A 105,879-nucleotide genomic window follows, 5' to 3' on the forward strand; every position below is an offset into this window, starting at 1 on the left:
TTCGCCGGCGACGAAGCGGCGTACCTCGGCCACGGCGTTCGCGCCCATGCGGTGCAGTTCGGTACCGATCGAGCCGGCGAGGTGCGGGGTGAGCGTCACGTTCGGGAGCTGCCACAGCTCGCTGGTCGGCGGGAGCGGCTCGGGCTCGGTCACGTCGAGGATCGCCCGGATGCGGCCGGTGCGCAGCTCTCGCACGAGTGCATCCTGGTCGATGACCGCACCGCGCGCGGTGTTCAGGAGTGTCGCGCCGTCGCGCATCGAGGCGAGCAGTCGTGCGTCGATCTGGCCGACCGTGGCGGGGGTCACCGCCTGATGCAGCGACACCACGTCGCTGCCGGCCATGACTCCGTCGAGCGTCGCCATCCGCACCCCGAGCGCGTCGGCCCGTGCTCGCGTCAGCGACGGGCTGTACACGACCACGTCGAGGTCGAACGGCCGCAAGAGCTCGATGAGCACTTGCGCGATCTGCGAGAGCCCAACGATGCCGATCGTGCGCCGGTAGTTTCCGATGCTCGTGAGTTCGTGCGATCGGTCGGGCAGGGCCAGGCGATCGCGGTAGCTGCGCTCGGCCGCGAACACGTCCTTGCCGGCGAGGAGGATCATCGCGAGTGCGTACTCGGCGACGGGGATGGCGTTGATGCTGCGGGCGTTGGCGGCCGAGATCCCGCGCTCCGCCCACCGTGCGGGTTCATCGAGGCACGTCGCGGCCACGCCGCCCAGGTAGACGACCGCTCGCAGTTCAGGGGCGTCGTCGACGGCGATGCGGGGCGCGCCCCAGCCGCCGAGCACCAGGTCGGCGTCGCGGAGGGCCGCTCGCCCGGCGTCGTCGAGTTCACTGACGACCGACCCGGTGTCGATCTGCACGAGGGCTTCGAGTTCACGGAGCATCTCGGGGGTGAACAACTGGCCGACCAGCGAAGGCGGACTCATCGAGAACACGGCGCGCACTCGCATGCCAAATCCCTCCCTGGACGCTGAGAGCGTCGTCGCTTCACACAATTCATAATACATCGGACATATCTGGGAAAGCCCTTGCCCGACCCATTCATCATACGTACTATCCCTAGAGAAACCTGTGCCGTGGGGACCGGCGCGAGCGAGCACCGCCGAACCACGCGGGAGACCGCGAAGCGTGGGAGCAGCGCCGAGCCGGCCGCGACGCAATCAGCGAAGAGACAGGGAACTCAATGAGGAGAACGCAATCCGGCGACCGCACGAGACCGCGCTCACGCACGGCCGCCGTCGCCATGGCCGTCGCAGCTGCCGTGGCGGGCGGCATCGTGTGCACCGCGCCGGCGGCGAACGCAGCACCGGCGCAGGCCTCGGCGGAGGCCGACGGGCCGCTCGTCGTCTACGTCGCCGCCGACGGCGACGACGCGAACCCCGGCAGCAGGAGCGCCCCGCTTCGCTCGATCACCGCCGCGCGCGACGCGCTCGCCGGCCGGACGAGCGCCGACCAACCGGGCACCGTGTGGATCAGGGGCGGCGAGTACGTGCTCGACGACGCCATCGCCCTCAGCGGTGACGAGAACTCCTGGGTGACCTACGCCGCATATCGCGGCGAGCACGTCGAGATCACCGGCGCCCACGAGCTTCCCGCCGACGGCTGGAAGCAGCTCGCCGACCTCTCGGCCGACGAGCTCGCGGCGCAGAACCTCTCGTCGAACTCGCGGCTCGCGAGCGACGACCTCCGGTCGGAGGTCTGGATCTACGACCTCGCCGCCGCAGGGGTCGACCCGGGCACGCTCTACAAGAACGGGTTCAACTGGCTGCAGCAGCCGTTCGCCCCCGAACTCGCGGTCGACGGCAGCGTGCAGACGCTTGCCCAGTACCCGAACGCCGACGACTGCACGACCTCCCAGACGGAGTGCCACCTGTGGGGCACCGGGTCCAAGTGGGGTGCGACCGGCCCGCGCGACCTCATCCACGTCGACCTCGAGCAGCGCTTCGGCGAGGAGGACGACTGGGCGATCAGCGGCACGGCACCCCGCGCACAGTTCGAGGACAAGAAGCAGGAACTGCCCGAGGGCGAGTCGCGCGACACCTGGAGCCAGGACGAACTGCGCAAGATGACCCCGTCGATCTTCGAGGTCGGCGGACGCGCCCTCGAGGGCGACCGGTACCAGAGCTGGGCGCCCGAGGCCGTTCCCGTCGTGCACGACTGGGGCACCCGCGGCTTCGGCGACTACGCCGACGTGCCGGTGCAGGCCGACCCTGAGTGGATCACCGACATCGACAACGCCCGGTACGAGACCGAGGGCTGGCTCTCGGGGTACATCGGCAACAACTACGCGTTCGACATGATCCGCATGCTCTCGTGGAGCGACACCACGTTGTACACGAAGTACGCGTCGATGTACATCCCGGTCGACGGCTACACCAAGGTCAAGGCGACGAACGTCCTCTCCGAGCTCGACGTGGCCGGCGAGTACTACATCGACCGCTACGAGGGCAACGACGTGCTCTACTTCCTTCCCGAGGGCGGCACGGTCGAGGGCAAGCAGGTCACGCTCTCCGCGTTCGACGACAACTTCTTCCGCCTCGAGGGAACCACCGGCGTGACGCTGCGCGGCTTCTCGATGTCGGACTCGCTCGTGAGCGGCGTGCAGCTGCTCGACGCCGAGGACACGCTCATCGACGGCGTCGAGATCTCCAACGTCAGCATGGACGCGATCCGGATCGGCGAGACCACGGAGTCGATCACGGCGCTGCCCGATTACGAGACCGTGCGCGGCGGCCACGACAACGTCGTGCGGAACTCCTACCTGCACGACCTCGGCGGTGGCGGGGTGCTGCTCGGCGGTGGTGACCGGAGCACTCTCGAGCGCGGAGACAACATCGCGCATCACAACGAGATCACCCGCTTCTCGAAGCTCGCCACCTACACGCCTGCCGGGTACCTCTACGGCGTGGGCAACTCCTTCGAGCACAACTTCGTGCATGACGCGCCCCACATGGCGGTGCAGATCATGGGCAACGACATGACGGTGAACCACAACCACTTCTTCGACGTGCTGCAGAACGCGGGCGACCAGGGCGTCGTGTACACCGGCCGTGACTACACGTACCTCGGCAATGAGGTCGCCTACAACCTCTTCGAGCAGGTCGGCGGCAAGAACGACGCGTTCTACATGGACGACGGCGTCTCGGGGATGCGCTTCCACCACAACGTGGTCAAGGACTCGCACTCCGGCGTGTTCTTCCAGTCCGGTCACAGCAACACCGCCAACGACAACGTGTTCATCAACGTCGCGCGCACCGGACACGATCAGATGTACCACCGCAAGGGGGAGAAGGGCCTGCCCGTCTCGAACGCCTGGGTCGTGCAGAGCCGCTTCAACGAGTACCTCGACGTGCGGGAGGGCGAGAAGTACAGCGCGACGCCCGAGACCGTCGCCGCGTGGATCGAGCACTACACCGACGGCACCGCGGAGTACTCCGACGGCGCACCGATCGTCTTCCCCGAGATCGGGGACTGGTACGTCCCACGCGACGCGGAGACCGGCGAGGCCTGCACCGCCGCGACGTACGCGACCGATGCAGCGAACGGATGCGACCGCGCCCGAGTGTGGGACGACCCGAACTCGCTCTACGTGCCGGCGCGGAACGAGCTCGACCACTCCGTCATCATCGGCGGCGGCGAGTACAGCGGGAGCACCGCGACGTTCGGCGAGCCGGAGTCGGTCTACAGCCTCGCTCGCTGGAGCGACCGGATCAACACGAGCATCGTGAAGCCGTCGTCGATCGCCGATGCCGGGTTCGATCTCGACACCCTGCAGTTCACGGACTCCGGCGCGGTCGCTCTCGCGTTCGGCGGTGAATGGGTCGGTCGCTGGAACGAGCTGGTCTCGCGCGACGCGATCGGTCGCCCCGATCGCGGCGACGCCAGCGCATTGTGGGTCGAGGTCGACCGTGCCGAGCGATTCCTCGCGACCGAGCCGAACGTCGACACGGATGCCCTCGTGGCGGCACTCGCAGACGCGAGAGCAGCCGGTGATGCGACCGACGCGTCGCAGGCGCGGATCGACGAGCAGCTCGCCGCCCTGAGCGCAGCGCTCGAACCGCTCCTCCCGCCGCTGCCGGGCCGTGCTGTGCTCAGCGACGACAACGCCCATGACGGCATCCGCGGCGGTTCGTTCAATGTCACAGCCAACCTGTGGTGGGGCCAGAACGGAACGACGCTGCGGCTGCTCGAGAACGGTGCCGTGGTCGCCGAGGTGGCGCTCGAGGACGCCACGCCGGCCGCGCAGCGGGTGACGGTGCCGGTCGCGGACCGGCCGAACGGCGAGTACACCTACACGTGCGAGCTCGTGAACTTCACCGGGGCGACGCCGTGCTCGCCGCACGTGGTGAAGGTCGACGAGGCCGCCCCGGCCGCACCGGTGCTCTCGCACGACAATCGTGATCGCGACGGCGACTACGTGGTGACCGCCGACCTCTGGTGGGGCACGAACGCCACGTCGTGGTCACTGAGCGAGAACGGGGTCGACGTCGCATCCGGTGATCTCGCCGACGCCACGCCGGCGGCGCAGCGGGTGCAGGTGCCGCTGACCGGCCGAGCGACGGGGTCGTACTCGTACGTGGTCACGTTCGCGAACGCGCTCGGCCAGACGGAGAGCAAAGCGCTGGTCGCCACCGTTCGGTGATCATCGACGGGCACAGGGGCGTCGTCGACTCGGTCGACGGCGCCCCGTTCCATCTGTTCCGGCCGAACACCAATAGGTCACATCAATTTGGGAAAGCCCTTGCCGGGGTGGCAGAGTGGACGTACGATGTATACGTCATACGTTCTCCGAGCTGTTCGGAGGACTCGAGGAATCGTCCATGGTCGGGCGGCAATCACAGAGGAGACAACGATGTCTGGAACCGGACGACGACGAGCGACGTGGATCTCCGCCGCGGCTGTCGCGCCGCTGCTGGCGCTGAGCGCGTGCGCATCACCCGGGTCGAACGACGGTGCGACGGGCGACGGCGAGGTCGGCGGCGAGATCCGCATGCTCGTGAACATCACCGACAACCTGACCCAGGACCGGTGGGAGGAACTCGTCGCGCCGTTCGAGGAGCAGTCGGGCGTCGACGTCAAGATCGAAGGGCCGACCGGGCAATCGGTCGCCGAGACCTTCCCAGCCCTGCTCGCGGCCGGCACGGCCCCCGATGTCATCGAGTCGATCTTCCCGACGATCGACACGGCACCCGAGGTGCTCGACCTCACCGACCAGGACTGGGTGGCCGACACGCCCATGGTCGACACCTACTCGACCGACGGGCGCACCAACGTCGTCGGCGTGGGCACCCAGGCGCAGTCGGTGCTGTACTACAACAAGGACCTCTTCGCGAAGGCCGGCATCACCGAGACGCCGACGACCTGGGAGGAGTTCGACGAGGCCCTCGCCGCCCTCGCGGCAGCCGGGGTCGAGCGACCCATCGCGTTCGCCTCCGACTGGGCGACCGGAGTTCAGGCACAGCAGATCTGGCACCCGCAGCAGAACATCACGACCCCGGCATGGCAGCAGGCCGTCGCCGGCGAGGAGAGCACGCTCGGTGAGCAGTTCGAGCCCCTCTTCGAGCACCTGACCGACTGGATCGACGCCGGCTACACGACCGCCGACGACGTGGCGACGGACTCGGGTACGCAGGAGGCGAACTTCATCGCCGGCACCGTGGGCATCTACCCGATGGGCTCGTGGTTCACGACGACGCTCGACGCGAGCCCGCCGCCGTTCGAGGTCGGTGTCTTCGCACCGCCGGTCGACGAGGCATCCGACGCCCCCGGACCGCTGGGTGCGACCCTCGCGTACCCGTACATGGTCTGGAACGGATCCTCGAACATCGCCTCGGCCACCGCGCTCGTCGAGTACCTCGCCACCGATGAGGACGCGATCAAGGCGCAGGCGGAGATGGACAGCTTCAGCCGTGCCGGACTCGACGTCTCGACCAACGAGTACGACGCGCTCGTGCAGGGTCTCGTCGACGCCGCACCCGAGCTGGTCGTGCCGGGCAACCAGACCGTCGGCGACCTCGCACTCCCGGTGGCGGGCTTCAACGCGAAGTTCACCGAACTCGTGCAGGGTCTCTGGCAGGGCCGATCGGCCGCCGAGGTGGCCGCCGACCTGAGCGCCTGGTACGACGCGGAGAAGACCGGCTGATCATGCCCTCGAGCAACACGACGCGGACGCGGGAGCGCGTGACGGAAGCAGCGGGGATCCCCCGCGGTGCCGCCACCGCCCCCGCGGGCCGCGGCCGCAACCCGGCACGACCCGCGGGCGGCGGCCGCTCCGGCCGGCGCCGCGGCATCGACGTCTCCAGGCTCCTCGACGGTGCGCTGACCATCCCCGCGCTCGTCGTGTACGTCGGGTTGATGGTCGTGCCGGTCGGCTTCGCCGTGTACTACTCCTTCACGCGGTACAACGGCATCCCCTCGCAGGCCCCGCAATGGGTGGGCTTCGAGAACTACCTCCGGATCTTCGAGGATCCGGCCGGCGAGATGCACTCGTCGATCGCGGTGACCGTGACCATCGCGGTCATCGGCTCCTTCCTCGTGAACGGCGCGGCACTCGGACTCGCCCTGCTCCTTCACCGCCCGTCGAAGTTCAACAGCTTCGGCCGCGCGGTCATGTTCTACCCGCACGTGCTCTCCGCTCTCGTGGTCGGCTTCCTCTGGCAGGCGCTGCTCGGCCCGCAGGGTGCGATCAACACGCTCATGGAGCAGTCGCAGGGTTCGACGCTGCCCTTCCTCTCCGACCCCACTTGGGCGCTCTACACCCTCATCGGCGTGATCGTGTGGGCGCAGTTCGGCGTGCAGCTCATCCTCTACATCGCCGGCCTCCAGGCCGTCTCGCCCGAGCTGCAGGAGGCCGCGCGCATCGACGGCGCCACCCGTGGCCAGGTGTTCCGGCACGTGACGTGGCCCGCGCTCGCCCCCACCGTCACCGTCACGATCATCACCTCGGTGCTCTCGCTGCTGAAGGTCTACGACGTCGTGCTCGGCCTCACGAATGGAGGACCGGGCGACGCCACCCAGACCTGGGCGTACGAGATCCTCGCGGTCTCCTTCGCCAACAACCGCGTCGGCCTCGCCTGCGCCCAGGCGGTGCTCCTGATCATCGCCGCCGGCATCCTCTCGTTCGGCATCATCGCGATGCGCCGACGAGCCGAAGAAGGGGCGGAGGCGGCCTGATGAGACGCACCAATCGCATCACCAACACCGTTCGCGTCATCCTGCTCTCGGTGCTGTCGCTGGCCATGCTCGTGCCGATGTACATCATGATCGTGAACGCGTTCAAGCCGCAGCAGGAGATCCTGCTGTCGCCGCTCGGCCTCGACTTCGCGACCGCATCGACCGAGTACCTCGAGGCCGCGTGGAACAGCACGCAGTTCCCGGTCGTCGAGGGCTACCTGTTCACGATCTTCCTGGTCATCGCGTGCAACGTCGTCGCGATCGGCTTCTCGATCCCCGCGGCGTACGTCATCGCGCGCACGCCCGGCGTCGTGTTCACGGGGCTCCTCCTCTTCTTCGTGGCCGGCATGTTCATCCCGGCGCAGATCATCCTCGTGCCGGCGATCTTCGTGCTGAAAGCCCTGAACCTCATGGGCACCGTGCTCGGCCTCGTGCTCTTCATGTCGGCGTCGATGATCCCGTTCACGCTCTTCATCTTCAGCGGATACATCCGGATGCTGCCGCGGTCGCTCGACGAGGCCGCGTCGATCGACGGCGCCGGTCGGCTGAGGGTCATCTGGACGATCATCTTCCCGCTCATGAAGCCGATCGTCGCGACGGCGTTCATCCTCAACACCCTCACCGCATGGAACGACTTCGTGAGTCCCCAGCTGATCCTCGGGCCGGGGTCGCAGGCGAAGACGATTACGACGGGCGTGTACGCGGCGGTGTCGTCGTACTCGACGAACTACGAGATCGTCTTCCCGACGCTGCTGCTCGCGGTCCTGCCGATCCTGATCATCTTCATCGCGCTGCAGCGGTTCATCATGGGCGGCCTGGCAGCCGGCGCCGTCAAGGGCTGAGCCGGCGGGCGAGCCCTGGGTCCGGGCCCAGGCGAGCGCCTGCGCCGGGCCTCCGGCACCGTCCGGAGTTCCGCTGCGCGAAAGATCTGCGATTCCTTCACGCCGATTCCCGTGAATTCCTCCCGATCATCGCCGCTCGCGTTCTACGCTGAGCGAGCGCAGGCCACCGAGCCTGCCGCTTCGATGGAGAAGACGAATGAGGAGCACCGCATGACGCGCATCGGGGTCGTCACCGAACAGAGACCCGAGACCCGCGTCGCCGCCACGCCGGCGACCGTGAAGCAGCTGATCGCCCTCGGCTACGAGGTGGTCGTCGAGGCGGGGGCCGGCGCGAGGTCGGCGTTCCCCGACGATGCCTACGTCGAAGCGGGAGCCCAGCTCGTCGACGGTGCCGCCGCGTTCGCGAGCGACCTCGTGCTGAAGGTCAACGCACCGACCGAGGCCGAGATCGCGCAGCTGGCGTCGGGCGCCACGATCATCGCCTTGCTCGCGCCGGCATTCAAGCCCGAGCTGCTCCAGGCGCTCGCGGCTCGCGGCGTCACGGCGCTCGCGATGGACGCCGTGCCGCGCATCTCGCGCGCGCAGTCGATGGACGTGCTGAGCTCGATGGCGAACATCGCCGGGTACCGTGCCGTCGTCGAGGCGGCGCACGAGTTCGGCCGGTTCTTCACGGGCCAGGTCACCGCGGCCGGCAAGGTGCCGCCCGCCAAGGTGCTCGTCGCGGGCGCGGGCGTCGCCGGCCTCGCCGCGATCGGCGCCGCCTCGAGCCTCGGCGCGATCGTGCGCGCCACCGACCCGCGCCCCGAGGTCGCCGACCAGGTCAAGTCGATCGGCGGCGAGTACCTGAAGGTCGAGGTCGCGGTCGAGCAGTCCACCGACGGCTACGCCAAGGCGACGAGCGAAGACTACGACCGGCGCGCAGCAGAGATCTACTCCGAGCAGGCGGCCGACGTCGACATCATCATCACGACGGCGCTCATCCCGGGCCGTGCGGCGCCCCGACTGATCACGGCAGCGGATGTCGCGAGCATGAAGTCGGGCAGCGTGATCGTCGACATGGCGGCGGGCATGGGCGGCAACGTCGAGGGTTCCGTCGCGGGCGAGCGCATCGTCACGCCGAACGGCGTCGTGATCCTCGGCTACACCAACCTCGCCTCGCGCTTGCCGACGCAGGCCTCGCAGCTCTACGGCACGAACGTCGTGAACCTCGTGAAGCTCCTGACCCCGGCCAAGGCCGGCGAGCTCGTGCTCGACTTCGACGACGTCGTGCAGCGATCGGTGACGGTCGCGAGAGACGGCGCCGTCACCTGGCCGCCACCGCCTGTGCAGGTTTCAGCGGCACCGGGAGCCGCGGCATCCGCTTCGGCAGGGGCGAAGGAGGTCGCAGCCGCACCGGAGCCCAAGCGGCCGATGTCGCCCGTGAAGAAGGTCGGCCTCGTCGCGATCGGCATCGCGGCGCTCTTCGCCGTGAACGCGATCGCGCCCGCCCCGCTGCCGCAGCACTTCACAGTGCTGGTGCTCGCCGTCGTCGTCGGGTTCTACGTGATCGGCAAGGTGGCCCACGCGCTGCACACGCCGCTCATGAGCGTCACGAACGCGATCTCGGGCATCATCATCGTCGGCGCCATGGTGCAGATCACGAGCGACGTGCTCGCCGTGCAGGTCATCGCCACCGTCGCCGTGCTGCTGGCCAGCATCAACATCTTCGGCGGCTTCGCCGTCACCCGACGCATGCTGGCGATGTTCTCGCGCGGCAAGAACGGAGCGGACCGTGCCTGAGGCCACGACCCTGCTGACCCCGGCCTCGATCGCCGGAGCCGCCTACATCGTCGCGGCGCTGCTGTTCATCATGAGCCTCGCGGGGCTCAGCCGGCACGACACCGCCAAAGCCGGTGTCGGCTACGGCATCGCCGGCATGACGATCGCCCTCGTCGCGACGGTGTACGCGACGTTCGCCGACGCCTGGGGCTCGCCGCAGGCGACGACCGGGCTCATCCTGCTCGTCGTCGCCGTGCTCGTCGGCGGCGCGATCGGCCTCTGGCGGGCGCGCGTCGTCGCGATGACCGGCATGCCAGAGCTCATCGCCCTGCTGCACAGCTTCGTCGGCCTCGCCGCGGTACTCGTCGGCTGGAACGGCGCGCTCGAGGTCAGCGGCATGAGCGGGGCGCTGCTCGACATCCACCACGCAGAGGTCTTCATCGGCGTCTTCATCGGCGGCGTCACCTTCACGGGCTCGATCGTCGCGTTCCTGAAGCTCTCGGCCCGCATGTCGTCGGCGCCGCTCATGCTGCCCGGCAAGAACGTGCTGAACCTCGGGGCGCTCGTCGCCTTCGTCGCGCTGACCATCTGGTACGTCATCACGCCCGAGCTCTGGCTCCTCGTCGTGGTGACGGCGCTCGCCCTCGCGCTCGGCTGGCACCTCGTGGCATCCATCGGCGGCGGCGACATGCCGGTCGTCATCTCGATGCTCAACAGCTACTCGGGCTGGGCGGCGGCCGCGGCCGGCTTCCTGCTCAACAACGACCTGCTCATCGTCACCGGTGCGCTCGTCGGCTCCTCGGGTGCCTACCTCTCGTACATCATGTGCAAGGCCATGAACCGCTCGTTCATCTCGGTGATCGCGGGCGGCTTCGGCATCGCCGCGCCGACGTCGTCGGGCGACGGTGAAGAGGTGGGCGAGGTCCGCGAGGTCACGGCAGCGGATGCCGCGGAGCTGCTGCGTGACGCGACGTCGGTCATCATCACGCCCGGGTACGGCATGGCCGTCGCGCAAGCGCAGTACCCCGTGGCCGAGCTCACCAGCCGTCTGCGGGAGCGCGGCGTCGACGTGCGCTTCGGCATCCACCCCGTCGCCGGGCGCCTCCCTGGGCACATGAACGTGCTGCTCGCCGAGGCGAAGGTGCCGTATGACGTCGTCGAGGAGATGGACGAGATCAACGACGACTTCGCGAAGACCTCGGTCGTGCTCGTGATCGGGGCGAACGACACCGTCAACCCGTCGGCAGCCGAAGACCCGGGCAGCCCGATCGCCGGCATGCCCGTGCTGCGGGTGTGGGAGGCGTCGAACGTCATCGTCTTCAAACGCTCCATGTCGGCCGGCTACGCCGGGGTGGCGAACCCGCTCTTCCACCGCGACAACGCGCAGATGCTCTTCGGCGACGCGAAGGCGCGAGTGGAGGACATCCTGCGAGCGCTCTGAGCGCGTGTCGGCCGGCCGCGGCTCACCGGGGTGCTGCGGCGCGGGCGTAGCGCGCCGCCAGGTCGCCGAACGCCTGCCGGAGCTCGGCCGGTTCGACGCCCTCGATCGCGGTGTCGAACCGGCCGAGCGATGCGGCCAGCGACACCCACGACCAGGATCCCGATTCGAGGCTGCACCGATCGGGGCCGAGCTCCAGCACCGTGCCCTCGCCGGCGAACGGCAGCACGGCGCTCGCCGGCAGGTCGAGCACGACGGTGCCGGTGCAGGGCCATGCGTTGGCGCCGCTCGACCCCTTGAACCTCGCCGAGACGAACTCGTGCACGTCGCCGCCCGGTACCTCGCGGGGCGCGAAGCGCGGACCGGTCGGCGTGCGCGGGGTGATCCGGTCGGCGCGGAAGATGCGCCATGCCTCGTGCTCGAGATCCCACGCGACGAGGTACCAGCGGTGCTCGAAGGTCACGATGTGGTGCGGTTCCACCCGGCGCGGCGGCTGCGGCGGAGGCCCCGGCTGCGCCGCGGAGTCCTCGTCCCGCGGTTGCACGCTCGCGTAGTCGAATCGCAGCACCTCGCGCGAGCGGATCGCGGTGGACAGCGCGATGAGCACCTCGGGCGTCGCGGTCTCGGCTGCGGAGGCCGGCCGGCTCGCGATCGCCGTAATCTCGAAGGCATCGAGTCGATGACGCAATCGTGACGGCATCACCTGGCGCACGGTCGTCAGCGCACGCATGGCGGCCTCCTCGATGCCGGCACCGGTCACGGTCGCCGCCCGGAGGGCAACGGCGAGGGCGATCACCTGGTCGTCATCGAAGAGCAGCGGCGGCAGCTCGGCGCCCGCGTCGAGGCGGTAGCCGCCGTCGGGCCCCTTCGTCGCCCGAATCCGGTAGCCCATCTCGCGCAGGCGGTCGACGTCGCGGCGAACGGTGCGATGACTGATCCCCAGGCGGTCCGCCAGCGTGCCGCCCGGCCAGTCCCTCCGGGTCTGCAACAGCGACAACAGCAGGAGGAGCCGCGACGTCGTCGAGATCATGGCTCCGACACTAGTTCGGGTAGAGGACCGTAGCTGTCCTCTACCCCTGCGAGAGTCGCTGTCGTCGGGATGGTCCCGGCAGTACACGAGCTCACAGGAGTCGACATGTCCGTCATCACCACACCCCACCTCAACTTCCGCGGCGACGCCCGTGCGGCGCTGGAGTTCTACCACTCCGTCTTCGGCGGCCGGCTCGTCGTCGTCAGCAATGAGGAGGCCTTCAGCGTCGAGACCCCCGAGGAGGCGCAGCAGGTCAAGTTCGGGCAGGTGACCGGTGCGAACGGCTTCCAGGTCATGGCGTTCGACGTGCCGGCGAGCACCTCCTACGATCAGGGCGACAAGTCCCTGTTCGTGTCGGTACGTGGTGACTCGGCCGACGAGATCGCTGAACTGTGGAGCCGCCTCGCCGAGGGCTCGACGGTGCTCGTGGACCTCGCGCCCTCGGCGTTCTCCCCCGCGTACGGCATGCTGAAGGACGCCTTCGGCGTGGTCTGGGTGCTCGACGTCGCGGTGGCCTACGAACCGGCGTGACCGACGGCTGCGGGCGGCCACCGGCCACCGGCCTCCGTCGCCCGCAGCGACCCGTTCGTCGCTCAACGCGCAGCGAGCACGTCCAGGTAGTGCTGGTTGAACATCACGCCGAGGATGTTGCCGAACGGGTCGACGACGGAGGCTGTGGTGAACCCAGGCCCCCGTTCCGTCGGCGCGTCGTAGCTCGTCGCCCCGAGCGCGAGCAGGCGCTCATAGCTCGCCGTGACGTCATCGACGGCCCAGTAGATGACCTCACCGGCCGGAACGTCGGACGAGGTCGGGCGGTACTGCGCATCGATGATGCCGAGCTCGTGCTGGAAGTCGCCCACCCGATACTCGACGTAGCCGGGTCGGGTGAAGTACGGCTCGATGCCGAGCAGGTCGGAGTACCAGGCGGTGGCCGCCTCGAGGTCGGCGGCGTAGTAGCTGACGGTGGCGAATCCCCTGAGCATGAGCGGTTCCTTTCGAGCGGATGCCTCGGTGTTCCGAGGCGATGAATACAGTCTCGAGCGCAGAAGTGCTCACCTCTTGACTACTTTTCAGACGAGAATGGAGCCATGCGCGCAGATCGCCTCGTGGCCGTGCTCCTCACCCTCCAGGCACGCGGGCGCGTGACCGCCGCGCAGCTCGCCGACGAGCTCGAGGTCTCGGTCGCCACCGCCCGCCGCGACCTCGAGGCGCTCTCGGCGGCGGGCATCCCGGTGTACCCGCAGACCGGCCGCGGCGGCGGCTGGCAATTGCTCGGCGGCGCCCGCACCGATCTCAGCGGCCTGTCGTCGGGCGAAGCTCGTGCCCTCTTCCTGCTCGTGGGGCCCGCGGCATCCGTCGCCCCTGAAGCGAAGGCCGCGCTGCGCAAGCTCGTGCGCGCCCTGCCCGAGACCTTCCGCACGCACGCCGAGGCCGCCGCCGAAGCGGTCGTCATCGATCCGGGCGAATGGGGCAGGCCGGCCCCCGAGCGCCCCGAACTGTTGCCCGTGCTCGAGTCGGCGGTCGTCGACCGGGTGCGCCTCCGCATCCGCTACGCGGCGTGGCGTGCGGAACCCGTGGACCGCACCGTCGACCCGTGGGGCCTCGTGCAGAAGCAGGAGCACTGGTACCTGCTCGGCGGCGTCGACGGCGCCGAGCGCACCTATCGCGTCGACCGGATGCTCGACGCCGTGCCCACCGGCGAACAGGCCGAACGACCCGACGGGCTCGACCTCGCCGAGGTCTGGGAGCGCGTCACTGCGGCGGTCGACCGGCAGCGCTCGGCGGCGACCGCGACGATCGTCGTCGACTCCGGCATCGTGCCGCTGCTGCACACGCAGTTCGGCCAGCGCGCCGTCGCCGAGACGCAGCTCGATGCCGGCCGTTCGCGCGTCGTGGTGACCGCGCCCACCGAGGTGCTCATCGCACGGGGCCTCGCCGGCTGGGCCGAGTACCTCGACGTTGTCGAGCCCGAGTCGATCCGACGAGAGCTGCACCGGCTCGGCACCGCGCTCGTCGCCCGGAATGCACCTGCCGCCGAGGGCGAGCGGTCTCCGGACTCGGCGCCCGCGGTGCCAACGTAGGATGGATCGGTACCCCAACCGATGTGAAAGAGGTCAAGTGGCCATCGCAGCCGCTCCCGAGGGCGCCCGCTATTGGGTCGTCCCGGTCGTCCGCGGCATCCTGGCACTCGTGCCCGCCGCCGCCATCACCTTCTCGCCGAACCACTCCCCCGAGTTCGGACTGCTCGTCTTCGGCCTCTGGGCCGTCGTGTCGGGGCTCCTCACCGGAGCACTGTCGATGCGATTCACCGTCGAGCGCGGCATCCGCTCGTTCTTCGTGATCGCGGCCGTCGTGACCGTCGCCGCCGGCCTGCTCGCGCTGACCGTGCCCGGCGGACTTCCGTTCCTGCTCTACCTCGTGAGCGTCTGGGCGGCCGTCACGGGCATGCTCGAGCTCTTCGCCGGGCTCCGCGCACGGGGCCGCACGCCGGCCGCGCGCGACTGGATCGCCGCGGGCGCTTTCACGGCGATCCTCGCGCTCGTGTTCCTGGTCATCCCACTCGACGCCGTCACCGCGGTCGGCCTGCTCGGCGGCTACCTCGTCATCCTCGGCGTCTACCTGCTGATCGGCGGGTTCTCGCTGAAGTGGGCCACCAGCCCAGCGGATGCCGCGCCCGACGCCCCCGGAACGGAGCAGACCTCGTGACCAACACCCCCGGTGAGTACAAGCCGAGCCGTCGCGACGTGCTCCGTCCCATCGAGTACGTCGGCGGCGCCGCGATCGCCGCGATCTTCACGGGCCTCGTGGTGCTCATCACGGCGCGCGACCTCATGCTTGCCCTGATCATCGCCGGCATCGCGTTCATCGTCGTGCTCATGACGCTCGCGCTGCTCTCGATGGCGATCAAGCCCAACGCCGAAGAGGCGGCCGAGATCGACGGCGACGAGCCGCCGGCGGCTCCGCCCGCCTCGCCCGGCCACTGACCCGCCGGAGACGCCGGGGCACTGACGCTGTGGGCCCGAACCCGGTGGAACACCGGATCCGGGCCATCGTCGAGTGCTTCGACTACCAGCTCAGCATCGGCACGGGAGCTGACACTGAATCCGCGAACGGCGCGGCGCCGTCGAATGCCGCGCGGAGCACGTGCACGCCCCGGTCGAGCTTCGGCAGCTTCACACTGAACCTTCCCTCGTCCTTGGCCGTGATCTCGACCGTCGCGAGCACAGCGGCACCGTCGGTGACGGTGAGGGTGCCCACCGGGTTCGATCCCTCGCTCGAGAAGACCTGACCCACGTACTTCACCTGGGAACCGGCCTTCGCGATGAGCTGGTTCGGCAGCCCGATCACGAAGGTGTCGACGGTGGCGTCCTCGATCCTGACGGTGATGCCGACTTCCTCCGAGGTGTTGCCCGCCGCATCGGTGGCCCGCGCCGTGACCGTGGTGACGCCGGGTGCCGTGATGATGATCGGCTCGGAGTACGGCTGCCATTCAGCGCCCGTCGAGAACTCGATCGTGGGTGCCGTGTCGTGGTCATCGGTCGCCGTCGCCGTGACGGTGACGTCACCCGTGAACCAGCCCGACGCCGGCTCCGTCGGAGAGGTCGCGAGCGCGACCACCGGGGCGTCGACGTCGATCGGCTCGGCTGCGGGATGGGTCTTGAACGCATCCACGATCATGTAGTCGCCCGATCTCATCGTGCCGGTGATCGTGTGGACGCCCGGAGCGAGATCGCCGACCGAGAGCACGGTCTGCTGGTGCAGTCGGCTTGCGTTGTGGAACGACTGCGTGGTCAAGACCTCCCCGTCGATGGCGATCTCGACATCGCCGAGGTCGGTGTTGACCTGGGAGATGATGTCGATCCCCGTCCCATTGAACGTCAGCTCCCAGGAATCACCGAGGTTCTGCGTGGCATCGATGTCGTCGAGCCAAGCGGATGCGCCGCCGCGCGCCGCGTCCCGCCAGATCCATGATTCGCGCGTCGGAGATGTCGCCGTGCGGTACACGACGCCCGAGGTGTTGTTGAGGATCTCGGGGTCAGCGGGCTTCACGAGTGCGACGGTCACATTCGTCGACGCGCGGCGAACGTCGAGGCTGATGGAGGCTCCGGCCGGCAGGGAGTTGTATGCCTGCCAGAAGGAGTTGCGCTGCTCGGTGACCTCGGTGCCGTTGATGGAGCGGATGAGGTCGCCGGCCTGCAGGCCGGCCGCCGCAGCGGGGCTGCCGGACGGAACAGTGTTGAACTTCACTCCCTTGTAGTCGCTGATGGCATACGACGACTGCTCCGCCTTGGTGGTGATGTTCGTGATGTCGGAGCCCCAGATCCGCTCCACGTACTTGCGACGCGCGAGTTCGATCGGGTCGGGGCCGGTCGTGCCCGTCGGCAGCACGGCTGCGGGCGGCAGTGCCCCGCCGGGGGCGCCGAAGCCCGTCATCGGGATGTTCTCGTATCCGAGCGACAGGGCCGGCGAGGTCTCCGCGACGGTGAAGTCGTAGTTCGCCGTCGGGTCGCCGTCGGCGAACGCCGGGTCGCCCACGGCCGAATCCCGATCCATGCCAGCGGCGTACCACGACGTGGCCGTGTTGATCGTGGCACCGTCGGACGAGAGCTTCTCGGAGACACCCCCCTTCGGCCTGACGTCGATCGACGCGCCGGCGTTCCAGAAGAGGTTCTTGCCGATCGTGTACTTCGCGCTGGCGGGGTCGTTCAGGACGTTGTTGTACGGAAGGCCGCCGAGCGTGATGTTCTGCTCGATGATGTCGCCGCCGGGCATGTAGCTCACCTGCTCGAAGGTCGATCCGTCGAGGATGAGGTTGTTGCGCAGGGTCCGGTCGAAGCCGTCGCGCAGCTTGACGCCGCCCTTCAGCAGGACGTTGTTCGTCATGACGAAGTTGGACGAGCCGTCGTCGAGGTCGATCGCCCAGTCGCCGTCGTGCCAGAACCGGTTGTGGTCGATCGTGATCGGCTCGACGACGTCGAGCTCCATCATCGCTCGGGCCTGTTCGGCCGTCAGCGCTCCGCCGGTGTTGCCCATGAACGTGACGCCTTCGGCGAGGCTCGCGAACGCGTTGTTCGCGGCTCCGGTCTTCCAGAACCGGCTGCGCCCCCACGAGTTGATCGAGCCGTTGTCGCCCGTCTCGCGCACGCAGTCGAAGATGTCGTTGTGTTGGATGAGGTGCCCGCCCCAGGTGTTGTCGGAGAAGTTCAGGCACGCCCGAGGACTGTCGGACAGGGAGTTCCCTCGGACGGTGATGTCGAGGGCCATCGCGATGTTGACGGACGAGGTCTGCTTCTCGTAGCGGCCGTTGTTGCGCATGACGTTGCCTTCGATGAGCACGTCGCGAGGGTAGTCCTCGGTCTTCGGACCGCTCTCGAGATCGGTGATCCGCGGCGTCGTGAAGTAGTTGTCGGCGTAGTCCCGCACGGCGTTCGGCGAGCCGACGACGTGCACGTCGGTCGCGCCGTTGTTCTCGAACCTGCTGGCGGTGATCGCGGTGCCCTCGTTGAATCCATCGAGGAAGATGCCGTTGCCGCCCAGGTCGGTGAAGGAGGACTTCGTGAAGGTCACGTTCAGGCTGTTCGTCACGGTGGCCGCGCCCTTGCGCACGACCGACCAGTCGCCTCGGGAGAGATTGACGAACTCGTTGTTGAAGAGCGTGCGATGGGTTCGTTCGAACTTCAGGTTCTCGAAGGTGATGTCGTGGATCGGATCGGCCGGGGACGAGCCCGTCAGCGTGACGAGTTCGTCGAGCTCGCCGACCTCGATGCTCGTGGCCGTGAGATCGACGCCGGCAGCGGGCTTGAGGTACAGCTTGTTCGCCGCGCGGTCGAGGAACCACTCGTGCTCGACATCGAGTTCCTCGCGGATGTTCTCGACCATCACCGCGTCGGCCTTCAGCGGCCGGTCGACGTTGCAGTCCTGCGGGCGGTTGTTGTCCCCGACGAAACTCAGGTCGAGCGCATCGCCGGTCCGGCCGGCGATCGTGAAGGAGACGCTGCCCCAGTCGTGGCAGTGCATCGCACGAACGAACCCGGTGGTCGGATCTGTCCAGCCGGAGGAGCGGGAGTTCAGCGTCGACAGCGTCGTCGTGCCCTCGAGCCGAGGTGCGTCGTCATCCCAGTTCGGGTAGCGGGCCATGACCTGGCGGACGTCGTCGACGAAGAGCTCGTCGAAGTCGATTCCCGCCGGGACATCCGTCACCATGACGCTCGGGTCGGCCTCGGTCGGCTTCCAGTCGGCCACGAGTTCTCGGCCACCGTTGAGCGTCGCCCCCTCGCCGGTGCCGACCCAACGCACCGGGGCTCCGGCGCTGCCCGAGTCCGAGTTCGTGAGGGCGAGCGTCGAATCGAGGTAGTAGTCGCCTTCTGCGAGCTCGACCGTCACCGGGCCGCTGTCGGCGAGGGCGTCGCGAACGAGTTCCTGCGCCCTGGTCAGTGACTTCACCGGCGCGGATGCCGAGGTGCCGGCAGCCGCGTCGTCACCGGTCGTGGCGACGAAGATGGTGACCGGCTCCGCCGCGGAAGCGGGGAGCGCCGGAAGTGCGGAGAGGATGAGTGCGGCGAGGCCGGCGCCGGCGATCGTTGGCCGTAGGACACGTCGTACTGGAGCGGTATTCGCCCCGCGGGCAGGTTGGTCAGTCACGAGAACTCCCTTGTTCGTAGTGCACCGAGCTCAGAATCGAGTCGAAACATCCGATCTCTAAGGGGCCACGCTATGAACGCGGCGCGACAAAGTCAACCCCGTACGCCGATGAGGTGAGTGAAACCTCCGATGTCATGCTGTGCGTGAGCCCCGAAGCCAACGTCCGTCGGGCATGCTCCCGCCACGGGCTGCCTCGGCGAGGCCGGCCCGCGTGCCTGGGAGTCGGCGTCAGCCGAGGCGGTCGACGAGCTCCGACGCGATGCCCGTGTACGACTGCGGCGTGAGGGCGAGCAGGCGCTGCTTGGCCTCGTCGCCGATCTCGAGCCCGTTCACGAACTCGGCGAGCTCGGTCGCGCCGACGCGCTTGCCGCGGGTGAGTTCCTTGAGCATCGCGTAGGGGTCGGCGATCGTCGAGCGGCCGGCGACGACCTCGGCGCGGATCACCGTCTGGATCGCCTCGCCGAGCACCTCCCAGTTGCCGTCGAGGTCGGCGGCGAGCACCGCGAGGTCGAGGTCGATCTCGCCGAGGCCGCGCTGGATGTTGTCGAGGGCGAGCATCGAGTGCCCGAAGCCGACGCCGATGTTGCGCTGGGCGCTCGAGTCCGTGAGGTCGCGCTGCATGCGGCTCGTCACGAGCGTCGCGGCGAGCGAGTCGAGCAGCGCCGACGAGAGCTCGAGGTTCGCCTCGGCGTTCTCGAAGCGGATCGGGTTGACCTTGTGCGGCATCGTGGACGAGCCGGTCGCGCCGGGCGCGGGGATCTGGCGGAAGATGCCGAGCGAGATGTAGGTCCAGATGTCGGTCGCGAGGTTGTGCAGCACGCGGTTGGCGTGCGAGACCTTGCCGTAGAGCTCGGCCTGCCAGTCGTGCGACTCGATCTGCGTGGTGAGCGGGTTCCACGTGAGCCCGAGCGACTCGACGAACTCCTGGGAGACCGAGGGCCACGAGACATCCGGAGCCGCGACGACGTGCGCCGAGAACGTGCCGGTCGCGCCAGAGAACTTACCGAGGAACTCGGTCGCCTCGATCTGGCGCTCGATGCGGCGCAGGCGATAGGCGAAGACCGCGAGCTCCTTGCCCATGGTCGACGGGGTCGCGGGCTGGCCATGCGTGCGCGACAGCATCGAGGCGTCGCGGTGCTCGCTGGCGAGGGCCTCGATCGTCTCGACGACGGCCCGGTACTTCGGCAGCCAGACGCCCTGTACGGCGTCGCGCACGGTGATGGCGTACGAGAGGTTGTTGATGTCTTCGCTCGTGCACGCGAAGTGCGTGAGCTCCGAGATCGCGTCGAGGCCGAGGTCGCTGAGGCGCCGGCGCACGTAGTACTCCACGGCCTTGACGTCGTGGCGCGTGGTGGCCTCGAGGCCGGCGAGTTCGTCGATGTCGGGCTGGCCGAAGTCGGTCACGACCTGGCGCAGGCTCGCCTTCTGGTGGTCGGTGAGCGGCGACGAGCCGAAGAAGCCGCGGTCGGTCTGGGCGATGAGCCACTCGACCTCGACGTGCACTCGCGCCCGGTTGAGGCCGGCCTCTGAGAGGTGCTCGCCGAGCTCTCCGACCGCCGAGCGGTAGCGACCGTCGAGGGGGCTGAGCGGCTGGGGAGGCAGCGAAGTCATCGGATTCCTTGTCTGAGTGCTGGTGCGAGTTGCCGGAAGAGCGCCGACGTCGACCGTTCAATCATCTCAAGGACTCGATCGAACATCGGTTCGTCGGAGTAATAGGGGTCGGGGACGTCCTGCAGGTCGGCCGGATCGGGTCCGAACTCGAGCAGCATGCGCACCTTCTGCTGCTCGGTCGGGTTCGGCGCCCAGTTGCGGAGGATGCGCGCCTGCCCCTGGTCGAAGGCCACCACGAGGTCGAGCCGCGGGAAGTCTGCCGCGTCGAACTGGCGGGCCCGGTGGTTGCGTCCGTCGTAGCCCGCGCGTTCCAAGGCGTCGATCGTGCGCCGGTCGGCCGGCTCGCCGACGTGCCAGTCGCCGGTCGCGGCCGATTCGATCGCGAGCCGATCGCCGAGCCCGGCACGCTCGGCGTGCGCGCGCAGCACGACCTCGGCCATCGGCGAGCGGCAGATGTTGCCCGTGCACACGAACGACACCCGGAACGCAGGCGCGTCGTCTCCCGCGGAATCCGCTCGCGTCATGGGTTCCATTGTGGACGACATCGGGCGATCGCACAGCACCTTTTCGGGGGCGGTACGCTGGGCGGTCCGGCGAGCGGCAGACGGGGGTGGGTGCGATGACGGATGCCCCTGAGCCCGACATCCTCGTCGACGCGCGACTCGCCCGAGCGCTCGTGGCGGCGCAGCACCCCGACCTCGACGGGCCGATCGTGCCGGTTGCGAACGGCTGGGACAACGCGATGTTCCGCCTCGGCGACCATTATCTGGTGCGGTTGCCGCGCCGAACGGTCGCCGCCGGGCTGGTGCGGCACGAGCAGCGCTGGCTGCCCGAGATCGCCGATCGCGTCTCGATGTCCGTACCGGCGCCGGTGCGGATCGGGCGACCGGCACCCGAACTCGGGTTCGACTTCCCGTGGAGCATCCTGCCCTGGTTCGACGGCGTGAGCGCGGCCGACATGGAACCTCACGCACGAGCGATCGCAGCGTCGTCGCTTGCGAGGTTCGTCGCAGAGCTCGGGGTGGCAGCGCCCGCAGCGGCGCCGGTGAACGTGTATCGCGGCGTGCCGCTCGCCACGCGCGACGAGGTCGTTCGGGGCAGGCTCGAGCGCGGGCCCGCGGCGACGCCCTCTGAAAAGATCGAGGCGCTCCGCGCCGTCTGGAACCGTGGACTGGCCGCGCCGGAATGGGCGGGGCCGCCGGTGTGGCTGCACGGCGACCTGCATCCGGCGAACCTGGTGCTCGCGGCATCCGGAGACCTCGCGGCCGTCGTCGACTTCGGCGACATCTGCGCCGGTGACCCGGCATGCGACCTGGCGACGGCCTGGCTCAGCTTCGACGCACCGGGACGCGCCGTCTTCCGTGCCGAGGTCGACCGACTCCGCGAGACGGATGCCGCGATGTGGGACCGAGCCCGCGCGTGGGCGCTCGTGCTCGGCACCGCGATCGTCGACACGGTCGGGGTCGGTGGGCGGCTCGGCCGCGTCGGTGTGCACGCGCTCGAGGCGGTGCTCGCCGACTGAGGCGGCCACTCGCCCTCCACAAATGCGCGTTGCGCTGCCCGCGCACAGGATGCCCGCTGCCGGCCCGATCGGCCGCGCCGCTCCGCGACACTCGAGCATGCTCGATTCCGAACCGTATGCGCTCGCCCTGAAGGGCACCGCCGTCACGCAGGAGCGCATCGACGATGCCAGGGCGCACCTCCTCATGCTCAGGTCGCTGCTCGCCGAGGTGCAGGAGTCCGTGCATCGGCTCGTGCCCCCGTCGACCGGCGCCTGGCGATCCGCGGCGGCTGACGGCTACGTGCGCGGTCTCGACAACCTCAGGGCACGCGTGCTGGCCGCACGTGACGGACTGGCCGATGCCGAGGCGGCGCTCGTCGACCGCATCCGCCGCATGGAGCAGCAGCTCGAGGTGCAACGCGCATCGCTCGCTGAGATGCCGGCGCCCGCCATTCGAATCGATGCATCGTGGACGACGCGCTGACACTCAGCGGAGGCGGCACGACCACTGTCGCGACTGATGAGCTGTTCGCCGATGCATCCCGGTTGGGCGCGGCCGAAGCGGTCGTGTCGGAATGGCGCGAACGCGCCCGGGTGATCAAGATCGGTCTGCTCGAACTCGATCTCTCCGAGCCGTCCGCGGGGCGGTCCGACCTCTCCTCGCCGACGTGGGGCATCGCCAACGCAGACGTACGCCTGCGAGAGGCCACCGAGTACGCCGCGAGCCTGCGTCAGGCATTGATCGAGAGCGCCGAGCGGTACGGTTCGACCGAAGGCTTCGTCGAGGCGATCTGGCGAATCGCCGGTGGGCCGCTGGCCGTGGTTCTGGGCGGCCTTGCAGTGCTCCCTTCCATCGTGATCACCGGAGGCGTCCTTGCCGGCGTCTTCGCCGCCACGAAGGCGACGGGCTGGCGCACTCCGCTCGAGACATGGATCGTCGGTCAGAAGGGCCTGCTCTCCGATCCTGCGTTCGTGCGCGCGGTGCGCACCGCCGCCGACTCGGCCGATGAGTTCGGCGCCGGTGCGCTCCACCTGCCCCCGGGCTTCGCCATCGGCATGGGTAGCGGAATCCGAGCCCCCGAGGCCGCGTCGGTGCTGCTCGGTGTCACGGGGCTGTTCGGCATCACGCTCGGCAGCAGGGTGCTCGTCGAGGCGCCGGTGCGCGTGACCCGCGTGCTCCCCGACCGCCGGGCCGACCAGCTCGCCGGCGCGCGCTCGACCGCCGGCTCCGAGGTGCCGTCGACCGTCGGCTCCGGCGCACCACCGCTCGGCGGCACGGTGACGGCACCGAACGGCATCGCCGATCTCGCCGACCGCATCCCGGCGTCCGACTCCGGCGCGCAGATCACGGTCGAACGCTACGGCGGGCCGAGCGACCCGAGGTGGGTCGTCTACATCGGCGGCACGGTCGACTTCACGTTGACGGCCGGCACCGAGACCAACGACATGACGAGCAACGTGTACGGCATCGCCGACGACTCGTCGCTCGATGCGCTGCGCAGCGTAGGAGCGGACTCGGCGGCGGTCGAACGTGCGGTGCGCCTGGCGCTCGCCGAGGCCGGGGCCGAGCCGGGCGACCCGCTCCTGCCCGTCGGGCATTCGGGCGGCGGCATCGTGGCGGTGGCGCTCGCCAGACCCCGACCTCAACGTGACGACCGCCCTCAACCTCGGCGGCCCCGTCGCCTCCGAAACGATCCGCGATGGGGTGACGGTGCTCACCCTCGAGCACGAGGAGGACCTCGTTCCGGCAACCGGCGGGTGGGGGCATCCGTCGCCGAACCGGCTCACCGTCTCACGAAGCGTGCTCGAGGCGGGCGTCGAGTACGACGAGGCCGTGCCCGCCCACCTGCTCGTGCGCTACCAGGAGACCGCGGCGCTCGTCGACGCTTCCGACGAGCCGCGGCTCGTCGAGATGCGCGAGCGGGTCGCAGCATTCACCGGCGGCGGCATGGGAGAGGTGACCCGGTGGGTCGCGAGGCGCGAGACCGATCCGCCGGAGTTCAGCCCGCCCTAGCTCAGCGCGCCGGAACTCAGTCCTTCGACACCGGGCGCAGCACCAGGCCGATGAGCCAGCTGATGAGGCCGAGCACCAGGGCGCCCAGCACGCCCCACCAGAAGCTCTCGACCACGAGGCCGAAGCCCATGAGGTCGCTGATCCAGTCGACGAGCAGCAGCAGGAGGCCGTTGACGATGAAGGAGATGAGGCCGAGCGTCAGCACGTAGATCGGGAACGCCACGATCCTGATGAAATTGCCGATGATGGCGTTCACGAGGCCGAAGATGAGCGCGACGAGCAGGTAGGTGAGCACGGTCGCGAGCTGGGTGTCCTCATAGGGCACGACGCTGACGCCCGAGACGATGAGGGTCGTGAGCCAGAGGGCGAGCGCGATGACGATGACCTTGACGATGAACCGCATGGCTCCACTCTGTCAGACGAGACCCCCGAGAACGAAGGAGTACGGTGGAATTCGTGACCGCACCGGAGCCCACGGGGGCGCGCGTACGCCTGCGCCCCGAGATCGCCGCCCTTCCGCCGTACCGTCAAGGGCGCCCCGCGCCCGCCGACGGCTTCAAGCTCTCGAGCAACGAGAACCCCTTCGGCCCGCTGCCCTCGGTCGTCGAGGTCGTCGCCGCGGCGGCCCACGACATCAATCGGTATCCGGATGCCACGGCGCTCGCCCTGCGCGAGAAGCTCGCCGAGCGGTTCGGGGTCACGGCCGACGAGGTGCTCGTCGGCGCGGGCTCCGTCGCGCTGCTCGCCCAGTTCATTCTCGCGGCCGCCTCCCCCGGCGACGAGGTGATCTACTCGTGGCGCTCGTTCGAGGCCTACCCCGGACTCGTCACCGTGGCCGGAGCCACGAGCGTGATGGTGCCGAACCGCGCCGACCACGGCCACGACCTCGACGCGATGGCGGCGGCGATCACCGACCGCACGCGCGTCGTCATCGTCTGCTCGCCGAACAACCCCACCGGCGTGGTCGTGACCGCGGCCGAGTTCGAGGCGTTCATGGCGAAGGTGCCGAGCGACCGTCTGGTGCTGCTTGACGAGGCCTACGCCGAGTTCGTGCGCGGCGACGGCAGTGCCGACGACGCCGTCGACGGTTCGACGCTCATCGGCCGCTACCCGAACCTCGTGCTGCTCCGCACCTTCTCGAAGGCCTACGGCCTCGCAGGTCTCCGTGTCGGCTACGCCATCGGCCCTGTCGAACTGCTCGACGCTGCGCGCGCGACGGCGATCCCCCTCGGGGTCACGGCTGCCGCGGCATCCGCTGCCATCGCCTCGCTCGAGCCGGTGGCCGAGATGGAGCTGCTCGCGCGGGTCGGCGAGATCGCCGACCGGCGCGATCGCGTGCACGCGGCCCTCGTCGCGCAGGGCTGGCCCGTGCCGACCGCGCGCAGCAACTTCGTCTGGCTGCCCGCGGGCGAGGCGACGACCGCGGTGGCCGAGCGGCTCTTCGACGCCGGAATCGTGACGCGCGCCTTCGCGCCCGACGGCATCCGAATCTCGATCGGCGAAGAGGAATCTGTGGACATCCTCCTCACGATTCTCGGTGAGCTTGTACCGGGCTCACAAGAAGGGCACCCGCAGTAGCGGGTAGCGTGGAACGGTGGCAGCCCGCGAAAGAGAGTTCACCGCGCCGACGGTCCAGCTCCTGACCCATGAGGGCGAACTTCGTCCCTCCCCCGAGGCCGAGGCCTATCTCCCGCTCGTCGAGGCGTTGAGCGACGCCGAGCTGCAGCGCTTCTACCGCGACATGGCGGTCTCGCGCCGCATCGACGTGGCCGGCGCGAACCTGCAGCGGCAGGGCCAGCTCGCCCTGTGGGTGCCGAGCCACGGCCAGGAGGCGGCGCAGGTCGGCTCCGCGCACGCGGCCCGCCCGCAAGACCACCTCTTCCCGTCCTACCGCGAGCACATCGTCGGCATGATCCGCGGGCTCGACCTCTCCCGCATCTTCGCGCTGCTGCGGGGCGCCACCCTCGGCGGGTGGAACCCCGAGGAGAACGGCAACTTCCACCTCTACACGCTCGTGCTCGCCTCGCAGACGCTGCACGCCACGGGCTACGCGATGGGCCTCCAGTTCGACGGTGCGACCGCGACGGGCGACCCCGAGACGGATGCCGCGGTGCTCGTGTACTACGGCGACGGCTCCACATCGCAGGGCGACGCCAACGAGGCGCTCGTCTTCGCGTCGAGCTACCAGACGCCGCAGGTCTTCTTCATCCAGAACAACCAGTGGGCGATCTCGGTGCCGGTCGCCCGGCAGTCGCGCAGCCCGCTCTCGCTCCGCGGCGGCGGCTTCGGCATGCCGGGCGTACGCGTCGACGGCAACGACGTGCTCGCGAGCTACGCGGTCACCCGTCAGTCGCTCGAGGAGGCGCGTGCCGGCGACGGGCCCAGCCTCATCGAGGCCGTGACCTACCGCATGGGCGCCCACACGACCGCCGACGATCCCACGAAGTACCGCACCGACGACGAGGTGGCGTACTGGGAGGCCCGCGACCCGATCACGCGCTACCGCACGTGGCTCGAGGGCCGCGGGGCATCCGCTTCGTTCTTCACCGACGTCGAGGCCGAGGCGAACGACATCGCCGCAGACTTGCGCCGCCGCGCGCTCGAACTGCAGGCGCCGACGCGCGAGGCGATCTTCGAGCACGTCTACAGCGAGCCGCACCCGCTCATGGTCGAGCAGGCCGCATGGCTCGAGAACTTCGAGACCTCGTTCGAGGGTCCGGCAGGGGGCGCAGCATGAGCGCGCGCACCGAGGAGGAGAACCACGTGACGGATGTCGCGAGCGACACCGCGGCCACGGCTGCACCCTCGGCGGGCGAGGCGCCCGTACGCGGCGTGCAGACGCTCTCGATGGCGAAGGCCATCAACGCGGGCCTTCGTGAGGCGCTCCGCGCCGACGAGAAGGTGCTGCTCATGGGTGAAGACATCGGCCCGCTCGGCGGCGTCTTCCGCGTGACAGAGGGCCTGTCGGCCGAGTTCGGCGACAAGCGCATCCTCGACACCCCGCTCGCCGAGTCGGCCATCGTCGGCACGGCGATCGGCCTCGCGATGCGCGGCTACCGTCCGGTCATCGAGATCCAGTTCGACGGCTTCATCTTCCCCGCGTTCGACCAGATCACGACGCAGCTCGCGCGCCAGACGGTGCGTCACGACGGCAGCCTCTCGATGCCTGTCGTGATCCGTGTGCCCTATGGCGGACACATCGGCTCGATCGAGCACCATCAAGAGAGCCCCGAGGCGTACTTCGCGCACACCCCGGGCCTGCGCGTGGTGAGCCCGTCGAACCCGCACGACGCGTACTGGATGATCCAGGAGGCGATCCGCTCAGACGACCCCGTGCTGTTCTTCGAGCCGAAGAGCCGGTACTGGCCGAAGGGGCCGGTCGACCTCGACCACGCCGGCCTGCCGCTGCACGCCAGCCGCGTCATGCGCCAGGGCACCGATGTCACCGTCGTCGGCCACGGCGCGATGATCGCGACCCTGCTGCAGGCGGCCGACATCGCCGAGACCGAGGGGCGCAGCATCGAGGTCGTCGACCTCCGCTCGCTCTCCCCGATCGACTACGGGCCCCTGCTCGAGTCGGTGCACCGCACCGGACGGCTCGTCGTCGTGCAAGAGGCGTACGGCAACGTGTCGGTCGGCTCCGAGATCGCCGCGACCGTCGCCGAGCGGGCGTTCTACTCGCTCGAGGCGCCGGTGCTGCGCGTCTCGGGTTTCGACACCCCGTTCCCGCCGGCCGCACTCGAGACCGAGTACCTGCCGAGTCCCGACCGGGTGCTCGAAGCCGTCGACCGCGCCCTTGCCTATTGATCTGGAGCGCGGAGCAAGGCGTGCGGGCATTGACATGACGAACACGGCATAGACCGACTGCGAGGGTAAAGAGTATGAGCGAGATCCGATTCCCCCTCCCCGATGTCGGCGAGGGCCTCACCGAGGCCGAGATCGTGCAGTGGCGCGTCGCGCCCGGTGATCGCATCAGCCTCGACCAGGTCTTCGTCGAGATCGAGACGGCGAAGTCGCTCGTCGAACTGCCGAGCGCGTACGAGGGCGTCGTCGCCGAGCTGCTCGTCGACGAGGGCAACACGGTCGACGTCGGCACGCCGATCCTGGTCATCCAGACGGATGCCGCTGCGCCCGCCTCCGACGCACCTGCCGCGCCGTCCGCTGCTGAGGCCGGTACGGCGTCGGCGACCCCGGCGTCTGCCGGCGGTGCTGAACCTGCCGCCGAGTCCCTGCCGATCTACGGCACGCTACCGGCTGCCGATGCCGCCGATGCCAGCGGCGCCGTGCTCGTCGGGCACGGCAGCTCGGGCCCGGCGGCGACGCGTCGTCGTCGTCACACCACGCCCGACGGGGCGCACGGGCACCTGGCCGACCCCACTCCCCCGCCCGCACCGGTGAACCCAGCCCCTGCCGCCGCGGCGTCAGCCGCGGCATCCGCTGCCGTCGCTGCTCGACCCGCCCCGCAGCTGCCCGTCATCGCGAAGCCGCCGATCCGCAAGCTCGCGAAAGACCTCGGCGTCGACCTCTCGCGCGTTGCTCCGACGGGCCCCATCGGCGACATCACGCGCGACGACGTGATCCGCGAGGCGAGCCAGGCGAGCGTGTTCCGCAACATCCAGACGCCCGAGCGCCCCGAAGGGCGTGAGGAGCGCATCCCCGTCAAGGGCGTGCGCAAGGCGATCGCGAACGCGATGGTGCAGAGCGCGTTCCAGGCGCCGCACGTGAGCCTGTTCGTCGACGTCGACGCGAGCCGCACGATGGAGTACCTCAAGCGCCTGAAGGCGTCACCCGACTACGCGGGCGTCAAGATCTCACCGCTCCTCATCATGGCGAAGGCCCTGATCTGGGCGGCACGCCGCAACCCGACCGTGAACGCGCAGTGGACCGACACCGAGATCGTGGTCAAGAACTACGTGAACCTCGGCATCGCCGCGGCGACGCCGCGCGGGCTCATCGTGCCGAACGTCAAGGAGGCGCAGTCGTTGACGATGGTCGAGCTCGCGACGGCGCTCGAGCGTCTCACGCTGACGGCGCGCGAGGGCAAGACGCAGCCCGCCGAGATGCAGGGCGGCACGATCACGATCACGAACATCGGCGTCTTCGGCATGGACACCGGCACCCCGATCCTGAACCCGGGCGAGGTTGCGATCGTCGCGCTCGGCACGATCAAGCAGAAGCCGTGGGTCGTCGACGGCGAGGTGCGTCCGCGCTTCGTCACGACGATCGGTGCGTCGTTCGACCACCGCGTGGTCGACGGCGACGTGGCCTCCCGATTCCTCGCCGATGTGGCGTCGATCATCGAGGAGCCGGCGCTCCTGCTCGAGTAGCGCGCACTCTGCGGGTCGAGCCCACGCCCTGCGGGTGAGCCGGTCAACCTTCCGGGCCGGTTACAGGTGCAGGTCGTAGGCGATCGCCTCTGGCGTGCGCGACGACTGGGCGAAGCCCGCACCCTCGAGCGCACGTCGGGCGGGCAGGTTCGGCACCTCGGCCTCGGCGCGGAGGATGACCACACCGGCGGCGCGCGCGAGCTCGACGACGGCCGCGACGGTGTGCGTCGAGAGCCCCTGGCCGCGCACGGCCGGCACGAGCCCGAATGCGAACTCGACGGCCCCGTCGTCACCGGGCGGGCCGAACAGGTTCACTCCCCCGATCGCCGGGCCGTCTTCGCCTCGCCGAACGAGGTAGGGGCCGAAGGGCGTCGGGTCACCGTTCTCCTGCACCGTTCGGACGTACTCGGCGAGCAGCTCGGGCTCGTCGGTGAAGGCGTAGGCGCCTTCCCATCCATCGTGCGGGTCGACCTCGCCGGCGAGCACGCGCTCGGCATCGGCGACGGTGAACGGATGCAACGTGAGAGGTGCTGTCGTCGTATCCACGTGCTTCACTCTCGCACGTCGGTGCGACACTCGCCAGAGCTGTCCACAGGATGACGTGGGAATGCGCGGATCGCCCGCCGATGTTCATTCAGTATGTCCATATCGGTCGCTTCATGGTTTTGACAATCATTATCAATAAGGCGTACGGTGGAGTCATGAGCAAGCGAACCAGCGCCTTCCGCCGACTGCCCGTGACCCTGGCCGGCGGTGCGGTGCTGACGGTGTCTGCGCTGGCTCTCGCGGGATGCTCCACTCCCGGTGCAGCCGGTGCGTCCGGCGACGGTCCCGACATCGTCGCGACGACGACCCAGGTCGGCGACTTCACTCGTGAGCTCGTCGGCGACAGCGCAGCGGTCACCCAGTTGCTCTCCCCCGGTCAGAGCGCCCACAGCTTCGACCCCTCGGCTGCGCAGCTGCTCGCCCTCTCGCAGGCAGACGCGCTCGTCGTCAACGGCGGCGGGCTCGAGAGCTGGCTCGACGACGCCGTGCAGGCCTCCGGCTTCGACGGGGTGCTGATCGACGCGAGCACCGGCATCGAGCTCCACGGCACGCACGACCACGATCACGGTGCCGAGGGCCATGACGATGCCGAAGCCCACGACGATGCTGCGGAGCACGACGACGCCGAGGGCCACGACGACCACGCGCATGACGAGACCGAGGCGACTGATGCCGCGGACGACCACGCCGCACACGACGACCACGATCACGGCGCCGGCAACCCTCACATCTGGACCGATCCCGAGCTCGCCGAGCAGATGGCCCGGAACATCGCCGAAGGACTCGCCGAGGTGCCGGGCGTCGACGCGGCGGCCATCGCGAAGAACGAGGCCGAGTACCTTCCGAAGCTCGACGCCCTCGACGAGTGGATCAGCGAGAACGTCGAGACGGTGCCGGTGGCCGACCGACTGCTCGTGACGAATCACGACGCGTTCACGTACTTCGTCGAGGCGTACGACGTCACCTTCGTCGGCAGCATCATCCCGAGCTTCGACGACAACGCCGAGCCGAGCGCCGCCGAGATCGATGCGCTCGTCGACCGCATCGGCTCCACCGGTGTCGCCGCCGTGTTCTCCGAGGCATCCATCTCGCCGAAGGCCGCCGAGACCATCGCCGCCGAAGCGGGGGTCACGGTCTACTCCGGGCCCGACGCGCTCTACGGCGATTCACTCGGGGTGGAGGGCAGCGACGGTGCCACCTACCTCGGCAGCCAACTGCACAACGCGCGCCTGATCCTCGAATCGTGGGGCGTCACGCCTACCGCGCTGCCCGCGGCACTGCAAGGATGACAGCATGAACGACTCCCCCGTGCTGCGCCTCCGCGGCGCGGCGTTCACCCACCCCGGCGGCACGGGAGTCAGCGGCCTCGACCTCGACATCGCGCCCGGCGAAGCCGTCGCCCTCATCGGGCCGAACGGCGCGGGCAAGTCGACCCTGCTGAAGGGCATCCTCGGTCTCGTGCCGCGCACGGCCGGCACGATCGAGTTCGGCGTCGGTGCGGCGAGCACTACCGAAACGCATGCCGTGAACGGCATGGTCGGATTCCTGCCGCAGTCGGCCGACCTCGACCCCGACTTCCCGATCAGCGTCGAGCAGGTCGTGATGCAGGGTCGTTATCGCGGTCTCGGGCTGTTCCGCTGGCCGGGCCGCGCCGACCGCGCCGCCGTCCGCGATGCCCTCGCCACCGTCGGCCTCGGCGCACTCGCCAAGCGCCCGTTCGGCGAACTCTCGGGCGGACAGCGGCAGCGCGGGCTCCTCGCCCGGGCTCTGGCCTCCGATCCCCGGCTGCTGCTGCTCGACGAGCCGTTCAACGGTCTCGACCAGCCGAATCGCGACGCGCTCGTCGAGACGCTCCGCGCACTGAAGGCCCGGGGTGTCGCGGTGCTCGTCTCGACGCACGACCTCGATCTCGCTCGACGCGTCTGCGACTCGGTGGTGCTCGTCAACGGCACCCAGCTCGCGAGCGGCCCGGTCGATGAGGTGCTCACCCTCGGCAACGTGCAGGAGTGCTTCGAGGGCGTCGAGGTCGAGATCGACGAGCACACCCTCGTCGTGCCCGGGCACGAGGGTCATTGAATGCCGATGACGACATATCTCGCATCTGGTCGTGCCGACCCGGGTCGACCTGGCGGTGACGGATGTCGCTGACCGACGCCCTCTTCGGTGCGTTCGCGATCCCCTTCATGGGCCGCGCCCTGGTCGTGATGCTGGTGCTCGCGGTCGTCGCCGGATTCGTCGGCGTGCTCGTGAACCTCAGGGGCCTCGAGTTCATCAGCGACGGCCTGACCCACGCCGTGTTCCCCGGGCTCGCGATCGGCCTCGCGATCGGCGGCAGCGCGGGGCTCCTGCCCGGAGCGGCGATCGCGGCACTCGCGGGCGCCCTCGCGCTGACCTGGCTCGATCGCGCCGGCATCACCTCCGACGCGGCGATCGCCATCGTGCTCACCGCGACATTCAGCGTCGGTGTCATCGTGGTCTCGCGCAGTGACGACTATGCCGGCGAGCTCGAGGCCCTGCTCTTCGGCCGCGTGCTGACGATCCCGCCCGCAGAGGTGCTGCCGCTCGTCGCCGTGAGCCTCGTGGCGCTCGTCATGGTGCTGCTGACGTTGAAGCAGCAGCTGTATCGCGCCTTCGACGCGAAGGGCAGCCGGGCCGCCGGCGACTCGGCGCTCGTGCTCGACCTCGTGCTCAACTCGGCGATCGCGCTCGTCATCGTCGCGGCGGCGAGCACGATCGGCACGCTGCTCGTGCTGGCACTGCTCATCGTGCCCGGCGCGGTGGCGCGGCTCGCGACGGCGCGGTTGTGGTGGCTGTTCCCCGCCGCGGCGCTCTTCGCGGCGGTGGCGGCGTGGCTCGGACTGGCACTCGGGTTCGCGGTCTCGGTGGGCGCGGGGGTCGACGTGCCGGCCGGCAGCACGATCGTCGCGGTCTTCGTGGTCGGGTACGGGTTCGTGCTTGCCGTGAGCTCGATGTTCGGTCGGCGCGGCCGGTCGATGCGGGCGGCGGGTCTCGATACGCGTCCTCCTTCGTCGGGCGCTACTCGACCGGCGGCGGCTGAGGTGCCGTCGCCCGGGTCGGCTCCGGCGGGCGCGGGCGCGGGGGAGGGACGCTGATGGGGTACTTCGAGCGGGCCCTCATCGCCGCGATCATCATCGGCGCCGGGGCCGGCCTCGTCGGCAGTCTCGTCGTGGTGCGCCGACGCACCTTCTTCGCGCAGGCGCTGACGCACGGCACCTACCCGGGCGCCGTCGCCGCTGCCGCTCTCGGTGTGAGCGTGCCGGCGGGTGCGGCCGCGGCATCCGTCGTGCTCGTGGCCGTGATGGCGGGAATCGCACGCGTGCGACGGCAGGGTGCGCAGGTCGCGGCCGGCATCGTGCTCACGGGCGGCTTCGCTGCCGGGGCACTGCTCCAAGCACTGATCCCGGGTCTCCCGGTTCGCGCCGAATCCCTGCTCATGGGCTCCATCCTCACCGTGAGCGACGGAGACATTCTGCTCGCGGCATGTGTCGGAGTCGTGGCGGTCGTGTGCATCTCGTTGTTCGGCAAGGAGATCGCGTTCTCGACCTTCGATCCCCACGGGTTCCGTGCTGCCGGGTACCGCGAGTGGCCCGTCGAACTGCTCGTGCTCGCCCTCACGGCCGCATCGGTCGTGAGCTCGCTCCCCGCCGTCGGCGCCATCCTCGCGATCGCCCTCATCGCCGCGCCCGCGGCGGCCGCCCGGCTCATGGTTCGCTCGTTCCGCGGCCTGCTGTTCGCGGCGCCCCTGATCGGTGCAGCGTCGGGCGTGCTGGGCGTCACCGCCTCGAGGCTGCTCGAGATCGCCGCCGGTCCGGCCATCGCCCTCTCGGCCACCGCCTTCTTCCTGCTCGCACTCGGCATCTCCAAGGTTCGGGCGCTACCGTTGAACCGAGTCGCCATACCGGTGGAGACCGCGGAGGACGCACGGATCGCATGAAGCGCAACACCTGGCAGCGTGAGGCTGTTCGCGAGGCCCTCGACGACACCGAGGGATTCATCAGCGCGCAGGCGCTGCACTCGACCCTGCACGCCAACGGTTCGCCGATCGGCCTCGCCACGGTGTACCGCGCACTCGGCGACCTCGCCTCGAACGGCGAGGCCGATTCGCTGCAGTCGCCCGAGGGTGAGGCGCTCTATCGTGCCTGCAGCACGACGGGTCATCACCATCACCTCATCTGCCGCAACTGCGGGCTGACCGTCGAGATCGCCGCCGACGAGGTCGAGGTATGGGCGAAAGCGGTCGCCGCAGAGCACGGGTTCACGGGCGCCGCGCACGTCGTCGACGTCTTCGGGCTCTGCGCGAGCTGCACGGCGCTGCAGGCCGCGGGGGAGTAGCGCCCCACCCACCCGTGCGCGAGCGCAGCGCAGCACCGCAGGTGCGGCAGCCTCGCCACCGTGCACGAGCGGCGCAGGCTCCCGCGGCATGCGCAGCCGAAATCCCTGATCAGATCTGTTTTTGCACCGCACGATTTGGGTTGTCCCGACCACGTCGATACGGTGGACGTGGTCCTGCAAGACCGAATCGCCCAGTCCGCGCTTCTGCATGCCGAAATCGGAATGCGGAAACGTATGGTTCGGCGGCGTGGCGTCCGGCCCCGATGGCCGGCTCCATGGAAGTCGTGTTTCGCCCCAGATCGCAGCAACTGATCGGGGCTTGAGTCCAGACCTCCGCATCGCCGTCAACCCGGCCGTGACCCACGAGTCAGCCCTGCCCGATTCTCGACCGCTCACGCCTGGCGTGCGCGGTGTTCGGCGTGCGCTCCGGGAGCCAGTCCATGTCCGAAACACCAGCACGCGAGGCCGCGACACCAGCACGCGAGGCCGCGACGCCGGCACGCGAGGCCGCGACAGCAGCGTCCGAGGCCGAGACCCCGGCGCTCTCGGTCCGCCGCCTCATCAAGTTCTTCGGGCGCAAGCCCCGCGAGGCACTCGAACGCCTTCGCACCGGCGCCGATCGCGCCGACCTCGCACCGCTCGGCACCGCCGCGGTGATCGACGCCGACTTCGATGTGCGCCGCGGCGAGATCTTCGTCGTCATGGGCCTCTCGGGATCGGGCAAGTCGACGCTCATCCGCACCCTGAACGGCCTGCTCGAACCGACCGACGGCACCGTCACGGTGATGGGGGAGACCATCACCGGGATGTCGCCGAAGCGGCTCCGCGAGGTGCGTCGTCGCCACGTCTCCATGGTCTTCCAGCACTTCGCGCTGCTGCCGCACCGCAGCGTGCTCGAGAACGCCGCCTACGGGCTCGAGATCCAGGGCGTGCCGGCCGCCGAGCGGCGTGCTCGCGCCGAGCGCATCCTCGACCGCGTCGGCCTCGGCGGCTGGGGTGACAAGATGCCCGCAGAGCTCTCGGGCGGCATGCAGCAGCGCGTGGGGCTCGCCCGTGCGCTCGCGTCGGACACCGACATCCTGCTGATGGACGAGGCCTTCTCGGCGCTCGACCCGCTGATCCGCAAGGAGATGCAGGAGCAACTCGTCGAGCTGCAGCAGGAGCTCGGCAAGACGATCGTCTTCATCACTCACGACCTGAACGAGGCGATGTTCCTCGGCGACCGTATCGCGGTCATGCGCGACGGTCGCATCGTGCAGCTCGGCACCGCCGAGGAGATCCTCACCGACCCGGCCGACGATTACGTCGCCCAGTTCGTGCAGGACGTCGACCGCTCGCGCGTGCTCACCGCCGGCAACGTCATGGAGGCGCCGCGCGCCGTCGTGACCGCCTCGGCAGGCCCGCGAGCTGCGCTGCGTTCGATGCGCGACCTGCAGACCTCGATGGTCTTCGTGGTCGGCAGCGGGCGGCGCCTGCTCGGCGTCGTGCACGACCGCGACGTGCTGCGCCTCGTGCAGCGCGGCGAGCGATCGCTCGAGCCGGCGATCAGCGACGACCACCCCGTCGTCGGCGCCGACGAGCACCTCTCCGAACTCTTCGAGAGCGCCGTCGAGAGCCAGCTGCCGCTCGCGGTCGTCGACGACCAGGGGCGCCTGCTCGGCGCCGTGCCGCGCGTCACCCTGCTTGCGGCACTCGGCAACGTCTCGTCGAACACGGGGGAGCACGCCGTCATCGAGATGCCCGCGACGATTCCGGTCGACGTCATCACCGCCACGCTGCACCGCACGGCGCGGGCCGACACGGCGATCGCCGATGCCGCCGACGCGACCGCCGTCGCGGCGGCTGCGGCTGAGGCCGCCGACATCCGTGCCGAAGCACTGATTCGAGAGGCGTCAGCGGTCGAAGCGGATGCGGCGGGGGAGAGGAGCCCGGCATGAACGACTTCCGACTCCCGCTCGGCGACTGGGCCGACGCCGTCATCCACTTCATCACCGACGTGTTCGGCGGCTTCTTCACGATCGTGCGGAGCATCTTCGCCGGCTTCTACGACCTCGTCGACTTCGCGCTGCAGGCTCCGCCGTTCTGGGTCGTCATCCTCGTGCTCGCCGCGATCGCCTGGCTCGCGAAGGGGTGGAAGCTCGCCGTCGGCACCGCCCTCGGCCTGCTCGTGATCGTCGGCGTCGACCAGTGGGACAACGCGATGTCGACGCTCGCGCTCGTGCTCGTCGCCTCGCTCATCGCCGTCGTGATCTCGGTGCCACTCGGCGTGCTGGCCGCGCGTTCCGACGTGGCGTCGAAGGTCATCCGGCCGATCCTCGACTTCATGCAGACGATGCCCGCGATGGTCTACCTGATCCCGGCGCTGATCCTGTTCCGCGTCGGCGTCGTGCCCGGCATCGTCGCGACGATCATCTTTGCGATGGCGCCCGGCGTGCGGCTCACCGAGCTCGGCATCCGCGGCGTCGACAAGGAGGTCGTCGAGGCCGGCCAGGCGTTCGGCTCGTCGCCGTGGCGCATCCTCCGCCAGATCCAGCTGCCGCTCGCGATGCCGAGCATCATGGCCGGCGTCAACCAGGTCATCATGCTCTCGCTCTCGATGGTCGTCATCGCCGGCATGGTCGGCGCGGGCGGGCTCGGCGGCGAGGTCGTGCAGTCGCTCACCCGCATCGACGTCGGGCTCGGCTTCGAGGCCGGCCTCTCGGTCGTGATCCTCGCGATCATCCTCGACCGGGTCACCGGCGCGCTCGGCACCAAGCGAGCGCCGCGTCGTCGAAACGGTCAGTCGCCGGCGACGGATGCCGCGGAGCCGCTCGGCCCCGAGGCGGAACGTCTGCCCGCGGCATCCGCCACCGCCTGACCGCGTCTCGCGAATCCCCACCCACCTCCTCACTCACCCTTCACCCCCTGCAGCAATTCAGGAGCGGAGGCGTGTCGCGGCCCGGATCGCCCCGATTCGGCCCGACACGCCGGCGCGAACCTGAATTGCTGCAGCGAGAAGACGAGGGCGCGCGACATCCGCTCGCCCACACGGCCGCGAACGGCGGCCATCCCCAACACCCGTGCCACAGCACACGGGAGGAAAGGAACACATGAAGAAGCGCACCCTCACCGGAGCCCTCGCACTCGGAGCCGTCTCGGCCCTCGCCCTCAGCGGCTGCGCCGCCGGCGCCGAGGCCGAGACCCTCGAGAACGGCGACCAGAAGGACGTCACGATCGCCGTGTTCAACGGCTGGGACGAAGGGGTCGCCGCGAGCGAGCTCTGGAAGGCCGTGCTCACCGAGCAGGGCTACGACGTGACGCTCGAGTACGCCGACCCGGCGCCCGTCTACACCGGTCTCACGACCGACGACTACGACGTGACCCTCGACACCTGGCTGCCGATCACGCACGCCGACTACATCGAGCAGTACGGCGACGACCTCGTCGACCTCGGCGCCTGGAACGAGGACGCGAAGCTCACCATCGCGGTGAACGAGGACGCCCCGATCGACTCGCTCGACGAGCTCGCCGCCAACGCCGACCTCTTCGGCAACCGGCTCGTCGGCATCGAGCCGGGCTCGGGCCTGAACCGCGTCACGACCGACGAGGTCATCCCGACCTACGGGCTCGAGAAGATGGAGTACCTCACGAGCTCGACTCCCGCCATGCTCGCCGAGCTCACCGCGGCCACCGACGCCGGCGAGAACATCGCCGTCACCCTGTGGCGCCCGCACTGGGCGTACGACGCGTTCCCCCTGAAGGACCTCGAGGACCCCGAGGGCACGCTCGGCGACGCCGAGGGAATCCACTCCTTCGGTGGCAAGAGCTTCGAGGAGAACTACCCGACCCTTGCCGGCTGGCTGAAGGGCTTCACGATGGACTCCGAGCTGCTCTTCTCGCTCGAGAACGCCATGTTCAACGGCGACGCCGACTCCGACGACTACGCCCCGGTGGTCGAGCAGTGGATCGCCGACAACCGCGACTACGTCGAGACCCTCACCGACTGAGTCCGCCGGTTCCGAACGAGCGGATGCCGCGGGCGCAGTGCTGCCCGCGGCATCCGCTCGTTCGCCCTCAGTGCGTGAACGTCGAGACCTGACCCTCGACGGGCATGGGAGCCTCGAGCGCGTCGAGGTACGCGACGGCCTCCTGGATGTCGCGCACGAGCGACTCGGCGAGGTTGCGGCTGAGGCCGTTGCGCACGACGATGCGCTGCACGACGAGGTCGGAGATGTCGTCGGGCATGGGATAGGCGGGGATGAGCCAGCCCTTCAGGCGCAGGCGCTCGGACAGGTGGTAGAGGTTCCACTTGTCGGTGTGGCCCTTCTTCAACTGCCACGCGAACACCGGGATGTCGGTGCCGTCGTTCCACAGCTCGAACGCGTCGATCTGCGCGATCTCGCCCGAGAGGTAGACCGCGACGTCCTGCGACGTCTGCTGCACCTTGCGATAGCCCTCCCATCCGAGCCGCAGGAACAGGTAGTACTGCAGCAGCACCTGCGCGCCGGGCCGCGAGAAGTTGAGCGCGAACGACGGCATGTGGCCGCCGAGGTAGGTGACGTCGAAGACGAGCTCCTCAGGCAGGTCCTCGACCGTGCGCCACACGACCCAGCCGAGCCCCGGGTACACGAGCCCGTACTTGTGAGCCGACGTGCTGATCGAGACGACACGGTCGACGCGGAAGTCCCACTCGAGCTCGGGCTGGAGGAAGGGCGCGATCATGCCACCGGATGCCCCGTCGACATGGATCTTCACGTCGAGCCCGGTCTTCGCTTGGATGTCGTCGAGCGCCTTCGAGATCTTCGCGATCGGCTCGTACATGCCGGTGTAGGTCACGCCCATGATTCCGACGACGCCGATCGTGTTCTCGTCGACGTACTTCTCGAGGTCGTGGCCGTCGAGCACCTTGTGCTCGTCGCTGATCGGCACGTATCGGGCCTCGACGTCGAAGTAGTTGCAGAACTTCTCCCAGCACACCTGCACGGCGCTCGAGAGGATGAGGTTCGGCTTCTCGGTCGACTTGCCCGCTGCGCGGCGCGCGAGCTGCCAGCGCCGCTTCAACGCGAGGCCGCCCAGCATGCACGCCTCCGACGAGCCGATCGTGGAGGTGCCGATGGCGCCTTCGGCGCTCGGCGCGTTCCAGAGGCTCGCGATCATCTTCCAGCAGCGCGTCTCGATCGCGGCCGTCTGCGGATACTCGTCTTTGTCGACCATGTTCTTGTCGGCCGATTCGGCGTAGAGCTTCGTCGCGTACGGATCCATCCAGGTGCCGACGAAGGTCGCGAGGTTCAAGCGCGCATTGCCGTCGAGCATCGACTCGTCGTGCACCACCTGGTAGGCGGTCTCGGGCAGGGCTTCGCCGTCGGGCAGCCGATTCAGCGGGAAGTCGGTCGCTTCGCCGGCTCGCGCGAAGATCGGATTCAGCTGCGTGCTGTCGCCGCCGTCGCGCGAATGGGATCGCGTCGTTCGTTCGGTCATCGGTTCCCCCCGAGTGCTGCATCACGTGCACGAATATGAGCGCTCCGGAAACGGTGAAGAACGGGTGTCGACCCCCGAAGACGGCCCAATGCCCGAGTGTGCTCGCATGGCGGTGGACCGTCAATAGTGCACATCGTGTGAAACCGGGGTCGCGAGAGTTGACGGGCACGCTGGTGGGCTGCAGGCTCCAACCATGAGCGTGCAGACCAACACCCGTGGTGACCGGCGTCACCTGCGGTTGCGCCGGGAGGCGTGGGGCTTCTCCGTCGGCTCACTGTTCTTCCTGGCCGGCGCGATCCCGTTCTACGCGGACTGGGCGGGCCCCGTCGGGGTCGGCGTCACGTTCTTCGTCGGTTCGATCTTCTTCACGCTCGCCGCGTTCATCCAGTTGAGTCTCAGTGGCCGGCACGTGCCGAGGCGGGGCACGAACCGGGCCGACCGCTGGGACTGGTGGGCGGCCGCCATCCAGTTCGCCGGCACCCTGCTCTTCAACGTCAGCACGGCCGCCGCGCTCGCCGCGGCGATCGCCGACCCCGACCGACTCGGGGCGGGATGGCGACCCGACGCCTGGGGGTCGGCGGCATTCCTCATCTCGAGCGTGTTCGCCGTCGTTGCGACGAAGGACCGAGGACTGCTGTGGGACCGGCACGCCCGATCGTGGCACGGCACCTGGCTGAACCTGCTCGGTTCGATCGCTTTCGGGGTCTCGGCCATCGGCGCGTACGTCGTGCCACAGACCGACTCGCTCCTGAGCGCGTTCTGGGCGAACTTCGGCACCTTCCTCGGCGCGCTGTGCTTCCTCGCCGCCGCGCTCCTGTCGCGGCGCGCGATCGACGAGGAACCCCCGAGCGCCGAGTGACGGATGCCGCGGCATCCGTCACCCGTCGTCGTCAGTCGGGACAGGTGCGGAAGTACTCGCGCAAGAGCTTCGCCGGCGCCTTGACCGCCCACGCCTCGGCCATGACCTCTTCGAGCCGGCGTCGGGAGATGCGGTCGAGGCGCACGAGCACGGCGGGGTAGCCGTCGAAGTGCCGCGTGGTGAAGAACGTAGACCGGTCGTCGGCGATGAGCGCGAACTTGACCGCCTCGTCTTCGGTCGCGGTGCTCAGCACAGGGCCGGTCTGCGCGGCGATGCCGAGCGAGTCGAGGTCGGCGCGGCGCAGGGGTCGCTCCCACGCGAAGGTCTTGGTGCGCACCTTCCACTGCAGTGTGCCCCGCGGCACGTGCTCGCTCGTCTCCGGCAGCGCGAGCGCGATCTCACGCACGTCGTCCCACGTGGCCATGGGCGAAGGCTACGTGCCCGGATGTCGCAGCGCATCGATCTCGGGACGGCTGGGATGCCGGCTGTGGTGTCGGCCGGGATGTGCGGTGCGGCGTGCTGCCGCGGCAGCCGCTCGGTGCGGCTGGCTGGTTCGGCGGGCCGGCCCCCATCTGGTAAGCTGGCTCGTTGGCTGGGCACTTCCACTGCCCATGCCGCGACACTCCCCATCGAAACCAGCGAGAGATCGCCGGCTTCAGCGTGGGGAAGGTCAGCAGACAAGAGACCTTGGGAGGGGCATCCGCCCCTCGGTATTGGAGGAAACCAATGGCAGCAGTGTGCCAGGTGACTGGAGCCGTTCCCGGCTTCGGGCACAACATCTCGCACTCGCACCGCCGGACGAAGCGCCGCTTCGACCCGAACGTGCAGAAGAAGACCTATTTCGTGCCGTCGCTTCGTCGCAGCATCACCATCAACGTGTCCGCCAAGGGCATCAAGGTGATCGACGCTCGCGGCATTGAGGCAGTGGTCAAGGACATGAAGGCACGTGGGGTGAAGCTCTAATGGCGAAAGCACAAGACATCCGCCCGATCATCAAGCTTCGGTCGACCGCCGGCACCGGGTACACGTACGTGACCCGCAAGAACCGCCGCAACAACCCCGACCGCCTCGTGCTCAAGAAGTACGACCCTGTAGTGCGCAAGCACGTCGACTTCCGAGAGGAGCGCTAAGACATGGCGAAGAAGAGCAAGATCGCACGCAACGACCAGCGCAAGGTCATCGTCGAGCGGTACGCCGCGAAGCGACTCGAGCTGAAGAAGGCGCTCGTCGACCCGAACGGCACCGACGAGAGCCGCGAGGCCGCTCGCGTGGGCCTGCAGAAGCTGCCCCGCAACGCGTCGCCGGTTCGCCTGCGTTCGCGTGACGCCATCGACGGCCGCCCCCGCGGTGTCCTCACGAAGTTCGGCGTCTCGCGCGTCCGCTTCCGTGACATGGCGCACCGTGGCGAGCTGCCCGGCATCACCAAGTCGAGCTGGTAGGCACGTAGCTTCACGCTTCACCGAAAGGGGCGTCCGGGTTCTCCCGGGCGTCCCTTTTCGCATGTCCGCAGCATCCGATGAGGCCGAATTCGCTCCCAGCGGACGCGACACGCCGAGGCGAAGGTGCCCGAAAGCGCCGGAAATCCGCGGGATTCCGCGGAACTCTGTTACATTCGAGGCGGCCTGATCGGCCACGGGGGCGGTTGAACGATCGTTCCCGAGAACTCACAATGCTGTACCGAACAGCGAACGTCCGAGGAGGACATTCAATGGCTGACAAGTCGCTCAACAAGACCGAGCTCGTCGCGAAGGTCGCAGCGTCGACCGGACAGAGCCAGGCTACCGTCGACGCCGTTCTCGGCGGCCTCTTCGAGGCGCTCGCCGAGTCCGTCGGCTCGGGCACGAAGGTCTCCATCCCGGGCTGGCTCGCCGTCGAGCGCACGCACCGTGCTGCTCGCACCGGCCGCAACCCGCAGACCGGCGCCGAGATCCAGATCCCGGCCGGTTACTCGGTCAAGGTCTCGGCCGGCTCGAAGCTCAAGGCTGCTGCGAAGTAACTGCGACTTCCCGAAGGGGCGTACGGCGTGAGCCGTGCGCCCCTTCGCCCGTTCCCTGTGCATCCTGAGTCCGCTCTGGGCGGACCCACGGGCTCTGCCGTCTAGGCTGGTTCGGTGCCCCGCTCCGTGCGAGTGCTCGGCCCCGCCGCACTCATCGCCGTCGCCCTCGTCGCGACGTTCGCCGGCCTCGCCTACGGCGGGGGAGCGGCCGAGCAGCTGATCCAGGACCCGGGCCCCATCGCCCGGTACGGCGTGCCGGTCGCGAAGCTCTTCGTGAACCTCGGCTCGGCCGGCATGATCGGCGCGCTCGTGCTCGCGGTCTGGGCGCTCAGCCCGAAGCGGCGAGAGTTCGACCTGGCACTCGACGTGGCTGCCGCATCCGCTGCCGTGCTGACGGTCGCGAGCGGCGCGACCGGCCTCTTCACCTTCCTGCTCGTCACGGGCGTGCCGTTCGACCTGAGCGACGCGTTCGGGCAGAAGCTCGGCCAGTTCGTGACGACCATCCCGCTCGGGCAGGCGTGGCTCACGACGATGCTCGTCGCGGCCGCCGTCACGGTGCTGTGCTTCGCGGTGCGCAACCACACCGCACTCGTCTTCGTCACGGTGCTCGCGGTCGCCTCGCTCGTTCCGCTCGCCCAGCAGGGCCACGCCGCGGGAGCCGCCGGTCACGCCGCAGCCGTCACGGGGCTCGGCCTGCACCTCGCCTTCGCCTCGGTCTGGCTCGGAGGCCTGCTCACGATCGTGCTGCTGAAGGGCGAGCTCGGCGAGAAGCGGCTGCCGGTCGTGCTCGCACGCTACTCGACCGTCGCGCTCATCAGTTTCATCGTCGTGGCGCTCTCTGGCTATGCGAGCGCCGCGCTCCGCATCGGCGACTGGGATCAGCTCTTCACCCCCTACGGCATGCTCGTGGTCGTCAAGATGATCGCCCTCATCGCGCTCGGCCTGTTCGGCGCCGCGCAGCGCCGGTTCCTGATCGGGCGGATGTCGCGGGCCGACGGATCCCGCAACGGCGCGTTCTGGTGGCTCGTCGTCGCCGAGCTCGCGTTCATGGGGCTCGCCTCGGGCGCGGCCGCGGCGCTCGCCCGCACGGCCACACCGGTCTCCGAAGAGGAGGCGGGCTCGCTCGCCCGCACGCCCGCCGAGATCCTCACCGGCGAGCCACTGCCGCCGTGGCCCGAGTGGACGCGGTTCTTCACCGAGTGGAACCCCGACCTGATCTGGCTGCTCGCGTGCGGCTTCGGCATCTTCTTCTACATCGCGGGCGTGCGGCGGCTTCGCAAGCGCGGCGATCGCTGGCCGGTCTATCGCACGGTGCTCTGGGTCTCGGGCCTGCTACTGCTCGTCTACATCACCAACGGCGGCGTGAACGTCTACGAGCAGTACCTCTTCTCGGCGCACATGCTCGCGCACATGGTGCTCACGATGGCCGTGCCCGTGCTGCTCGTGCCCGGTGCTCCGGTCACGCTCGCGGCCCGCGCCATCCGTGCCCGCAAAGACGGCAGCCGCGGCGGCCGCGAGTGGATCCTGCTCGCCGTGCACTCGAAGTTCGCCGGCTTCATCGCGAATCCGATCGTCGCCGCCCTGCTCTTCGTCGGCTCGCTCTGGGTCTTCTACTACTCGCCGCTCTTCCGCTGGACGATGCTCGACCACATCGGGCATGAGTGGATGATCGTGCACTTCCTCATCACGGGCTACCTGTTCGTGCAGTCCCTCATCGGCATCGACCCGGTGCCGTACCGACTGCCGTACCCGTTCCGGCTGCTGCTGCTGCTCGGCACCATGGCCTTCCACGCCTTCTTCGGCCTCGCGATCATGTCGAGCACGGGCCTGCTGCTCGCCGACTGGTACGGCGCGATGGGCTGGGGCACCGACGCGCTCGAAGACCAGCAGCTCGGCGGCGGCATCGCGTGGTCGATCGGCGAGATCCCGACGGTGGCGCTCGCGATCACCGTGGCCGTGCAATGGGCGCGCAGCGACGAGAAGGAGTCGAAGCGCCGCGACCGCCATGCCGACCGCACGGGCGACGCCGAGCTCGAGGCGTACAACGCGCAGCTCGCCGCGATCGCCGAGCACGACCGGCCGCAGTAGCCCTCTGTGGGTCGAGCTTGTCGAGACCGGTTTCGACAGGCTCAACCCGCAGTAACCGCGGCTACTTCAGCTGGATCGAGATGGACTCGTCGGGCTTGATCGTCGCTCCGAGGGCGACCGTGAAGGGCCGGTCCTCCTCGAGCGTGTAGCGGTGGCCGTCGAAGAGCGACTGCACCTCGACCGTGATGTGGGCGACGCCCTCGGTGGGCGGCATGTCGAACGAGGTCTCTCCCGGCGTCAGCGTGACCTGCGGCGACGTGACGATGCTCCACTGCGGGTCGCCGGTGACGCGGTCGTCGATCTCGATGCCGAACGGGCACTCGGCCGGTTGGAGCACGGGCTGCGCGGCGCACGCGGCGAGGAACTCGTCGAGCGTGACCTGCACGCGGTCGACGAACGCGGCCGTCGGCTGCGCGTCGACGGTGACCGCCGTGCGGCCAGCGGCATCGGCCTGCACCGCGACGGGTACCGCCTCGAGCAGTTGCGAACTGTACGAGACCTCGTAGACGGCGGGCGCGATCGCGATGTACGGCGTCACCTGGGTGAAGGCGGCGAGTTCGTCGCCCGACTTCAGGGCGCGCGTGTCGAGGGTGAGGGAGCCGACCGTGAAGGTGGGGTTGTGCGCGGCGGTGACGTCGATCACGGCGAGCGGGCTGATCGCGAACTCCCAGCGGTTCAGCACCCCGTAGAGCGGCTCGATGGGGCGCACGTCGAAGGAGGACTGCACGATCGCGTCGGCGAGCCGGTAGCTCGCGGTGACGGTGTGGGTGCCGTCGGCCCGGGCGACGTCGCTCATGATGCGCACGTCTTCGGGGCCCGACTCGATGACGCCGGTGCGCAGCATCGCGGTCGAGATGTTCGCGGGCAGGCCGAGGGCCGCGAGCTCGGCTTCGTCGAGCGCGACACCGGGGGTCGTGGATGCCTCGGCGATGTCGTCGTTCGCGATGGCCGTGAGGTAGCGCTCGATGAAGCTCGACGAGCCGTAGATCGTCTGGTTCAGCGCGCCGAGCGCGGCGGCGAAGGCGCCGACGAGGAGCACCGCGAGCCCCAGCCACCCGGCGACGGACAACGGCGAGACTCGACTGCTGCGCACTCCGGACGTCCCCACCGCACCAGTGTATGCGGCACCCGGTGGGGAAGCTGAGGCCTGAGCTCTGCACAGCAGCGCCCAGCGCGGCTCGTGCGCCGTGCGGGCCGGTTACAGTGGGATCGCCGCCACCTCAGCCTGCGGCATCCGCTCGCCGCACCCACTCGCCGAATCGAAAGCCCTCCAATGCAGAACGTCACCCTCAGCCGTGAACAGGCCGCGGTGTTCCAGGCCATCGAGGGCACGCGCGAGCACGTGTTCGTCACGGGTCGCGCCGGCACCGGCAAGTCGACCCTGCTGAACCACCTGAACTGGAACACGCAGAAGCAGATCGTGATCTGCGCGCCGACGGGCGTCGCCGCATTGAACGTCGGCGGGCAGACCATCCACTCGCTGTTCCGGCTGCCGATCGGGGTCATCGCCGATCACGACATCGAGCAGAACGACACGGTTCGCAAGATCCTGAACGCGATGGACACCCTCGTCATCGACGAGGTCTCGATGGTCAACGCCGACCTGCTCGACGCGATGGACCGGTCGCTCCGCCAGGCCAGGCAGCGCCCCTTCGAGCCGTTCGGCGGTGCGCAGGTCGTGCTCTTCGGCGACCCGTACCAGCTCGCTCCCGTGCCCGGCGATGCCGACGAGCGGGCGTACTTCGCCGACACCTACGACTCGATGTGGTTCTTCGACGCGAAGGTGTGGCGCGAGACCGACCTGCGCATCTTCGAGCTCGGCGAGATCCACCGCCAGCACGACGACGAGTTCAAGCACATGCTGAACGCGGTGCGGCACGGCATGGTGACGGCCGAGATCGCGGGGGTGCTCAACAGCGTCGGCGCTCGGCGGCCGCTGCCCGAGCAGGGCGCGATCACGCTCGCGACCCGCAACGACACCGTCAACCGCATCAATCGCACGCAGTTGCACCGGCTGCCTGGGCAGTCGCAGGGCAACGAGGCCGAGGTGAACGGCGACTTCGGCGGCCGGGCGTTCCCCGCCGACGAGAACCTCGAGCTGAAGCTCGGCGCGCAGGTCATGTTCCTCAGGAACGACACCGCGATCGGTCCCGAGGGGCAGCGCTGGGTGAACGGCACGATCGGCACGGTCACCTCGCTCGACCGCGTCGTGCGCGTCGACGTCGGCGGCGAGGAGCACGACGTCGAGCAGGTCACGTGGGAGAAGTACAAGTACACGTGGGACCCGGTGCGCAAGAAGCTCGAGAAGCAGATCGTCGCCGAGTTCACCCAGTTCCCGCTGAAACTGGCATGGGCGGTTACCATCCACAAGTCGCAGGGCGCGAGCTACGACACGGCGATCGTCGACCTCGGCCAGCGCGTCTTCAGCCCCGGGCAGACCTACGTCGCACTCAGCCGCCTCACCTCGCTCGACGGCCTCTACCTCGAGCGACCGCTTCGGCCGAGCGACATCATCGTCGACCGCAACGTCGAGCGCTTCATGTCGGGGGCCGATCGCGAGATCACGGCGCCGCAGGCCTGAGTCGCCGGCGCCCGTCATGGCCGCGCCGTTGCATTTCGGCGCCGTGGCCCGCCGGTCGGCGGGCCTCACCGCCCGGTCAACCGGCTTCGCCGCCTGACCGGGTTACACTTTGACCGGACACACGGCTGAGGGGAGCTCGGTGGCTGGCCAGATCAAGGTCGCACGGAGGATGGGGACTCTCGCGGTCCTGCTCGTCGGCGCGCTCGGACTGTCGGGATGCATCAGTGGTTCGGTCGACCCGTTGGCGCAGCTCCAGCCGGTCGATGCGACGTTCGACGACGAGCTCTCGGGCCAGCTGCAGGCGGTGCTCGACGAGGCTGTGCGGCTCAGCGGCTCGAGCGGCGGCATCGCCGGCGCCTGGTCGCCGTGGGCGGGGGAGTGGACGGGAGCCACGGGCACCGTCGACTTCAGCGAGAACGCCGAACCGGTCACCACCGACACCGAGTTCCACCTCGCGACCCTGACGAGCGAGGTGACCTGCACGGTGCTGCTGCAACTCGTCGAGGAGGGCCGGGTCTCGCTCGACGACGAGGCCGCCGAATACGTCGACTGGGTGCCCGGCATCGAGGGCATCACGCTCGGCCAGCTGTGCGCCCACACCTCGGGCATCGCCGACTACTACCCGGGCCTGAAGAGCCACTTCGTCGCCAACCCCGAGCGCATCTGGCCGCCCAACGAGCTCGTCTCGAGCGGACTGGCACTGCCGCGCACCGGCGCGCCCGGTGAACAGTGGGCGCACTCGCGCACGGGCGTGCTGCTGCTGTCGATGGCCCTCGAGCGCAGCACCGGTCGCGCCTGGAACGACCTCGCCGAACAGTACGTCTTCGGCCCCCTCGGCCTCGACGAGACGTCGCTGCCGTCACCGAACGACACCGAGCTCGACGGCGGCCTCGGGGCCTACTCGGCCGCCCTCGCCGCGAACGGCACGGCCGACTGCGCCGTCATCCGCGACGACACGGAGCAGTCGAGCTCGATGGGCGGCGCCGCGGCGGGCGCGGTCTCGAGCCTTGAAGACGCGCACCGCCTCAGTGCCGCCTTCGCGACCGGCGCCCTCCTCGAAGAGGGAACGGCGCGCAAGCAGTGGGCGCCGATCCCGCTCGGCGGCGACGCTCCCGCGTGGCAGAGCTGGGGTCTCGGCGGCGCGGAGTACGGGCCGATGCGCGGCCTCGCCGGAGAGTCGACCGGAGCCCTGACGGCGGCGTTCACCGACCCCGACAGCGGCCTGACCGTCGTGATCGCCCTCAACAACTCGACCTCGGGTGGCGACTTCGCGCGTGAGGCCGCCTTCGCCCTCGCCTCGCTCGCGTCGAAGGCCGCGCCCGCCCCCGAGCACGAGCAGCCGGTCGTCGAGCTGCCGTGGTCGTTCGAGCAGGCGACGACGAGGATGCAGGAGCTCGCGGTCTGCCCGAAACCGGATCCCGCCGCCGAGCCGGCACCGGAGACGGCACCCGCCGGCTGAGACGGCCCGACCGATCGAAGGCGGCGGCCATTCGCCAGGTGAGGATTCGTCACAACGGCGCTAGGCTGACAGCATGTGCCGCTGGCTTGCCTATGCGGGAGAACCGCTCCAACCCTCGCTCGTGATCCTCGACGCGCAGCATTCGCTCGTCGCCCAGTCGCTCGACTCGCCGCTCGGCGCCGAGACGGTCAACGGCGACGGATTCGGATTCGGCTGGTACCCGGTCGGCTCGACCGAGGGCAGCCTGCCGTCGATCTTCCACAGCGTCGAACCGGCGTGGAACGACGAGAACCTGCGCGAGATCACCGAAGCGATCGAGAGCCCATTGTTCTTCAGTCACGTGCGCGCTGCCGCGGGCCCGCCGATCCAGCACACCAACTGCCACCCGTTCCGCTACCTCAATTGGCTCTTCATGCACAACGGAGTGATCCACGGCTTCCGCGAGATGAAGCGCGACCTCACCTTCGCCGTCGACCCTGCGCTCTACCCGTACATCAGGGGCACGACGGATTCCGAGGTGCTCTTCCACCTCGCCCTCACCTTCGGGCTCCAGGACGATCCGGTCGCGGGCATGACGAGGGCCGTGCAGTTCGTCGAGGAGATCGGCCGCAAGCACGACGTCGAACACCCGATGCAGGGCACCATCGCGATCGCCGACGGCGCCACGATCTGGGCCTTCCGGTACTCCACCGAGGGCAGGTCGCGCACGCTCTTCCACTCCGTCGACATTCCGACGCTGCATGAGATGTATCCGGATGTCCCGCGTCTGAAACTCTTCGGCAAGCGGGCGCGCGTCGTGGTCTCCGAACCGCTCAACGACCTGCCGGGGGCCTTCATCGAGGTACCGGAATCGTCGGTCGCGATCCTCGGGGAGGACGGCTACCGGTACGAACCGTTCATGGCGAGTGCCGTGCCGGCCTGACGTCGGGGGGCCGCCGACCTCAGCCGGGCGCCGTTCCTTGCCAACTTAGTTTAGGTCGTGGTCAAATGAACCGGAACGTCGACGAGGACGCTCCGGACTGGAGAGACCATGGTCGACGACACCCGTACTGCAGCGTTCAATCGGCGGCAGTTCCTGATGGTGGGTGGTGCGGCGGTCGGCTTGGCGGCGGTCGCTGGGGACCCGCTTCGGGCGACGAGTGCCCACGCCGCGGAGGCCGCCGGCAGTCGGCGGCCGAACGTGGTGGTGGTGCTCGCCGACGACTTGGGCTGGGGTGAGATCGGGTCATTCGGGCAGACGAAGATCAGCACGCCGAACCTCGACCGACTGGCACGCGAGGGCGTGCGATACACCGACTTCCACGCCGGCGGACCAGTCTGCGCCCCGTCGAGGTGCTCGATGCTGACCGGCATGCATTCCGGCCATGCCACGGTGCGCAACAACCCCGAGCCGGGCAACGGCGACGAACCGCTTCGCGCCGACGAAGTCACGTTCGCCCTGCTGCTCCAGACGATGGGCTATCGCACCGCCCTGATGGGCAAGTGGGGGTTCTCACCCGATGACCCGGGGCACCACAGTAGCCCGAACTCGCAGGGGTTCGACGAGTTCTTCGGCTACCTCACGCACATCCACGCGCACGACTACTACCCCTCGTACCTGTGGCACAACACCGACCGCATCGAGTTCCCCGAGAATGCGGGGAGCGCGATGGCGGCCTACGCGCCCGACCTCTTCGCCGATCGCGCCCTCCGGTTCATCGACCAGCACCACGCAGACCCCTTCCTGTTGATGCTCTCGACGAACGTGCCGCACTCTCCCCAGCAGGTGCCCGACCTCGGGCAGTACGCGACCATGGACTGGAGCGACGGGGATCGAGCGCACGCCGCACAGATCACGAGGATGGACGGCGACATCGGACGAATCGTCGCGAAGCTCGAGGAACGCGGCATCGCCGACGACACCGTGTTCCTGTTCATGAGCGACAACGGGCCCCACGAAGAGGGTGCTCCCTCGCACGACCCCGACTTCTTCGACGCGAGCGGTCCGTTCACGGGCTACAAGCGCAACCTGCTCGAAGGCGGCATCCGGGTGCCCGCCATCGTCTGGGCACCTGGCCTGACCGGCCAGGAGCCCGGCGGGCCGGCGGGCACCGTCGAGGAGACCCCATGGGCCATGTGGGACGTGCTGCCGACCCTCGCCGACCTCGCCGGAGCGCCGATGCCGCCGTTCGTCGACGGCCGGTCGATGCGCTCGACGTTCGACGCCGCGTCCGCGGAGTCGGTGGCGGCGGATCGGCCGCTCTACTGGTGGCGCCTCGAGCCCTACACGACGCCGCGGGCGCAGGCCGTCGAGGGCGGGCGCGTGCGCAACGCGGCCGAAGCGCTCCGGCAGGGCGACTGGAAGGCGCTTCGATACGCCCCGGCCCGCGACCGGAGCGTGCCGGATTCCGACTGGAGCGTCGAGCTCTACCACCTCGCGAGCGACCCGGGTGAGACCACGAACGTCGCCGCGCTGCATCCCGAGGTCGCGGCATCGCTAGTGGCCCTCATGAAGCAGGCATGGATCGAACCGCCGATGGACCGCCCGGCCTGGCGGCCCGACGGCCTGACGATCGATGCACCGGAGTTCATCACGGCCGGCATCCCGACCGTGGTGCCCGTGACCATGGCGAACCAGTTCGACACGACCATCACGAACGTGACGGTGGAGCTCCTCGTTCCCGATGGCTGGTCGGTCGCCGGCCGGCGACGGCTGCCGTTCCTGCGCGCCGGGCGCCTCTGCGTGACCTCGTTCGACGTGGTCGCGGGGCTCGCCGTCACTGAAGAGCAGCAGGTGGTGGCACTGGTGCGATTCGTCCGCGACGGTGAGGCGAGGGAGGCGACGCTCGCTGCGCCGGTGCAGTCGACTCCGGCACCCCCGCAGTCGACCTCCTTCGTGAGCGATCTCGCTTGGCTCTCGTCGGCGAACGCCTGGGGCCCGGTCGAGCGGGACATGAGCAACGGCAGGAACGGCGCCGGCGACGGCCCCGCCATCTCGATCGGCGGGCAGGAGTGGGCGAAGGGCCTCGGCGTGCACGCGCCCTCTGAGGTCGTCGTCTACGTCGGCGGCGCCTGCAGCCGTTTCACCTCCGTGGTGGGCATCGACGACTTCTCGGCACGTCAGAGCAGCACTGGCAGTGTCGTCTTCCAGGTCTGGGGCGACGGCTCGAAGCTGTACGACAGCGGGCTCGTGACGGCGGCGCTCGGTGCGCGGTCGATCGACCTGCCGATCACGGGCGTCGACGTGCTTCGACTCGTCGTGACGGATTCGGGCAACGGGAACACTCACGACCACGCGTCGTGGGCGGACGCGATCGTGCACGTCGGCTGACGCCCGTGAGGGGATCTTCCCCTCGCGGCCGATCGGTGCAAGCATCTGAATCGGGCCGGCACGCGATCGCCGCAGGTCGCGCGTCCCCGACGGGACGGAATCGGGGTCAAGATGAAGAAGTGGTCCGTCGTCGCGATCCTCGGGGCCGCGCAGTTCGTGATGGTGCTCGACGGCACGGTCATGAACGTGTCGATCTCGACCGTCGTCGTCGACCTCGACACCACGGTCACCGCGATGCAGGCGGCGATCACGTTCTACACGCTCACGATGGCGGCGCTCATGCTGCTCGGCGCGAAGCTCGGCGACGTGTGGGGGCGGCGCCGCGCGTTCGTCATCGGCTCGTGCATCTACGCGCTCGGCTCGCTCATGACCGCGCTCAGCCCGAACATCCAAGTGCTCTTCCTCGGCTGGTCGATCATCGAGGGCGTCGGCGCCGTGCTCGTGATCCCCGCGGTCGCGGCCCTCATCGCCGACAACTACGGGGGCACCGACCGCATCACGGCGTTCGCGGTCATCGGTGCGGTCTCGGGCGCCGCGGTCGCGGCGGGACCGCTCATCGGCGGGTTCCTCACGACGTACGCCAGCTGGCGCTACGTGTTCGTCGGCGAAGTCGTCATCATGATCGTCGTCGTGCTGTTCACACGCGTGATCGCCGACCGCACGGCGCGGCAGGCCGTGCACATCGACGTCTGGAGCGTGCTGCTCTCGGCCACGGGGCTCGTGTTCGTCGTGCTCGGCATGCTGCAGAGCAAGGTCTGGGGCTGGATCACGCCGCTGCACTCGCCCGAGATCGGCGGGGTCGAGATCGCCCCTCTCGGCATCTCGCTCTGCGCGTGGTTGATCGTCGCCGGCGCAGGGCTCCTGGCGCTGTTCGTGCGGCGTCAGCGTCGGCTCTCGGCGACCGGCCGCCAGCCCCTCGTCGATGTCGCACTGTTCGGCATCATCCGGCTCCGCAGCGGGCTCGCGGTGCTCGGCGCGCAGTACGCGATCACGGCCGGCCTCTTCTTCATGGTGCCCGTCTACCTGCAGATGACGCTCGGGCTCGATGCGCTCGAGACCGGTCTCAAGATCTTCCCGCTGTCGATCTCGCTCATCCTCTTCTCGATCGTGGGCACGCGCCTCTCGCGGCTCTGGTCGCCGCGGCGCATCGTGCGCGTCGGCCAGATCGCGCTCGTGCTGAGCTCGATCCTGCTGCTCGCCGCGGTCGACCTCGAACTGGCCAGCCTCGCCTTCGGGTTCGGCATGTTCGTCGCGGGCGCCGCCCTCGGCCTCCTCGCCTCGCAGCTCGGCAACGTCAACATGTCGAGCGTCTCCGAGTCGCAGACGAGCGAGGTCGGGGGTCTCCAGGGCGTCTTCCAGAATCTCGGCTCCTCGCTCGGCACCGCGCTCATCGGTTCGGTGCTGATCGGCGCGCTCGCCTCGAGCTTCGCCGTCGGCGTCTCGTCGAGCGAGCTCTCGGCCGAGACGAAGGCGCTCGTCAGCGAGCAGACCGAGGCAGGCGTCGCGATCCTTCCGGCTGCCGATGTCGCCGAGATCGCGCAGGAGGCAGGCCTCGACGAGACCGAGAGCGCCGAACTCACGCGCATCTACACCGACTCGCAGATCTCCTCGTTGCATACCGCATTCTTCGCGCTCATCGTGATCGCCTTCTTCGCCCTCTTCTTCTCGCGCGGCATCCCGACCGAGGTCATGGGCCGAAAGCCCGAGCGAGCGGATGCCCCGCCGGTGACGTGAGCCGGTCGGGGTCGACGAAGGCGACGAGGAAACGGGGGAGTCGCATGAACATGCAGCACGAGGCATCCGATGCCGGTGAATCGCGCGGCCGGGCCTTCGCACCGCCCGATCCGCCGCCCGACCCGACCGACTTCGTCGCGAGGGCCGAGTGGGGGCGCGCCGCCCGCCGCCGGTCGCCCCGCGCGGGTCACGCCGCCTGGGCACCCGCCGCAGACCGACCCGACCCGGTCGCCCTGCTCGAGGAGCAGGCGGCCGATCGCGTGCCCGAGCTGATCCCGATCCGCCACGCGCGCATGATGGTCTCGCCCTTCACGTTCTACCGAGGGGCGGCTCTCATCATGGCGGCCGACCTCGCGCGCACCGCGGACTCGGGCATCACCGTGCAGATCTGCGGCGACGCCCACCTCTCGAACTTCGGCGTGTTCGGCACGCCGGAGCGCAAGCTCGCCTTCGACATCAACGACTTCGACGAGACGCTGCCCGGCCCGTGGGAGTGGGATCTCAAGCGGCTCGCTGCGAGCTTCGAGGTCGCCGGCAGGTCGCGAGGCTTCTCCGAAGCGGAACGCCGAGAGGCAACCGTCGCGGCGGTGCGAGGCTATCGAGAGCGGATGCATCGGGCCGCAGAGTCCCGCGTGCTCGACGCGTGGTACGACCGGCTCGACGCCGACGCGCTCGCCGAGTGGGTGCGCGCCGAGCGGCAGGCGGGGCGCGCCGAGAAGGAGCTCGTGAAGCGCACCGATTCGACCCTCGCGAAGGCCAGGGCGCGCGACAGCATGAAGGCCTTCTCGAAGCTCGTGCGCGTCGTCGACGGAGAGCTGCGCATCGCCGCGGATCCGCCGCTGATCGTGCCGGTCGAGGATCTCGCGCCCGTCGGCCGCACCCATGCGGACGACGAGGAGACCATGCGCGAACTCCTGCGCGGCTACCGCACGACGCTGCCGCTCGCAAGGCATCCGCTCGAGGAGTTCACCTACCTGCACATGGCGCGCAAGGTCGTCGGCGTCGGCAGCGTGGGCACACGGGCGTGGATCGTGCTGCTTCGCGGCCGTGACAACGAGGACCCGCTCCTGCTGCAGGCCAAGCAGGCTCAGTCGTCGGTGCTCGAGCGCTTCCTCGCGCCGAGTGCGTTCGACCACCACGGTGAACGTGTCGTGCGAGGGCAGCGGGTGATGCAGGCGGCGAGCGACCTGTTCCTCGGCTGGCAGCGCGTGGTCGGCTTCGACGGTGTTGCGCGCGACTTCTACCTGCGCCAGTTGCACGACTGGAAGGGGGCGTTCGACGTCGAGACGAGTGCGCCGTCGGGTGCGAATCTCTACGCGCAGGTCTGCGGTCAGACGCTCGCCCGGGCCCACGCCCGTTCGGGCGACCGCGTGGCGATCGCCGGCTATCTCGGCGAGAGCGACCGCTTCGACCAGGCGATCGCGGACTTCGCGATTGCATACGCCGACCAAAATGAACGCGACCACGGGGCGTTCGTCACCGCGGTGCGATCGGGGCGGCTCGCGGCATCGGAGGGGTGAGCGGGCACGCACGGGGGTTTTCCCCCGGCAGACCCGGGGGAGCACCCCGTGCCGGCCGCCGCCGCCGGTCGCCATGCTGAGCCGCATGAGCACCGGAACCAGGACCCCAGCGCCATCCGCCCCCGACGCACCGCGCGCGACCGGGGGCGGGATGCCGCCGTCGCGCACCACCCGATCCTTCGCGGCACGAGCGGGGTGGGTGTGGGTCCTGCTCTCGTCCATGGCGATCACCGCCTTCGCCGTCATGCCCTATCTCACCGCGTCGCTCGCCACGCTCTCCGACGAGGGGGTGGGCATCGCTTCGAACTACGACGGTCAGCCCGAGTTCGTGCAGCTCGCGTTCTACGTGCACATCGTCACTGGCGGCATCGCGCTCGTCACCGGGCCGTTCCAGTTCTGGCGTGGGCTTCGCACGCGGCATCCGCACGTGCATCGCTGGACCGGTCGGGTCTACCTCAGCGCGGTGCTGATCGCGGGCGTCGCCGGGCTCGTGATGGCGCCGTTCAACTCGGCCGGCCTCGTCGGGTTCTTCGGGTTCGGCGCGATCGCCGTGCTCTGGCTCGTCACCGGTCTGCGCGCCTACCGCGCCATCAGGGCGGGGGATGTCGCGAGCCACCGTGCGTGGATGATGCGCAACTTCGCCCTCACCTACGCGGCGGTCACGCTGCGGCTCTGGATCGGCGTGCTGCTCGGCGTGCAGGCCCTGCCCGGCGGCGAGTTCGACTTCGAAGCGGCGTTCGACAACGCATACGCGGCGGTGCCGTTCCTCAGCTGGATCCCGAACCTCATCGTGGCCGAGTGGCTGATCCGTCGCCGCGGTCTGCCCTCGTACGCACTGCCGAAATGAACCGCGTGGCCTCTGTCGTAGGGCGCGGCGGCTGCGCTAGGTTGACCGCAGAAGACCGTCGGCGCCGTCACGGCGCCGACGCTGCGGCCGGTGATCCCGGCACTCTCGAAAGGCGATCACCATGTACTTCCTGAACAGCGTCTGGGACTGGTTCTGGTTCTGCTTCTGGATCTTCGCCTACGTCGCGTACCTGTTCGCGCTCATCTACATCGTGATCGACATCTTCCGCGATCACAGCCTCAACGGCTGGCTCAAGGCGGTGTGGCTGCTCTTCCTCGTCTTCGTGCCGTTCCTCACGGCGCTGGTCTACCTGATCGCGCGCGGCAACGGCATGGCCGAGCGCTCTGCGCGCAAGCAGGTCGAGTACCAGGAGTACTCCCCTGAGGAGATCCGGGCGACGTCGTTCGCGAACCCGACGGAGGAGATCGCGAAGGCGCAGTCGCTGCGCGAGCAGGGGCTCATCACCGACGGCGAGTTCGAGGCGCTGAAGAACAAGGCGCTCGGCGGCAAGTACTGAGGCGGGCGGCGGCCGGAGTCGAGGGCCGGCGTCAGTCGAGCGGCTCGATGAGCGTCGGGTCGGCGGGGTCGACGGCTCGCGAGTTGTTGACCCGGCGATCGACCTCGTAGTTCGAGATCGTCGATGCGACGCGCTCGGACTCGGCGGTCATGAGCTCGATCATCTCGGCCTTGCCGTCGTCGTCGAGCTTCACGGGTGCGAGGTAGTCGTTCCAGGCGTCGCGGTCGAGGAAGACGGGCATGCGGTCGTGCACCTCGCCCGAGGCATCCCGAGCCTCGCGCGTGATGATCGACGTCGAGACCTCCCAGTCGTCGCCGACCTTGCGCGCGGTGTAGATGCCGGCCGCAGCGAGCAGCGGCGCGTCGCCGTGCAGGAACCAGGCCTGCTTGTTGCCGGGCTCGCCGGTCCACTCGTAGTAGCCGCGCATCGGCACGAGGCAGCGGGATGACGCGAACGCGCCCTTCCACAGGCCGTTGGTGGCGACCGTCTCGATGCGCGTGTTGAACTGGGGGCGCTTCGACTCCTTCATGAACGAGGGCCGGAAGTTCCACACCGCCGGGTCGACCGAACGCCGAACCTCGCCGGTCTCGCTGTTCTTGCGCTCGCGCACGATCGGCACGACCTCGGTCGGCGCGATGGAGAACTGGGGCCGCCAGTCGCGGTAGTCGCCGCCCTCGGCGACGAACTCCTGGATGAGTTCGTCGATCTTGGCGTCGTTCGCGAATCGTCCGCACATGCTGCCAGTCTGCACCCGGCCGCCCACATGCGGCCAGTGCGTGCACTCGTGCAGCGGACCGGCACCGCGCGCTCAGCGGAGGGTGGGGCCGCCGGGCCGGTGAAGGGGTCTCACCGTCCCGGCCATCGATGACCTACGCGGGTAGGGTCGCGGTTCCATCGATGGCGCGCGCACAGGCGCGCGCGTCATTCAGGGGCGAAGAGCGGTTGGCCCCCTCCTGCTCTTCGTCCGGCCAACACGACCGGTAGTGAGGAGGCTGCGAACCCGAATCGCAGTCGCCGCCGCCCGTGGTGGTGCTTTCAGGATATCACCCGGACCACCCCGTTCGGGGGGTAGGCGCGCGCAGAGTCGTGTGTCGAGTGCCCGAGGGCGTGGTTCCAGTAGTGGAGCGGATGACGGGAATCGAACCCGCGCTATCAGCTTGGGAAGCTGAAGTTCTACCATTGAACTACATCCGCACGCGGCATCCGAAGACACCGTGGGCACCATCGTATCAATGGTCTCGATGCGCTTCGCTACCCGACCGGCGGACTCGGCGGGGCGGCGTTGCTACGCTGGCAGCGTGCTGCTCTCAGATCGTGACATCCGGGCCGAACTCGACGCGAACCGCATCGGACTCGACCCGTACGAACCGGGCATGATCCAGCCGTCGTCGATCGATGTGCGCCTCGACCGGTACTTCCGTCTCTTCGACAATCACAAGTATCCGTTCATCGATCCGGCCGAGGATCAGCCCGAGCTCACCCACCTCATCGAGGTGCGGCCCGACGAGGCGTTCATCCTGCACCCGGGCGAGTTCGTGCTCGCCTCGACGTACGAGGCCGTCACCCTGCCCGACGACGTGGCCGCTCGGCTCGAGGGCAAGAGCTCGCTCGGCCGGCTCGGCCTGCTCACGCACTCGACCGCGGGGTTCATCGACCCGGGCTTCACCGGGCACGTGACCCTCGAGCTCTCGAACGTCGCGACGCTGCCGATCAAGCTCTGGCCGGGCATGAAGATCGGCCAGATGTGCTTCTTCCGCTTGTCGTCGCCGAGCGAGCGGCCCTACGGATCGGCCGAGTACGCGAACCGCTACCAGGGGCAGCGGGGGCCGACGGCGTCGCGCTCGTTCCACGGCTTCCACCGCACGGATGTCGGTGTCACCGACGCCGGCTCGCGGGGCGACTGAGCTCGATCCCGCCCACGGCGCCGAGCGCCTCGGCGGCGCCGAGCGCCTCGACCGCGCTGAACGCATCCGACGCGTCGTGCGCGAGCACGAATTCCATCACGGCGTCGAGCGTGACGTCGGCCCGCAGCACCCGATTGTGGCTGAGCCCCTCGGTCGCGAGCAGCCGGGCGTGATCGCGGTTCGCCTCGAGCAGTCGCTCCGACTCGGTGAACGGAATGCGCAGGTCGCCGCGGTCGTGCACCAGCAGCAGGGGCGTGCCACCGGGCAGCGGATGCCGCGCCGCCGAGTAGCGTTCGAAGGGGTCGGGCTGCCCGGTGAAGTCGTGGGCGGCATAGCGCACGGCGAGGGCGTCGCGAGTCGCCGCGTCGAGACCGAGTATCGCGCCGAAGCCGTCGACGAAGATGCGGGGGTCGGCCGCGCTGGCGATGCCGACCACCCGGGTCGCCGCGGTGCCGCCGTGTACCGACATGAGCGCCGCGAGCGAACCGAACGAGTGCCCGACGATCGCGTGCCATGGCCCCTCGCGCCGGGTGAGCTCGCCGATGACATCGAGGTGGTCGACGACGTAGGTATGGCGACCGGGCGAATCGCCGTTGGCCGGCCCGTCGAAGGAGAGCACGCGGAACCCCTCGCTGGTGAGCTCGCGAACGAGTGGAGCGAACATGCTGGCGCGCGACTGCCAGCCGTGCGCCAGCAGCACCGTGCGCTCGCCCGCGCCCCACTCGTAGGTGACGACGTCGACGCCGGTTCGGCGGATGCCCGGGATGCGCACCGTGCCCCGACGGGCGGCACGGTGGGTGGCGAGGTCGGCGGCGACGACGGGTGCGCGCGTGCCGACGCGGCGGAAGAGCGGGAGCGCGATGGCTGCCGCGAGATCGGGGGAGACGCGCGATGCTGCACGAATTCCGGTGGCGATGGCGGATGCTGCTGACATCGGGGCTCCTCGGGTTGCGTCTGACAATACGAACGGTCGTACGCACACTATACGAACGATCGTGCGTACAATCAAGAGGTGATGATCGAGACCGACGGCCGACGCGTCAGGGGCGACGCATCGCGTCGCGTCGTGCTCGACCACGCCGTCGACATCGCCTCGGTCGAGGGCCTCGACGGGCTCTCGATCGGCCGGCTCGCCGACGCCGCGCACGTCAGCAAGAGCGGCGTCGCGACCCTGTTCGGCTCGAAGGAACGGCTTCAGCTCGCTGCGATCGAGGCCGCGCGCCTGCGCTTCGTCGCGAGCGTGATCGAGCCGGCGCGCGTCGAGCCCCGAGGCATCCGTCGCATCGTCGCCCTGCTCGACGGCTGGATCGCGTACTCACGCGACCGGGTCTTCACGGGCGGGTGCTTCTTCGCCGCGACCGCGGCCGAGTTCGATGCGAAGCCCGGATCGGTGCGCGACGCGCTCGCCGCAGCGCTCGATGACTGGAGCGGCTACCTCGCCGCATCCTTCAGGTACGCCGTGGCGCAGGGCGAGGTCGGCGCAGATCAGGACCCCGAGCAGTTCGCCTTCGAGGCGACCGCCCTGCTCGATGCGGCCAACACCCGTTCGGTGATGGGCGACTCCAACCAGCCGTACGTCTTCGCCCGCCGCGCGCTCGTCTCGCGCCTGCGTGCTGCCGGAGCGGATGCTGCGGTGCTCGCCCGGCTGGCCGACGTCGACGACCTCGCGGCCTGACGAGCCAGGTCAGGCCGTCGCGAAGACCAGCGCGAGCGTCGTGTCGCCGCACGGCACCACGAACTGGCCGCCGGGCAGCACGCTCGCCACGGCCTGCCCCTGATGCTCGTGCAGCGGCGCGAGCACCGAGGCGAGCCCGTCGAGCCGCAACAGGGCCCCGGTCGCGTGCCGCGAATCGGTCGAGGCGACGATGCGGCCCGATGCGTTCACGAGGGTGCACGGGTGCCCCGACTCGCGCAGCACCGGCAGCAGCTCCCGCTCGAGGCGCACGACGTACGCGTCGATGCCGACGACTCCGGCCATCTCGCCGTCGACCATCACGGGCGTGGTGATCGTGACGGTGTAGTCGTCGGTGCAGAGGTAGTCGACGTACGGGCCCGTGAGGTGCCAGGTGCCGGTGCGCGCCGGCGTTCGCCACCACTCGAGCGTCGTGTAGTCGCGGAACTGCTCGGCGTCGGGGTCGCTCTCGGCGTCGAGTCGGCGAACGCCCCCGCCCGCGGCGGCTCGGAAGGTGTTCGTGCCGCTCAGCCACCACGCGAGATGCCAGGGCGCGTCGTGCAGGAACCCCGGGGCCGCGACGAAGCCGGCGCCCGTGATGAGCGCGCTGGAGTGGTCGAGCGCCGGTCGCACGAGTGCGGCGATCGCGGGGTCGAGTTCGGCTGCGCTCGGCTCGTCGACGACGGCGAGGCGGGTCTCGAGCGAATCGCGCCAGGTGTCGATGAGCGTGAACAGCGGGTCGATCGTCGCCGCGATGCGATGGGCGATGGTGTCGGCTGCGTTGGCGACGGTGGTGTTCATGGCCTCACCCCTTCCGGTCTTCGGCATCGGGTGCCGGTTGCGGGTTCGGCTCGGGGGACTCGAGCCGAGCCTTCTCGTCGATGAGCCACTCGGTGGCGGATGCGATGTGGTCGACCGTCGCGCGCCGGGCGCCCGCCGGGTCGACGGCGCGGACCGCCTCGATCACCTCGACCCGTGCCTGCCTGCTGCGGTCACGATACGCCTGTTCCCGTAGGCACATCCAGAGCAGCGGGCCGGATTCGGCCTGCAGGCGCAGCTCCTCGTGCACGAGCCGGGGTGACTGGCTCACCGCGGCGACCTCGAGCTGGAACCTGCCCATCGCCCGCCGGGCGCCGCCCGGGCTGCCGAGTTCGGCACGGGCGTCGATCTCGACCAGGCTCGCGAGGTCGTCGTCACTCGCCCGGTCGGCGGCGACCTCGGCGGCCATTCCTGCGATCGCGGCGTAGTGCAGCGAGAGGTCGCGCAGTTCGATGCGGCTGAGCGCGCGAACCCGGGCGTCGATCATGCGCATGGACGCGTCGCGATCATGGGTGACGAAGCTGCCGCCGTCGCGCCCGCGCCGGGTGAGCACGAGGCCCTTGTCGCGAAGGGCGACGAGTGCTTCGCGGGCGGTCACGACGGCGACGCCGAGGCTCTTCGCGAGCTCGGACTCGCTCGGCAGCCGCTCGCCGTCGCGCAGCACGCCCGCGACGATCGCATCCGTCAATCGCTGCTCGACGAGCTCGGCGCGGCCGGCGCCCTCGAGCGGTGAGAACACGACGGCGCGCGTCGCGTCGGAGCGGCTGGTGGCCTGCGGCATCCGACCTCCCGCGTCTGTGCTGGCGAATCCGTGACACGACCGTAACACGGGGGTCTGGACTTTTACATCTGGAGTCATATGATTCTGAGCAGACGAACATCTGGTTTCAGATGTTTCGGGTCGCATCGAAGGAGATGTCCATGACCGAGACGCAACCGGCCATCCGCCTCACCGGGCTCACCAAGGAGTTCGGGGCGGTCACCGCGGTCGATCACGTCGACCTCGAGATCGCGGCCGGCGAGTTCTTCTCGATGCTCGGCCCGTCGGGCTCGGGCAAGACCACGGTGCTGCGGCTCATCGCCGGCTTCGAGCAGCCGAGCGGGGGCACGGTTGAGCTCTTCGGGCAGGATGTCACGAAGCGCGCGCCGTTCGACCGTGACGTCAACACGGTGTTCCAGGACTACGCGCTGTTCCCGCACATGAGCGTGCTCGACAACGTGGCGTACGGACTGCGCGTGCGCGGCCTCGGTCGCAAGGAGCGGAACGAGCGGGCACTGCGGGCCCTCGCCTCGGTGCGGCTCGAGCAGATGGCCGGCCGCAAGCCCTCGCAGCTCTCTGGCGGCCAACGCCAACGCGTCGCCCTCGCCCGCGCCACCGTCGTGCAGCCGAAGGTGCTGCTGCTCGACGAACCGCTCGGCGCCCTCGACCTGAAGCTCCGCGAGCAGATGCAGGTGGAGCTGAAGCAGATCCAGCGCGAGCTCGGCATCACCTTCATCTTCGTCACCCACGACCAGGAGGAGGCGCTCACGCTCTCCGACCGCATCGCAGTGTTCAACGACGGCCGCATCGAGCAGCTCGGCACCCCCGCCGAGCTCTACGAACGCCCTCGCTCGCGATTCGTCGCCGACTTCGTCGGCACTTCGAACCTCTTCGACGCCGACCGCTCCCGCACGATCCTCGGTCGCGACGGCCACCACTCCGTGCGCCCCGAGAAGATGACCGTCTCCCGCGAGGGCCTCCGCCAGCACGGCGTCGTCGACGCGCCGGGCACGGTCGTCGAGGCGATCTACCTCGGCAGCGGCGTGCGGCTCGTCGTCGACCTCGACGACGGCACCCGCGTGACGGTGCTCGAGCAGAACGACCGCGGCCGCCTGCACGACGACGAGCGCGGCGACCGCGTCATCGTCTCGTGGCACGACGACGACGTCGTGCCGCTCGGCGTCGAGGCACTACCGGGCATCTCCGGCTGACGCACCGCACATGACCAGCACTGCACCACACGGCACACCAGAAGAGGAGAGAACCATGAAGCGCACCACGCACAGGGCGCGCCGCGGCGCGACCGTGGGCCTCGCGATCGCCTCGATCGCGATGCTCACCGCTTGCGGCACGACGTCGGGAGGCGGCGACGGCGGCGGTGAGGCCGCCGCCGAGCTCGGCGAGATGGAGGGCCAAGTCTCGTTGCTCGCCTGGCCCGGCTACGTCGAAGACGGCTCGAACGACCCCGCGGTCGACTGGGTCACCCCCTTCGAGGAGGAGACCGGCTGCGAGGTCACGTCGAAGACGTACGGGACGTCGGACGAGGCGTTCAACCTCATGAAGACCGGCGAGTACGACGTGGTCGCGGCATCCGGTGACGCCTCGCTCCGCCTCGTCGCCGCCGGCGACGTGGCACCGGTCAACACCGACCTCATCCCGAACTACGAGGGCATCTACGACTTCCTGAAGATGCAGTCGTGGAACTCGGTCGACGGCGAGGCATACGGCGTGCCGCACGGCTACGGGGCGAACCTGCTCATGTACAACACGGAGGCGTTCCCCGAGGCGCCCACGTCGTGGGACGTCGTCTTCGACAAGGCGAGCGAGAACGCGGGCAAGGTCACCGCCTACGACTCTCCCATCTACATCGCGGATGCCGCGGTCTACCTGATGGCGCACGAGCCCGAGCTCGGCATCGAGAACCCGTACTCCCTCGATGAGGAGCAGTTCCAAGCGGCCGTCGACCTGCTGAAGGAGCAGCGAGCGTCGATCGGCGAGTACTGGTCGGACTACCTGAAGGAGATCCAGGCCTTCGAGACCGGCGACACCGTCGTCGGCACGAGCTGGCAGGTCATCCAGAACGTGCTCGAGGGCTCGGGAGCGCCGACCGCGGTCGTGCTGCCCGAGGAGGGCACGACCGGATGGTCCGACACGTGGATGATCGCGTCAGAGGCGAAGAACCCGAACTGCGCCTACGCGTGGCTGAACTACATCGCGAGCCCCGAGGCGAACGCGGCCGCGACCGAGTACTTCGGCGAGGCGCCGTCGAACGAGGCCGCGTGCGAGTTCCGCTCGGAGGGATCGTGCGAGGCATTCCATGCCGGTGACGAGGACTACGCGTCGCAGATCTGGTACTGGTCGACCCCGATCGAGAAGTGCCTCGACGGGCGCACCGACGTGAAGTGCGTCGATTACTCCGGCTGGACCGAGGCCTGGTCGGAGATCAAGGGCTGAACCATCGGGGCGGCCCGTTCCGGCGGGCCGCCCCACCCCGTTCCCATCACCTCGATGACAGGATCAGCATGACGACGAATGCGACGGCCGCGGCATCCGCCCGACGCGGCGCAACCGCGCCCGAGCCCGATCGGCGACAAGTGCCGCGACCGAAGAGCGGGCCGGCGCGGGCCGTCTCCGTCTTCCTCAGCACGCATCCGCGTGCCCGGCTCGGGCTGCTGCTCAGCGCGCCGCTGTTCTGGCTCGGCCTCGTCTACATCGTCGCGCTCGTGCTGCTACTCGTCACCGCGTTCTGGTCGGTCGACAGCTTCACGGGCGAGATCACCCAGGAGTGGACGCTCGACAACATCGTCACGGTGATCACGGGCTCGCTCTACCAGACGGTCACGCTGCGCACCCTGGGCGTGGCGCTCGCCGTGACCCTCATCGACGTGGCGCTCGCACTGCCGATCGCCTTCTTCATGGCGAAGGTGGCGACACCGCGCATGCAGCGGATCCTCGTGATCGCGGTGCTGACGCCGCTGTGGGCGAGCTACCTCGTGAAGGCCTACGCCTGGCGGTCGGTGCTCTCGCAGGACGGGATCCTCGAGTGGCTGCTCGCGCCGTTCGGCGCCAGCACGCCGGGCTACGGGCTGCCCGCGACGATCATCACCCTGTCGTATCTGTGGCTGCCCTACGTGATCCTCCCGATCTACGCCGGGCTCGAGCGCGTGCCCGACTCGCTGCTCGAGGCCTCCTCCGACCTCGGCGGCCGCACCTGGCCGACGCTGCGCCTCGTGGTCTTCCCGCTCGTGCTGCCGGCCATCATCGCGGGCACGATCTTCAGCTTCGCGCTGTCGCTCGGCGACTACATCACGGTGAACATCGTCGGCGGTGCGAACCAGATGCTCGGAAACCTCGTCTACACGAACGTCGGCGCGGCGAACAACCTGCCCCTCGCCTCGGCGATCGCGCTCATCCCGATCGTGATCATCTTCGGCTACCTCTTCCTCGTGCGTCGCACCGGCGCGCTCGACAACCTCTAGGGGCGACGGATGCGACTCTCCAGACTCTCCCGCACGATGCTCGGCGTCGTGACCGGCGCGATCCTCCTGGTCGTCTACGTGCCGCTCTTCGTCGTGCTCGTGAACTCGTTCTCGACGTCGACGTCGCTCACCTGGCCGCCGCCCGGCTTCACGCTCGAGTGGTGGGGCCGCGCCTTCCAGAGCGCCGGCGCGATGGAGGCGGTGGCGACGAGCGTGCAGATCGCGGTGATCGCCACGGTCATCTCGCTCGTGCTGGGCACGCTCATCTCGCTCGCCTTGCAGCGCTTCGAGTTCTTCGGGCGCGAGGCGATCAGCCTGCTCGTGATCCTGCCGATCGCGCTGCCCGGCATCATCACGGGTATCGCGCTCAACAACTTCTTCCGCACGATCATGGGGGTGCCGCTGTCGATCTGGACGATCGTGATCGCGCACGCGACGTTCTGCATCGTCACGGTGTTCAACAACGTGATCGCGCGGCTCCGGCGACAGGGGACCAACCTCGAGGAGGCCTCCGCCGACCTCGGGGCAGGGGTGTGGACGACGTTCCGGCTCGTGACCTTCCCGCAGCTGCGCTCGGCGCTGCTCGCGGGCGGCCTGCTCGCCTTCGCCCTCTCGTTCGACGAGATCATCGTGACGACGTTCACGGCGGGGTCGGGGGTGACGACGCTGCCCATCTTCATCCTGAACAACATGTTCCGGCCGAACCAGGCGCCGATCGTCTCGGTGATCGCCGTGGTGCTCGTGCTCGTCTCGATCATCCCGATCTACATCGCCCAGCGGCTCTCGGGTTCGGAGTCAGAGCGGCGCTGAGTTCGAGCGAGTGGATGCCGCGAACTGACGAGGGACCCGCCGGTGGCGGGTCCCTCGTGGTGTGATCAGGCGATGGTCAGCCGTGGTTGCGGCCGTGCCCGTGGCCCACGTGCTCCTGCGGCCGGCCGTGCTGGTCGGCCTCGCCGTGGATGTGCACGTGGACGTGCACGTCGTTGCCGGCGTGGCCGCAGTGGCCGTGACGTCGGTCGTGGGCCTCGCTGTGGCCGCTGCCGTGGCGTCGGCCGAAGCCCTCGCCGTGGTGACGTCGGCCGAAGCCCTCGCCGTGGTGACGTCGGCCGAAGCCGCGGCCGCGACGACGCGGCATCCGCTCGCCTTCGACCCAGCCGAGCTCGCCGGCGATCGCCTCGAGCGAGGCCATGGTCGTCGCGAAGTCCTCGGGGCTGACGGCCCCGGCGACCTTCGCGCGGAGCGTTGCGACGCGCTCCTGCAGTGATGCGCGGGCGGCCTCGCCGGCCTCGGTCAGGCGCCAGGCGCCGGGCTCGCCCTCGATCCAGCCGCGCTCGACGAGGGGCTCGACGCGCTCGGGGCGCGCTGCGAGATTCTCGCTCATGCGGGGGTCGGTGACGGTGCCCGCCACGAGGTTGAGGCGCCGCCAGTCGCGGCGAGTGAGGCCCTCTTCGGCGAAGAGGTCGCTCATCGCTTCGTCGAGGCGGCGGTCGATGACCTTGAGCCAGAAGCCGAAGGGGCGGGGGCTCGCGGAGGGGCTGTTGGTGCTGTTGGTGTTCTGAGTTTCGTCGGGGGTGGTCATTCGTATTCCTTTCGTGACGCGAAGCGCGTCGAGGTCGCGGGCGGCACTGGAGGCTCGCCCGCAGAGGGCGGGCGCGCTCGGGCGGCTTCGCCTCAGTCGGCGTTCGCTGCGACCCGGGTGGAGCACCCGATCAATTGCATGCACTGTAGCATGTATATGTACAATGACATACATGAACGCATCGAGTCAAGTCCCTCCCGGAGAACACTCAGGGTCGGATGCCGCGGGCACCGCCCCGATCGACCCGATCTCGTTGATCGAGCAGGCCCTCGTCGCCATGCGCCGCGATCAGGAGCGCCGGCGACTGCAGCGCCGGGCAGAGCACTTCGGGCAGGAGGGTCACGGCGGGCACGGCTTCACACACGGCGGGCACGGCCACGCACATGACGCAAGCGCTCACGAGCATGACGAGCACAGCCATGAGCACGGTCACGAGCGCCGCGGTGGCCGCGGTGGGCGCGGCGGACCCGGCCGGCACGCGCTCGCGCACGCGGCGCGCTTCCGCCTGCTCGATGCCCTCGAGGGCGCAGAGCGTCCGCCCTCGGTGAGCGAACTCGCCGACGCGATCGGCGTCGATCAGCCGCGCGCGAGTCGGCTCGTGCAGGCCGCCGTCGAGGCGGGCCATGTGCGCCGGGAGGCCGACCCGTCCGATGCCCGGCGCAGCGCTCTCGTGCTCACGGCATCCGGCCGCAAGCTGCTCGAGAGCGCCCGCGACACTCGACGCGACGCGGTCGAGACCGCGCTCGCCGGGTTCACGCCCGAGGAAACCGCCGAGTTCGCGCGCCTGCTCTCGCGCTTCATCGCCGATTGGCCGCGCGACGAGCGCTCGGTGTAGACGGCACGCGAATCACGCAGCTCTCGGGCCTGCCTCACCTCGTCGGCGCGCTCGCCTTCACGGGGATGAGGAGCGCGAGGCCCAGCGCGATCACGAGCACGATGCCGAGGATGCCGTAGTACGGCTCGCCGCCGATCGTGACGAAGAGCGCGAAGGCCGTCGGAGCGAGGAAGCTCACGGCCCGCCCGGTGGTCGCGTAGAGGCCGAACACCTCGCCCTCGCGGCCGGCGGGGATGAGCCGCGCGAGGAACGTGCGGCTCGCCGACTGGGCCGGGCCGACGAAGAGGCACAGGGCGAGACCAGCGGTCCAGAACACGATCTGCCCGCCGTCGTGCAGGAAGAACACGAGGAGACCGCTCACGACGAGCCCGATGAGGGCGGTCATGATCACGGGCTTCGCGCCGAGCTTGTCGTCGAGTGCGCCGACGGCGATCGTCGAGATGCCCGCGACGACGTTCGCCGCGATCGCGAAGATGATGACCTCGCCCGCCGAGAATCCGAAGACGGATGCCGCGAGCACGCCGCCGAACGTGAAGACGCCGGCGAGGCCGTCGCGGAACACCGCGCTCGCCAGCAGGAACCAGACGGTGTTGCGCTGCTCGTTCCAGAGCCGCTTGATGTCGCGGCCGAGGCGCGCGTACGAGGCGAAGAAGCCGATCTTCTCGCGCTCGACGGCGGCGGGGTTGCGGTACTCGGGCACCGCGAAGAGCACGGGCAGGGCGAACAGGCCGAACCACAGCGCCGAGACGAGCATCGTGACGCGCACGTCCATGCCGTTCTCGCCGGTGACGCCGAAGAGGCCGACCTCGGGCTGGATGAAGCCGAAGTAGACGACGAGCAGCAGCACGATGCCGCCGACGTAGCCCATGCCCCAGCCGAAGCCCGAGACCTTGCCGATCGAGCGGGGCGTCGAGACCTGCACGAGCATGGCGTTGTAGTTGACGCCCGCGAACTCGAAGAAGACGTTGCCCGCGGCGACCAGGAACAGGCCGAGCAGGAGGTACTCGGGGCCGGGTTGCACGAAGAACATCGCGACCGTCATGGCGACGACGATGTAGGTGTTGACCGCGAGCCAGAACTTGCGGCGGCCGCTCGTGTCGGAGCGCTGGCCGGTGATCGGAGCGAGTACGGCGATGAGCAGGCCGGCGATCGCGAGCGCCCAACCGAGTTGTGCCTCCACGGTGCCCTTCGGCCCGAACGACTCGCTCGTGAGGTAGACCGTGAACACGAAGGTCGTGACGACCGCGTTGAACGCCGCCGATCCCCAGTCCCAGAGGCCCCACGCGAAGATGCGCCCCTTGCGCGCGCCGGCCTCGGTGACCGCCTCGACCTGGGCGGTCTCGACGCCGATCGTCGCCGCGGCCCCGTCGGGCGGGGTGAGGTGAGAGGGCGGGAAGTTGCGGGGCGCCTCGGGCGAGCGCGGCGCGTCGGGGTCGGTCATGGCTGCAGTCTCGTTCTCTCAGGTGAACAGCGGGTGGCGGATGCCGCGGCCGGGCGTTGCCCCGGTCGGCCTCGCTCACACGAGCCGGGGTCCTCATCGACCCGAGGGCACTGTATCGCTGCTCCGCACCCCGCCGCTCACGGCTCGCGGCCGGATGAGTCGCGAGCCGGGACGCCTACTGCAGTTCGAGCACCTCCCGAAGCAGGAGGTTGTAGCTCGCGAAGTGCAGCACGCCGTCGTCGAGCATGACGGAGGGCTGGTAGTTCGAGTCGTAGTCGGCCGGCGCCTGGTAGCTGCCGTCGCCCTGATGGGTGTCTTCGAGCCAGCCCTCGGCCTCCATCTGGTCGAGCCACGACTGGCCCTCGTCGCTCACCTCGAGCCGCGCGTACCAGACGGCGACATCGCTGCTCGGCCGGTTCCAGACGCAGACGAGCGCGCCGTCGTCGGCCATGCGCTCCATGACGGGGCCGAGCAGGAACGGATCCGCTGCGAGCTCGAGACCGTCATCGGCGAGGCGCGCATACTCGGCCTCGGTGAACACGGTGTCGCAGCTCAGTGCGGCGGCCGGCGAGTCGACGGGTGCGTCGGTCGCGGTCGCCGAGGGGGGCTCGGCGACCGCCGTGGGCGACCCGGTCGCGCCGGTCTCCGTGGCGGCGCCGGAGGCCGAGGGACCGGCCGCGCCTGCGCTGCATCCGGTCAGGGCGAGCACGAGCGCGCCGGCGGCGATCGCGGCGAGGAAATCGGTTCGAGTTGCCATGCCCAGAGAATAGGAACATATCTTCCTATTCACAATGGGCGTGCCCGAATCGTGACCCGGTCTCAGGGATACCCCTGAGACCGACCGCCTCAACAGCTGAGCCCCCCGCGCTCAGCTGTAGACCTCGGCGATCAGCTCGCCGAACAGCTGCTCGGCGTCGCACTCGAGGCGCTGCCGAGTGAACCAGTCGCAGACGTTCTTGCAGTCGCGGTGCAGCAGGTCGAATCCCTGCGGATTCGACACCACGTCGACGACCTGCGGCAGGTCGATCGCGACCATGCGGCCCTCGTGCACGAGCAGGTTGTACGGCGAGAGGTCGCCGTGCGCGAGCCCCGAGCGCGCGAGTGTGCGCATGAACCCGACGACCTGGTGGAACAGCTCGCGCAGCTCGTCGGGCGTGGCGCGCACCTGCGCGAGGCGAGGCGCGGCGACCCGGCCGTCGCCGATGAACTCCATGAGCACCTCGGTGCCGCTCACCTGCACCGGGTACGGCACGGCGGCCCCGAGTTCCGTGAGCCGGGTCAGCGCCTCGAATTCGGCGTACGCCCACTGCATGCGAGCGACCTCGCGGCCGAACGTCGTGCCCTTGGCGAGGGCGCGCGCGTCACGGCTGCGACGCGTGGTGCGGCCCTCGGTGTAGACCGTCGAACGGTGGAAGTCGCTGTGCTCGCTGCCCCGATACCGCTTCGCGGCGAGCAGCACGTGCTTGCCGAGGGTGCCGGGCTCGGCATCGGGCACGGCACGTTCGATGAGGCAGAGGTCGGCCTCCTTGCCGGTCTTCACGACACCGAGTTCGGTGTCGATCGCCGCGGCATCCGTGACGAGCCAATCAGGGCGCGGCTGTGGGCCGCGCTCGAGTGGGGTGGTGGCCGGCCAGGTCGACCAGCGTTGGCCCTCGCCCGGTTCCGTGGTCTGGAAGGCGAGGTCGCCCGCGTCGAATCGCGGGGTCGTGAATGAAGCGGATGCCGCGTGCGCACGCACGACGGCGGATTCGTCGAGAGACGAGGTGATGTGCAAGGTGGGTCTCCGAAGGTCGCGGAGGCCACCGAACCGCTCAGCGGGTGGAGGCCTCGCAAGTGAAGGGAACGTGGAGGTTCACGACAACGACAGCCATGATCGACTCCTTTCTTCACCGGATGCACCGGAACGGATGCTGCGCGAAACGGCAGCTTCGGCAGCTTAGGGCGTTTCGCCCGCGGCGTCCAGTGTTCCGTTCGGCTCGGGTCGTCGTGCCGTTCACTGGGCGGGCGGGAGTAGGGTCGGCGCATGCAGGGCGAGCCGGGGCGCGAGGCATCCGACACGGTGGTGCTCGTCGAGGGCGGCAGCGACCGGCTCGCGGTCGCCGCGCTGGCGGTGAGACTCGGGCACGATCTCGGTGCAGCGGGCGTGCGCGTCGTCTCGATGGACGGCGTGACCAACCTGCACCGCCATCTCGGCGAGATCGCGGGTCGGCGGCTCCGGCCGCGCGTGCTCGGGCTCTTCGACGCCGCCGAGATCGCGTACGTGCGACGCGCCGTCGATGACGCCGGCCTCGGGTCGGCGGCCACGCTCGACGAGCTCGCCGCACTCGGGTTCTTCGCGTGCGACCCCGACCTCGAGGGCGAGCTGATCCGCGCACTCGGCGTCGAGCGCATGCAACAGTTGCTCACCGAGCACGGCGAGCTCGCTCGGTTCCGCGGGTTCCAGCATCAGCCGGCGCAGCGCGGGCGGGCGACGGATGCGCAGCTCCGTCGGTTCCTCGGCACGCACGCCGGGCGCAAGGCGCGGTTCGCGCCGCTCATGGTCGACGCGATCGAGGAGCCGCGCATCCCGGCGGCGATGCGGGCGCTGGTCGAGTCCGCGATCGGTCCGTCCCGAGAGGTCGCCGGGCTCAGTGCTGCACGACGACGGTCGGATCCGCCACCTCGATGACGACCGGGCTCGTGCTCGCCGTGGCGTGGCCAGCGGCATCCGCGATCCGCCACACCCGGACCCCGGTGCCGATGCCGGGCACCTGCGTCTGCAGCAGCCGGCCGTCCGACGAGGTGCGCGGTCGCCAGCTCCCGCTCAGCGCCTCGTCGCTGCCGAGCGTCACGACGAGGTCGAAGGAGGCGACCGAGCCGTCGTCCGAGAGCGCGATGCGCCGATCCGCCACCGTGCCGGGATCGGTTCGAGCGCGGTGCCGGTGAGCCTGCCAGGTCTCCTGCATCGCCTGCTCGGTGCGGGCGTCCTGGACCGAGCCGATCAGGATCGCCCACATGGCGACCGGGATGCCGCCGATCATGACGGTGAAGATCAGGTTGAACCACCAGCCGGGGGACTCGTCGGACGTCCAGAGCATCGCGAGGGCCACGACGGCGCCGGCAGTCGCGACGAGGCCGACGAGTGCGAAGATCACCCTGCCGAGGGTGCCCATCCGCTTCGGGAGCTGCAGCGACACCGGCGCCGTCTCGACGGCGTCGAGTCGCTCGAGCAGGTGCACGACGTGGCCGGTGGTGGCACCGGCGGGCGGCTTCGACATGGCCGCATCGTAGCCGCTGTGCTGGAACGGCTCGTGAACAGGCTCTTCCGGTGCGCGCCGCGGTGTGGTTCAGTGAGCCATGGAACCGAATGGGGCCTCCGCGGGGCGGTTCAACGGTCGGCTCGCCATCCTGCTCGCGATGGCCATGTTCGTGCTGGTCGTCGACACCTCGCTCATGAACGTGTCGATCTCGGCGGTCGTGCGCGATCTCGACACCACGGTGAGCGGTGTGCAGGGCGCGATCGCGCTCGAGGCACTCGTCTCGGCCGCCTTCATCCTGATCGGCGGCAAGACCGGCGACCTCATCGGGCGCAAGTTCGCATACATCCTCGGCCTGCTCGGCTACGCGATCGGTGCGATCGCGATGATGTTCGCGCAGGACCTCACCGCGATCATCATCTTCTGGGCCTTCATCGGCGGCATCGGTGCATCGCTGCTGCTGCCGGCGATGCAGTCGCTCATCCACGGCAACTTCGAGGGGGCGCAGCAGACGCGGGTCTACGCCCTCGTCGGGGCATCCGCCGCGATCGCCGCCGCCGTGGGGCCGCTCCTCGGCGGCTTCATCACGACGTTCCTCTCCTGGCGGGTCGGGTTCGCGCTCGAAGCGGTGATCATCGCGGTCGTGCTGGCCGGCATCGGACTCGTCAAGGACGTGCCGTACCACGGCGACCGTTCGATCGACCTCGTCGGGGCGTTCCTCTCGATCATCGGCATGGGCGGTGTCGTGACCGGCATCCTCGTCTGGCAGGAGGGCGGCGGGTACGTCGGCCTGATCATCGGCATCGGCGTGCTCGGCCTCGGCTTGCTCGTGTTCTGGCTGCGCAGCCGCAAGCGCCGCGGCAAGCCGACGCTGCTCGACCCGACGCTCTTCGCCTCGAAGATGTTCCGAGCGGGCGCGAGCGGGCAGTTGCTGCAGCAGATCGCCCTCGGCGGCACGATGATCGTTCTGCCCATCTACCTGCAGATGGTGTTCGAGTACAACGCGCTGCAAGCAGGCCTCTCGATCGCCCCGCTGTCGCTCAGCATGTTCGTCGTCGCCCTGCTCGCAGGTCGGGGTCTCAAGCGACGGCCCGCCACCGTCATCCTCTGGGGATTCGCCCTCGTGGTGGGCGGCATCGCGGTACTCGTGCCGATCGTGCCCGTCGCCCACTCGGGTTGGTCGCTCACCCTGCCGCTCATCGTGGCGGGCTGCGGACTCGGCCTGCTCGTCTCGCAGTTGAACAACTACACGCTCTCGCCGATCTCAGATGAACGCGTGAGCGAGGCGGCGGGAGTGAACTCGGCGGCCGGTTCGTTCGGCCTCTCGTTCGGCCTCGCCTTCGCCGGCGCGATCATGCTCGCGACGCTCGCCTTCACGTTCACCGCGAGCGCCGAGGCGAGTTCGGTGCTCAGCGCCGACGAGCAGCAGCAGGTCTCGTCGGTGCTCGAGGAGGACGCCGAGATCATGACGAACGCCGGGCTCGAGGAACTGCTCGTCGATCAGCCTCCCGAAGTGCAGGCGGAGATCGTGCGCATCAACACCGACTCCCGTTTCATCGCCCTGCAGGTCGCACTGCTCGTGCCGATCCTCGCCGGTCTCCTCGGCGTCGCGAACGCACTCCGCATGCGCAGACTCCCCGACCCGAACCCCTCGGCGTCGGCCGAGGCGGCGGCGCTCGGCTGACACCCCTCCCGCTACGGGAGGGTCCAGGTGGCCGGCGGCTTGACCTGGTCGTACAGCCAGATCTGGAAGAAGGCGTCGAGGTCTTCGCCGGAGACCTCCTCGAACACCGCCTGGAACTCCTCGGCCGTGCCGGCCGAGTCGTCGTAGCGCTCGAGCCAGAGCCGGGTACCGGCGAAGAAGGCCTCGTCGCCGAGCTCGACCCGCAGGGCGTGCAGGGTGCCCGCTCCCCGGTTGTAGACCGGGGAGGCGAAGAGGCCGAGCGGGCCCGGGTCGCCGATCTGCAACGACCAGTACTCGGCGTTGCGCGCCGGTGCGTACCAGTTGTTGTAGGCCTGCTGAGCCGTGATGCCACCGCTCTGCTCGGTCCACATCCACGTCGCGTACGTGGCCCAGCCCTCGTTGAGCCAGATGTCCTGCCAGCGTTCGGGGCTCACGGAGTTGCCGAACCACTGGTGCGCGAGTTCGTGCGCGACGGTGCCCTGGCTCGCCTGGCTCGAGTAGACCGGACGGGTCTGGGTCTCGAGCGCGTACCCGACCGAGTCGTTGTCGACGATCGCTCCGAAGGAGTTGAACGGGTAGTCGCCGAAGCGGCTCTCGAAGAAGTCGATCATCTCGACCTGTCGCGCGAGGCTGGCGTTCGTGGTCGCGAGGCGGCTGGGGGTGAGCTTCGTGTCGACCGCGTCGATGATCGGCACACCGCTCGACGAGAGGTACGTCTCGCGAAGGTCGAAATCTCCCACGGACGCCGTCGTCAGGTAGCTCGCCTGCTGATCGGGGGCGTCCCAATACCAGGTGGTCCAGCCTCCGGAGGTCTCCTCGGGCTTCGGCTGCACGCCGTTCGCCACGGCCACCTTGCCCTCGGGCACGGTGATCGCGAAGCTGTAGCTCGCCTTGTCGGTCTGGTGGTCGCTGACCGGGTACCAGGTCATCGAGCCCTCGGGCTCGCTGGCCACGATGGCGCCGTCGCGCGTGGTCCACCAGCCGTAGGGCGCGTCCTCGATGTCGAGTGGCCGGGTGGTCGGGCCGCCGTACTCGACGACCACCTGTGCGGTCTGGCCGGCCTTGAGCTTCGGTCGAGGCTGCACCGTGAGCTCCCAGACTCGCTCCGCGTCATCCTGAACGTGCCAATACGCGGCTCCCTCGACGACCGCGCCCGCGGGCGGAGGCGCGATCGCGGTCGCGGGCTTGCCGTCGACCGTCAGCGAACCGACCGTCATGCCGCGCAGGTCGAGATTGAACCGGTCGAGGTCTTGCGTGGCGACGAGGTCGATCGTGGCCGTGCCCTCGAACTGCCCGACGAGGGGGGCCGGTTCGGCTGCGGGCGGCGCGTACGTGACGTCGAGATCGTAGTGCTGCACGTCGTAGCCGCCGTTGCCGGCGTTCGGGAAGTAGGCGTCGCCCACCCCCGGCGCTCCTGCCGTGTAGCGCGGCTCGTTCGGCGTTCCCGGTGCTGCGACCGCCCCGGTCGCCCCGATCCCCCCGACCACCGCGAGTGCGACCGCCAGGCCGCCCGCCAGTTGCATCCGCCTGCCGTTCACGATCGCTCCCGTCGTCGTCTTCCACATGGCACACCTGTGCGAACTCTAGGCACAGACGGTCGCCGCCGGTAGCCCCCTCTCCCGAGCTGACGGGGACTGGGATCCGGATCCGGGACGAACCGCGTGAGCCGCGTCATCCGGTGCCGAATGCCTCGTCGGGCGTGAGCAACCGGGCGCACACCCACTCGCCGGCGTACCCGGAGTCCAGGGCGAAACTGCCGCTCAACCCGTCGGGCGACACGAGGATCGTCGACCCGCCGACGTGCCGCACCCCGCCCACCGACAGGTCGACGCTGCCGGCGTGAGGTGCGGACGACGGGTTCTTGTAGATCGAGATCGCCACATCGTCGCGGTGCTCGGGCGGGGCGTCGTACCCCTCGGGCATGCGACCGTCACCGGCCTGGATGAGGAGATCACCGGAGTCCTGCACGACGCAGTGGCCGCCGTGCACCTCGAACGGCTCAGGCGTGTCGAACCGTACGACGAGCACCTCGCCGGGGATCCGGTTGCCGCACGCCTCGGCCTGCGAGGTCGTCGAGGCCTGGACGGTGACCGTCGCCGGAGCGGACGAGTGAGGGCTCGTGAGCGCCAGTCCGAGGCGAGCATCGGGCGGGATCTCGGTTCCGAGGGCCCCGGCGCCTCCATCCGGGCATTCGCAGAACCCCGTGACGCAATAGCGTCGGAGGAACTCCGCCCCGACCTCCTCGACGGCGGCTCCGGGCACCCCGATCTCACCTCGGCCGCCGAAGACGGCGACGTCGACCACCTCGCTGCCGGCCTCGAAGCCGATCGTGTACGGCGCCGTCGCGAACGGGAGGATCGTCACCGACTCGTCGAGCGAAGCTCCCGTGAAGAGGACGATGCCGATCGCGCCCTGGGCAGCGGTGATGTGGGGGCCCCGCGACTCCCATGCCGGGCCGACACGGGCCTCGCGCACCAGACGGCGGGCGATGGCGGTGAGGGCTTCCTCGTGCGTGCGCTCGAACAACTGTTCCAGGCCCGCGGTCGTGCCGTCGGCCTGCAACAGCGGCACGAGGTGCTGCCAGACGTCGGCCCCCTCCTGCTCGGCCACCGCGAACACGCCGAGCGCGTCGTACGCACGCTTGTGCAGCGGGATGCCGGGCTCCCGCAGCCACTGATCCCACCGATCGTCGAAGTAGTCGGTCGGGGCGACGGCGACGCCGGCGAACGTCGCGCCGCCCTCGACCACCCAGGCCGGGCCGTTCGCCACGGCTGCGACACCGCCTGCACCGTCGTACTGGAAGCAGTGCATCACCTCGTGGGCGATCAGCGTGCGGAACTGCGGCGTGTCGATGACGTCCCAGCTCGGCTGCAGCACGTCGATCTCGCAGGCATCCATCCGGCCGGCGGCCACGTGCCGGCCCCCGATGTTCGCCCAGGTGAAGGCCTGGTACTTCGGGTCCTCCACCGCATCACTCGCGCCCGCCTCGATCGGCACGCTCAACCTGCGCCCGAGCAGTCCCTCGAGCTCGGCCTGCACTTCGGCGACCAGTGCGGTGATGCCGCGGATGCTCTCGGTCGACTCCATCCGGAGAGCGGGGACTGCGCTCCGGACGGCCGCGACCGCGCCGCTGCCGAGGTCGGCCCCGCTCGCTCGCGCCCCGAAGATCGCATCGACCGTCTCTCGCTGCTCAGGGGAAAGCTCGTCCCAGTGCCGCATGAGGCCGCGGATCGCCATGGTGCCGGAAAGCACCGGGAGCCCGACGGCATCGGCCTCGCCACCCTCGATGGGCCCGAAGCCGGCGGCGAAGAGGTCGAGCGCGAGGTCGAGGGGGATGGTTCCGTCGTCGTCGAGGCGGTCACCGACCCTCGGCCCAGCGGTGATCTCGGGCGTCGGGCTCTCGACCGGATCGGGAGGTGCGGGAACGCAGCCGACGGCACCGAGCAGGAGGACGATTGCGACGCCGACGGCGCGCAGACGGAATGGATCTTCGGCTCGGTGCGACATGCGACCCCCCGATTGCACCGAGCGCCACGGCCCGCGGCGCTCACGACGAACGTATCCGCCACGAGCCGAGATGAACAGCGGCAGAGTCTCCCGGTGGGGCCATCCAGCGGGAATACTGGGCGTCGGCTGTGAGTTGAGTCAAGTACACTCAAGTTTCATCACCTCGACTTGACACGTTCACGGGGCGCTGAGAAGCTTGAGTCGGCAAGGCTCAAGTCTTGCCTCAGGTACTTCGGTTGCGGGCCGGCAAGGGTCGAACCGGTATCCCCTCCATGGTCTCGAGCGGCGCTTCGCGCTCCTCGGCCGGCGAGGGGGAGAAGGAGAACACACATGTCACGTGCAGTAGGAATCGACCTCGGCACCACCAACTCGGTCGTCGCGGTCCTCGAGGGCGGCGAGCCCACGGTCATCGCGAACGCGGAGGGCCTCCGTACGACCCCGTCGGTCGTCGCATTCACGAAAGACGGCGAGGTGCTCGTCGGCGAGACCGCGAAGCGCCAGGCCGTCACCAACGTCGACCGCACCATCGCGTCGGTCAAGCGCCACGTCGGCACCGACTGGAAGACCGACGAGATCGACGGCAAGCAGTACACGCCGCAAGAGATCTCGGCGCGCATCCTGCAGAAGCTGAAGCGCGACGCCGAGCAGTACCTCGGCGACACCGTCACCGACGCCGTCATCACGGTGCCCGCGTACTTCAACGACGCCGAGCGCCAGGCCACGAAGGAGGCCGGCGAGATCGCGGGCCTGAACGTGCTGCGCATCATCAACGAGCCCACCGCTGCCGCACTCGCGTACGGCCTCGACAAGGGCAAGGAGGACGAGCTCATCCTCGTCTTCGACCTCGGTGGCGGCACGTTCGACGTGTCCCTCCTCGAGGTGGGCAAAGACGACGACTTCTCGACCATCCAGGTCAAGGCGACCGCGGGCGACAACCGCCTCGGCGGCGACGACTGGGACCAGCGCGTCGTCGACTGGCTCATCAAGAAGTTCAAGGAGTCGACGGGCGTCGACGTCTCGAACGACAAGATCGCCAAGCAGCGCCTGAAGGAGGCCGCAGAGCAGGCCAAGAAGGAACTGTCCTCGAACCTGAAGGCGTCCATCCAGCTGCCCTACCTCTCGCTCACCGAGAACGGCCCTGCGAACCTCGACGAGACGCTCACGCGCGCCGAGTTCGAGAACATGACGAGCGACCTGCTCGACCGCACGAAGAAGCCGTTCGAAGACGTCATCCGCGAGGCCGGCGTCAAGCTCTCCGACATCGCGCACGTCGTGCTCGTCGGCGGCTCGACGCGCATGCCCGCGGTCAGCGAGCTCGTCAAGAAGGAGACCGGCCAGGAGCCCAACAAGGGCGTCAACCCCGATGAGGTCGTCGCCGTCGGCGCGGCACTCCAGGCGGGCGTCCTCAAGGGCGAGCGCAAAGACGTGCTGCTCATCGACGTCACCCCCCTCAGCCTCGGCATCGAGACCAAGGGCGGCATCATGACGAAGCTCATCGAGCGCAACACGGCGATCCCGACCAAGCGCAGCGAGACCTTCACGACCGCCGACGACAACCAGCCGTCGGTCGCGATCCAGGTCTTCCAGGGCGAGCGCGAGTTCACCCGCGACAACAAGCCGCTCGGCACCTTCGAGCTCACGGGCATCGCGCCGGCGCCTCGCGGCGTGCCGCAGATCGAGGTCACGTTCGACATCGACGCCAACGGCATCGTGCACGTGTCGGCGAAGGACAAGGGCACCGGCAAGGAGCAGCGCATGACGATCTCGGGCGGCTCGAGCCTCCCGAAGGACGACATCGAGCGCATGGTGAGGGAGGCCGAGGAGCACGCCGCCGAAGACAAGGCGCGTCGCGAGTCGGCTGAGACCCGCAACCAGGCCGAGCAGCTCGTCTACTCGATCGAGAAGCTCATCAAGGACAACGACGACAAGCTCCCCGCTGACGTCAAGTCCGAGGTCCAGGGCGACGTCGACGCGCTGAAGACCGCGCTCGCGGGTGAAGACGACGAGGCCGTGAAGTCGGCCTTCGAGAAGCTCAACGCGTCGCAGGGCAAGCTCGGCGAGGCGATCTACGCCCAGTCGCAGCAGGCCGACGCGAGCGCCGCGGCCGGCGAAGACGCGAACGCGTCCGGCGCCGAGGGCGACCAGTCCTCCGACGAGGACGTGGTCGACGCCGAGGTCATCGACGACGAGGAAGAGAAGAAGTAGCCATGGCAGACGAGAAGGAGACTCCCGAGGTCCCCGATCCCGACGCCGGCGCCGCCGACGAGGTGACGGATGCCGCGGCATCCGTCACCCCCGAGGGGGAGGACGCCGAGGGAGAGACCCCCGAGGCCGAGAACCCCGAGGCCGACGAAGACGTGCTCACCGTCGACGACATCCTGAACGCGGCGAACGCCGAGGTGCAGGATCCGAGCGACGAGCACCTGGCCGACCTCAAGCGCATCACCGCGGAGTACGCCAACTACCGCAAGCGCACCGAGGCGAACCGTGAACTCGAGCGCGAACGGGCCGTCGGCGCGGCGGTAGCCGTGCTGCTGCCCGTGCTCGACGACCTCGACCGTGCCGAGAAGCACGGCGACCTCGAGGGCGACGCTCCGTTCGCGACCATCGCGGCGAAGCTGCGCGGCTCGGTCGAGAAGCTCGGCCTCACCGCCTTCGGCGAGGTGGGCGAGCCGTTCGATCCGCAGCGGCACGAGGCGATCTTCCAGCAGCCGTCGGGCGACGTCGAGATCGACACGGTCGCCGATGTCGTCGAGACGGGCTACATGCTCGGCGGAACGCAGCTTCGCGCGGCGAAGGTCGTCGTGAAGACCCCGCAGTAGTGCACCCGTCGGTCGAGTAGCGACGAAGGAGCGTATCGAGACCCGTCACGAGGTCTCGGTACGCACTTCGCGCTCCTCGACCGGCAGAAGACCTGCCCGACAGACACACACGACTAGATTTCAGAAGAGGAGGTGCCGGTGGCCAGTCAGGATTGGTTCGACAAGGACTTCTACAAGGTGCTCGGCGTCTCCAAAGACGTGAGCGATGCGGAGCTCAAGAAGACGTACCGCAAGCTCGCGCGCAAGTACCACCCCGACTCCAACCCCGGTGATGCTGCCGCCGAGGCGAAGTTCAAGGAGATCAGCGAGGCGCACTCCGTGCTCGCGGATCCCGAGCAGCGCAAGGAGTACGACGCCGTGCGGGCCATGGGCTCCGGCGCTCGTTTCACGGCGCCCGGCAGTGCCGGCGGCGCCGGCGGCTTCGAAGACGTCTTCGGCGGCATGTTCGGCCAGGGCGGCGGCGGCCGAGGCCAGTCCTACACGTTCCAGCAGGGCGGCGACTACGACGACCTGCTCGGCGGGCTCTTCGGCGGCGGCCGGTTCGGTCAACCGACCGGCGGCTACCGCGGCGCCGGCGGCCCCACCAAGGGGCGGGATGTCACGGCGTCGACCACCCTCGACTTCGTCACGGCCACCAAGGGCGACCAGATCACCCTGCAGACCGCCGAGGGCAAGCCGATCACGGTGCGCATTCCCGCGGGTGTCGCCGACGGTCAGAAGATCCGCCTGCGCGGCAAGGGCCAGCCCTCGCCCGACGGCGGCGAGCCCGGCGACATCGTGCTGACCGTGACGGTACGCAAGCACCCGGTCTTCGAGCGCGACGGCCTGAACCTCAGGGTCACCGTGCCCGTCACGTTCACCGAGGCGGCGCTCGGTGCGACCATCCAGGTGCCGACCCTCGGCGGCGACCCGGTGAAGCTGCGCGTCGCCCCCGGCACGCCGAGCGGCCGGGTGCTGCGGGTCAAGGGACGCGGCGTCGAGACGCCGAAGGGCACCGGAGACCTGCTCGCGGTCGTGCAGGTGGCCGTGCCGTCCCACCTCTCGAAGGAGGCGGAGACGAAGCTCGAGGAGTTCGCCGCGCTGCTGCCCGACGAGAACCCCCGCGACGACCTGCTCGCGAAAGCGAAGGGCTAGGCGGTGGAGATGAACGAGAGGAGCCCGCTCTTCGTCATCTCCGTCGCCGCCGAGCTCGCGGGCATGCACCCGCAGACGCTGCGCCAGTACGACCGGCTCGGGCTCGTCTCGCCGACCCGCACCGCGGGTAAGTCGCGGCGCTACTCGATGCACGACGTCGTGCAGCTGCGCGAGATCGCCCAGCTCTCGAGCGAGGGCGTGAGCCTCGAGGGCATCCGCCGGGTGCTCGGCCTCGAAGACGAGGTGGCGACACTGCGTGCGCGCGTGCGCGAACTCGAGGCCGCGCTCGCCGACGAGATGCTGAACCGCCCCGGCCGGCGCGTGTTCGCGGCGGGTTCGGCGGGCGAGGTCATCTCGCTGAAGGCCGGCACCCGGGTGCGACGCGAGAACGCGGTCGTCGTCTGGCGCCCGCTCGAGCGCGACTAGCGCAACTTGCGCGAACTGCTCAGCGGCCCCACGCCGACGCCGGCGCCTCGATGACGTCGTAGGGCCGCGAGCTCCAGTGCGTGCCATAGCCGTAGTGGCTCGACGCCCATGCCGAGGCCCAGATGGCCTGCGCCGTCGCGTCGGCCGAGTCGCCCCGCGCGAGCGCCGCGTCGACCTCGGGGTACCGACCCGATTGCAGGTTCTCGGCGGCGTAGTACGCGGCCTCGATGAGGGACGGGTAACTGCCGAGACCCGAACCGCCGCCCGAGCCCTGCCCGTTGTTCAGGGGATTGTTGCGGTTCCACCAATTGTCGGCGCCGTTCTCCTGACGCATCCACCGCATCATGAACGTGATGTTCTCCTCGGTCAGCGGCCACGCGCCCTCGATGAGCACGAGCTTGGCCCAGTCGACGTTCGTGCCGCCGGCGACGAGCGTCTGCTCGCCGGTGGTCGCGACGTAGGACTCCTGCGAGACGGCGGGCGCCGCGACATCCGATGCGACCCTGAGATCTTGCACGGCTCCGCGGTGCGGCGCGTTCGCCGCCGCGACGGACGCCAGGCCGCCGGGTTGCGCCTGCGGCAGCGGGGCGAGGGCGAGTCCTGCGAGCAGGCCGATCACGGAGAGCACGGCGGCCGCGGCGAGCGACCGGCGGGGCGAACCAGTGCGCGACCGCACCGGTCGGCGGGGACGCGTCACGGGCGTCGCGACCTCATGTCGCGCCGCCCGTCGTCCCCCGGTCCGTGCGTCCTGCATGCGGCACCGAGGGTAGCAAACCCCGCCGAGAGCCGCACCCAGCGAAATCGCTCGTGATCAGGTGCACCCGTTCGGGCGGCGGGTGCCGCGTACCCTTGGGGGATGCCCTTCGACTTCGACGCCCTGCGGCGCCGCCCCGATGTCGAGGGGCCGGGGCTCGAGGCGTCGGATGCCGCGGACCGACTGATCCTCGACGAGGCGGCGGCACTCATCGGCGAGGCTGGGCCGGGGGAGATCGTCGTCGTCGACGACTCCTACGGGGCGCTCGCGCTCGCCGCGGCGTACGCGGGTGCGAGGGGCATCCGGGTGCACCAGGACCTCGTGACGGGGGAGCGGGCACTGGCCGAGAACGCGGGCCGGCTCGCGCTCGAGGGCGAGGTGCGATCGATGCCGCTCGCCCCCGAACTCGTCGCTGGTGCACGGCTCGTGCTCATGCGGCTGCCGCGCTCGCTCGACCGGCTCGATGAGGTGTCGCAGCTCGTTGCGGCGCACGCGGACCCGAGGGTCGTCGTCGTCGCGGGCGGGCGGATCAAGCACATGACGCTCGCGATGAACGAGGTGCTCGCTCGCAGCTTCGGGCGGCTCGACGTGAGCCGGGCCCGGCAGAAGTCGCGAGTGCTGATGGCGTCGGAGGCGGGTTTCGAGACGCGTCCTCCTTCGTCGGGCGCTCCTCAACCCGCGGTGGGGGGCGGCTGGCCGCGCCGCACCCGGCACGACGACCTCGGCCTCACGGTCGTCGCGCACGGCGGCGTCTTCGCCGGCACGGGCGTCGACATCGGCACCCGGTTCCTGCTCGAGCAGTTGGGCGATGCTGCTCCGGATGCCGCGACCGCCGTCGACCTCGCGTGCGGCACGGGCGTCGTGGCGGCGTGGCTCGCGCGAGCGCGACCCGGGCTGCGGGTCACGGCGACCGATCGCTCGGCGTCGGCTGCGGCATCCGCTCGGCTGACCGCCGAGGCCAACGGGGTCGCGGATCGCGTGCACGTGACCCGCGCCGACGGCCTCGAGGCGCTCCCCGATGCGAGTGAGCGACTCATCGTGCTGAACCCGCCGTTCCACAGCGACGCGGCGATCTCGACCGGCATCGCCGCGCACCTCTTCGCCGACGCCGCGCGCGTGCTGGCACCCGGCGGCGAGCTCTGGTGCGTGTGGAACTCGCACCTGGCGTACCGGCCGCTCCTCGAGCGGGTCGTCGGCAGCACTCGGCAGATCGCCAGGAATCCGAAGTTCACCGTGACGGCCTCGCGGCGGGCGGCATGACCGGCGAGGTTCCGGTCACGACCAGTCGGCCGGGAGCTGAGGGCGCGGCTCGCGCAGCAGGCGCTGATGACCGGCGCCAGCTCACGGCGGTCGAGCGGGCCCTCGACCGCGGCGCGCATCGCCTGCTCGCGGGGGCGTCGGAGCGCGGCATCCGTGCCGGGTTCATCGAGTTCCTGGTGTTCGGCGCGAAGCAGGCCTGGGCCTGCATCTTCGGCGCCGCCCTGCTCGCCGTGATCGTCGCGGCACGGCTCTGGTACCCCGACGACGCGGCACTCGCACGCAACGACGCGCTCACGATCGCCGCGGTCGTGATCCAGGTCGTGATGGTCGCGACGCGTCTCGAATCGGGGCGCGAGCTCTGGGTGATCGTGCTCTTCCACGTGACCGGCACGGTCATGGAGATCTTCAAGACCGACGTCGGCTCGTGGTCGTACGACGGCGACGGCGTGCTGCGCATCGCCGGGGTGCCGCTCTTCACCGGCTTCATGTACGCGGCCGTCGGCTCGTACATGGTGCGGGTCTACCGCCTCTTCGACCTCGGCTTCACCCGCTATCCGCGGCGCTGGCTCACGGTCGTCGTCGCGGCGGCGATCTACGCGAACTTCTTCACGCACCACTTCATCGTCGACCTGCGCTGGATGCTGGTCGTGGCGGTCGTCGCCCTGTGGTGGCCGACGATGATGCACTTCCGCGTCTGGCGGCGCACCCCGCGCATGCCGGTGCTCGTGAGCTTCGCGCTCGTGGCCCTCTTCATCTGGTTCGCCGAGAACATCGGCACCTGGGCCGGCGCCTGGCTCTACCCCGACCAGCTCGACGGCTGGCAGCTCGTCTCACCGTCGAAGCTCGTGTCATGGTTCCTGCTGATGATCATCTCGGTGGTGCTCGTCACGCTCGTGTACCCGCCTCGCGCCCCTCGAAGTTCTTCGGACAACTCGGCCCCGTCGTCATAGGCACGCCCCCCGGCGTTCATCCGGCCGTTCGCACGGCGCCACGGCCGTCGGTTCAGATGATCTCCGACGGGCGCGCTGTGTTCGCGCGCGTCAATGTCGACACCGAGGAGGCCTCTGTGACCGAAACATCCGATAACCAGCCGACGAAATCGCGGGATCGCCACCTGACCAGCCGGCGAGGGTTCCTCGGCGGAGCTGCCGTGGGGGCCGCTGCGGCGCTCATCGCGCAGGGCGGGCCGGCCGCCGCGGCCGATGAGAACCCCGTGCGCGTCGCCGTGCTCGAGTTCCGCGACCAGTGGACGAGCGCGACGGGGCTCACCCAGTTGTTCACGAAGGCCGGATGCGCCGTGGTGCCGTTCGACCCGGCGAAGCCCGCGACCGAACAGGGCGTCGACCTCATCGCGTTCGGCAGCTTCACGAACAACGAGCCGACCTACGGGGCGTACATCACCGCCCAGGCCGCCTCGATCCAGGCGTTCGTCGCGGCGGGCGGCGTCGTGCTCGACATGGCGCAGTCCGACCAGTTCAACCCGACGGTCGGATACCTGCCGGCGCCGCTCATGGCGACCCGCAACGACTCCGACTACGACACGATCTTCCCGGTCGCGACCGACCACCCCCTCGTCGCCCACCTGCGCGTCGTCGACGGCAAGGTCTTCACCGGGCGCTCGACCCAAATCCGCGTCAGCTGGGAGTCGCTGCTCGACTGGCGCCAGATGCGGGTGCTGCTGAGCTGCCAGGCGGCCGGCCGGCCTCCGGCGATGCTCGAGGCCGCGCACGGCTCCGGCCGGTTCATCATCACGAGCCTCACGATCGACAAGTGCTACAACGCCGCCGGTGCCGCCCTGCAGCCGGCAGGAGCGATCGCCGACAGCGAGATGTTCTTCACGGCGCTGACCGCCTACGTGCAGAGCGTTCGCGCGGGCACCGCGCTTGAGGTGCCCCCGACCCTGCAGGCCTTCGCCGGCCCGCTGGTCGGCGACACCGGCACCGAGCATGCCCGCATCCTCATCCGGCCCGGCAGCGACCTGCACGACCGCACGACCTGGGTCTGCACCTACTCGAGCGAGGAAGGCGAACCGCAGTCGGTCGAGGCCGAGTTGTCGCCGGCCAACGACTCCACCGTGCTGTTCGACCTCACCGGGCTGATCGCGGGCACGGCCTACAGGTACTCGATCGCCCCCGCAGGCGGCGCGATCCCCGGCCTCGACGTCGGCGGCTCGTTCTCGACCTCGACGCCGCACGACGAGCCGACCCACCTCGTGATGGGCATGGGCTCGTGCGTCTGGACCGAGGCGAACCACATCTGGGACCGCATCCTCGCCGAGGGGGTCGACGGCTTCGTCATGCTCGGCGACACGCCGTACATCGACAGCACGAACCTCGACGTCGCGCGCACGAAGCAGCGCGCGTTCCTCGAGCAGCCGCAGCTCACCGCGCTGACGAGCACGATGCCCGTTTGGGCCACCTGGGACGACCACGACTTCGGCGGCAACGACGTGCACGGCGACCTCGTCGGCAAGCGCAACAACCGCACCGCCCTCGTCGACTACCGGGCGAACGCGATCTTCGGACACGACACCGACGGCGAGCAGCTGACCGTGCGCACCGAGGCCGGCGAGGGCATCTACACCTCGTTCCGACGCGGCCCGATCGAGGTGTTCCTGCTCGACCCGCGCTGGTTCAGCCGCACCGGTCCGAGCTGGGCCGACCCCGACCAGCAGACCGCGATCGGCGACGTGCAGTGGGCGTGGCTGCAGGAGAAGCTCCTCGCGAGCACGGCGCCCTTCAAGGCGCTCGCCACGGGCATGATCTGGGACGACAAGCAGAATGCCGAGAGCGACGACTGGGGCACCTACGCCCACGAGCGCGACGCGATCCTCGACTTCATCGCCGCGAACCGCATCTCGGGCGTCTTCCTCGTCGGCGGCGACATCCACGTGTCCCGTGCGCTGAACTACGGACCCCGTGTCGGGTACGACCTCTGGCAGTTCATCGTGAGCCCGATGCACAGCTCGGTCATCCCGAGCCTGAACGTGCCGCATCCGTCGCTCGTGCACAGTGCGGTCGAGCCGCACGTGTTCCTGCGTCTCGAGGCGGACACCACGGTCGAGCCGGCGACGCTGAAGGCGACCTGGATCAACCGCGACGGCAGGCGGATCTTCGAGGTGAACACCGACACCGATCAGCTCGCTCCGCAAGACGCGTGGGTGGCGTTCGAGGGATCGACCGAGCTCGTCACCGATGAAGAGGGCGTCGTGACGACCTCGTTCACGAACAACTCGAGCGACGAGATGACGGGTGTCGCGATGGCGCTCGCCGCGCCCGAGGGGTGGACTGCGCTCGCCGCCACCGATGACACGTTCGACTCGGTGCGCGCGGGCGAGAACCGCACGACCACGTGGACGGTGACGCCGCCGGCCGGTGCGCCGCAGCAGGCCTATCCGTTCACGGTCACGGGTGCGTTCTCGTCGCCGCAGGGCGCCGGCCAGGTCTCGTTCGACACGACCGTCGCCCTGCTGCCGGCCGGCACCCTGCCGCAGTCACGGCTCTCGATCGCCGGCGTCAGCAGCGATGAGAAGCCGGCGGATGCCGCGGAGAAGGCGATCGACGGCAGCGCCGCGAGCTTCTGGCACACCCGGTGGTCGACGAACCCGGCGAGCTATCCGCACTGGATCGCGATCGGCCTCGGCGCGGAGCACGCCGTCGACGGCATGACCTACCTTCCTCGGCAGTCGGGCACGAACGGCCGCATCAAGGACTACCAGCTCTTCCTCTCGCAGGACGGCGTCGCGTGGGGCGACCCGGTCGCGACCGGGTCCTTCACGGTCGGTGCCGCCGCGACGCGCGTGAACTTCGCCGCCACCTCGGCGCGATTCATCAAGCTCGTCGGAATCAACGCCCAGAACGGCCTGCAGTTCGGCGGCGCCGCCGAGGTCACGGTGCACGGCCGCCGCGTCGCGGCGCCCTCGCTCTCGGTCGATGCGGTCGCCGAGTCCCGCATCCTCGGCGGCAAGGCCTATGTCGCGGTCAAGGTGACGAACCGCGAGAGCGTGCCGATCGCGGTCGAGTTGACGTCGGCGTTCGGCACGAAGTCGTTCGCCACCGTCGCGCCGGGCCGAAACGCCACCCACACGTTCTCGGTTCGAGCGGCGAGCGTCGCCGCCGGCAGCGTGGCGGTTCGCGTGACCGCCACGGCCGGCGGTGCACCGGTGACGGTCGAGCTCTCGGCACCGTACCCGGCCGCGCCGTGATGGCCGGCGCCCGCTGATCGGCGCCGCGCTGCAGCTCGAACCGTCGGCCGGGCGGACCCCGCGGGGTTCCGTCCGGCCGACGGCCGTGTCAGGCTTGGAGCGTGACCTCCACGCTCGAACAGCTCGACACCGAAGACGCACTGCGCGCCTCGGTGCAGCTGCCGTGGCGCACGGTCGTGTGGGACGACCCGGTGAACCTCATGACCTACGTGAGCTACGTCTTCCGCAGTTACTTCGGGTTCCCGCGCGCCGAGGCCGAGCGGCTCATGCTGCTCGTGCACACCGAGGGCCGCGCCGTCGTGGCCACCGGAAACCGCGAGGCCATGGAGCGGCACGCGCAGGCGATGCACGGCTACGGCCTGCAGGCCACCGTCGAGCGGGTCGAGCCGTGATCGTCGCAGGGCTCGGCGGCGGCGAGGGCGTGCGCATCGTGCTCGAGACCGAAGAGGCGATGCTGCTCTCGGAGCTCGCCGACCAGGTCGACTCGGTACTCCTCCTCGGCGAGGCCGACGACCCCGCGCTCGGAAGGCTGCTGCCGAACGCGTACCCCGACGACCACGATGCCGCCCACGACTACACCCGCTACACGCGCGACAGCCTGGTCGACGGCAAGCGCCAGGCGGCCCAGCGGGTGCGCGACGCCACCGCGGTCGAGGAGCCCGGCGGGGTCGTGCAGATCGAACTCGACCAGTCCGAGGCGTGGGGCTGGCTGACCTTCCTCACCGACCTGCGGTTGATCCTCGCCGAACGGGTCGGCATCGTCGACGAAGACGAGACCGACGCCGACGAGACCCGCGACGACTACCTGCGTGCCGCCTACGAATGGGCGGGATTCGTGCAGGGCTCGATGCTCGAGGTGCTCGACCCCATCAAGGGCTGAGCCCGCGCTGAGTCTGCGCCGAGCCAAGGGCTGAGCCTGTGCTGAGCGTCGTTCCGCGGAGCGGGGTCCCTTCACTGGCATGCTGATGCCGAGTCCATTTCGAAGGAGCATCCGTGAGCCGAGACACCGCGACCCTGGCGCCCGCCCCGTCCTCGATCGGACGGGTGCTGCGGCATCCGGCTGCGACCGCCGAGTCGCTCGAATCGATCGCCCTGCTGATCGGCGCCGCGGTCTTCGTCGTCGGCGGTCTCGTCGCCTGGCTCGTCTTCCTGGGCCATGACCTGCCGATCGCGGGGCCGGGCTCGCTCGGTGAATTCGTCGCCGTCGGCGCGGCGATCGCGACGCTCCTCGCCTTCGTGCTCGCCCGCCTCGCGCTGCGCACCCGCAATGCCGCCGGGTTCGCCGACGCGGCCCTGCCTGGGCTCGATGCGCCGGGTGCGCGCATCCACTGGTTCGACCTCGCCGCCATCGCCCTCGCGCACGCCTTCATCGCTCTCCTCGGCTGGATCGGCCTCGCCGACCTGCTCGAGCAGAGCTTCCAGGGCGCGGTCGTCTTCACGTTCCCCGGCGCCGTGCTCGCGGGCGTCGGCATGGCCGTCACCGCCTACGCGGTGTTCCTCTCCTCGGCGCACCTGACGCCGATGCTGCTCTCGTTCGTGCTGGCCCTCTTCCTCGTGGTGGGCGCGCTCGCGAGCATGTTGAGCTCGAGCGATCCGCTCTGGTGGCAGATGAACCTGAGCGCGCTCGGCATGACGAACGACATCTCTGCGCTCGCGTTCAACCTGACCCTCATCATCGCGGGCGTCATCGTCACGACGATCGCCAGGTACGCGACGGCCGCGGTGCCGACCACGACGCACGCGGAGCTGCGCGGCCGCAACGTCGTGCGGGTCGGCATGATCCTCATCGGGATCTTCCTCGCCTGCGTCGGCGTCTTCCCGGTCGACCGATTCTTCGTGTTGCACAACACGGTCGCCACGGGCATGGCGATCGCCTTCGCCGTGCTCGTGATCGGGCTGCGCTGGTTCATCCCGTCGATGCCGAGGGTGTTCATCCTGCTCGGCTACGTCTACGTCGGCGTGATCGTGGTGCTCGCCGTGTTCTTCGCGACGGGGTACTACAACCTCACCGCGGTCGAGCTCGTCGCAGCCGTGCTCATCTTCAGCTGGATCATCGTCTTCCTCCGCAACACGGGCGCCATGCACGGGCAGTCGACGACGGATGCCGCGGCGACGCCGATCCCCGAGGTCTCCCGGGTGGCGTAGCCGTAGCTGTAGCCGGAGGCGGCCGCCGTCAGCGGAGCCCGCGGAAGAACGTGCGGATGTCGCCCACGAGGAGGTCGGGGACCTCCATGGCCGGGAAGTGGCCGCCGCGATCGAATTCCGACCAGTGCACCACGTTGTTCTCGCGCTCGGCGACCGTGCGGATCCCGAAGTCGCCGGGGAACACTGCAACGCCCGAGGGAACTCCGCTGGGTTGGGTCTCCTGGCCCCAGCTCGCCCGGCCCTCGCGGTAGAGACGGGCCGCCGACGTCGCCGTGCCGGTCAGCCAGTAGACGCTGACGTTCGTGAGTAACTGGTCGAGGTCGACCGCGTCCTCGGGCAGTTCGGCTGCGGGGTCGGTCCATTCCTTGAACCGCTCGACGATCCACGCGAGCTGGCCTGCCGGCGAGTCCGACAGGCCGACTCCGACCGTCTGCGGCCGGGTGGACTGGATCACTGCGTACCCGGTGCCCTCCTCCATCTGCTGCTGCAGCGCACCGAGCCGCGCCTGCTCCGCCTCGGTCATGGCGGCGAACTCCGCCGGGTCGCCCGAGGGGAATCCGAGGCTGCCGTTCACGTGCACGCCGATGACGTGCTCGGGCGCGATCCTGCCGAGCATCGGCGAGATCACCGAGCCGGTGTCGCCGCCCTGCGCGCCGTAGCGCTCGTAGCCCAGTCGATTCATGAGCTGGGCCCATGCGCGGGCGATCCTCGACATGTCCCAGCCGGTCTCGTGCGTCGGGCCCGAGAACGCGAAGCCCGGCATCGACGGGGCGACCACATGGAAGGCGTCGGCCGGATCGCCGCCGTGGGCGCGGGGGTCGGTGAGCGGTCCGATGATCTTCATGAACTCGACGACCGAGCCCGGCCATCCGTGCGTGAGGAGCAGCGGCATCGCGTCGGGTTCTGGCGAGCGCACGTGCAGGAAGTGCACGTTCTGGCCGTCGATCGTCGTCGTGAACTGCGGAAACTCGTTGAGCCTCGCCTCGTGCTCGCGCCAGTCGTACGACGTGCGCCAGTGGTCGGCCAGGCCCTGGAGGTAGCTCGGGGGAGTGCCGTAGCTCCAGCCGACGCCGGGCAGTTCATCGGGCCAGCGCGTCGCGGCCAGACGCCGGTTCAGGTCGTCGACTTCCGCTTGCGGAATGTCGATGCGGAACGGTCGGATGTCGGTGTTGTCGTGATTCATGGGAGCGACGCTACGCACCCATGTGGACAGTTTCCGTCCGCATTCCGAAGACCCCGAGACGGCGCTCGCGCGCCTCGTCGATCGCGTCGGGGCCGAACGACGCGAAGAGGGTCGGATGCCGAAGCATCCGACCCTCTCAGCTGCAGGTCTGGAATCAGACGGTCTGCGTGGGGTGCGCGAGCGCCTTGGCCTTCAGGAGCTCGAACTCCTGCTGGGTGATGCTGCCCGAGTCGAGGAGGCCCTTGGCCTTCGCGATCTCATCGGACGGGCTGGCAGAACCGGCCGTCTGGCGGATGTACGCGTCGGTCGCGGCCTGCGCCTGCTTGTACTCCTTCTGCGAGCGCTCGGCCATGCCGTTGCCGCGGGCGATCAGGTAGACCAGCGCGGTGAGGAACGGCACGAAGATCAGGAAGATGATCCACACCGCCTTCCACCAGCCGTTGAGCTTCTGGTCGCGGAACAGGTCGCCGATGATCGCGAAGAGCGCGAAGAGGTAGGCGATGAACGCGAACGCCCAGAGGAACCACCAGATCAGGTCCCAGAAACTTTCCCAAAAACTCATGTGCGTGTGCAGCCTTTCACTGTGAATGAACGCCCCCATAGAGCGCCGCTGAGGTGAACCTATCGCGACGCCCGGCCGCGCGTCCAGAGGCCGCGCGGGCGGAGATCGCCGCGGCGTGACGGCGTGCATCCCCGCAGCATGGCGGCCGCGGCGGTACCCTCGGCACCGGGAGGGCACGTGGCGGACTGGGTGGCATCGCTCGACATCGACGGATGGAGCCTCGGCCTCGTCCTTCCCAGCGCCACCCTGTTGCCCACCGCACCTCTCACCCCCGCAGACAGGATCTGACCGTGAGCCTCGCCATCCCGCCGCGCGACCCGCAGGTCACGCCGAAACGACTGTTCCTTCTCGCGATCCCGGCGCTCGCGATCGGCGTGATCTCCGCGCTCGTCCTCTTCGGGCTCGATCGGCTCGCCGCCGTGCTGCAGTCAGCGCTCTGGGACGCGCTGCCCGATGCGCTCGGCGTCGATCCGTCGGGCTGGTGGACCGTCGCGGTGCTCACGCTCACCGGGCTCGCGGTGGGGCTCGTGCTCCGGTTCGTGCCCGGTCATGGCGGCCCCGACTCGGCGACCACCGAACTCGTCGAGGAACCGCAGCCCCTGAAGAACCTGCCGGGCGTGCTCATCGTCACGGTGCTCGCGCTCGCCGGCGGCGTGAGCCTCGGCCCCGAGAACCCGATCATCGCGGTCAACACGGCGCTCATGGTGGCGGCCATGGCCCGCTTCATGCCCGGAGTGCCGACGCAGCTGACCGTGCTGCTCGCGGCCTCGGCCACGATCGGTGCGCTCTTCGGCACTCCCGTCGCGGCGGCCCTCGTCTTCACGGGCATCGTCGCGGCGCTGAAGTCGGGCGGTGCGCTGTGGGACCGCCTGTTCCTGCCGCTCGTCGCGGCGGGCGCCGGCGCATTCACGATGCGCCTCGTCGGCGCGCCGATCTTCTCGTTCAGCCTGCCGCCCTACGGCGCACCGCAGGCGCTCGACCTCCTCACCGGCGCGATCGTGGCGACCGCCGCCGCGATCATCGGCCTCGCGATGCTGGCCGCGTTCCCGCTCATCTACCGGGCCATGCACTCGCTCCGCCACCCGGTGCTCATCGCCACGGCCGGAGGGCTCCTGCTCGGTCTCCTCGGCTTCCTCGGCGGCCCCATCACGATGTTCAAGGGCCTCGAGGAGATCGGCGAGCTGCTCCAGGATCCCACCGCCTACGATGCGCCGCAGCTCGCCGCGATCGCGGGCATCAAGATCCTCGCGCTGCTCATCGCGGCGAGCTCGCTGTTCCGCGGCGGCCGCGTGTTCCCGGCGACCTTCATCGCCGTGGCGCTCGGCATGCTGGGCCACGCGCTGATCCCGTCGCTGCCGCTCGGCCTCGCCGTCGGCTGCGCCGTCGTCGGGGTGCTGCTCGTCGTGACCCGCGACGGCTGGATCGCGATCTTCGTCGGCGTCGCCGTCGCGGGCGACATCACGATCCTGCCGATGCTGTGCGTCATCGTGCTGCCGGCGTGGCTCCTCGTGACGGGTGCGCCCGAGTTCCGGATCGCGGCGCCGAAGAAGGACCCCGAGTCCGCGCCGGCTCCGGCGGCTCCGGCCAGCGTCGACTGAGGACGGCGGTGCGGCGCCGGGAAGAAGGCGCGACGCGGAACGAGAAGCGGGTGCAGCGCGGCATCCGCTCGCTAGGGTCGTTCTGAGCAGACGGAGGGGGTACCGGTGCAGAAGCCGCTGGTGGGGCTCAGCAGGAAGAACGTCGTGCGCGAGCTGACCGCGGGCGTCACCCTGCTCGCGATCGCGATCCCCCTGAACATCGGGTACGCGCAGATCGCCGGCCTGCCGCCGACCGCGGGCCTCTACGCGCTCATCGTGCCGACCGTCGTCTACGCGCTCGTCGTCTCGTCGCGGCAGTTGGTCGTGTCTCCGGATGCCGCGGCCGCCGCCCTCGTCGCCTCGTCCCTCGGCGGGCTCGCGACCGCCGGCAGCTCCGACTACGCGACGCTCGCGCTCGCGCAGGCGATCATCTGCGGCATCCTGTTCGTGCTTCTGTCGGTCTTCAAGCTCGGATTCATCGCCAACTTCCTGTCGAAGCCGATCCTCGTTGGCTTCGTCGGCGGCCTCGCGCTCGACATCCTCGTGAGTCAGGTCGCGAAGATGCTCGGGGTGAAGATCGACTCGGGCGGGGAGTTCGTCGACAAGGTCGTCGGGCTCGTGGCCGGTCTCGGCACGACGAACCCGTGGTCGCTCACCATCGCGGCGCTCTCGGTCGCGGTGCTCATCCTCGGCCAGCGGTTCCTGCGGCTCGTGCCGTGGGCCCTCATCGTGCTGATCGTCGCGACGGTCGTGGTCGTCATCGCCGATCTCGACGACGCCGGCGTCGACGTGCTCGGCGCGGTGCCGGCCGGACCCCCCGCGCTCACCTGGCCCGTCATCGACTGGTCGATGTGGCTCATGCTCGTGCCCTCGGCGATCGCGCTCACGATGGTGACGACGGCTGAGGGGCTGCTCGTCTCGCGGTCGTACGGGGAGAAGAACAACTACTCGACGCGGCCGAACCGCGACCTCTTCGCGTTCGGCCTCGGCAACATCGCCGCCGGTGCGAGCGGCAGCTTCGCCATGGGCTCCTCGACCTCGCGCACCGCGGCGATGGACCAGGCCGGTTCCCGCACGCAGCTGCCGTCGCTCGTGCTCGCGGTGGGAACGCTCCTGCTCCTGCTCTTCGGCACCGCCCTGCTCGCCGACATCCCGTCGCCGGCGATCGGAGCGATCGTCGGTGTCGCGATCCTCCCGCTGCTCGGCATCAAGGACTTCCGCATGCTCTGGCGTCTCGACCGCTTCGAGTTCGCGATCGCCGCCGTCTGCTTCCTCGTGACGCTCTTCGTCGGCTCGATCGCGGGCATCGTCGTGGCGTTCGTGCTGGCGCTCATCAACCTCGCCAAGCGCGCGGCGAACCCGCCGATCGACGTGCTCGCTGCCGGCGACTCGCCGACGCAGTCGCTGCTCGGGGAGGCGCCCGTCGGCACCATGACGGCGCCCGGCGTGATCGTCATCCGGCTCGCTGCACCGCTCTTCTTCGCGAACGGCTCCGTGTTCGGCGACGCCGTGAAGAAGGCCGTCAAGGCCGTTCCCGAGGGCAGCGTGCGGCACGTCGTCATCGACATGGAGGCCGTCACCGACGTCGACGTGACCGGCGCCGAGAGCTTCACCGCCCTCGTCGCCTGGCTCGACGCCCGCGGCATCGAACTCGGCTTCAGCCGGGTGAGGCCCGATGCCCGCGCCCGGTTGACCGACCTCGGCCTGCTCGGCGAGCGCCGAACCTTCGAGACCAACCGCGCCGCGCTCGCGGCGCTCTCCAGCCCACCGCAGCAGCGCTAGACGACGGCGGCACCACCGCCAGACAGGAGTACGAACATGGGCGAGGTCATCGGCGGCATCCTGCCGCTCGCGCTCGGCATCGCGATCAGCCCGATCCCGATCATCGCGGCGATCCTCATGCTGCTCTCGCCGAAGGCGAAGGGCACGAGCGTCGGCTTCATGATCGGCTGGGTGCTCGGCATCGTCGTCGCGGTCGTCGTGTTCACGCTGCTCGCCTCGATCATCCCCGAGCAGGATCCGGATGCGGCGAAGCCGATCTCGGGCGTCATCAAGCTGCTGCTCGGCGCCGGACTGCTGTTCCTCGCGCTGAAGCAGTGGCGCGGGCGCCCGAAGGCGGGCGAGACGGCCGCCCTGCCGAAGTGGATGTCGGCCATCGACTCGATGACGACGATGCGCGGCCTCGTGCTCGGCTTCCTGCTCTCGGCCGTCAACCCGAAGAACCTGCTCATGGCGGCCGGCGCCGGGGTGCTGATCGGCACGGCGGGCCTCACCGGCGGTGAGATCACCCTCGTGATCGTGATCTTCGTGATCATCGCCGCGTGCTCGGTCGCGGTGCCCGTGATCGCATATCTCCTCGCCTCCGAGAAGATGGCCGGGCCGCTCGAGTCCCTGCGCGGCTGGCTCGTGCAGAACAACGCGACCGTCATGGCGGTGCTGCTGCTCGTCATCGGCGTCGTGGTCATCGGCAAGGGCATCGGCAGCTTCTGATGACGGATGCCTCGGGCGGCCCCCTTCGACCGGGAACGGGGGGCGGCGGCTTCGCCCACGGCACCCGGGTGCTCATCACGATCGCCGCCGCCTGCATCGTCTTCGCGGGGGTGTGGTTCGCCCGCGACATCCTCGCCCCCGCCGCGGTCGCCGCGGTCGTGGTGATCATCGCGCATCCCGTGCGCCGCCCGCTCGAGCGTCGCGGCTGGCCGAGCTGGCTCGCGACGACCGCGGTGATCGTGGTCGCGTACCTGATCCTCGCGATCCTCGGAACGCTGCTCGTCGTGGCATCCGCCCAGTTCATCGGCATGCTGCCCGACTACGCCGACGAGCTCGCGGCGACCGTGCAGGCCGTCTACGAGTGGCTCACCTCGCTCGGCATGACGAGCCAGGCGGCCGAGTCTGCAGCGGCGGCGATCGACCCGAAGACGCTGCTCGACTTCGCGGCCGGCGTCGCCGATGCCGTGCTCGGCGCCGCGACGGCGTTCTTCTTCGTGCTCGCCTACGTCATCTTCATGGCGGCGGATGCGTCGGGCCTCAGCCGTGGCGATCGGGTCTTCGGCACCCCGGCCGCCGACCAGATCGGCGCGCGGTACTTCTCGGGCGTGCGCCGCTACTACGTCGTGAACGCGAGCTTCGGTCTCGTCGTGGCGGTACTCGACGGACTGTTCCTGTGGTGGGTCGGCGTGCCGATCCCGATCGTCTGGGCGATCCTCGCGTTCGTCACGAACTTCATCCCGAACATCGGCTTCGTGATCGGGCTCATCCCGCCGGCGATCCTCGCGCTCGTCGTAGGCGGGTGGCCGCTCGCGCTCGCCGTGGTGGCCGCGTACTGCGTCATCAACGTCGTGCTGCAGGTGCTCGTGCAGCCGAAGTTCGTGAGCGACGCGGTGGGCCTCAGCCTCACGCTGACGTTCTTCTCCGTCGTGTTCTGGACCCTCGTGATCGGACCGATCGGGGCGATCCTCTGCATCCCGCTGACGCTGCTCGTGCGGGCGTTGCTGCTCGAACCCGACGCGAGGTCGGGGCCGCTGCGGCGGCTGACGGGCGACCCGCAGGCGCGCTGATCCGGGCTTCCATGGATCGGGCGCCGGACCTGTGAGGCCCGGCGCCCGATCTTCATGCAGACGGCGCTACTCGCGTGCGAGCGCTGCGAGCGCCTCGAGCTCGAGGTCGAGGTACTGCTCCTCGCTCACATCGATGGCGACGCCGAGCAGCTTGCCGCCCTCGAAGGGGAACGGGTTCGTGTACTGGCCGCTGACCGCATCTGCGCTGTCCCAGCCGATGCAGAGCCCGTCGCCGCAGAGCGTGAACTTGCCGATCTGCGCGCGCATCGGCCCTTCGGCGACGATCTGGTCGTCGACGTAGAGCTTGCAGGTGCCGATCGATTCGCCGTGTTCGCCCGCGCTCTCGCGCACGAACTCCATGCCGAGCGCGTGGGCGCCCGGGGCGAGCACGCCCGACGTGAACGTCTGCTCCGGCGGGATGCCGAGGAAGTTGTACACGTAGTTGAGCTTGCCGTCCTTGATGAACAGCGTGTGCCCGCCGAAGCGCGAACCATGGGCGAAGATCACACCCTTGGTGCCCTCATCGACGATGACGTCGGCGATGATCTTGAATGAGCGGCCGCGCACGTTCACCGCCACGCTCTCGGGAACCGCACCCGTCTCGGGGTAGTACACGTAGCGGGTGCGCGGGGGCTCGGCCTGCGGGCGCTCGATCGTCAGCTGCTCGCGGGCCGGTCGGTCGTCGAGCGGGTAGACGTTGTTCGCCCTCGCCTCGGCGTCGAACGCCTCGATCAGTTCCTGCAGCTTCTCGGGGTGCTGGGCGGCGAGGTCCTTCGACTCCGAACGGTCCTCATCGACGTGGTACAGCTCCCACACGTCGTTCTCGAAGTCGCCGTGACCGGTGAGCGGCGCGTGGATGGCGGACGCCTTCCAGCCGTCCTTCCAGATGCCGCGCGTGCCGAGCATCGAGTAGTACTGCACGTGCTTGTCGGTGGGTCCGTCGGGCGCGGCATCGAACGAGCTCTTCATCGAGACGCCCGCGAGCGGCCGCTGCTTCACCCCGTTGACCTCCTCGGGGAACTCGATGCCGATGGCGTCGAGGATCGTCGCGACGACATCGACCGAGTGGTGGTACTGATGGCGGATCTCGCCCTTGGCCTGAATGCCCGCCGGCCAGTGGATGACCATCGGGTCGCAGGTGCCGCCCGAGAACTGGGCGTACCGCTTGAACATCTTGAACGGCGTCGAGAAGGCGGCGGCCCACCCGGTCGGGTAGTGGTTGTACGCCTCGGGTCCGCCCAGCTTGTCGATCATCGTCAGGTTCTCGGCGAGGTCGTCGGGGAAGCCGTTGAAGAACTTGTTCTCGTTGACCGAGCCGTCGGGCGACCCCTCTCCGGAGGCGCCGTTGTCGGCGCAGTAGAAGATGAGCGTGTTGTCGAGTTGGCCCGACTCCTCGAGGTAGTCGATGAGGCGGCCGATCTCGGTGTCGGTGTACTCGCTGAAGGCGGCGAACACCTCGGCCATGCGGCTGAACAGGCGCTTCTCGTCGTCGGAGAGCGAATCCCACGGCTTCACGAAGTCGGCCTCGTTCGCCTGGTCGTCGGGCAGCGGGTTGAACGGAGTGAGCTCGGTGCCCTCTGGCATGACACCCCGCTCGATCATCCGCTCGAGCACCCAGGTGCGGTACGCGTCGTAGCCGTCGTCGAACTTGCCCGTGTACTTGTCGATGTACTCCTGCGGCGCCTGGTGCGGGGCGTGGTTCGCGCCCGGGCAGAACCACGTGTACCAGGGCTTCGACGGATTCGAGGCGTTCTGATCGCGGATCATGCGGATCGCCTGATCGGCGAGGTCCTTCGAGAGGTGGTACCCCTCGTCGGGCGTATACGGGGGTTCGATGAATCGGTTGTCCTCGACGAGGTCGGGGTACCACTGGCTGGTCTCGCCGCCGAGGAAGCCGTAGAAGCGGTCGAAGCCCATCGCGAGCGGCCACGCCGACTTGCTGCCTCCCGAGGAGATGTCCTCCTCGGGCACGTTGTGATCCTTGCCGACCCAGAACGTCGAGTACCCGTTGTCCTGCAGCACCTGCCCGATCGTCGCGCACTCCTTCGGGAAGCGGCCCGAGTATCCGGGAAAGCCGTTCGTGCCCTCCATGATGATGCCGATGCCGTTGGCATGGTGGTTGCGGCCCGTGAGGAACGTCGAGCGCGTCGGCGAACAGATCGCGGTCGTGTGCCACTGCGTGTAGGTGAGACCGTTCGCAGCGAGCCGGTCCATCGTGGGCATGTTGATGCGCCCGCCGTACGGCGACCAGGAGGCCATGCCGGTGTCGTCGTAGAGGATGACGAGCACGTTGGGGGCGCCTTCCGGTGCCTTGGGCAGCTCGTAGGGCTTCCAGTCGGGAACGGAGTCCCGGACGTCCAGCTCGATCTTTCCCCCGAATTCCTCGGACATTCGCACAGGCCCCCTTCTCTGCGGCGGAGCGTCCACCGCTCGATCCGACGCTACTCCGAAAGCGCCCTCTCGGACACACGTCTCCGGATCGGGTCGCCCGTCGGGCGTCCGGTTAGAGTCGGCACCGGCGGCCGACGGGGTTGCCTGCCCGGTGCGCCCTTCGATCAGCGGCCGGCATGGGACGGAAGGGTGAGGATGAGCGGACCTCGGCTGTTCCCGACGCTCGCGGGGTACCGGCGCGGGTGGCTCGGGCCCGACCTCCTCGCGGGTCTCTCGGCCGGCGCCGTGGTGATTCCGCAGGCGATGGCCTACGCGACGATCGCGAACCTGCCCGTCGAGATCGGCCTCTACACGTGCATGGTGCCGATGCTCGTCTACGCGATGCTCGGCGGGTCGCGGGCGATGAGCGTCTCGACCACGTCGACCATCGCGACGCTCACCGGAACCACACTGCTCTCAGCGGGAGTCGCGGCGGGCTCCGACGACCCCGTTCCCGACCTGATCGCGCTCACGCTCCTCGTCGGCGTCATCCTGCTCATCGCGCGCCTCCTGAAGCTCGGCAGCCTCGTCGAGAACATCTCGCGCGCAACGGTGGTCGGCATCCAGATCGGCGTGGGCGCGACGGTCGCGGTCGGCCAGTTGCCGAAACTGCTCGGCGAGACGACGGATGTCACGGCGCACGGGTTCTTCCGGACCGTCGTCGCCGCGCTCGAAGCACTGCCGGTCGCGAACTGGCCGACGGTGGTCCTCTCGGTCGCCTCCATCGTCGTGCTGCTCGTGCTCAAGCGCTTCCTTCCCAAGGTGCCCGGTCCGCTGGTCGTCGTCGCAGCGGGAATCCTGCTCGTCGCGTTCGCCGGCATCGAGGGGCTGGGGATCGAACTGATCGCCCCCGTGCCGCAGGGGTTCCCACCGCCCACGCTGCCGACCTTCGCACATCTCGGAGCGATGCTGCCCGGCGCCTGCGCCATCGCCGTGATGGCGTTCCTCGAATCGACGGCGGTCGCCCGAGTCATCCGCAGCCCGGGCGACCCGCAGGTCGACTCGAACCAGGAGCTGTTCGCGACCGGAGCGGCCAACGTGGTCGGGTCGTTCTTCCAGGTGGTGCCCACGGCCGGAGGCTTCTCGCAGAGTGCGGTGAACCAGGGCGCCGGCGCCCGCACGCAGTTGTCGTCGATCGTGACGGCCGTGCTCGCCGTGCTCGTCGCCATGTTCTTCGCCCCGATGCTGAGCCTCCTGCCCCAGGCGACGCTCGCCGCACTCGTCTTCGTCGCCGTCGCGAGCCTCATCGACATCGCCTCGCTCGTGCGGTTCTGGCGCATCAACCGTGCCGACTTCTGGGTCGCCGTCGTGACTGCGGCGGTGGGACTCAGCGCCGGGCTGCTGGTCGCGGTCGCGGTCGGCGTGGCGGCGACGCTCGTCGTCGTGCTGCGGGAGCTCAACCGCCTCCGGATCGATGCCGGGCAGCCGGTGGGGGGCGTGCTGCCGATTCGCCTGCTCGGGCCGCTCTACGCCGCGAACGTGCTCGCGCACGAGAACGCGGTGCTCGACGCCGTCGCCGAGAACAGTGACGTACGCGCGGTGGCGCTCGAACTCTCCCGCCTCGACGTCGTCTCGATCACGGTGATCGACACCCTCGCCGAACTCGATCGCGAACTCGGTGACGCGGGTATCGAACTCCGGCTCGCCGCCGTTCCCGCGACGGGTGCCCGCACGGCACGTCGAGGGAGCTGGTTCGACGGGCTCGAACGCACCGGGCGGGTGTATCCGACGCTCGATGCCGCCGTTCGAGCGCCCGTCGTCGACCCGCAGTCGCGCCCGACCTGACGTTCGCCGAGGATTCACCGTGTGCTCTGGCGCACGGGCCCCGCGTCCGCGTAGTCTGCAACCACGTGAGATTGGGGAGATCATGGCGGAGTTCGAATACGGCCCGGTGGAGCTGTATCTGGTGGGGTTCGAGGGCGATCGTCCAGACCCCGGCACGCTCGAGGCGATCGGCGAGTTGATCGAGGGCGGTGAGATCCGGTTGCTCGACTTCCTCGTGATCTCGCGAGAGACCGACGGTTCGGTGCTGATCACCGAGTTCGAACAGGTGAGCGACGAATACGGCTTCGGCACGGTCGAGCTCGAGGCGATCGGTCTCGTCGCCGAAGAAGACGCCCACGAACTGGCCCAGGGCATTCCGCCGGGCACCTCCGGCGCCCTGCTCGCGATCGAACTCGTGTGGGCCAAGCGCCTCGCATCGAAGTTCGCCGAGTCCGGCGGCCTCGTGCTGCAGACAGAACGCATCCCGGCGCCCGTCGTGAACGCCGCGCTCGCAGAAGCCGAAGGGGAGTAGGAACATGCCACTGAGAAGAATGGGACGCCCGGGCCTGATCGGCATGGCCGCCCGCACCGCCGTCGTCGCCGGCACCGCCACCGCCGTCAGCGGCGGCATGCAGCGGCACCAGCAGCAGAAGGCCCAAGACCAGTACGAGCAGCAGCAGTACGAGGCGCAGCAGCAGCAGGCGCAGATCGATGCCGCGGCGCAGCAGGCCGTCTCGCAGCAGCAGGCGGCGATGGGCGTCGCTGCCCAGCAAGCCGCCGCAGCCCCGGCCGCTCCGGCCGGAGGAGTCGACATCGTCGCCGAGCTGCAGAAGCTCGCCGCGCTCCAGCAGCAGGGCATCCTCTCGCCGGAGGAGTTCGCCGCGGCCAAGGCCAAGCTCCTCGCCTGAGGCGTGAGAGCCGTAGTCGATCGACGCAGCGGGCGGAAGCCCTGTCGTCGATTCCTTCGACGTACCTAGGGTGAGGGCATGGCAGTCACGCTGAGAGGTCTTTCAACCGCGGTTCCGGCGACGGTGCTCGTGCAAGACGAGGTGCGCGATGTGTTCGCGGCCCAGCCCGGCCTCGGCCGGCTGGGCCAGCGCATCGTCGCCACATCGTTCAACGTCTCGGGCATCGAGCGCCGGCACTCCGTGCTCGACGAGCTGCGCTGGGACGCGCACCCCGAAGACCCCGTGTTCTTCGACATCGAGTCGGGTGAGTTGCTGCTGCCGGGCACGAAGGTGCGCAACGAGCTGTACGCCGAGCATGCGACGCGCCTCTACGTCGAGGCGGGCCGCGCGGCCATCGAGGCGACGCCGGGCATCGGGGCATCCGATGTCACGCATGTCATCACGGTCTCGTGCACGGGCTTCTACGCGCCCGGGCCCGACTTCATGATCGCCCGCGAGCTGGGGCTGAACCCCGGGGTCGAGCGCTACCACCTCGGCTTCATGGGCTGCTACGCGTCGATCCCGGCGCTGCGCATCGCAACTCAGCTGGCGACAGCGGATGCCTCGGCGGTCGTGCTCGTCGTCTCGGTCGAGCTCTGCACGCTGCACTTGCGCTCGTCGAACGACCCCGACACGATCGTGGCGTCGTCGCTCTTCGCCGACGGCGCCGGTTCGGGCATCGTGACCGGTCGGCCGACCGAGCCGGGTGAACGGGCCTTCGACCTCGACCGCTTCGCCACCCGCATCACACCGGTCGGCGAGGGCGACATGGCGTGGAAGATCGGCGACCACGGCTTCGAGATGGTGCTCTCGAACGCCATCCCGGCGATCATCGACGACCACATCACCGGGGCGCTCGAGCCGCTCTTCGCGCACGACGACGCACTCGCGGCGGCGCTCGCGGGCGACGGGTCGAGCGAGGCGATCGAGCACTGGGCGATCCACCCGGGCGGTCGGAGCATCCTCGACAAGGTCGAGTCGCGGCTCGGGCTCACCGAGGCACAGCTCGTGCCGGCGCGCGACACCCTGCGTGACTACGGCAACATGTCGAGCGCGACGGTGCTGTTCGTGCTGCGCAACATCCTGCATTCGGATGCCGCTGCCGACGGCGACCGCGTCGCAGCGATGGCGTTCGGGCCGGGGCTGACCGTCGAGTCGGCGCTCCTGACCGTTCGGGTGTGACGATCGTGTACCGCGGCCGGCCGGAATGACGTCGCTCGGCTCGCGCGACGCCGAGGCGCAGGAGATGATGGACTCGCCCGGCGCCGACCCGGTGATGCTCGCGAAGACCTACGAGCGCTTCCGGCTTGTCAACGCCGTCGTCTCGGGGGAGCGGGCCGTATACCTGCGTTGGATCCGTCCGCGACTCTCTCCCGTCTGGGGCACCCGGCTGCTCGACGTCGGTTCGGGCAGCGCCGACCTGCCGCGACGCCTGCTGCGGTGGGCCGAGACCGATGGGCTCCGACTCGAGATCACCGCGATCGACCCCGACGCGCGGGCGATGGCGTGGGCGTCGGCCCGGCCGCCGACGCCGGGCCTCACGCTCCGTCGCGCGATGAGCGGCGATCTCGTCGACGAGGGCGAGCACTTCGACCTCGTCGTCTCGAACCACGTGCTGCACCACCTCGACGGGCGCGAGTTCGGTGCGCTGCTGCGCGACAGCGAACTGCTGCTCGGCCCCGGCGGACTCGCGGTGCATGGCGACATCGAGCGCACGCGGCTCGGCTACGCGGGCTTCTGGCTCGGCACGCTGCCCTTCGCGGGCAACCTGCTCGCGGGCTCGTACATCCGCACCGACGGGCTCACCTCGATTCGCCGCAGCCACACCGCCGGCGAGCTCGCGCCGGTGCTGCCCGAGGGCTGGGCCGTGCGGCGGGCGTTCCCGTCGCGACTCGAGGTGGTGTGGGGAGCGGATGTCTGAGGCATCCGCCGGCCCGACGCGCACCGTCTCGCACGACGGCATGCGCGACGTCGTCATCGTCGGCGGCGGGCCGGTCGGACTGCTGCTCGCGTGCCTGCTCGCGCAGCGCGGCCGTGACGTGGTCGTCCTCGAACGCCGCACCGAGCGATCGGGCCGATCGCGTGCGATCGGCATCCACCCCCCAGGGCTGCGCGCCCTCGGGCGGGTCGGCCTCGAGGCCGAGGTGCGGGGGTCCGGCATCGAGATCCGCGACGGGCGCGTGACGTGCCGCGGCCGAGTGCTCGGCTCGATGTCGTTCGTGCGGGACGGATCCGTGTGGTCGCTGCCGCAGCTCGAGACCGAGGCGATGCTCGAGCGCCGCCTCGCCGAGCTCGCCCCCAGGGCGCTCATGCACGGCGTCGAGGTGCAGGGGCTCCGCGACCTCGGCACGCACGTCGAGGTCACGGGCGACCGCGGCGGCGAGACGGTCACGCTGCCCGCCCGCTACGTCGTCGGGGCCGACGGCGTGCGCAGCGGCATCCGGAATCTCGCGGAGATCGGCTGGGCGCCGAAGCCGGGCCGTGCGCACTACGTGATGGGCGACACCCGCGACGACACCGGCGAGCCGGCGACCGCGCTGCTCCACTTCGAGCCCGCAGGGGTTGTCGAGTCGTTCCCGCTCCCGGGCGGGCGGCGGCGCTGGGTCGCGTGGGTGCGGAGGCCCCCTCGGCAAGTCGGGCCGGCGCAGCTGGCCACGATCGTCGCCGCGCGCGTCGACGGGCGATTCGACCCCGACGCGGCCGCCGAGCCGAGCGTCTTCGAGGCGCGCCAGCACCTGGCCGAGCGGATGCACCGGGGCCGGGTCGCCCTCGCCGGCGATGCCGCGCACGAGATCAGCCCGATCGGCGGGCAGGGCATGAACCTCGGATGGCTCGACGCGGTGCTGCTCGACCGCGAGCTCGAGCACGCACTCGAGTCGGGCGCACCCTACGAGGCGTTCGAACGCTACGACCGCACACGCCGTGCCTCGGCGGCTCGGGCCATCCGTCAGGCGGCGTTCAACATGCGCATGGGGGCGCCAGCCGCGGGCGTCCGGCTCCGGGTGCGCAACGCGGCCGTGCGCACGCTCGCAGTGCCGCCGCTCCGGGCGGTGCTCGCGCGTGCGTTCACGATGCGCTGGCTGTAGAAGATGTGTCGTGACCCCTCCGCGGTGAGGAGGTCGCGGCTCACAACGCCGCGGGTCGGCGAAGCGCCCTTTGCAGGCATGTCTCGCCGATCCTGAGGCCCTCGGACCTCCGCCAAGGTGCCGCACGTTTGCGAGCGACCGCGGCGACGGCCTTCGTGTGTTGCTGGGGTCACGGGTGCGACACGCCCGGGATGCACGCAGGGTTTGCGCACCCTCTGGAATCCTCGTATTGTTGTCCTTCGTTGCCCCACAGGAGCGCAGGGCGGGATTGCTGTGAAGCGTCTGGTTCTGATCCTCAAGTTGGCACGATGATCCCGAGCTCGTGAAGGTTTGTTCTTCCGGGTTTGATGCGTTCGGATGCGTCCTGTTGGGATGGCCGGATGAGAACGTAAAGCTTCAGTGGTTGGCCCGGTTCGGGTTTGGTTGCTGGGTGCGTCCGTTCCTTGAGAACTCAACAGCGTGCACTATGTTCAATGCCAATTTTATTGAACCCCAGCTCACATCT

The 105,879-nt window shown here is 69.6% G+C and carries 96 protein-coding genes and 1 tRNA gene (1 of these 97 running past the window's edge); 68 read left to right on the plus strand and 29 right to left on the minus strand.

The annotated features are described in order from the left end of the window. Positions 1 to 954, minus strand: the 5' portion of a protein-coding gene (locus VPH61_RS05125; RefSeq protein ID WP_332062420.1) for a hydroxyacid dehydrogenase. 42 nt of this gene lie to the left of the window's left edge; 954 of the gene's 996 nt are visible here — the first part of the coding sequence; its start codon is at positions 952 to 954; its stop codon lies off the left edge, out of view. 233 nt (positions 955 to 1,187) lie between these two features. Here VPH61_RS05125 and VPH61_RS05130 point away from each other — a divergent pair, with 233 nt between their 5' ends. From VPH61_RS05130 to pntB, 6 genes are all read left to right on the plus strand, one after another. Beyond that, entirely contained in the window at positions 1,188 to 4,646 is a 3,459-nt protein-coding gene (locus VPH61_RS05130) for a right-handed parallel beta-helix repeat-containing protein (RefSeq protein WP_332062421.1), read from the plus strand. A gap of 210 nt (positions 4,647 to 4,856) precedes the next feature. Then, a complete protein-coding gene (locus VPH61_RS05135) occupies positions 4,857 to 6,146 on the plus strand; it encodes an ABC transporter substrate-binding protein (RefSeq protein ID WP_332062422.1) in 1,290 nt (429 codons plus the stop codon). Between the two features lie 38 nt (positions 6,147 to 6,184). Then, positions 6,185 to 7,177 carry a carbohydrate ABC transporter permease gene (locus tag VPH61_RS05140; protein ID WP_332062423.1) on the plus strand — a complete coding sequence of 331 codons (993 nt, stop codon included), beginning with the start codon at positions 6,185 to 6,187 and terminating at the stop codon, positions 7,175 to 7,177. After that, positions 7,177 to 8,019, plus strand: a complete 843-nt coding sequence (locus VPH61_RS05145) for a carbohydrate ABC transporter permease (protein ID WP_332062424.1) — start codon at positions 7,177 to 7,179, stop codon at positions 8,017 to 8,019. The genes VPH61_RS05140 and VPH61_RS05145 overlap by 1 nt, the downstream gene beginning before the upstream one ends. Positions 8,020 to 8,229: 210 nt before the next feature. Next, positions 8,230 to 9,798 (plus strand): Re/Si-specific NAD(P)(+) transhydrogenase subunit alpha, encoded by a 1,569-nt coding sequence (locus VPH61_RS05150; protein WP_332062425.1) that lies wholly within the window; start codon positions 8,230 to 8,232, stop codon positions 9,796 to 9,798. A 70-nt stretch (positions 9,799 to 9,868) separates the two neighbouring features. Beyond that, positions 9,869 to 11,218 carry a Re/Si-specific NAD(P)(+) transhydrogenase subunit beta gene (gene pntB, locus VPH61_RS05155; protein ID WP_442879060.1) on the plus strand — a complete coding sequence of 450 codons (1,350 nt, stop codon included), beginning with the start codon at positions 9,869 to 9,871 and terminating at the stop codon, positions 11,216 to 11,218. A gap of 22 nt (positions 11,219 to 11,240) precedes the next feature. Here the strand turns inward: pntB and VPH61_RS05160 are convergent, their stop codons facing one another. Continuing rightward, positions 11,241 to 12,245, minus strand: a complete 1,005-nt coding sequence (locus VPH61_RS05160) for a helix-turn-helix transcriptional regulator (RefSeq protein WP_332062426.1) — start codon at positions 12,243 to 12,245, stop codon at positions 11,241 to 11,243. A gap of 105 nt (positions 12,246 to 12,350) precedes the next feature. Between VPH61_RS05160 and VPH61_RS05165 the strand changes: the two genes are divergently transcribed. Then, on the plus strand, positions 12,351 to 12,776 hold the full coding sequence (locus VPH61_RS05165) for a VOC family protein (RefSeq protein ID WP_332062427.1): 426 nt from the start codon (positions 12,351 to 12,353) through the stop codon (positions 12,774 to 12,776). Positions 12,777 to 12,838: 62 nt separating this feature from the next. Here the strand turns inward: VPH61_RS05165 and VPH61_RS05170 are convergent, their stop codons facing one another. Continuing rightward, a complete protein-coding gene (locus tag VPH61_RS05170) occupies positions 12,839 to 13,228 on the minus strand; it encodes a VOC family protein (protein ID WP_332062428.1) in 390 nt (129 codons plus the stop codon). A gap of 105 nt (positions 13,229 to 13,333) precedes the next feature. On the opposite strand from VPH61_RS05170, the gene VPH61_RS05175 reads away from it, so the two are divergent. The 3 genes from VPH61_RS05175 to VPH61_RS05185 are packed head-to-tail and all read left to right on the plus strand — an operon-like array spanning position 13,334 to position 15,229. Beyond that, on the plus strand, positions 13,334 to 14,326 hold the full coding sequence (locus VPH61_RS05175) for a helix-turn-helix transcriptional regulator (protein WP_332062429.1): 993 nt from the start codon (positions 13,334 to 13,336) through the stop codon (positions 14,324 to 14,326). A 37-nt stretch (positions 14,327 to 14,363) separates the two neighbouring features. Beyond that, a complete protein-coding gene (locus VPH61_RS05180; protein ID WP_332062430.1) occupies positions 14,364 to 14,951 on the plus strand; it encodes a DUF308 domain-containing protein in 588 nt (195 codons plus the stop codon). Next, on the plus strand, positions 14,948 to 15,229 hold the full coding sequence (locus tag VPH61_RS05185) for a hypothetical protein (protein WP_332062431.1): 282 nt from the start codon (positions 14,948 to 14,950) through the stop codon (positions 15,227 to 15,229). Before VPH61_RS05180 ends, VPH61_RS05185 begins: the two co-directional genes overlap by 4 nt. 82 nt (positions 15,230 to 15,311) lie before the next feature. Here VPH61_RS05185 and VPH61_RS05190 read toward each other — a convergent pair whose 3' ends face one another. The 3 genes from VPH61_RS05190 to VPH61_RS05200 all read right to left on the minus strand — a co-directional run bounded on the left by VPH61_RS05190 (position 15,312) and on the right by VPH61_RS05200 (position 21,022). Continuing rightward, positions 15,312 to 18,887, minus strand: coding sequence for a PDZ domain-containing protein (locus VPH61_RS05190; RefSeq protein WP_332062432.1), 3,576 nt, complete (start codon positions 18,885 to 18,887; stop codon positions 15,312 to 15,314). Between the two features lie 228 nt (positions 18,888 to 19,115). Continuing rightward, on the minus strand, positions 19,116 to 20,498 hold the full coding sequence (gene purB, locus VPH61_RS05195) for an adenylosuccinate lyase (RefSeq protein WP_332062433.1): 1,383 nt from the start codon (positions 20,496 to 20,498) through the stop codon (positions 19,116 to 19,118). Then, positions 20,495 to 21,022, minus strand: a complete 528-nt coding sequence (locus VPH61_RS05200) for a low molecular weight protein-tyrosine-phosphatase (protein WP_332062434.1) — start codon at positions 21,020 to 21,022, stop codon at positions 20,495 to 20,497. The genes purB and VPH61_RS05200 overlap by 4 nt, the downstream gene beginning before the upstream one ends. 95 nt (positions 21,023 to 21,117) lie before the next feature. Between VPH61_RS05200 and VPH61_RS05205 the strand changes: the two genes are divergently transcribed. Continuing rightward, complete coding sequence (locus tag VPH61_RS05205) at positions 21,118 to 22,020, plus strand: aminoglycoside phosphotransferase family protein (protein WP_332062435.1); 903 nt, start codon at positions 21,118 to 21,120, stop codon at positions 22,018 to 22,020. 97 nt (positions 22,021 to 22,117) lie between these two features. Further along, positions 22,118 to 22,483, plus strand: coding sequence for a hypothetical protein (locus VPH61_RS05210; RefSeq protein WP_332062436.1), 366 nt, complete (start codon positions 22,118 to 22,120; stop codon positions 22,481 to 22,483). 907 nt (positions 22,484 to 23,390) lie between these two features. Here the strand turns inward: VPH61_RS05210 and VPH61_RS05215 are convergent. After that, entirely contained in the window at positions 23,391 to 23,612 is a 222-nt protein-coding gene (locus VPH61_RS05215) for a hypothetical protein (RefSeq protein WP_332062437.1), read from the minus strand. A 35-nt stretch (positions 23,613 to 23,647) separates the two neighbouring features. Between VPH61_RS05215 and VPH61_RS05220 the strand changes: the two genes are divergently transcribed. Further along, positions 23,648 to 24,013, plus strand: a complete 366-nt coding sequence (locus tag VPH61_RS05220; RefSeq protein ID WP_332062438.1) for a hypothetical protein — start codon at positions 23,648 to 23,650, stop codon at positions 24,011 to 24,013. Between the two features lie 16 nt (positions 24,014 to 24,029). Here VPH61_RS05220 and VPH61_RS05225 read toward each other — a convergent pair whose 3' ends face one another. Then, positions 24,030 to 24,416 (minus strand): phage holin family protein, encoded by a 387-nt coding sequence (locus VPH61_RS05225; RefSeq protein ID WP_056007254.1) that lies wholly within the window; start codon positions 24,414 to 24,416, stop codon positions 24,030 to 24,032. A gap of 53 nt (positions 24,417 to 24,469) precedes the next feature. Between VPH61_RS05225 and VPH61_RS05230 the strand changes: the two genes are divergently transcribed. The 4 genes from VPH61_RS05230 (at position 24,470) to VPH61_RS05245 (ending at position 29,340) form a co-directional block, all read left to right on the plus strand. Next, positions 24,470 to 25,591 (plus strand): histidinol-phosphate transaminase, encoded by a 1,122-nt coding sequence (locus tag VPH61_RS05230; RefSeq protein WP_332062541.1) that lies wholly within the window; start codon positions 24,470 to 24,472, stop codon positions 25,589 to 25,591. Between the two features lie 16 nt (positions 25,592 to 25,607). After that, a complete protein-coding gene (locus VPH61_RS05235; protein ID WP_332062439.1) occupies positions 25,608 to 26,750 on the plus strand; it encodes a thiamine pyrophosphate-dependent dehydrogenase E1 component subunit alpha in 1,143 nt (380 codons plus the stop codon). Positions 26,751 to 26,860: 110 nt separating this feature from the next. Then, positions 26,861 to 27,820: an alpha-ketoacid dehydrogenase subunit beta gene (locus tag VPH61_RS05240; protein WP_332062542.1), complete on the plus strand. Its 960-nt coding sequence runs from the start codon at positions 26,861 to 26,863 to the stop codon at positions 27,818 to 27,820. Positions 27,821 to 27,894: 74 nt separating this feature from the next. Beyond that, positions 27,895 to 29,340 (plus strand): dihydrolipoamide acetyltransferase family protein, encoded by a 1,446-nt coding sequence (locus VPH61_RS05245; protein ID WP_332062440.1) that lies wholly within the window; start codon positions 27,895 to 27,897, stop codon positions 29,338 to 29,340. Between the two features lie 60 nt (positions 29,341 to 29,400). On the opposite strand, the gene VPH61_RS05250 is transcribed toward VPH61_RS05245, so the two are convergent. Beyond that, a complete protein-coding gene (locus VPH61_RS05250; protein WP_332062441.1) occupies positions 29,401 to 29,886 on the minus strand; it encodes a GNAT family N-acetyltransferase in 486 nt (161 codons plus the stop codon). A gap of 155 nt (positions 29,887 to 30,041) precedes the next feature. Between VPH61_RS05250 and VPH61_RS05255 the strand changes: the two genes are divergently transcribed. The 8 genes from VPH61_RS05255 to VPH61_RS05290 all read left to right on the plus strand — a co-directional run bounded on the left by VPH61_RS05255 (position 30,042) and on the right by VPH61_RS05290 (position 38,225). Further along, the gene (locus VPH61_RS05255; RefSeq protein ID WP_332062442.1) at positions 30,042 to 31,175 is read left to right on the plus strand and encodes a metal ABC transporter substrate-binding protein; all 1,134 of its coding nucleotides are present in this window, start codon (positions 30,042 to 30,044) and stop codon (positions 31,173 to 31,175) included. A gap of 4 nt (positions 31,176 to 31,179) precedes the next feature. Beyond that, positions 31,180 to 31,962 carry a metal ABC transporter ATP-binding protein gene (locus tag VPH61_RS05260; protein ID WP_332062443.1) on the plus strand — a complete coding sequence of 261 codons (783 nt, stop codon included), beginning with the start codon at positions 31,180 to 31,182 and terminating at the stop codon, positions 31,960 to 31,962. Between the two features lie 62 nt (positions 31,963 to 32,024). Next, positions 32,025 to 32,999: a metal ABC transporter permease gene (locus VPH61_RS05265; RefSeq protein ID WP_332062444.1), complete on the plus strand. Its 975-nt coding sequence runs from the start codon at positions 32,025 to 32,027 to the stop codon at positions 32,997 to 32,999. Further along, on the plus strand, positions 32,999 to 33,841 hold the full coding sequence (locus tag VPH61_RS05270) for a metal ABC transporter permease (RefSeq protein ID WP_332062445.1): 843 nt from the start codon (positions 32,999 to 33,001) through the stop codon (positions 33,839 to 33,841). Before VPH61_RS05265 ends, VPH61_RS05270 begins: the two co-directional genes overlap by 1 nt. Next, entirely contained in the window at positions 33,838 to 34,239 is a 402-nt protein-coding gene (locus tag VPH61_RS05275; RefSeq protein ID WP_332062446.1) for a Fur family transcriptional regulator, read from the plus strand. Before VPH61_RS05270 ends, VPH61_RS05275 begins: the two co-directional genes overlap by 4 nt. 440 nt (positions 34,240 to 34,679) lie before the next feature. Continuing rightward, positions 34,680 to 36,176 (plus strand): quaternary amine ABC transporter ATP-binding protein, encoded by a 1,497-nt coding sequence (locus VPH61_RS05280; protein WP_332062447.1) that lies wholly within the window; start codon positions 34,680 to 34,682, stop codon positions 36,174 to 36,176. Further along, on the plus strand, positions 36,173 to 37,096 hold the full coding sequence (locus VPH61_RS05285) for an ABC transporter permease (RefSeq protein WP_332062448.1): 924 nt from the start codon (positions 36,173 to 36,175) through the stop codon (positions 37,094 to 37,096). The genes VPH61_RS05280 and VPH61_RS05285 overlap by 4 nt, the downstream gene beginning before the upstream one ends. Before the next feature lie 232 nt (positions 37,097 to 37,328). After that, the gene (locus VPH61_RS05290) at positions 37,329 to 38,225 is read left to right on the plus strand and encodes a glycine betaine ABC transporter substrate-binding protein (RefSeq protein ID WP_332062449.1); all 897 of its coding nucleotides are present in this window, start codon (positions 37,329 to 37,331) and stop codon (positions 38,223 to 38,225) included. A gap of 67 nt (positions 38,226 to 38,292) precedes the next feature. Here VPH61_RS05290 and VPH61_RS05295 read toward each other — a convergent pair whose 3' ends face one another. Next, positions 38,293 to 39,696: a glutamate decarboxylase gene (locus VPH61_RS05295; protein ID WP_332062450.1), complete on the minus strand. Its 1,404-nt coding sequence runs from the start codon at positions 39,694 to 39,696 to the stop codon at positions 38,293 to 38,295. A 193-nt stretch (positions 39,697 to 39,889) separates the two neighbouring features. On the opposite strand from VPH61_RS05295, the gene VPH61_RS05300 reads away from it, so the two are divergent. Beyond that, entirely contained in the window at positions 39,890 to 40,555 is a 666-nt protein-coding gene (locus VPH61_RS05300) for a hypothetical protein (RefSeq protein ID WP_332062451.1), read from the plus strand. Between the two features lie 31 nt (positions 40,556 to 40,586). On the opposite strand, the gene VPH61_RS05305 is transcribed toward VPH61_RS05300, so the two are convergent. Next, positions 40,587 to 40,979: an MmcQ/YjbR family DNA-binding protein gene (locus tag VPH61_RS05305; protein WP_332062452.1), complete on the minus strand. Its 393-nt coding sequence runs from the start codon at positions 40,977 to 40,979 to the stop codon at positions 40,587 to 40,589. A gap of 302 nt (positions 40,980 to 41,281) precedes the next feature. Here VPH61_RS05305 and rpmB point away from each other — a divergent pair, with 302 nt between their 5' ends. The 5 genes from rpmB (at position 41,282) to VPH61_RS05330 (ending at position 44,639) form a co-directional block, all read left to right on the plus strand. After that, positions 41,282 to 41,518 (plus strand): 50S ribosomal protein L28, encoded by a 237-nt coding sequence (rpmB, locus tag VPH61_RS05310; protein ID WP_332062453.1) that lies wholly within the window; start codon positions 41,282 to 41,284, stop codon positions 41,516 to 41,518. Next, on the plus strand, positions 41,518 to 41,685 hold the full coding sequence (gene rpmG, locus VPH61_RS05315; protein WP_022892462.1) for a 50S ribosomal protein L33: 168 nt from the start codon (positions 41,518 to 41,520) through the stop codon (positions 41,683 to 41,685). The genes rpmB and rpmG overlap by 1 nt, the downstream gene beginning before the upstream one ends. Positions 41,686 to 41,688: 3 nt before the next feature. After that, a complete protein-coding gene (rpsN, locus tag VPH61_RS05320; protein ID WP_332062454.1) occupies positions 41,689 to 41,994 on the plus strand; it encodes a 30S ribosomal protein S14 in 306 nt (101 codons plus the stop codon). Between the two features lie 269 nt (positions 41,995 to 42,263). Continuing rightward, entirely contained in the window at positions 42,264 to 42,551 is a 288-nt protein-coding gene (locus VPH61_RS05325) for an HU family DNA-binding protein (RefSeq protein WP_056007305.1), read from the plus strand. Between the two features lie 114 nt (positions 42,552 to 42,665). After that, entirely contained in the window at positions 42,666 to 44,639 is a 1,974-nt protein-coding gene (locus VPH61_RS05330; RefSeq protein WP_332062455.1) for a cytochrome c oxidase assembly protein, read from the plus strand. A gap of 61 nt (positions 44,640 to 44,700) precedes the next feature. Here the strand turns inward: VPH61_RS05330 and VPH61_RS05335 are convergent, their stop codons facing one another. Beyond that, positions 44,701 to 45,747, minus strand: a complete 1,047-nt coding sequence (locus tag VPH61_RS05335) for a hypothetical protein (protein WP_332062456.1) — start codon at positions 45,745 to 45,747, stop codon at positions 44,701 to 44,703. Between the two features lie 165 nt (positions 45,748 to 45,912). Here VPH61_RS05335 and VPH61_RS05340 point away from each other — a divergent pair, with 165 nt between their 5' ends. The 8 genes from VPH61_RS05340 to VPH61_RS05375 all read left to right on the plus strand — a co-directional run bounded on the left by VPH61_RS05340 (position 45,913) and on the right by VPH61_RS05375 (position 56,607). Continuing rightward, positions 45,913 to 47,220 carry an ATP-dependent DNA helicase gene (locus VPH61_RS05340; protein ID WP_332062457.1) on the plus strand — a complete coding sequence of 436 codons (1,308 nt, stop codon included), beginning with the start codon at positions 45,913 to 45,915 and terminating at the stop codon, positions 47,218 to 47,220. A 169-nt stretch (positions 47,221 to 47,389) separates the two neighbouring features. Beyond that, the gene (locus VPH61_RS05345) at positions 47,390 to 48,679 is read left to right on the plus strand and encodes a serine hydrolase domain-containing protein (protein WP_332062458.1); all 1,290 of its coding nucleotides are present in this window, start codon (positions 47,390 to 47,392) and stop codon (positions 48,677 to 48,679) included. Positions 48,680 to 48,752: 73 nt separating this feature from the next. Then, positions 48,753 to 49,601 carry a class II glutamine amidotransferase gene (locus tag VPH61_RS05350; protein ID WP_332062459.1) on the plus strand — a complete coding sequence of 283 codons (849 nt, stop codon included), beginning with the start codon at positions 48,753 to 48,755 and terminating at the stop codon, positions 49,599 to 49,601. A 108-nt stretch (positions 49,602 to 49,709) separates the two neighbouring features. After that, positions 49,710 to 51,989: a sulfatase-like hydrolase/transferase gene (locus tag VPH61_RS05355; RefSeq protein ID WP_332062460.1), complete on the plus strand. Its 2,280-nt coding sequence runs from the start codon at positions 49,710 to 49,712 to the stop codon at positions 51,987 to 51,989. Between the two features lie 111 nt (positions 51,990 to 52,100). Then, positions 52,101 to 53,723, plus strand: a complete 1,623-nt coding sequence (locus tag VPH61_RS05360; protein ID WP_332062461.1) for an MFS transporter — start codon at positions 52,101 to 52,103, stop codon at positions 53,721 to 53,723. 44 nt (positions 53,724 to 53,767) lie between these two features. Continuing rightward, positions 53,768 to 55,243 carry a DUF2252 domain-containing protein gene (locus tag VPH61_RS05365; RefSeq protein ID WP_332062462.1) on the plus strand — a complete coding sequence of 492 codons (1,476 nt, stop codon included), beginning with the start codon at positions 53,768 to 53,770 and terminating at the stop codon, positions 55,241 to 55,243. Positions 55,244 to 55,328: 85 nt separating this feature from the next. Beyond that, positions 55,329 to 56,090 (plus strand): DUF2306 domain-containing protein, encoded by a 762-nt coding sequence (locus VPH61_RS05370; protein ID WP_332062463.1) that lies wholly within the window; start codon positions 55,329 to 55,331, stop codon positions 56,088 to 56,090. Between the two features lie 121 nt (positions 56,091 to 56,211). Then, a complete protein-coding gene (locus VPH61_RS05375; RefSeq protein WP_332062464.1) occupies positions 56,212 to 56,607 on the plus strand; it encodes an SHOCT domain-containing protein in 396 nt (131 codons plus the stop codon). A gap of 31 nt (positions 56,608 to 56,638) precedes the next feature. On the opposite strand, the gene VPH61_RS05380 is transcribed toward VPH61_RS05375, so the two are convergent. After that, positions 56,639 to 57,343 (minus strand): SOS response-associated peptidase, encoded by a 705-nt coding sequence (locus VPH61_RS05380; RefSeq protein ID WP_332062465.1) that lies wholly within the window; start codon positions 57,341 to 57,343, stop codon positions 56,639 to 56,641. 384 nt (positions 57,344 to 57,727) lie between these two features. Then, positions 57,728 to 57,801, minus strand: a tRNA-Gly gene (locus tag VPH61_RS05385). A gap of 104 nt (positions 57,802 to 57,905) precedes the next feature. Between VPH61_RS05385 and dcd the strand changes: the two genes are divergently transcribed. After that, positions 57,906 to 58,511, plus strand: coding sequence for a dCTP deaminase (dcd, locus tag VPH61_RS05390; RefSeq protein ID WP_332062466.1), 606 nt, complete (start codon positions 57,906 to 57,908; stop codon positions 58,509 to 58,511). Here dcd and VPH61_RS05395 read toward each other — a convergent pair. Beyond that, entirely contained in the window at positions 58,483 to 59,445 is a 963-nt protein-coding gene (locus tag VPH61_RS05395; protein ID WP_332062467.1) for an alpha/beta hydrolase family protein, read from the minus strand. The genes dcd and VPH61_RS05395 overlap by 29 nt on opposite strands. Positions 59,446 to 59,526: 81 nt before the next feature. Between VPH61_RS05395 and VPH61_RS05400 the strand changes: the two genes are divergently transcribed. Further along, positions 59,527 to 60,186: a TetR/AcrR family transcriptional regulator gene (locus tag VPH61_RS05400; protein ID WP_332062543.1), complete on the plus strand. Its 660-nt coding sequence runs from the start codon at positions 59,527 to 59,529 to the stop codon at positions 60,184 to 60,186. A gap of 9 nt (positions 60,187 to 60,195) precedes the next feature. Here the strand turns inward: VPH61_RS05400 and VPH61_RS05405 are convergent, their stop codons facing one another. Next, positions 60,196 to 60,984, minus strand: coding sequence for a PDC sensor domain-containing protein (locus tag VPH61_RS05405; protein ID WP_332062468.1), 789 nt, complete (start codon positions 60,982 to 60,984; stop codon positions 60,196 to 60,198). Positions 60,985 to 60,988: 4 nt separating this feature from the next. Then, positions 60,989 to 61,783, minus strand: coding sequence for a FadR/GntR family transcriptional regulator (locus tag VPH61_RS05410; RefSeq protein ID WP_332062469.1), 795 nt, complete (start codon positions 61,781 to 61,783; stop codon positions 60,989 to 60,991). 140 nt (positions 61,784 to 61,923) lie between these two features. Between VPH61_RS05410 and VPH61_RS05415 the strand changes: the two genes are divergently transcribed. The 4 genes from VPH61_RS05415 to VPH61_RS05430 all read left to right on the plus strand — a co-directional run bounded on the left by VPH61_RS05415 (position 61,924) and on the right by VPH61_RS05430 (position 66,051). After that, entirely contained in the window at positions 61,924 to 62,973 is a 1,050-nt protein-coding gene (locus tag VPH61_RS05415) for an ABC transporter ATP-binding protein (RefSeq protein ID WP_332062470.1), read from the plus strand. A 55-nt stretch (positions 62,974 to 63,028) separates the two neighbouring features. Further along, positions 63,029 to 64,216, plus strand: coding sequence for an ABC transporter substrate-binding protein (locus tag VPH61_RS05420; protein ID WP_332062471.1), 1,188 nt, complete (start codon positions 63,029 to 63,031; stop codon positions 64,214 to 64,216). Between the two features lie 68 nt (positions 64,217 to 64,284). Beyond that, complete coding sequence (locus VPH61_RS05425) at positions 64,285 to 65,241, plus strand: ABC transporter permease (RefSeq protein WP_332062472.1); 957 nt, start codon at positions 64,285 to 64,287, stop codon at positions 65,239 to 65,241. A 9-nt stretch (positions 65,242 to 65,250) separates the two neighbouring features. Continuing rightward, complete coding sequence (locus VPH61_RS05430) at positions 65,251 to 66,051, plus strand: ABC transporter permease (RefSeq protein WP_332062473.1); 801 nt, start codon at positions 65,251 to 65,253, stop codon at positions 66,049 to 66,051. Between the two features lie 76 nt (positions 66,052 to 66,127). Here the strand turns inward: VPH61_RS05430 and VPH61_RS05435 are convergent, their stop codons facing one another. Both VPH61_RS05435 and VPH61_RS05440 read right to left on the minus strand, forming a co-directional pair. After that, a complete protein-coding gene (locus VPH61_RS05435; RefSeq protein WP_332062474.1) occupies positions 66,128 to 66,820 on the minus strand; it encodes a MarR family winged helix-turn-helix transcriptional regulator in 693 nt (230 codons plus the stop codon). A 208-nt stretch (positions 66,821 to 67,028) separates the two neighbouring features. Beyond that, positions 67,029 to 67,310 carry a hypothetical protein gene (locus tag VPH61_RS05440; RefSeq protein WP_332062545.1) on the minus strand — a complete coding sequence of 94 codons (282 nt, stop codon included), beginning with the start codon at positions 67,308 to 67,310 and terminating at the stop codon, positions 67,029 to 67,031. Positions 67,311 to 67,325: 15 nt separating this feature from the next. Between VPH61_RS05440 and VPH61_RS05445 the strand changes: the two genes are divergently transcribed. Continuing rightward, positions 67,326 to 67,655 carry a MarR family winged helix-turn-helix transcriptional regulator gene (locus tag VPH61_RS05445; RefSeq protein ID WP_332062544.1) on the plus strand — a complete coding sequence of 110 codons (330 nt, stop codon included), beginning with the start codon at positions 67,326 to 67,328 and terminating at the stop codon, positions 67,653 to 67,655. 34 nt (positions 67,656 to 67,689) lie between these two features. Here VPH61_RS05445 and VPH61_RS05450 read toward each other — a convergent pair whose 3' ends face one another. From VPH61_RS05450 to VPH61_RS05460, 3 genes are all read right to left on the minus strand, one after another. Next, complete coding sequence (locus tag VPH61_RS05450) at positions 67,690 to 69,096, minus strand: MFS transporter (RefSeq protein ID WP_332062475.1); 1,407 nt, start codon at positions 69,094 to 69,096, stop codon at positions 67,690 to 67,692. A 175-nt stretch (positions 69,097 to 69,271) separates the two neighbouring features. Continuing rightward, positions 69,272 to 69,853: a hypothetical protein gene (locus VPH61_RS05455; protein ID WP_332062476.1), complete on the minus strand. Its 582-nt coding sequence runs from the start codon at positions 69,851 to 69,853 to the stop codon at positions 69,272 to 69,274. A 111-nt stretch (positions 69,854 to 69,964) separates the two neighbouring features. Next, positions 69,965 to 70,870 (minus strand): serine protein kinase RIO, encoded by a 906-nt coding sequence (locus tag VPH61_RS05460; protein WP_332062477.1) that lies wholly within the window; start codon positions 70,868 to 70,870, stop codon positions 69,965 to 69,967. Positions 70,871 to 71,119: 249 nt separating this feature from the next. On the opposite strand from VPH61_RS05460, the gene VPH61_RS05465 reads away from it, so the two are divergent. Beyond that, entirely contained in the window at positions 71,120 to 71,764 is a 645-nt protein-coding gene (locus VPH61_RS05465; protein WP_332062478.1) for a TOPRIM nucleotidyl transferase/hydrolase domain-containing protein, read from the plus strand. On the opposite strand, the gene VPH61_RS05470 is transcribed toward VPH61_RS05465, so the two are convergent. Continuing rightward, on the minus strand, positions 71,724 to 72,353 hold the full coding sequence (locus VPH61_RS05470; RefSeq protein WP_332062479.1) for a hypothetical protein: 630 nt from the start codon (positions 72,351 to 72,353) through the stop codon (positions 71,724 to 71,726). The genes VPH61_RS05465 and VPH61_RS05470 overlap by 41 nt on opposite strands. 79 nt (positions 72,354 to 72,432) lie before the next feature. On the opposite strand from VPH61_RS05470, the gene VPH61_RS05475 reads away from it, so the two are divergent. Then, positions 72,433 to 74,016 (plus strand): MFS transporter, encoded by a 1,584-nt coding sequence (locus tag VPH61_RS05475; protein WP_332062480.1) that lies wholly within the window; start codon positions 72,433 to 72,435, stop codon positions 74,014 to 74,016. Positions 74,017 to 74,027: 11 nt separating this feature from the next. On the opposite strand, the gene VPH61_RS05480 is transcribed toward VPH61_RS05475, so the two are convergent. Further along, complete coding sequence (locus VPH61_RS05480; RefSeq protein ID WP_332062481.1) at positions 74,028 to 75,581, minus strand: M1 family metallopeptidase; 1,554 nt, start codon at positions 75,579 to 75,581, stop codon at positions 74,028 to 74,030. A 106-nt stretch (positions 75,582 to 75,687) separates the two neighbouring features. Further along, on the minus strand, positions 75,688 to 77,523 hold the full coding sequence (locus VPH61_RS05485) for a hypothetical protein (protein ID WP_332062482.1): 1,836 nt from the start codon (positions 77,521 to 77,523) through the stop codon (positions 75,688 to 75,690). Between the two features lie 330 nt (positions 77,524 to 77,853). On the opposite strand from VPH61_RS05485, the gene dnaK reads away from it, so the two are divergent. The 4 genes from dnaK to VPH61_RS05505 all read left to right on the plus strand — a co-directional run bounded on the left by dnaK (position 77,854) and on the right by VPH61_RS05505 (position 81,905). Next, positions 77,854 to 79,728 (plus strand): molecular chaperone DnaK, encoded by a 1,875-nt coding sequence (gene dnaK / locus VPH61_RS05490; protein ID WP_332062483.1) that lies wholly within the window; start codon positions 77,854 to 77,856, stop codon positions 79,726 to 79,728. Positions 79,729 to 79,730: 2 nt separating this feature from the next. Beyond that, entirely contained in the window at positions 79,731 to 80,345 is a 615-nt protein-coding gene (locus VPH61_RS05495) for a nucleotide exchange factor GrpE (protein WP_332062484.1), read from the plus strand. A gap of 138 nt (positions 80,346 to 80,483) precedes the next feature. Next, positions 80,484 to 81,479 (plus strand): DnaJ C-terminal domain-containing protein, encoded by a 996-nt coding sequence (locus VPH61_RS05500; protein ID WP_332062485.1) that lies wholly within the window; start codon positions 80,484 to 80,486, stop codon positions 81,477 to 81,479. 9 nt (positions 81,480 to 81,488) lie between these two features. Further along, positions 81,489 to 81,905, plus strand: a complete 417-nt coding sequence (locus VPH61_RS05505; protein ID WP_332062486.1) for a heat shock protein transcriptional repressor HspR — start codon at positions 81,489 to 81,491, stop codon at positions 81,903 to 81,905. Positions 81,906 to 81,924: 19 nt separating this feature from the next. Here the strand turns inward: VPH61_RS05505 and VPH61_RS05510 are convergent, their stop codons facing one another. Continuing rightward, positions 81,925 to 82,659, minus strand: coding sequence for a hypothetical protein (locus VPH61_RS05510; protein WP_332062487.1), 735 nt, complete (start codon positions 82,657 to 82,659; stop codon positions 81,925 to 81,927). Between the two features lie 102 nt (positions 82,660 to 82,761). Between VPH61_RS05510 and VPH61_RS05515 the strand changes: the two genes are divergently transcribed. The 6 genes from VPH61_RS05515 (at position 82,762) to VPH61_RS05540 (ending at position 90,268) form a co-directional block, all read left to right on the plus strand. Continuing rightward, positions 82,762 to 83,919, plus strand: coding sequence for a class I SAM-dependent methyltransferase (locus VPH61_RS05515; RefSeq protein WP_332062488.1), 1,158 nt, complete (start codon positions 82,762 to 82,764; stop codon positions 83,917 to 83,919). Next, a complete protein-coding gene (locus VPH61_RS05520; protein ID WP_332062489.1) occupies positions 83,916 to 84,869 on the plus strand; it encodes a DUF817 domain-containing protein in 954 nt (317 codons plus the stop codon). Before VPH61_RS05515 ends, VPH61_RS05520 begins: the two co-directional genes overlap by 4 nt. Before the next feature lie 116 nt (positions 84,870 to 84,985). After that, complete coding sequence (locus VPH61_RS05525) at positions 84,986 to 88,123, plus strand: alkaline phosphatase D family protein (RefSeq protein ID WP_332062490.1); 3,138 nt, start codon at positions 84,986 to 84,988, stop codon at positions 88,121 to 88,123. A gap of 101 nt (positions 88,124 to 88,224) precedes the next feature. Further along, entirely contained in the window at positions 88,225 to 88,515 is a 291-nt protein-coding gene (gene clpS / locus VPH61_RS05530; protein ID WP_332062491.1) for an ATP-dependent Clp protease adapter ClpS, read from the plus strand. Further along, positions 88,512 to 89,003, plus strand: a complete 492-nt coding sequence (locus tag VPH61_RS05535; RefSeq protein WP_332062492.1) for a DUF2017 family protein — start codon at positions 88,512 to 88,514, stop codon at positions 89,001 to 89,003. The genes clpS and VPH61_RS05535 overlap by 4 nt, the downstream gene beginning before the upstream one ends. Positions 89,004 to 89,116: 113 nt before the next feature. Beyond that, positions 89,117 to 90,268 (plus strand): DUF998 domain-containing protein, encoded by a 1,152-nt coding sequence (locus tag VPH61_RS05540; RefSeq protein ID WP_332062493.1) that lies wholly within the window; start codon positions 89,117 to 89,119, stop codon positions 90,266 to 90,268. 28 nt (positions 90,269 to 90,296) lie between these two features. On the opposite strand, the gene VPH61_RS05545 is transcribed toward VPH61_RS05540, so the two are convergent. Both VPH61_RS05545 and VPH61_RS05550 read right to left on the minus strand, forming a co-directional pair. Then, positions 90,297 to 91,451, minus strand: a complete 1,155-nt coding sequence (locus tag VPH61_RS05545; RefSeq protein ID WP_332062494.1) for an epoxide hydrolase family protein — start codon at positions 91,449 to 91,451, stop codon at positions 90,297 to 90,299. A 154-nt stretch (positions 91,452 to 91,605) separates the two neighbouring features. Continuing rightward, complete coding sequence (locus VPH61_RS05550; protein ID WP_056007404.1) at positions 91,606 to 92,013, minus strand: SHOCT domain-containing protein; 408 nt, start codon at positions 92,011 to 92,013, stop codon at positions 91,606 to 91,608. Positions 92,014 to 92,303: 290 nt separating this feature from the next. Between VPH61_RS05550 and VPH61_RS05555 the strand changes: the two genes are divergently transcribed. The 4 genes from VPH61_RS05555 (at position 92,304) to VPH61_RS05570 (ending at position 97,147) form a co-directional block, all read left to right on the plus strand. Further along, the gene (locus VPH61_RS05555; RefSeq protein ID WP_332062495.1) at positions 92,304 to 93,611 is read left to right on the plus strand and encodes an ion channel protein; all 1,308 of its coding nucleotides are present in this window, start codon (positions 92,304 to 92,306) and stop codon (positions 93,609 to 93,611) included. A gap of 105 nt (positions 93,612 to 93,716) precedes the next feature. Further along, the gene (locus VPH61_RS05560; RefSeq protein ID WP_332062496.1) at positions 93,717 to 95,372 is read left to right on the plus strand and encodes a SulP family inorganic anion transporter; all 1,656 of its coding nucleotides are present in this window, start codon (positions 93,717 to 93,719) and stop codon (positions 95,370 to 95,372) included. 36 nt (positions 95,373 to 95,408) lie between these two features. Continuing rightward, positions 95,409 to 96,080 (plus strand): GAP family protein, encoded by a 672-nt coding sequence (locus VPH61_RS05565; RefSeq protein WP_332062497.1) that lies wholly within the window; start codon positions 95,409 to 95,411, stop codon positions 96,078 to 96,080. After that, positions 96,080 to 97,147: an AI-2E family transporter gene (locus VPH61_RS05570; RefSeq protein WP_332062498.1), complete on the plus strand. Its 1,068-nt coding sequence runs from the start codon at positions 96,080 to 96,082 to the stop codon at positions 97,145 to 97,147. Before VPH61_RS05565 ends, VPH61_RS05570 begins: the two co-directional genes overlap by 1 nt. Before the next feature lie 66 nt (positions 97,148 to 97,213). On the opposite strand, the gene VPH61_RS05575 is transcribed toward VPH61_RS05570, so the two are convergent. After that, positions 97,214 to 99,538: an arylsulfatase gene (locus VPH61_RS05575; RefSeq protein ID WP_332062499.1), complete on the minus strand. Its 2,325-nt coding sequence runs from the start codon at positions 99,536 to 99,538 to the stop codon at positions 97,214 to 97,216. 195 nt (positions 99,539 to 99,733) lie between these two features. On the opposite strand from VPH61_RS05575, the gene VPH61_RS05580 reads away from it, so the two are divergent. The 6 genes from VPH61_RS05580 to VPH61_RS05605 all read left to right on the plus strand — a co-directional run bounded on the left by VPH61_RS05580 (position 99,734) and on the right by VPH61_RS05605 (position 105,374). Continuing rightward, complete coding sequence (locus VPH61_RS05580; RefSeq protein ID WP_332062500.1) at positions 99,734 to 101,362, plus strand: SulP family inorganic anion transporter; 1,629 nt, start codon at positions 99,734 to 99,736, stop codon at positions 101,360 to 101,362. A gap of 82 nt (positions 101,363 to 101,444) precedes the next feature. Beyond that, complete coding sequence (locus VPH61_RS05585) at positions 101,445 to 101,873, plus strand: DUF6325 family protein (RefSeq protein WP_332062501.1); 429 nt, start codon at positions 101,445 to 101,447, stop codon at positions 101,871 to 101,873. Between the two features lie 4 nt (positions 101,874 to 101,877). Further along, positions 101,878 to 102,249: an SHOCT domain-containing protein gene (locus VPH61_RS05590; RefSeq protein WP_332062502.1), complete on the plus strand. Its 372-nt coding sequence runs from the start codon at positions 101,878 to 101,880 to the stop codon at positions 102,247 to 102,249. A gap of 78 nt (positions 102,250 to 102,327) precedes the next feature. After that, a complete protein-coding gene (locus VPH61_RS05595) occupies positions 102,328 to 103,470 on the plus strand; it encodes a type III polyketide synthase (protein WP_332062503.1) in 1,143 nt (380 codons plus the stop codon). Positions 103,471 to 103,495: 25 nt separating this feature from the next. Beyond that, positions 103,496 to 104,209: a methyltransferase gene (locus VPH61_RS05600; RefSeq protein WP_332062504.1), complete on the plus strand. Its 714-nt coding sequence runs from the start codon at positions 103,496 to 103,498 to the stop codon at positions 104,207 to 104,209. Beyond that, positions 104,202 to 105,374, plus strand: a complete 1,173-nt coding sequence (locus tag VPH61_RS05605) for an FAD-dependent oxidoreductase (RefSeq protein WP_332062505.1) — start codon at positions 104,202 to 104,204, stop codon at positions 105,372 to 105,374. The genes VPH61_RS05600 and VPH61_RS05605 overlap by 8 nt, the downstream gene beginning before the upstream one ends. Positions 105,375 to 105,879: the final 505 nt, after the last annotated feature.

It is taken from the genome of Agromyces sp. CCNWLW203 (assembly GCF_036576125.1).
Classification (GTDB): domain Bacteria; phylum Actinomycetota; class Actinomycetes; order Actinomycetales; family Microbacteriaceae; genus Agromyces.

What these genes read in the sequence shown, in the direction of transcription:
- VPH61_RS05130 (WP_332062421.1), top strand. Translation starts at nt 1,188, where the DNA reads ATGAGGAGAACGCAATCCGGCGACCGCACGAGACCGCGCTCACGCACG.
- VPH61_RS05135 (WP_332062422.1), top strand. Translation starts at nt 4,857, where the DNA reads ATGTCTGGAACCGGACGACGACGAGCGACGTGGATCTCCGCCGCGGCT.
- VPH61_RS05145 (WP_332062424.1), top strand. Translation starts at nt 7,177, where the DNA reads ATGAGACGCACCAATCGCATCACCAACACCGTTCGCGTCATCCTGCTC.
- VPH61_RS05150 (WP_332062425.1), top strand. Translation starts at nt 8,230, where the DNA reads ATGACGCGCATCGGGGTCGTCACCGAACAGAGACCCGAGACCCGCGTC.
- pntB (WP_442879060.1), top strand. Translation starts at nt 9,869, where the DNA reads ATGAGCCTCGCGGGGCTCAGCCGGCACGACACCGCCAAAGCCGGTGTC.
- VPH61_RS05160 (WP_332062426.1), bottom strand. Translation starts at nt 12,245, where the DNA reads ATGATCTCGACGACGTCGCGGCTCCTCCTGCTGTTGTCGCTGTTGCAG.
- VPH61_RS05165 (WP_332062427.1), top strand. Translation starts at nt 12,351, where the DNA reads ATGTCCGTCATCACCACACCCCACCTCAACTTCCGCGGCGACGCCCGT.
- VPH61_RS05170 (WP_332062428.1), bottom strand. Translation starts at nt 13,228, where the DNA reads ATGCTCAGGGGATTCGCCACCGTCAGCTACTACGCCGCCGACCTCGAG.
- VPH61_RS05175 (WP_332062429.1), top strand. Translation starts at nt 13,334, where the DNA reads ATGCGCGCAGATCGCCTCGTGGCCGTGCTCCTCACCCTCCAGGCACGC.
- purB (WP_332062433.1), bottom strand. Translation starts at nt 20,498, where the DNA reads ATGACTTCGCTGCCTCCCCAGCCGCTCAGCCCCCTCGACGGTCGCTAC.
- VPH61_RS05200 (WP_332062434.1), bottom strand. Translation starts at nt 21,022, where the DNA reads ATGACGCGAGCGGATTCCGCGGGAGACGACGCGCCTGCGTTCCGGGTG.
- VPH61_RS05205 (WP_332062435.1), top strand. Translation starts at nt 21,118, where the DNA reads ATGACGGATGCCCCTGAGCCCGACATCCTCGTCGACGCGCGACTCGCC.
- VPH61_RS05210 (WP_332062436.1), top strand. Translation starts at nt 22,118, where the DNA reads ATGCTCGATTCCGAACCGTATGCGCTCGCCCTGAAGGGCACCGCCGTC.
- VPH61_RS05215 (WP_332062437.1), bottom strand. Translation starts at nt 23,612, where the DNA reads ATGCCGCCGCCCGAATGCCCGACGGGCAGGAGCGGGTCGCCCGGCTCG.
- VPH61_RS05225 (WP_056007254.1), bottom strand. Translation starts at nt 24,416, where the DNA reads ATGCGGTTCATCGTCAAGGTCATCGTCATCGCGCTCGCCCTCTGGCTC.
- VPH61_RS05240 (WP_332062542.1), top strand. Translation starts at nt 26,861, where the DNA reads ATGGCGAAGGCCATCAACGCGGGCCTTCGTGAGGCGCTCCGCGCCGAC.
- VPH61_RS05245 (WP_332062440.1), top strand. Translation starts at nt 27,895, where the DNA reads ATGAGCGAGATCCGATTCCCCCTCCCCGATGTCGGCGAGGGCCTCACC.
- VPH61_RS05255 (WP_332062442.1), top strand. Translation starts at nt 30,042, where the DNA reads ATGAGCAAGCGAACCAGCGCCTTCCGCCGACTGCCCGTGACCCTGGCC.
- VPH61_RS05260 (WP_332062443.1), top strand. Translation starts at nt 31,180, where the DNA reads ATGAACGACTCCCCCGTGCTGCGCCTCCGCGGCGCGGCGTTCACCCAC.
- VPH61_RS05265 (WP_332062444.1), top strand. Translation starts at nt 32,025, where the DNA reads ATGTCGCTGACCGACGCCCTCTTCGGTGCGTTCGCGATCCCCTTCATG.
- VPH61_RS05270 (WP_332062445.1), top strand. Translation starts at nt 32,999, where the DNA reads ATGGGGTACTTCGAGCGGGCCCTCATCGCCGCGATCATCATCGGCGCC.
- VPH61_RS05275 (WP_332062446.1), top strand. Translation starts at nt 33,838, where the DNA reads ATGAAGCGCAACACCTGGCAGCGTGAGGCTGTTCGCGAGGCCCTCGAC.
- VPH61_RS05280 (WP_332062447.1), top strand. Translation starts at nt 34,680, where the DNA reads ATGTCCGAAACACCAGCACGCGAGGCCGCGACACCAGCACGCGAGGCC.
- VPH61_RS05285 (WP_332062448.1), top strand. Translation starts at nt 36,173, where the DNA reads ATGAACGACTTCCGACTCCCGCTCGGCGACTGGGCCGACGCCGTCATC.
- VPH61_RS05290 (WP_332062449.1), top strand. Translation starts at nt 37,329, where the DNA reads ATGAAGAAGCGCACCCTCACCGGAGCCCTCGCACTCGGAGCCGTCTCG.
- VPH61_RS05295 (WP_332062450.1), bottom strand. Translation starts at nt 39,696, where the DNA reads ATGACCGAACGAACGACGCGATCCCATTCGCGCGACGGCGGCGACAGC.
- VPH61_RS05300 (WP_332062451.1), top strand. Translation starts at nt 39,890, where the DNA reads ATGAGCGTGCAGACCAACACCCGTGGTGACCGGCGTCACCTGCGGTTG.
- VPH61_RS05305 (WP_332062452.1), bottom strand. Translation starts at nt 40,979, where the DNA reads ATGGCCACGTGGGACGACGTGCGTGAGATCGCGCTCGCGCTGCCGGAG.
- rpmB (WP_332062453.1), top strand. Translation starts at nt 41,282, where the DNA reads ATGGCAGCAGTGTGCCAGGTGACTGGAGCCGTTCCCGGCTTCGGGCAC.
- rpmG (WP_022892462.1), top strand. Translation starts at nt 41,518, where the DNA reads ATGGCGAAAGCACAAGACATCCGCCCGATCATCAAGCTTCGGTCGACC.
- rpsN (WP_332062454.1), top strand. Translation starts at nt 41,689, where the DNA reads ATGGCGAAGAAGAGCAAGATCGCACGCAACGACCAGCGCAAGGTCATC.
- VPH61_RS05325 (WP_056007305.1), top strand. Translation starts at nt 42,264, where the DNA reads ATGGCTGACAAGTCGCTCAACAAGACCGAGCTCGTCGCGAAGGTCGCA.
- VPH61_RS05340 (WP_332062457.1), top strand. Translation starts at nt 45,913, where the DNA reads ATGCAGAACGTCACCCTCAGCCGTGAACAGGCCGCGGTGTTCCAGGCC.
- VPH61_RS05345 (WP_332062458.1), top strand. Translation starts at nt 47,390, where the DNA reads ATGGGGACTCTCGCGGTCCTGCTCGTCGGCGCGCTCGGACTGTCGGGA.
- VPH61_RS05350 (WP_332062459.1), top strand. Translation starts at nt 48,753, where the DNA reads ATGTGCCGCTGGCTTGCCTATGCGGGAGAACCGCTCCAACCCTCGCTC.
- VPH61_RS05355 (WP_332062460.1), top strand. Translation starts at nt 49,710, where the DNA reads ATGGTCGACGACACCCGTACTGCAGCGTTCAATCGGCGGCAGTTCCTG.
- VPH61_RS05360 (WP_332062461.1), top strand. Translation starts at nt 52,101, where the DNA reads ATGAAGAAGTGGTCCGTCGTCGCGATCCTCGGGGCCGCGCAGTTCGTG.
- VPH61_RS05365 (WP_332062462.1), top strand. Translation starts at nt 53,768, where the DNA reads ATGAACATGCAGCACGAGGCATCCGATGCCGGTGAATCGCGCGGCCGG.
- VPH61_RS05370 (WP_332062463.1), top strand. Translation starts at nt 55,329, where the DNA reads ATGAGCACCGGAACCAGGACCCCAGCGCCATCCGCCCCCGACGCACCG.
- VPH61_RS05375 (WP_332062464.1), top strand. Translation starts at nt 56,212, where the DNA reads ATGTACTTCCTGAACAGCGTCTGGGACTGGTTCTGGTTCTGCTTCTGG.
- VPH61_RS05380 (WP_332062465.1), bottom strand. Translation starts at nt 57,343, where the DNA reads ATGTGCGGACGATTCGCGAACGACGCCAAGATCGACGAACTCATCCAG.
- VPH61_RS05395 (WP_332062467.1), bottom strand. Translation starts at nt 59,445, where the DNA reads ATGTCAGCAGCATCCGCCATCGCCACCGGAATTCGTGCAGCATCGCGC.
- VPH61_RS05400 (WP_332062543.1), top strand. Translation starts at nt 59,527, where the DNA reads ATGATCGAGACCGACGGCCGACGCGTCAGGGGCGACGCATCGCGTCGC.
- VPH61_RS05405 (WP_332062468.1), bottom strand. Translation starts at nt 60,984, where the DNA reads ATGAACACCACCGTCGCCAACGCAGCCGACACCATCGCCCATCGCATC.
- VPH61_RS05410 (WP_332062469.1), bottom strand. Translation starts at nt 61,783, where the DNA reads ATGCCGCAGGCCACCAGCCGCTCCGACGCGACGCGCGCCGTCGTGTTC.
- VPH61_RS05415 (WP_332062470.1), top strand. Translation starts at nt 61,924, where the DNA reads ATGACCGAGACGCAACCGGCCATCCGCCTCACCGGGCTCACCAAGGAG.
- VPH61_RS05420 (WP_332062471.1), top strand. Translation starts at nt 63,029, where the DNA reads ATGAAGCGCACCACGCACAGGGCGCGCCGCGGCGCGACCGTGGGCCTC.
- VPH61_RS05425 (WP_332062472.1), top strand. Translation starts at nt 64,285, where the DNA reads ATGACGACGAATGCGACGGCCGCGGCATCCGCCCGACGCGGCGCAACC.
- VPH61_RS05430 (WP_332062473.1), top strand. Translation starts at nt 65,251, where the DNA reads ATGCGACTCTCCAGACTCTCCCGCACGATGCTCGGCGTCGTGACCGGC.
- VPH61_RS05435 (WP_332062474.1), bottom strand. Translation starts at nt 66,820, where the DNA reads ATGACCACCCCCGACGAAACTCAGAACACCAACAGCACCAACAGCCCC.
- VPH61_RS05450 (WP_332062475.1), bottom strand. Translation starts at nt 69,096, where the DNA reads ATGACCGACCCCGACGCGCCGCGCTCGCCCGAGGCGCCCCGCAACTTC.
- VPH61_RS05455 (WP_332062476.1), bottom strand. Translation starts at nt 69,853, where the DNA reads ATGGCAACTCGAACCGATTTCCTCGCCGCGATCGCCGCCGGCGCGCTC.
- VPH61_RS05465 (WP_332062478.1), top strand. Translation starts at nt 71,120, where the DNA reads ATGCAGGGCGAGCCGGGGCGCGAGGCATCCGACACGGTGGTGCTCGTC.
- VPH61_RS05470 (WP_332062479.1), bottom strand. Translation starts at nt 72,353, where the DNA reads ATGTCGAAGCCGCCCGCCGGTGCCACCACCGGCCACGTCGTGCACCTG.
- VPH61_RS05475 (WP_332062480.1), top strand. Translation starts at nt 72,433, where the DNA reads ATGGAACCGAATGGGGCCTCCGCGGGGCGGTTCAACGGTCGGCTCGCC.
- VPH61_RS05480 (WP_332062481.1), bottom strand. Translation starts at nt 75,581, where the DNA reads ATGTGGAAGACGACGACGGGAGCGATCGTGAACGGCAGGCGGATGCAA.
- VPH61_RS05485 (WP_332062482.1), bottom strand. Translation starts at nt 77,523, where the DNA reads ATGTCGCACCGAGCCGAAGATCCATTCCGTCTGCGCGCCGTCGGCGTC.
- dnaK (WP_332062483.1), top strand. Translation starts at nt 77,854, where the DNA reads ATGTCACGTGCAGTAGGAATCGACCTCGGCACCACCAACTCGGTCGTC.
- VPH61_RS05495 (WP_332062484.1), top strand. Translation starts at nt 79,731, where the DNA reads ATGGCAGACGAGAAGGAGACTCCCGAGGTCCCCGATCCCGACGCCGGC.
- VPH61_RS05505 (WP_332062486.1), top strand. Translation starts at nt 81,489, where the DNA reads ATGAACGAGAGGAGCCCGCTCTTCGTCATCTCCGTCGCCGCCGAGCTC.
- VPH61_RS05510 (WP_332062487.1), bottom strand. Translation starts at nt 82,659, where the DNA reads ATGCAGGACGCACGGACCGGGGGACGACGGGCGGCGCGACATGAGGTC.
- VPH61_RS05515 (WP_332062488.1), top strand. Translation starts at nt 82,762, where the DNA reads ATGCCCTTCGACTTCGACGCCCTGCGGCGCCGCCCCGATGTCGAGGGG.
- VPH61_RS05520 (WP_332062489.1), top strand. Translation starts at nt 83,916, where the DNA reads ATGACCGGCGAGGTTCCGGTCACGACCAGTCGGCCGGGAGCTGAGGGC.
- VPH61_RS05545 (WP_332062494.1), bottom strand. Translation starts at nt 91,451, where the DNA reads ATGAATCACGACAACACCGACATCCGACCGTTCCGCATCGACATTCCG.
- VPH61_RS05550 (WP_056007404.1), bottom strand. Translation starts at nt 92,013, where the DNA reads ATGAGTTTTTGGGAAAGTTTCTGGGACCTGATCTGGTGGTTCCTCTGG.
- VPH61_RS05565 (WP_332062497.1), top strand. Translation starts at nt 95,409, where the DNA reads ATGGGCGAGGTCATCGGCGGCATCCTGCCGCTCGCGCTCGGCATCGCG.
- VPH61_RS05570 (WP_332062498.1), top strand. Translation starts at nt 96,080, where the DNA reads ATGACGGATGCCTCGGGCGGCCCCCTTCGACCGGGAACGGGGGGCGGC.
- VPH61_RS05575 (WP_332062499.1), bottom strand. Translation starts at nt 99,538, where the DNA reads ATGTCCGAGGAATTCGGGGGAAAGATCGAGCTGGACGTCCGGGACTCC.
- VPH61_RS05580 (WP_332062500.1), top strand. Translation starts at nt 99,734, where the DNA reads ATGAGCGGACCTCGGCTGTTCCCGACGCTCGCGGGGTACCGGCGCGGG.
- VPH61_RS05585 (WP_332062501.1), top strand. Translation starts at nt 101,445, where the DNA reads ATGGCGGAGTTCGAATACGGCCCGGTGGAGCTGTATCTGGTGGGGTTC.
- VPH61_RS05590 (WP_332062502.1), top strand. Translation starts at nt 101,878, where the DNA reads ATGCCACTGAGAAGAATGGGACGCCCGGGCCTGATCGGCATGGCCGCC.
- VPH61_RS05595 (WP_332062503.1), top strand. Translation starts at nt 102,328, where the DNA reads ATGGCAGTCACGCTGAGAGGTCTTTCAACCGCGGTTCCGGCGACGGTG.
- VPH61_RS05600 (WP_332062504.1), top strand. Translation starts at nt 103,496, where the DNA reads ATGACGTCGCTCGGCTCGCGCGACGCCGAGGCGCAGGAGATGATGGAC.
- VPH61_RS05605 (WP_332062505.1), top strand. Translation starts at nt 104,202, where the DNA reads ATGTCTGAGGCATCCGCCGGCCCGACGCGCACCGTCTCGCACGACGGC.